We start from the raw sequence: 114,967 nt of genomic DNA, 5'->3' as shown, positions 1-114,967 counted from the left end.
CGGAGGGAACTGGACGAGGGCGAACAGCAGTGCGACCGACCCTATCCCGGCCGCCAGAACCAGCGGATCACCGTGTGCGGCGGCGATGGTCTGCGCGAGCTGGCCGCCGACCAGGGCGGCGAATCCGACGGTCCCGGCCTGCCGTTGCGGGCATACCAGGCGCGCCGCGAGCCATCCGCTCGAGGCGGACAAGGTGGTGGCGAGCGCGCGTGTGGTCACATCCCGGTTCAGTGCCGCGCCGACCGCCGTGTCCGGCCCCTCGGTCAACAGTGCCTCGGGAGTGACGCCGCGAGGTGGCCGGGCGGCGACGATCAGCGCGGGCAGCAGATCGGTGAGCAGATTGACCGCCAGCAGCTGTCGTGCGTTGAGTGCGGGACGCGCCGACAGCAGCGACGAGACCAGGGTGAAGACGATTTCGCCGAAATTGCCGCCCACCAGCAGTGACACGCTGTCGCGGACCGAGCGCCACAGGGCGCGGCTTTCGATCACCGCGTCGACGATGGTTTCGATGCGCTCGTCGGTGACGACGATGTCGGCGGCTTGTTTCGCGGCGGGCGTACTTCTCGGGCCCAACGCGATTCCGACATCCGCGAGCCGGATCGCGGGGGCGTCGTTGGCGCCGTCGCCGGTGACCGCGACCGTTTGGCCCGCCTTCCGCAGCGCCCGCACTATGGCCGCTTTGTGCGCCGGGGTGACCCGGGCGAAGACCGCCGTCTCCGCGACCAGCGCCGCCAGCTCCGTCTCGCCACAGGTCTCGACCTCGGCGCCGGTGATCACCCGGCCCGAGGTGCGCAGGCCGAGTTCGGCAGCGATCGCCGCGGCCGTTTGGGGGTGGTCGCCGGTGAGCATGACCGCGTCGACACCGGCGGCGCGCAGGTCGCGCACCGCCACCGCGGCGGTCGGCCGCACCGGATCGGCGAGGCACAGCAGCCCGATGAACTCCAGCCGATCGACGCGGTCGGTGTCGAGTTCGCTTCGCTGCGAGGCCGAGCGCTCGGCGACGACCAGGACTCGGAAGCCTTGTTCGGCGAGCGATTCCACGGTTTGGTGCAGCTCGGCGGCATCGGCCGCGGTGAACGGACAGGTGGCGCCATCACCTCGGCGGGCGACGCAGCGCGGCAGCACGATTTCCGGCGCGCCCTTGACACTGATCAGATGACGCCCGTCGGTGCGTCCCAGAACCGCGTGGAATCCCCGGCCGGGCTCGAACGGCAATTCCTGCACCATGCCCCAGCCGGGCTCGCCCTCGTCGCGGGTGATTCCGGCGGTGTCGGCTCCTTCGGCCACGGCCCGATCGGTGGGGTGTGGCAGCGGCCGTCCTTCCGGATCGAGCGGCGTGGCGCGTAACGCGGCGGCCAGTGCCGCGCGGCGGCCGTCGCCGAGCGCGTCGAGCGGTTCGTGACGACGACCGTCGCTGACCCGCCGCAGCTCGATATGTCCTGCGGTGAGTGTGCCGGTCTTGTCGAAACAGACGGTGGTCACCCGCCCCAATGCCTCCAACGTCCGCGGTGTGCGTACCAGCACGTTGCGCCGGGACAGGCGCCGGGCGGCGGCCAGCTGGGCGACCGTCGCGGCAAACGGCAGGCCCTCCGGCACGGCGGCCATGGCCAGCGCGACGGCGGATGCGACGCTGGCCCCCAGCCGCCCGCGCAGCACTCCCAGCCCGAGCACGGCCGCCGCGGCCCCCAGCGCGACCCGCATCGAGATCAGGGTCAGCGCACGCAACTGCGCCTCGACTCCGCCCGGGGCCTCCTCCGTGTCGGCCAGTGCGCCGCTGCGTCCCGCTTCGGTGGCGCGGCCGAGGGCGACCACGACCGCGGTGCCGGTTCCTGCGACGACGGTGGTGCCGGCGTACAGCATGCTGGCTCGCTCGGCCACCACGTCGGCCTCGACCGGAGCGGGGTCCTTCGGCACCGGCATGGATTCACCGGTCAGGCTGGACTCGTCGACTTCCAGGTGGTCTGCCTCGATCAGCCTGCAGTCGGCCGGCACGGCGTCACCGGCCAGCAGCAGGACGATGTCACCGGATACGAGTTCCGTCGCACGCGCGACGGTTTCATGATCGTGACGCAGCAGCCTGGCCCGCAATGCGCCGACGTCGGCGAGTCGGCGTACCGCCCGGTTCGCCGCGACACGCTGGATCCCGCCCATCACGGCGTTGCCCAGCATCACCAGGCTGACCAGGCCGGCGTCGAGTGCCGAGCCGCTGGCGGCGGAGGCGCCCGCGCCCGCGGCGAGTGGGGCGGTCAACGGGGTGTCCAGTTCGGCGATGGCCGCCCGCCACAGCCGCTCGGTCCGCTCGTCGGCATCGGAGTCGTCGGTGCGGCGGTGGGCGGCCTGTTCGGGGGACAGCCCGAGCCGGCCGGTCTGCAGGGCCGCCAGCGCCTCCGCCACGGGCATGGCGTGCCAGGGTGTGTCGTCGGCGGTCGGCGGCAACGGCATCCGCGCGAGACTTCCCGCGGCCCACACACCAGCGCCCAGGGCGATCAGCGCGGACACGCCGACCGGGAGGGCGCCGCGCTGGAAGGCGCCGCGCTGCGGCCCGAGCAGGCCGAGCAGCGCGCCGCACACAGATCCGAGCATGGCCAGCCGCACACTGCGTTCGCTGGCCAGCCGCGCCGCCACGCAGGCCCGCAACACGAGCCAGGCGTCGGACAGCCCTGGACCGCAGAGGATGTCGGCCGCCCAGGGCGGAGCGCGGTCGGGGGAGACGATCCCGACAGCGCAGTCGGCCGCGGCCAATCCCGGGCGGTTGTGGTCGGCGATCAGCAGCACGACATGTCCTTCGGCCTGCAACTCGTGCACCGAGTCGGCCAGGTGCGCACCGCCACCGATGCCACCGTCCGCGCCGACCCGTTCAGCCATACCGGAGGCTCTCGGCGTGACCACGACGCGGCCGACCGCGTGCGCGGCCGCGATAACGGCCTCGGTGAGCGGCGCCAGTTCGGCGGTGCCGTGCTCGATGAGCACGCTCGCGTCGATGACGACGGTGTCGATGCGGTCCAAGCGATCCAGCGCGTCCGGATCCCGGACCAGCACGCCGCGACTGGACAGGATCCGGCCCAGCACGGCGGCGTGGGCCTGCGCGCCCATCCGGGCCGCCCGTGGCGCGCCGAGCGCGACGGCCCTGGCGGCCTTGGTGACGCCTCCGATCGGCAGCAGCGTCGCGGCGATGGCAGCGGTGGCGACACCGGCCTGGCTCGCGTAGCGCTCGACCGGGCCGGGCGGCAGCGGGATCGGGCGCGTCTCGGGTGGCGGTTGCGCGGACGCGGCCGCCACACGGGCGTTCGTGGCGAGTTCGGGTTCCCGCGTTTCCCAGGTATGCCGACGCGCCAGCGCCGCGGGCAACTGCACGGCCCGCAGTCCGGCGTCGGCCACGGCCGACAGTGGCGTATGCGCGGCCGCGCCGATGACCGAACTCGTCAAGGCGATCGCGGTTTCCACGCGCAGCGCGCCGAATCGGATGTCGAGGCGGTTACGCAAGCCGGGTACCAGGTCGATGGCGGGAATCAGCGCGATGCTTTCCGGCTGCAGTGTCGGCAGCGGGAGCATCCGGCCGACCAGCCCGGCGGCCGCACCCAGCAGGTCACCGCCGAGGGTGAGCAATTCGTCGAAGACCGGCTCGAATCCACCCGGATGCATGGGCCGGTTGCGGGGCACGTGCGCCATTCCGTGCGTGCGTTCGACCTCGGCGATGATGTCGCGCAGCCGCGCCACATCGGTGTGCTCGGGGTCGAAATCGACGACCACGTCGCCGAGAATGCCGTTCACGGCCACCCAGCGCACACCGTCGGCGCCGCCCACGGCGTGCCGCAGGGCGGCCAGATAGTTCGGGGGAGCGTCGGTGCGGTGGACGCCTCGGGTCTCGATGTGCGCGCGACCCGGGCGTTCCCAGGTCTGCCGTCCAACGAGCTCATTGCTCGTCGCCCGTACCGTGTCCACGGCCAGCGTGGACACGAATCGCACGGCTTTCCCGATGCCGAACATGCCAGGAGTCCGCTGTTCGACGCGGCTCTATCGGCTGGCGGACGATTGCTGGCGGGCGTGCTCCGCCACCCAGACACCCACGCCGATCGCCCCTGCCACCGGCCACGACACCAGGCCGGTGGCGGCCGCCGCACCGAGCCCGCCGTAGTACAGCAGCGACTCCCGATCCGGCACCTGATGCAGCACCGCCGCAGTCGCCGACGAAACGCCGCTGGCCACCGTTCGCGGCCCGGGCAGCAGCGGGACTCGCGTCATCCGCACTCCGAGCGTCGGGATCGGGACGCGCAATCCATCGTGCTCGGCGGTCGCCGTTTCCGCCGATGGTTCTGTGCCGGATTCGGGCACCGCAGGTTCCGCTTCGGTACCGGATTCCCGGGCCTTCTTGGCCGTTGCCTTCTCGGACATGACCATCCCTTCCTTGGTCCTCGCTGAGTATGTGATCCAGCCAAGCCGGGTCGGCCCCGAGCCGCTACGTCCCTTGGCGGTGCGGTCGATGGACTTTGGTCACCTACCTCGGCATCGCCGCTGCGACGGTCGGGAACCAGGCAGTCGAAACTTTCGCTATAGTGACACTCTAGTCAAATGGAAGCATGATTTTGCGAGGAGAAGCAACCGCGATGAGGGTCCTCGTTCTGGGCGGATACGGAGCAGTCGGGCGGCACCTGGTGGCCGAACTGCGGCGAACCGGTGACATCGTCATGGTGGCCGGACGCGACCCGGCCCGTGCGGATGTCGGAATCGACCTCAGCGAACCAGGATTGCGGTCCTACCGGGAGGCGCTCGATGGGATCGACGTCGTCGTCAACACTTCTGGTTCCGAGGATCCGCACTTGGCCCAGCAGGCCGCCGAGCGCGGATCGGCGTTCGTGGACGTCACCGCGTCCACCGAATACGTCGCTCTGCTGGAGCGGACGGCGCCGCCCAGGCCGGTGATTCTCAGTGTCGGCCTGGCGCCCGGCCTGACGAATCTCCTGGCTTCCGCCGTGCATGCGCAGTCACCAGGACCTATCGACATCGCGGTGCTGCTCGGCGCGGGGGAGCGGCACGGCGCGGCCGCGACCGAGTGGTCGTATCGCCTGCTCGGCCGGAGATTCCGGGCCGGTGGCGAGTGCGTTCGCAACTACACCCGGCCGCGGGTCTTCGAGTTCCCCGGCCGCCGACGGCGCCGATTGTTCCGGGCCGACTTCTCCGACCAGCACGTCCTGACCCGTGACCTGGGTATTCGGGTGCGCACCTACTTCGCCCTCGATTCCCGCATCGCGACGATCGGACTGGGCCTGGCAACATGGATTCCCGGCACCGCACGGCTGCCGCACGGGCTTCATCTTCCGGGAAGCGACGAGTGGACGGTGCTGGCACGGACCCGATCCGGGTTCACGCGCTGGGCGCACGGTCGCAGCCAGTCCCGGGCCACCGCCCTGCTGGCGGCCGCCGCTGTTCGCGCCGCGACCGGCATGGGGCCAGGTGTGCACCACCTCCACAACGTGCTGACACTCGCCGACCTACCCACAGACACCGGCATAGCAATCGGAACGGTGAAACCGACGGTTCAGCGGTGAAAACGACCGTGCTGGCCGAAGGCAGCCGTGCGCATACAACAGCGACGCCTGGGCACACGATCTTCATGGGCCGCGCAGATTCCGCCCACGCGGAAACGGCCGCAGCCCGACCGCGCAGTAGGGGAGGCGGGGACCAGCTGCCGGTGCTGCGGCGGCTGTCCGACGTGGCCGAACTCATCGGGGCCCGCAACGATACGGTGTATCTGCGGTATTCCCACGGCCCGGATCGAGATCTCGAAGGTGGCCGCAGCCGCGACTACGAGGCCGACATCGATATGCCCGGCCTGTCGGTCAGTACTGTCGCGCCCGAGGACTGGTGGCCCCGCCCAGCCGAGGAATGGATTGCGCGCAGAATCCGCCAGTACGCCGACCTCGGCGCCGAAGAGGACCGCTATCCGTGGCTGCTGACCGGCCGGATCGCCGGGTTCGGGCCGGATCATGAGCCCCTGCTCACCGACATCGAACCTCTGGCCCGGCTCGATTCCGAGATCCTCACCGAAGCCTCCCGCCTGTACCACCGGCGATTCCGCGTCGGCCGCGACTCCACCGAGCGAAGCCGCTGAGCGGCGGCAGTAGCGCGCTACACCCTCGGCGTAGGGCCACCGCCGGCGCGGTCCTTGCGCCACAGACCGAACTCCCTGCCGCGATGGACTCCGCTGGAGTAGCCGAGGTTGTTCGGGCTAGCCGATGTCGACCGTCCCATTGAACACCATCGGCGTCGGGCCGGGCTGGCAGTCTCGGAACATGCTGGTCGGCATGGGGATGCCGTAGCCGATCATGTTCGGCGCACCGTTGCGACCCCTGGTGACCGTGACTTGGATCGCCATCGCGTCGGGCGGGAACAGCATGACCGGTTGGGCGGTGGTGATCGGGTAGACCAGGGACACGGTGTCGCCGTTGACCCTCAGGCAGGTGACGGGACCGGTCACCTTCAGCGGCAGCGGCGTGTTGCCGAACCGGCCGGTGGCGACATAGGTGCCGGTGGCGGGACCGTCTCCCTGTCCCTGAGCCTCGATGTGCAGGATGCTCATGCCCATCACCTCCATGTTGCCGTTGATCGACACGTTGGCCGGCGCTGCCGCTGCCTGCCCGGTCGCCACGGCCACTGCTGCCCCGGCCAAGGCCACGGATGCAGCGAATCGGGTAACCCGAGTAGTCATCAAGACACCTCCTACCGTCGGGGTTTCCCGCGGAATACCCGGTGCGGGAACGCCTACGCCGACGCCACTCTGCACCGTTTCCCGGCTCTTTTTCGTGCGGTAGGTCCGTCCGCCGCGGCGGCGTGGGCACATCGCGTCATGGCGCCGCAGAAGGGGCCGTTTCCGGGCGGCCGGGCGGAGGCAGCGACACCCCGCCCGGACCGCATAGGAGTTCTACCAGCTTCTGCCTGGTGAATCGGGGATTTGCGGTCGTCTCACTAGAATGAATCGACCTGTTCGTCCGCTCCGGGAGCCAGCCGTGACCATTCAGCCCGTTCGCCTGTTCGGTGATCCCATCCTGCGTGCCCGCGCCGCGGAGGTCACCGCCTTCGACCGCGATCTGCGCCAGCTGGTGACCGATCTGACCGAGACCATGCACGACGACGGCGGCGTCGGGATGGCCGCGCCCCAGATCGGGGTCGGGCTGCGCGTGTTCGTCTACGACACCGGCGAAGCCGCGGGTCATCTGGTGAACCCGCAGTGGGAAGTCCTCGGCGACGAAGAACAAGTCGGGCCGGAGGGGTGCCTGTCGATTCCCGGTCTGCGCTACGACACGCGGCGGGCTCTGCGCGTACGCGCCTCCGGCGTCGACGTCGACGGCGCGCCGGTCGCGTTCGAGGCCGACGGCCTGTTGGCACGATGCGTGCAGCACGAAACCGACCATCTCGACGGCGTGCTGTTCATCGATCGTCTCGACCCGGCCCAGCGCAAGGAGGCAATGCGAGTGATCCGCGAGTCCGATTGGTTCGCCGCGGGTGTGACGGTGCGTCCCGCCCGGTCTATGAGCGGTGCGGGCCGGCCCAACCCGTTCGGGCTGGGTGGCTGATGCGCGTCGTCTTCGCGGGGACCCCGGAACCGGCGGTGCCGTCGCTGCGGCGCTTGCTGGAATCGCCGCACCATGAGGTGATCGCCGTGCTGACCAGGCCGGACGCGGTGTCCGGACGCGGAAGGAAGGTGACCAGGTCGCCGGTCGGCAGATTGGCCGACGAGCACGGCATCCCGGTGCTCACCCCAGTGCGGCCGTCGGAACCTGAATTCATCGCGCAACTCACCGAACTCGCGCCGGACTGCTGCCCCGTCGTGGCGTACGGCGCGCTGCTGCCACAACAGGTGCTCGACATTCCGCGCTTCGGCTGGATCAACCTGCATTTCTCGCTGCTGCCCGCGTGGCGCGGTGCGGCGCCGGTGCAGGCGGCGATCGACGCGGGTGACGAGTTCACCGGCGCGTCGACCTTTCAGATCGAGGCCGGACTGGACACCGGGCCGGTGTTCGGCATGGTGACCGAGAAGATCTCCGTCACCGACACCGCGGGCACGCTGCTGGAGCGGCTGGCCGAAAGTGGGTCCCGGCTGCTGGAAGCGACGCTGGACGGCGTGGCGGACGGCTCGTTGCAGGCGGTCGCGCAGTCCACCGACGGCGTGTCGTACGCGCCCAAAGTCGGAGTCGAGGCCGGGCATATCCGGTGGGATCAGCCCGCCCTCGCCATCGGTAGGCGTATTCGCGCGGTGACTCCCGCGCCGGGGGCGTGGACCGAGGTCAACGGCACCCGGCTGAAGCTCGGCCCGGTCGAACTGGTCGAGGAGGTGCTGCCGGAGCGGGTGATCGAAGTCCGCAAGTCCGGTGTCTTCATCGGTACCGCCACCACCGCGGTGCGGCTCGATCAGGTTCAACCGCAAGGCAAGCGGATGATGGCCGCGCTCGACTGGGCGCGGGGTGCCCGGCTGCAACCCGGCGCGGTGGTCGAGTGAGCTCGCGCGGAGGCGGGCACGACAACGGGCGTGGCGACCGCCGGGAAAAGCGGGATGCCGCACCTGATCGCGGGAAACATTCCCGCCGCACGACTCGGTCCGGTGAGACCGACCGGCCACGGGGACAAGACGCGGGGCCGAGTGGTGCACGGCAGCGGCGCTCCGCCGAGAGTGGCCGGCCGACGGAAGGCGCGAAGCAGGACCGGAACGGCACCGGGCGTCCCCGGGCCGACGCCCGGCGCGACGGTAGCGGCGGCGAGGCAGGCGGGCGCAAGCGCGACGAACGGCGCGCCTCCGCGGGGCAGCGCTCGGCTGAGGGAAGAACCGATCGCGCCGCCGAACGGCGTCCCGCGCGTACCGCTGCGAAAAATGCACGCCAAGGCTCCCCGGGGCGATCGACCCGTCGGGAAGGGATCGATCCGCCGCGTTCGGTCGCGAGGGATGTCTTGCGAGCGGTTCGCGAACGCGACGCCTACGCCAACCTGGTGCTGCCGGCGCTGCTGCGGGAACGAGGGTTGTCCGGACGCGACGCGGCGTTGGCGACCGAACTCGCCTACGGTGCGTGCCGGACGCTGGGTCTGCTCGACGCGGTGATCGCCGAGGGTGCGGGCAGGCCGATCGAAGAAATCGACGGCCCACTGCTGGACGTGCTCCGGCTCGGCGTCTACCAGCTGTTGCGCACCAGGATCGGTGCGCATGCGGCGGTGGACACCTCGGTGGCCTTGGCGCGCGCGGAGTTCGGCACCGGCAAGGCCGGTTTCGTCAATGCCGTGCTGCGGCGGGCCGGGGAGAAGACCACGGAGCAGTGGGTCGAAGCTCTAGCACCCGCCGATCCCGTTGGGCGATTGGCTTTCGAGTACGCGCACCCGGTGTGGATCGCGCAGGCTTTCGCCGATGCGCTCGGCGCGCGAGCGGGCGAGCTGGGCGACGTGCTCGCCGCCGACGACGCACGACCGCTGGTGCACCTGGTGGCCAGGCCCGGCGACATCACCGCGGAGGAACTCGCGCTGGTGACCGGCGGCGAGGAGGGCCGATGGTCGCCGTACGCGGTGTACCTGGACGGCGGCGACCCCGGCAAGCTCGAACCGGTGCGCGAAGGCATGGCCGCCGTGCAGGACGAAGGCAGCCAGCTGGTGGCGCTCGCGCTGACCCGGGCCGCGCTCGACGGTCCGGACGACGGTCGCTGGCTCGACCTGTGCGCGGGGCCGGGTGGCAAGGCCGCGCTGCTGGGCGCGCTCGCCGCGATCGACGGCTTCCGGGTGGACGCGGTCGAGCCCGCCGCGCATCGCGCCGAACTGGTGCGCAAGGCCGTGCACGACCTTCCGGTGGATGTGCATGTCGCCGACGGCCGCGCCAGCGGATTGAACCCTGGCTACGATCGCATCCTGGTGGACGCCCCGTGCACCGGCCTCGGGGCGCTGCGCCGCAGGCCCGAGGCGCGCTGGCGGCGCACCCCGGCAGACGTTCGCGAGCTGGTCGTCTTACAGCGCGAATTGCTCACCGCCGCATGGGATCTGCTGCGTCCCGGTGGTGTCGTGCTGTACTCGACCTGTTCACCGCATCTGCCGGAGACCGTGTCGATCGTCGCCGACGCCGTGCGCCGTCTCGGCGCCGAACAACTGGACGCCCGCGAGCTGCTGCCCGGCGTCACCGACGTCGGGGACGGACCGGGAGCGCAACTGTGGCCGCACCGGCACGGCACCGACGCCATGTTCCTGGCCGCACTGCGCAAACCACGCTGACATTCCATTCGTCCAAGCCGGGGCCGCGTCCGTGCCGCACACTCGGATCATGACGATGACCTGGCAGGACGTGGTGGCGCTCGCGACCGAACTTCCGGCGGTCGAGGAATCGACCTGGTGGCGCAGTCCGGCGTTGAAGGTCGGCGGCAAGGGGTTCGCCCGGCTGCGCAGCGAGGCCGAGGGCGGGCTCGTGCTGGCCTGCGATCCGGCCGAGAAGGAGGCGTTGCTCGCCTCCGGCGATCCGGCCTTCTACACCACACCGCACTACGACGGCTACGCGTACATCCTGATCGATCTGGATCGCGTCGCGCCCGATCAGCTGCGCGAGTTGCTCGACGACGCCTGGTGGCTCACCGCTCCGGCGAAGGTGCGCAGACTGCGCGACCGCGAAGCCAGGTGAGCGCGGTCATTCCCGGCTGGACTGCTCGCGCAGGCGGGCAAGGGTTTTCGCGAGGATGCGCGACACGTGCATCTGGGAGATGCCCATCTGCTGGGCGATCTGGGTCTGGGTCATCGATTCGAAGAACCGCATGGTGAGGATGCGCCGCTCCCGCTCGGGCAGCCCGGCCAGCAGCGGCCGGATCGCGACGTACTCCTCGACCCGGTCGAACTGGGACTCTTCCTCACCGAGGGTGTCCAGCAGGGAGGCGTCGGTGTCGCGGCCGAGCGTGGCCGCGTCGATCGAACTCGGCTGGTAGGCGTTGCCCGCGATGACCGCCTGGGTCACCTCGTCCGGGTCCACGTCGAGCTCGGCCGCGATCTCCTTCGCGGTGGGGGAGCGGCCGAGCGTCTGGGAGAGGGAGTCGATCGCCGCGCCGATGCGTAGGTGAGTCTCCTTGACGCGCCGGGGGACTCGCATCGCCCAGGTGTTGTCCCGGAAGTATCGGCGGACTTCGCCCATGATGGTCGGCACCGCGAAAGACAGGAAGTTCGAACCGCGCTCGACGTCGAAGCGGTCCACCGCGTGCACCAAGCCGACGCGGGCCACCTGGGTCAGGTCGTCGAACGGCTCACCACGGCCGCTGAACTTGCGCGCGATGTGATCGGCGAGCGGGATGCAGCGGCTGATCAGCTCCGCGCGCAGCGCGGTGTGCCGCGCGGTTCCGGGTTCGCTGGCCGAAAGCTGCTCGAAGAGCCGGCCGACATCGTCGTATCCCAGGACCGCGTCCGCTGCTTCGACGGTTTCATTGTCCTCGGCGGCGTCTTGCGTGGTCAGCGTGTCGGCGTCGTCGTCGGGGCGGGAGTCGAACACGGTTTCTTCGTCCGCCACTACGCCTTCCCCCGGACCCGACGGAACTCCACCGTTGTCGGATATCCGGAAACCGTCGCGTCGAATGGATCCTGCGTCGCCTCTACCGCGTCGGTGAGCGTGCGCAGGACGTGCCAGCCGAAGCTGCGCTGGTCCGGTAGCCCCGGCTTCTCCGCGATGCCGTCGACCCGGACGAGCAGTTCGGTGTCCCCGACGGTGAACCGGCAGTTCAGGCTCGTTTCCGCGGCGGCGACCGCGATCAGGGTCGAGCAGACCTCGTCGACGGCCAGTCGCACGTCGGCCACCTCGTCCAGCGTGAAATCGCTGAGTAGGACGAGGGTTTCGGCGAGCCCACGCACGATGGGCAGCTGTGTCACCGACGCGGCCACCCGAATCTCCACCGGGGTGCTGTAGAGCCCCTGTTCCGCCGAAAAATTGATCACCCTATGCAGGCTACCCACTCCCGCGCTGGGCAACCCTCGCGGCCATTAGACTGCGGCGTTGTGTCCAACCCGAGTTACCCGCGGCCGGTCGCGCCGATGATCGCCCCCTCCATCCTCTCCGCCGACTTCGCGCACCTCGCGGACGAGGCGCAGGCCGTCGCCGGCGCCGACTGGCTGCACGTCGACGTGATGGACGCGCACTTCGTGCCGAACCTCACACTCGGCCTGCCCGTGGTCGAGAGCCTGTTGAAGGCCACTGACATCCCGCTGGACTGCCACCTGATGATCGAGGACCCAGGCCGTTGGGCGCCGCCGTATGCCGAGGCGGGCGCGCACAACGTGACCTTCCACGCGGAGGCGACCGACGATCCGATCGCGGTCGCGCGCGACATCCGCGCCGCGGGCGCGAAGGCGGGCCTCTCCGTGAAGCCCAACACACCGATCGAGCCGTATCTGGAGATTCTCCGTGAGTTCGACACGCTGCTGGTGATGAGCGTGGAGCCGGGTTTCGGCGGGCAGTCCTTCATGCCGGAGGTGCTGCAGAAGGCGCGCATCGTGCGCAACCTGGTCGATTCCGGGGAGCTACGGCTGCTGGTCGAGATCGATGGCGGCATCAACGCCGACACCATCGAGGCGGCCGCAGAGGCGGGCGTCGACTGCTTCGTCGCCGGATCCGCGGTCTACAACACCGCCGATCCCGCGGCCACCGTGCAGGCCTTGCGTCGGCGGGCCGCCGCGGTGCAGGCGCGCTGAAAAGCCCTACCTGGCACGGATTTTCCGCGCGGCGACCGCACGAAGCGCCGCGATGACCGCCTCCGGTGGCGGCCGGTGCGCCGCCGTCTCGGGTGGTCGGATCCAGATGCGGTAGCCGGTGCGCTCGTCGTCCGGCGAGGGCAGCACCACCTGACTGCCCGCACCGGCCACCGTCGCGTACAGCCGGAACAATTCGGCCGAGACCGCGGTGCTGAGCCCGCCGGGCTGGCCAGGCCCGGTCAGGAAGGTCCAGCGCCGGGCGCGTGGATGGTCGACGACCGGCCCGGCGATTCCGTCCTGGCCGAGTCGGCGCAACACCTGTTCGCCGAGTTCGGCGGGCATGCTGACGGCCCCGTAGTCGATGCCGATGTGCAGCAGAATGCGGCCCGAGCCGGGATCCACCGATGCGGGCAGCTGGAATTCGCGGCGATATCGCGCGCAGCGCACTTCCGGCGTCGAATCGAGAAATGTGGTCACATCGCGCCCCCAACCGTGTCGAACTCGATTTGTCGCACTGTATTTTCCGGCTTCCTCGAGTAGTGCGGGTCATGTGTCCGGGCGTAGGACATGCGCCCTGGTCGATCAGTCGGTCCGAGTGTGCAACGCCAAAAGTTGAACGGGAGAAGTCAGCCGGATAACAATATCTCTCCAGGTCCGTTCGCGCGCAAATTCTCGTTTATAACCGTGTCGCGATGGGGTATCGATCAGGAATCGCGCTCAGGACGCCGCATGAATGGCGTCGAGCGGTATCCAGAATTCGGTCGAATAGTTATCGCACGCCGGTGCGCCCGACAATTTCCCAGATGTCTGGACATATTTTGTTCCACTTTCCTGGTGTGGGCTTGTTCCCGGGCGCCATCGGCCTGGCCGCGGTCTGCTTCGGGTCTGATCGCCTGCGGTCGGTTTCACCCCGGTGCGCTGTCTCCTACGACCCCGCCGTCGTCAGGCGTATCTTCACTTCACTCCGCCCATGCGCGGCCTGAGGACGGACTACGTCCGAGAGCGCCCATTAGGCTGAGGATGCGCGGGAATAGCGTCCGGTGCCCGCGCTGTTGGCGCAACTGGACGACAACGACGCGATAGGGAGTCAGGGCACATGTTCACAGGCATCGTCGAGGAACTCGGCGAGATCGTCGCCAGCGAGCAGCTGGCCGACGCCGCGCGGCTGACGATCAAGGGCAAGCTGGTGACCTCCGATGCCGGACATGGTGATTCGATCGCCGTGAACGGCGTGTGCCTGACCGTGGTGGACGTCGTCGGCGGTGACTCGTTCACCGTCGATGTCATGGCGGAGACGCTCAACCGCTCCAGCATCGGCACGCTGGACGTCGGCTCGAAGGTGAATCTGGAGCGCGCCGCGGCGCTGAACAGCAGGCTCGGCGGCCACTTGGTGCAGGGCCACGTCGACGGCACCGGCACCGTGCTCTCGCGAACCCCGTCGGAGAACTGGGACGTGGTGCGGATCTCGCTGCCCGAGAACCTCGCCCGCTACGTCGTGGAGAAAGGTTCGATCACCGTGGACGGAATCTCGCTCACCGTCTCCGGACTCGGAGTCTCCGGCGAACCCACCGAGACCGGCGCCCGGGACTGGTTCGAGGTCTCCCTGATCCCCACCACGCTCGCGATGACCAATCTCGGCTCGGCCACCGTCGGCGCGACCGTGAACCTGGAAGTCGACGTGATCGCCAAGTACGTCGAACGCCTCCAACAGCGCGGCTAGCCGTGTCCCACCCGCTCGTCCCGGTCCGCAGGGAAGGCGCGGGACCGTGAGCGCTGTCCGTGGCCGGGTGCACGTCCCGCGCCTGCCGTTGGACGCGACCACATCAGCCCGGCTCATGTTTTCGAGCGAAAGCGAGACCGAGCATTGTCTGTTCGCGGCCCGAGCCATCAGGGTGCCGCGAACACGCCCCGGCGAAGCCGCGGCCAGAAACACAGTCGCGAACACGCCGCGGCGCAGGCGCGGCAAAACAAGCACAGTACTGTGGTGAGGCACCTATTTCGAGATGGAGCACAGCAGACGTGACCAGGTTCGACAGCATCGAGCGCGCAGTCGCCGATATCGCCGCCGGTAAGGCGGTCGTCGTCGTCGACGACGAGGACCGCGAGAACGAGGGCGACCTCATCTTCGCCGCGGAGAAGGCCACCCCGGAGCTGGTCGCCTTCATGATCCGCTACACCTCCGGTTACATCTGCGTGCCGCTCACGGGTGACGATTGCGACCGGCTCGGCCTGCCGCCGATGTACGCGATGAACCAGGACAAGCATGGCACCGCCTACACCGTCTCGGTGGACGCGCGCGAGGGCATCACCACCGGCATCTCCGGCGCCGACCGCGCCACCACCATGCGGCTGCTGGCCGACGCCGACGCGAAGGCCGACGACTTCACCCGCCCCGGGCACGTGGTGCCGTTGCGTGCCAAGGACGGTGGGGTGCTGCGCCGTCCCGGGCACACCGAGGCGGCCGTCGACCTGGCGCGCATGGCCGGTCTGCGGCCCGCGGGCGTGATCTGCGAGATCGTCAGCCAAAAGGACGAGGGCCACATGGCTCGCACCGAGGAGCTGCGCGTCTTCGCCGACGAGCACGAGCTCGCGCTGATCTCCATCGCGGACATGATCGCCTGGCGGCGTAAGCACGAGAAGCATGTGGTGCGGGTCGCGGAGGCGCGCATCCCCACCGCGCACGGCGAGTTCAAGGCCGTCGGCTATCAGAGCATCTACGACGAGGTGGAGCATGTCGCGCTGGTGCGCGGCGACATCAGCGACGGCGAGGACATTCTGGTCCGCGTGCACTCGGAGTGCCTGACCGGCGATGTGTTCGGGTCGCTGCGCTGCGACTGCGGCCCGCAGCTGGACGCCGCGCTGGAAATGGTCGCGGCCGAGGGCCGCGGTGTGGTGCTGTACATGCGCGGCCACGAAGGGCGCGGCATCGGCCTGATGCACAAACTGCAGGCTTACCAGCTACAGGATTCCGGACACGACACGGTCGACGCGAATCTGGAGCTGGGGCTGCCCGCGGATGCCCGCGATTACGGCACCGGCGCGCAGATCCTGGTGGATCTCGGCATCCGCTCGATGCGGTTGCTCACCAACAACCCGGCCAAGCGGGTCGGCTTGGACGGCTACGGTCTGCGGATCACCGAGCGGGTGCCCATGCCGCTGCGCGCCAACGCGGAAAACCTGCACTACCTGCGCACGAAGCGGGACCGGATGGGGCACGACCTGATCGGGCTGGACGAGCTCGATCTCGGCGAGACGGCGCACTGACCTGCGAACAGACCGGAAAGGCGGACATTGATGAGCGGTACCGGGGTACCGACTTTCGCGCTGGAGGATGCCAAGGACCTCACCTTGGGCATCGTCGCGTCGCGCTGGCACACCCAGATCTGCGACACCCTGGTGGCGAACGCCGAGCGGGTGGCCAAGGACGCCGGCGTCCAGCAGATCACGGTGGTGCGCTGCGCGGGCGCCATGGAGCTGCCGGTGGTCGCCCAAGAGCTGGCCAAGTCGCACGACGCGGTGGTCGCGCTCGGCGTGGTGATCCGCGGTGACACACCGCATTTCGAGTACGTCTGCGATGCGGTGACCGCCGGGCTCACCAGGGTCTCGCTGGACGAGGGCACGCCCGTCGCGAACGGGGTGCTGACCACGAACAACGAGCGGCAGGCGCTGGATCGCGCGGGGCTGCCGGAGTCGCACGAGAACAAGGGCGAGCAGGCGGCGGCCGCGGCGCTGGACGCCGCGCTGACGCTGCGCGCCCTACGGCAGTCCGCGTAGCGATGCCGGTCGTCCGTATCTTCCGGAGGAACGCGCCCCAGGCCGCGGCGCCCGGCGAGGCGCCCGCGTGGGATTTCGAGGTGCGCCCGCGGCGCGCGGTGCGGACGGCCTGGATCGTCGCGGTGCTGATCGCTGCCGCGTTCACCGCGGGCGGTATCTGGCTGCGCAGCGGGTCGACCGGCGTCAACTTCCGTGTGGCCGACCAGATCGCGATGATCGGGATCGGGCTGCTCGGCGCCGCGGCGGTGCTGTTGCTGACCAGGCCAAGGGTCCGGGTGGGTCCGCGCGGTGTGTCCGTGCGGAATGTTCTGGGCGACAACGATTTCCCGTGGGAGTACATCCGAGGCGTGTCGTTCCCGGATCGGAAGTCCTGGGCGCGCCTGGAATTGGTCGGCGACGACTACGTCCCGATGCTGGCGATCCGCTCCAACGACAAGGAGCACGCCGCGCGGGCGATGGCACGGCTGCGCGAACTCGGCGCGAAGTATTCCGAGAGCAAGTGATCGGTCAAGGCGCGTCGACCGAGGCGTGCGAACCCGGGTTCGTCCGTCTCGCGTAGGTCTCGGCGCTGGTCTAGCCTCGCCGGTATGGAGCCGGGTGCGTTCGTCCTCGCGGCGGCTTTCGCCGACGATCCCCTGATGATCTACTTCTGGCCGCGTTCCCGCCGACGGCAGAAGGCCTTGCCGCTGTTCTGGGAGTCGCGCATCGCGTCGCGCCGGAAGAACGGTCTGGTCGACCTCGCACACGACGCGGAAGGAAACCTCGCCTGCGTGGCGCTATGGGAACCGGCGGGTGTCGTGTCGCCGATGGCCAAGCCACTGACCTTGCTGCGTGCCATGGGGCGGAGCACAGCCCGTGCGGTGGCCGCCGCGCGGCGGATGGACCAAGCGCGACCCGCGACGCCGCACCTGTATCTGGCCGCCATCGGCACGCTGCCCGGCGCGCAGGGACTAGGGCTGGCCACGTCGCTGCTGGAGCGGAGGCTGTCGGCTGCCGAGCAGCCGTGCTTCCTGATCTCGAACAGCCACGGCACCGTGCCGTTTTATCAGCGCTTCGGGTTCCAACCCCAGGATGAGCTGGCGATCGGCCACGGTCCCGTCGTGTACCCGATGCTGCGGACGAACTGAGTCTCGGAGGCACCTGGCGTGTTCGAAAGGGCTGGCCGCATCGGCAGGCCGCTATCGACGGATGCTCGCGGCGGATGACGCGACCGTACCGATCACGGAGCGAGAGTACGGCCGAGATCCAGCGCTGTCAGCTCACTGGGAGTGGGTGTCGCCGAGGACCGCGCCCTCGCGGCGGGGATCGGCGCCGCCGATCCACCCGTCCGAGCCATTGCGTTTCAATGCGCTCAGGCCGCTGGTTTGCGGCGCGACCGACACCTGGTGACCGAGTTGCCGGAGCCGGAGCACGAGCGGATCGTGGTCGCCGTTGTCGGCGGCGTTGATCGCCGGATGCTCGCCGCCGACTCCGGTGGACGGGCTGTTGCCGGCGCCGAAGGCCACCGCGGAGACCGCTTGCTGCGGGTCGAGGCCCCAATCGAACATGTTGACGAGCGTCTTCACCACGTACTGGATGATCACCGAACCGCCGGGTGAACCGGCGACATGGGTGAGCTCGCCGCGTGCGCCGTCGGGGCCCTTGTCGAACACCAGCGTGGGACTCATCGAGCTGCGCGGGCGCTTGCCCGGCTGGACGCGGTTGGCCACCGGCACGCCGTCGGCGCCGAGCGGGTCGGCGTTGAAGTCGGTGAGCTGGTTGTTCAGCACGAAGCCGTCCACCAGGTGGAACGAACCGAACGCGGACTCGACGGTGGTGGTCATGGCGGCCGCGTTGCCGTATTCGTCGACCACCGAGATGTGGCTGGTGCCGTGCTCCGGGGGCTGCGGGCCGACGCCGACCGGAACCGGGCCGAAGTCGCCGGGCTGCGCGGTGCCCATGCTGCGGTTCGGATCGATCAGCCCGGCGCGCTGCCGCAGATAATCCCTGTTCAGCAGGGTCTGTGCCGAATTGCCTGGCAGCGGGATGAAGTCCGTGTCGGCCACGTACTTGTTGCGGTCGGCGTAGGCGAGACGCTCGGCCTCCGCGATGAGGTGCACGGCTTCGGCGTTCGGCCGCCCGCCGTTGCGATCGATGTTCTCCGGCCGCATGGTGGCCAGGTCGAAGTTCTCCAGGATGCCCAAGGTGGCGGCGACGGCGATGCCGCCGGAGGAGGGACTGGGCATGCCGCAGATCTCGCGACCGCGGTAGCCGGTGCACAACGCCGTGCGCTTCTTCGCCTGGTAGCCGGCCAGGTCCTCGGTCGTGATCAGCCCCGGCGTGCGCCCGCCGGACGACCGGCTCGTGGCCTCGGCGATGTCGCGGGCGATGGCGCCGGTGTAGAAGGCCTGCGCGCCCTCGGAAGCGACGGCGCCGAGTGTCTTCGCCATCGCCGGATTGGTCAGTACCGTCTCGGCGGCCTTCGGGCTGCCGTCCGGGTTGAGGAAGTAGGCCTTGGCGTCCTCGTCCACCGCGAGGTCCTTCGCCGACTCCGCGATCTGGCCTGCGAGGCGGGGACTGATCGGGAACCCCTGATCGGCCAGCTCGATGGCGGGGTCGAACAGCTCACGCCAGGCGGCCTTGCCGTGGTCGCGGTGCGCCAGCTCGAGCATGCGCAGCACGCCGGGCACCCCGATGGAGCGGCCGCTGGAGCGAGCGTTCGGCTTGGGCTCGGTGCGATCGGTGTCGTTGATCCACCGCAGATAGTTCTCGGTCGCGGCGGCCGGAGCCACTTCGCGGCCGTCGTAGGCGTCCACGGTCTTCGTGTTCGCGTCGTAGTAGAGCAGGAACGCGCCGCCGCCGATACCGGACGCCTGCGGTTCCACCAGCCCCAGCACCGTCTGCGCCGCGATCAGGGCGTCCGCCGCGGTTCCGCCGTCCCGCAGCACCTCGCAGGCGGCCTTGGTCGATACCGGGTTGGCCGTCGAGACCGCGAAGGTGTGCGTGCGCACCGGAGTCATGTTCGTGCGATAGCCGCTCGCTATCTCCGGGTTGGTGCTGATGTCCTTGGTGCTGGTCCCCGCAGGGCCGGTCGCGGACGCGGTGACCGGCGTGCCGTTCGGGACCGTCTCGCATACCCCGTGGGCGTGGTCTTCGCCGGATGAACAGGCCGTAGCCATCCCGACGGTGAGCATGAACGCCGCCGCGGCGGCGACCCAGGTTCCTCGCTTGCGCCCCATGCCGGGGACTCTATCGCCCCCCGCCGACCACGTGCGTGGCTTTCCTTCCCACGGACGAAATCGCTCTGGCCACAGCGTGTGTCGCGAACGGGCAGCCGAATCGAGCCGTGCGGCCCGCCGGCCGTCGGTAGGCTGGTCGAGTGACGATCGAGGCGGTGCTGTTCGACTTCTCCGGGACCTTGTTCCGGCTGGAGGACGACGAATCCTGGTACGCGGATCTGACCTGGCCCGACGGGCGTGCGATCGACGTGCACGAGAAGGCCGAGATCATGCGCAGGATGACGGCGCCGGTGGACCACATCGTGGAATTCGACGCCGAGACGAAGTACGCGTGGGACAACCGCGATCTCGATCCCGCGCTGCATCGCATCGCCATGATGGAGGTGCTGCGCAAGTCGGGCGTCCCCACCGACGAGGACGCCGAACGACTGTATGCCCGGCTGCTCGATCCGCTGGAGTGGACGCCTTATCCCGACAGCGAGGCCGTCTTGAATCTGCTCGCGGCACAGGATGTTCCGGTCGCGGTGGTGAGCAACATCCCGTTCGACATCCGCCCGTCGTTCACGGCACGCGGCTGGGACCGCCTGGTCGGTGCGTTCACGCTCTCCTACGAGGTCGGCGCCATGAAGCCGGACCCGGAGATATTCCATTCCGCCCTGGATGAGCTCGGCGTATCCGCCGACGCGGCGCTGATGATCGGCGACAGCGCCGAAGCCGACGGCGGCGCCGCCGCGCTCGGCAGCCGATTCGCCTTGGTGGAGGCCTTGCCCACCGCCGAACGCCCCGATGCGCTGCTGACCGCTCTGCGTCGGCACAGGCTGCTGGAGTAGCCGGCGTTCGTTACGCGCGCGCCTCGGTTCGCCGAAGCCGGAGTTTTCCAGGTCGCCACCGTGTTACCGTGCGAATCGGCGTGTTCGTCAGTGCGTCGGTTCGTTCGGTACCAACGGGGGTACGGGTGTGAGCATGGCGTTTTCGGATGAGGAGCCGTTCGTCGGCGTGGAAACGGCCATGCCAGAGGCGGTTCGGGACGTGCGGGAAGCCGTCGCGGGAATGGCGGGGTTCGGGCTGGCGTATCCGGTGCTGATGAACCTGACGCGCGGCGGGGACGCGGCGGCCATGGCGTCCGCTCAATTCTGCGTCGCCTGGGCGCTCGGCTTGCTCGTCTTCGGATTCGCCGAGGGCGCGCGCACGGTGCGCAGCCTGGCGCTGGCGCTGGCGATCCTGCAGGCCGTCGTCGGGTGCTGGGCGCTCCGCGACCTCGCGACCGTTCCGCCCCTGATCGGGTTGGTCGCCGCGGCCTATTCGCTCGGCACTTCGGCCGTCGTCGTGCACCGGCTGTGCCAACCCGACGGCAAGGCGTGGTTCGGCGTCCGCGAGCCCTGACGCCGCCGTGCCGGGCTGTCGGTCCCGGTCATTAGGCTGAATGCGTGGCAGATCCAACGACGTACCGGCCCGGGCCGGGCACGATTCCCGTCGAACCCGGTGTCTACAAATTCCGGGATGCCCATCGGCAGGTCATCTACGTCGGCAAGGCCAAGAGCCTGCGCAGCAGGCTGAACTCCTACTTCGCCGACGTGGCGAATCTGCACCCGCGCACCAGGCAGATGGTAACCACGGCGGCGAGCGTCGAGTGGACGGTCGTTTCGACCGAGGTCGAGGCGCTGCAGCTGGAATACAACTGGATCAAGGAGTTCGATCCGCGCTTCAACGTCCGCTACCGGGACGACAAGTCCTACCCGGTGCTCGCGGTCACGCTGAACGAGGAGTTCCCGCGGTTGTTCGTCTACCGCGGCGCGCGGCGCAAGGGCGTCCGGTACTTCGGTCCGTACGCGCACGCCTGGGCGATCCGCGAGACCCTCGACCTGCTGCTGCGGGTGTTTCCCGCGCGCACCTGCTCCAACGGAGTCTTCCAGCGGCACAGCCAGATCGGGCGCCCGTGCCTGCTCGGCTACATCGACAAGTGCTCGGCGCCGTGCATCGGACGGGTCAGCGCCGAGGAGCACCGCGGCATCGTCGAGGACTTCTGCGACTTCCTCGCGGGCCGCACCGACCGTTTGGTCCGCGAGCTGGAGCGGCGCATGCACGACGCCGCCGAAGACCTGGACTTCGAAGCCGCCGCCCGCTTCCGCGATGACGTGCAAGCGCTGCGCCGCGCGCTGGAGAAGCAGGCAGTGGTACTCGGCACCGGCACCGATGCCGATGTGATCGCCTTCGCCACCGACGAGCTGGAGGTGGCCGTGCAGGTCTTCCACGTGCGCGACGGCCGGGTGCGCGGCCAGCGCGGCTGGGTGGTCGACAAGTCGGGCGACGCAGTCGACGTCCCGGAGGCCGGCGGCGAACTCGCCGCGTTGGTCGAACAGTTCCTCACCCAGTTCTACGGCGAGCAGGTCGCCGTGGCCGAGCAGGGGGCCGACGAGCAGCCCGCCACCGTCGTACCGCGCGAGGTGCTGGTGCCGGAGTTGCCCGCCGACGTGGAGCAGGTCCAGCAGTGGCTGTCGGACCTGCGTGGTTCGGCGGTGAAGGTCCGGGTGCCGCAGCGCGGGGACAAGAAGGCGCTCGCCGAGACCGTGCAGCGCAACGCGACCGAGGCCCTGGCCCAGCACAAGCTCAAGCGAGCAGGCGACCTCACGTCGAGATCCCAGGCGCTGCAAGATATTCAGGACGCGCTGGCGCTCGACACCGCGCCGCTGCGCATCGAATGCGTGGACGTCAGTCACGTGCAGGGCACCGACGTGGTCGCGTCGCTGGTGGTCTTCGAAGACGGCCTGGCCCGCAAATCCGAGTATCGCCACTACACGATCAAGGAGGCGGCGGGCGAAGGCCGTTCCGACGACGTCGGCAGCATCGCGGAGGTGACCCGCCGCCGCTTCCTCAAGCTGCGCCGGGAACGGGACATGGTGGAGCGCGAAGAACTCGCCGCCACCGAAGACGACGGCGACGCGCTCGACCTCACCTCGCGGCCCGGGATCGATCCCAGGACCGGACGCCCGCGCAAGTTCGCCTACCCGCCCAACCTCTATGTGGTAGACGGCGGCGCGCCTCAGGTCGCGGCGGCCGCCGAGGTGCTCGACGAGCTCGGCATCACCGATGTCGCTGTGATCGGACTCGCCAAACGGCTCGAGGAGGTGTGGGTGCCGGGCGAGGCCGATCCGGTGATCCTGCCGCGCAACAGCGAGGCGCTGTATCTGCTGCAGCGGGTCCGCGACGAGGCGCATCGCTTCGCCATCGCCTTCCATCGCAGCAAACGCTCGCGCAGGATGATCACCTCGGCGCTGGACTCGGTGCCCGGCCTCGGCACGACGCGCCGGACCGCGCTGGTCACCCATTTCGGCTCGGTGGCCAAGCTGAAGCAGGCCACGGTCGAACAGATCACCGAGGTTCCCGGCATCGGGATGGCTACCGCGAAAGCGGTCCTTGCGGCGCTCCAGTCCGAATAGTCAGTCGACAGTGCACCGGAAGTTTCGGTTTCGCGTACGTTGTGTGTCTGCGCCCGATACCGAGACCGGTGCGCGATGATCGGAAGGCACCCGAGAGACGGATCCGGTAGGACATGACACGCGTCGAATCGAACAGCAGTGCGGGCTCTGCGCCGACGAGCGCGGGACGAGCGGGCTCCTCCGGCACCCTCGCCGGGGCGAACCCACAGGTCGAGGTAGTGATCGTGACCGGTCTGTCGGGCGCGGGCCGCGGCACGGCGGCCCGCGTGCTCGAGGACCTCGGCTGGTACGTGGCCGACAACCTACCGCCCGAGTTGTTCGGGCGGATGGTCGAACTGGGCGCGTCAGCGAAGCCGCCGATCCGGCGTCTGGCCCTGGTCATGGACGTGCGCAGCCGGTTCTTCACCGGCGATCTGTCGGTGGTCACCGAACAGTTGCGGCCGCTCGGCGTGCGCACCAGGGTGCTGTTCCTGGAAGCCTCCGACGACGTGCTGATCCGCCGCTTCGGGTTCGCCCGGCGCAGGCATCCACTGCAGAGCGAGAGCAAGGACGGCACGCTGTCGGCGGGCATCGCCGCCGAGCGGGTGCGCCTTTCGGCTGTGAAGACCGCCGCGGATCTGGTGATCGACACCACCGAGCTGTCCATCCACCAGTTGCACCGCAAGCTGGAGGAGGCCTACGGTGGCGGCGCGCCCGCCGCGCTGCAGCTCACCGTGCAGTCCTTCGGCTTCAAGTACGGGGTTCCGCTGGACGCCGACATGGTGTTGGATGTGCGTTTTCTACCTAATCCACATTGGATACCGGAGTTGCGGGAACATACAGGCCAAGAGGCGGTGGTCAGCGAATACGTGCTGTCGCGCCCCGGTGCGGACGATTACCTGCGCACCTGCCATCACCTGGTCGAGCTGACGACGAACGGCTACCGCCAAGAGGGGAAGCGATACATGACGGTCGCAGTGGGCTGCACCGGAGGCAAGCACCGAAGCGTCGCGATAGCCGAAGCACTGGGCGAACTGATGAGTGAGGTCACCGGCGGGCCGGAGGAGTCCGCCGACGTGGTCCGTGTGGTGCATCGAGATCTGGGGCGCGAATGACCGGCTGGGAATCCAATCCCAGCATCGTCGCGCTGGGTGGTGGCCACGGACTGTACGCGACACTGACCGCCGTGCGCAGGCTGACCAGAAAGATCTGCGCGGTGGTCACCGTCGCCGACGACGGCGGCTCATCGGGTCGGCTACGCGCCGAACTGGGGGTGCTGCCGCCGGGGGATCTTCGCATGGCGCTGGCCGCTTTGGCCGCCGACGCCGACGGGGTATGGACGCGCACCGTCCAGCATCGTTTCGGCGGCACCGGCGCCTTGGCCGGGCACTCTGTCGGCAACTTGATCCTGGCCGGTCTCACCGAAGTGCTCGGCGACCCGGTCGCCGCGCTGGACGAGGTCGCCAGGATGTTGCGTATCACCGGACGGGTGCTGCCCATGTCGCCGATCGCGCTCGACATCGAGGCGGATGTTTCTGGGCTGGAGGTGGATCCGCGGGTGAGCCGCTGCATTCGCGGCCAAGTTGCCATCGCCACGACGCCGGGTAAGGTGCGGCGGGTGCGGCTGATTCCGTCCGACCCACCGGCCAGCGCCGAGGCCACTTCGGCGATCGAACACGCCGACGTCGTCGTTCTTGGCCCGGGATCGTGGTTCACCAGCGTGATTCCGCACGTGCTCGTGCCCGAACTGCGTGAGGCGCTGGTGTACACCAGGGCGCGCAAAGTGCTCGTGCTCAACCTCGCCGCCGAGCCGGGGGAGACCGCCGGGTTCTCCGCGGAGCGGCATTTGCATGTATTGTCCCAGCACGCACCGGAATTCGTGGTCGACGAGGTGCTGGTGGACTCCGGCTCGGTGCCGGAGGGACGCGAGCGGGAACATGTGGCCAGGGCTGCCGAACAGTTGCGGGCGCGAGTAACCTTCTCCGATGTCGCCGAAGCGGGAACGGACCGGCATCACCCCGGAAAGCTTGCCGCCGCACTGGATCAAGTGATCCGGCAACCTCGGCCGCAAATGGCAGGGCTTCGAGTCGAGGGACGGCACATGGGGCAGGATGTGCGTTCCGGGTTGGGTGGAAAGGAGCGCGTCTCGTGGCGATGACAGCCGATGTGAAAGACGAGCTGAGCAGGCTCACCGTCGCACAGGTGAGTTCCCGCAAGGCGGAACTGTCCGCTCTGCTGCGTTTCGCGGGCGGCCTGCACATCGTCGGCGGCCGGGTGATCGTCGAGGCCGAGGTGGACATGGGCTCCATCGCGCGCAGACTGCGCCGGGAGATCTTCGAGCTCTACGGCTACGGCTCCGATGTGCACGTGCTCGGCGCGGGCGGGCTGCGCAAGACCTCCCGGTACGTGGTGCGCGTGTCCAAGGAGGGCGAGGCCCTGGCCCGGCAGACCGGTCTGCTCGACGTCCGCGGGCGTCCGGTGCGCGGCCTGCCCGCGCAGGTCGTCGGCGGCAGCATCGCCGACGCCGAAGCCGCCTGGCGCGGAGCGTTTCTCGCACACGGCTCGCTCACCGAGCCGGGCCGTTCGTCCGCGCTCGAGGTCAGTTGCCCCGGTCCGGAGGCGGCGCTGGCGCTGGTCGGCGCGGCGCGGCGGCTCGGGATCACGGCCAAGGCGCGCGAGGTGCGCGGCACCGACCGCGTGGTGGTACGCGACGGCGAGGCGATCGGCGCGCTGCTCACCCGGATGGGCGCGCACGGCACCAGGATGGTCTGGGAGGAACGCAGGCTGCGCCGCGAGGTCCGCGCGACCGCCAATCGGCTGGCCAACTTCGACGACGCCAACCTGCGCCGCTCGGCGCGGGCCGCGGTCGCCGCGGCCGCCAGGGTGGAACGCGCGCTGGAGATCCTCAGCGACGACGTGCCCGACCATCTCGCCGCCGCGGGCAGGCTGCGCGTGCAGCACCGCCAGGCGTCGCTGGAGGAACTCGGCCAGCTCGCCGATCCGCCGATGACGAAGGACGCTGTGGCGGGCCGGATCCGGCGGCTGTTGTCGATGGCCGACCGGCGCGCCAAGGAACTCGGAGTCCCCGACACCGAATCCGCTGTCACGGCCGAGCTGCTGGACGAAGCCTGACGTCCGATTTCCGCCGACGCCCCGCCTCGGAATGGTGGCGTCGCCGATTTCGGAACTTTTCTTGGTCGGGCGTCTGACCAGGCACGCTGTACTCGCGAATGCCAGGCGCGTGTCGGACAGGTCACGGCAGGGCGTTAGTGTGATTAGGGCATCGGAATGACCCGCTGGAAAGTTGAGGAGCGAAAACGTGACTGTCCGGGTAGGCATCAACGGCTTCGGTCGTATCGGACGTAACTTCTTCCGGGCGGTGGAGGCGCAGAAGGCGCTCGGCACCACCGACATCGAGATCGTCGCGGTCAACGACCTCACCGACAACGCGACCCTCGCGACCCTGCTCAAGTACGACTCGATCCTCGGCAGGCTGCCGCAGGACGTCTCGCTCGACGGCGACGACACCATCGTGGTGGGCGACCAGCGGATCAAGGCGCTGGCCATCAAGGAGGGCCCGTCGGCGCTGCCCTGGGGCGACCTGGGCGTCGACGTGGTCGTCGAGTCCACCGGCATCTTCACCGATGCCACCAAGGCCAAGGGCCACCTCGCCGCCGGCGCGAAGAAGGTCGTCATCTCCGCCCCCGCCAAGGGTGAGGACATCACCATCGTGATGGGCGTCAACGACGACAAGTACGACGGCAGCCAGAACATCATCTCGAACGCCTCGTGCACCACCAACTGCCTGGGCCCGCTGGCCAAGGTGCTCAACGACGAGTTCGGCATCGAGCGCGGCCTGATGACCACCATCCACGCCTACACCCAGGACCAGAACCTGCAGGACGGGCCGCACGGCGACCTGCGCCGCGCCCGTGCCGCCGCGCTCAACATCGTGCCGACCGGCACCGGCGCCGCGAAGGCCATCGGCCTGGTGCTGCCCGAACTGCAGGGCAAGCTGGACGGCTACGCACTGCGCGTGCCGGTCCCCACCGGTTCGGTCACCGACCTGACCGCCACGCTGCGCAAGTCGGCCACGCTCGAAGAGATCAACGCCGCGTACAAGGCCGCCGCCGAGGGCCCGCTGAAGGGCATCCTCAAGTACAACACCGACCCGATCGTCTCCAGTGACATCGTCACCGACCCGGCCTCCTCGATCTACGACGCGCCGCTGACCAAGGTGATCGACGACCAGGTCAAGGTCGTCTCCTGGTACGACAACGAGTGGGGCTACTCGAACCGTCTCGCCGATCTCATCGGCCTCGTCGGCAAGTCGCTCTGACGCGTATGGCTGTCAAGACACTCGCGGACCTGCTCGGCGAGGGTGTCGAGGGTCGGGGCGTGCTCGTGCGCTCCGACCTGAACGTTCCCCTCGACGACAATGGACAGATCACCGATCCCGGCCGGATCATCGCCTCTGCGCCGACCATCAAGGCGCTGGCCGAGGCAGGCGCCAAGGTCATCGTGACCGCGCACTTGGGCCGGCCGAAGGGGGAGCCGGACCCGAAGTTCTCGCTGGCGCCGGTGGCCGCCAGGCTCGCCGAGGAACTGGGCCGCAACGTCCAGCTCGCCGGTGACGTGGTGGGCCAGGACGCGCTCGCGCGGTCCGAGGGCCTCACCGACGGTGACGTGCTGCTGCTGGAGAACGTCCGGTTCGACCCGCGCGAGACCAGCAAGGATGACGCCGACCGCGGCAAGCTGGCCGCGGCGCTGGTCGAGCTGGTCGGCGACGACGGCGCGTTCGTCTCCGACGGTTTCGGCGTGGTGCACCGCAAGCAGGCGTCGGTGTACGACGTGGCGAAGCTGCTGCCGCACTACGCGGGCACGCTGGTCGCGGCCGAGGTCGAGGTGCTGGCGAAGCTGACCGAGAACCCGGACCGGCCGTACGCGGTCGTGCTCGGCGGTTCCAAGGTCTCCGACAAGCTCGCGGTCATCGAGGCGCTCGCGCCGAAGGTGGACACGCTGGTGATCGGCGGCGGCATGTGCTTCACCTTCCTCGCGGCACAAGGCCTCTCGGTGGGCGCCTCGCTGCTGCAGGAGGAGATGGTGGACACCTGCAAGGGCCTGCTCGAGCGGTACGCCGACGTCATCCACCTGCCGCGCGACATCGTGGTGGCCGACAAGTTCGCCGCCGACGCCGAGTCGCGGGTGGTGCCCGCGCACGAGATCCCGGACAGCTGGCTGGGCCTGGACGTGGGTCCGGAGTCGGTCGACCGGTTCGCGGCACTGCTCACCGAGGCACGGACGGTGTTCTGGAACGGCCCGATGGGCGTGTTCGAGTTCGAGAAGTTCGCCGCGGGCACTCGTGGGGTCGCCGAGGCGATCGTCACCGCCACCGGCAAGGGTGCGTTCACCGTCGTCGGCGGCGGCGACTCGGCCGCGGCCGTGCGCGCGCTGGACCTGCCCGAGGACGGCTTCTCGCACATCTCCACCGGCGGCGGTGCCTCGCTGGAGTACCTCGAGGGCAAGCAGCTGCCCGGCATCGCGGTGTTGGAGGACTGAGCATGGCACGCAAACCGCTCATCGCGGGCAACTGGAAGATGAACCTCAATCACCTCGAGGCCATCGCTCTGGTGCAGAAGATCGCGTTCGCCCTGCCGGAGAAGTACTTCGACAAGGTCGACGTGGCGGTGATTCCGCCGTTCACCGACATCCGCAGCGTGCAGACGCTGATCGAGGGGGACAAACTCCTGCTCACCTATGGCGGGCAGGATGTCTCGGTCCAGGAGTCGGGCGCCTACACCGGCGAGATCAGCGCGAGCATGCTCGCCAAGCTGGGCTGCACCTTTGTCGTGGTGGGGCACTCGGAACGGCGCCAGTACCACAATGAGGACGACGCCATCGTGCTGGCCAAGGCCAAGCAGGCGCTGAAGCACGGCATCACGCCGATCGTATGCATCGGCGAGGGCTTGAACATCCGCGAGGCGGGCACGCACGTCGAGTACAACCTCGAGCAGTTGCGCGGATCGCTGAAAGGCCTTACGGCGGAAGAGATCTCGAAGATCGTCATCGCCTACGAGCCGGTGTGGGCGATCGGCACCGGCAAGGTCGCCACGCCTGCCGACGCGCAGGAGGTCTGTGCGGCGATTCGCGGTGAGCTGGCGCTGCTGGCCTCGCCGGAGATCGCCGCGGAGGTCCGCGTGCTCTACGGCGGTTCGGTGAACGCCAAGAACGTCGGCGAGTTGGTCGCCCAGACCGACATCGACGGTGCTCTGGTCGGCGGCGCATCGCTCAAGGGCGACGAGTTCGCCACCCTTTCGGCGATCGCGGCGGGCGGCCCCTTGCCCTGACCCGGTCGACGGACTACGCGCTACAGGCCCGGTATCGCTCGCCGCGATGCCGGGCTGTAGTTATTTCGCAGCAGTCGCGCCGCTCACCGCGCTCGCAGGATCAAGCCCGCGCCATTGTCGTTGCGCAGCGTCAGCATGTCGGCGTCCACGGTGGCGGCGGTCTTGCCATCCAGCGCTTTCAGAACCGCTTGCTCCACCTCCATCACCTCGGGCGAGCACGCCATTTTCGTGGTGGCGACCTCGAAGGTGATCTGCGCTCCCGAGATGTCGGCGCTGCCGGTGAGGCGATTGCACCCGGTGCTGCCCGAGACGCCGCTGTCCTCGGCGATGGCCAGCGTCGGCTTCGCCTCGTCGAGCGCGCGGGAGCGGATCTGGGCGTCCTCCGTGACGAGTGCGGTGACCAGCCACGAGGTGCCTCTGATGGGCCGGTCCGGCTGAGCGACCTCCTTGTCGAGCAGGGTCACGGTCCGGTCGTCGCTGTGCAGCGTGAGTCGCGCGTCGTCGAGACGCCAACTGGGCTCGGAGTTCAGCAGGCCGCTGAGCCATTCGTCGGCTCCGCTGCGATCGTCCGGGCAGGCCATCAGGGTCGTGGACAGACCGGAGACCCGGACGACGTGGTCGTCCAGGGCGACCGCGCCGGTGAACTTGTTGCACCCCGCGTCCGCGGTGATCCGGCCGTCGGGGAAGCTGACCGTCAGGGGACCGCCGCCGGGAATCGGGGCTCCCTCGACGCCGGTCGAGAGGAAGGTGCGGCCCACGGGGCTCGGCCCGTCGGAGGTCTCTTCCGGACCGTTGCTCGAGCACGCCGCGATCGCGCAGGGGGCGATCAGAACAGCGAAGGCTAGTCGTGCGCAGTGTGCCGCCATGCGGCGATGCTACCGACGAGGTACTGGGCGGCCCGGATTTCGCGGGTTGTGACGGCCTGCCGAGATGCGGTGCGGCCCCTCCGGGCCCTCGGGGTGTGGCCAAGCCCTCCGAGGCCGCCATCAGCCAGTCGGCGTCGCGGATGAGGCCGGTGGGCGCCGCCGCGGACGTACGCAACAGGGGGTCGAGCCAAGAATCCGGATACATGGGATGACTCGCTCGGTGTGCGTTAGCATCTATGCCGTGCAGCGATGCTTCCCCATCACCCCGCCGCCCGCCTCCTGAGCGAGGTGTAGGTACTCCGCGCGCCACCCAACGGTGTGCGCGCCATTTTCGGCATTGCTGTGCACCTCGCTTCCGCGACCACATCCCTTTCAGTCGCAGGAGCGCGATCTTTTATGTCCACATCTGTGTCCACGGCCGGCCGTTCTGGGCTGGTCTATCTCGTCGGCGCCGGAATCCTCTGGGGTACCGGCGGTCTGCTCGGCACGCTGCTGCACCGGGCCACCGGTCTTTCCCCCGTTTCGGTCGCCACCTGCCGGCTCGCCGTCGGCGGCCTGCTGCTGGTGGCCCTGCTCGCCATCAGACGACAGCCTTGGCCGCGAAATCCGTTAGCGTGGCGTCGCATCGGCGCGGTCTCTGTGCTCGCGGCGACCTTCCAGGCGGCCTACTTCGGCGCCGTCGCGGCCGCGTCGGTCAGTCTCGCCACCCTGATCACCATCGGGATGTCGCCGGTGGTCGTCGCCGTGCTGGAGCACGTCACCGGAAGGCGTGCGATGGACCGGCGGCGCGCGCGGACGATCGGCATCGCCCTGTGCGGGCTGGCGCTGCTTGTCGGGGTGCCGTCCGGTGGCGCGAGCGCGGGCGGGCTACTGGTGGGCGCGGCACTCGCGTCGGTGGCCGCCACGGTGTTCGCGGCGGTCACGGTGATCAACGCGGCGCCGGTGCCCGGCCTCGACGCGATGACCACCACGGGCCTCGGGTTCACCGGCGGTGCGCTGCTGCTGGGTCCGGTAGCGGTCACGAGCGGGCTCACGTTCGACCTGACAGTGGGCAGCATCGCATTGGTCCTGCTGCTAGGGCTGGCGCCTACCGCAGTCGCCTACACCATGTACTTCCGCGGGCTCTCGGATGTCGGTCCCGGGACCGCCGCGGTGCTCGCGCTCCTCGAACCGCTCACCGGGGCGCTGCTGGCCGCGGTAGTGCTCGGTGAACGCCTCACCACCCTGGGGCTGCTCGGCGCCGCGTTGCTCATCGTGGCGTTGTTGCTCGCGGCGACGCCAGGGCACTCCCAGGTCAACGGGCTGGACATAGCGACCGGTAGCCACCTTTCGCGGGACTAAGCTTCGGCCCGTGACCGCTCCCGCGACGACCCCTGGCTCCACGTGGGCGCCGCTGCGTTCACCGATATATCGGGCGCTCTGGCTGGCCCAGCTCGTTTCCAATCTGGGCACCTGGATGCAGACCGTCGGGGCGCAATGGCTCGTGGTCGACTTGCCCAACGCCGCGGCTCTGGTGTCGTTCGTGCAGACCGCGATCACGCTGCCGGTGATGTTGCTGGCAATTCCGTCCGGCGTGATCGCCGACCTGGTGGACCGGCGCAGGCTGCTGCTCGGCGCGCAGTCGACCATGGCGGCGCTCGCGGCGATTCTCGCCGTGTCGACCGCGACCGGGCACACCACACCCCCGGTGCTGTTGACGCTGCTGTTCCTGCTCGGCTGCGGGCAGGCGCTGACCGCGCCGGCCTGGCAGGCCATTCAGCCGGAACTGGTCACGCGCGAGCAGATACCGGCTGCCGCGGCGCTGGGCAGCATGAACATCAATATCGGCCGAGCGGTGGGGCCCGCGCTCGCCGGTGTGCTGATCTCGCTGTCCGGGCCGACATTGGTGTTCGCGCTCAACGCGGTGTCCTTCGGCGGAATCGTCACCGCGCTGGCGTTCTGGCGACGGCCCGCTACGGACCGGCGGCTGCCCACCGAACGTCCGCTGGCGGCGTTGCAGGCGGGCACCCGTTTCATCCGAGCCGCACCGGCGATCCGCCGTGTGCTGCTGCGCTCGCTCCTATTCATCACGCCCGCCAGCGCGGTGTGGGCGCTGCTGCCGGTGATCGCACGCGATCGGCTCGGCCTGTCGTCCTCCGGATACGGTCTGATGCTCGGCGCGCTGGGGCTCGGCGCCGTGGTCGGCGCAGCGGCTTTGTCGCGCCTGCGGCAGCTGCTGAACCCGACCCAGCGGCTGAGCGCGGCCGCGATCCTGTTCGGACTCGCGACCGTAGGCACCGCGCTGTTACACGTCGTGCCGGTGATCCTGGTGCTCCTGGTTTTCGCGGGCCTGGCCTGGCTGCTGGCGATGTCCACGATGAACTCGACGATGCAGCTGCTGCTACCTGCTTGGGTGCGTGCGCGCGGGCTGTCGGTGTATCTGCTGGTGTTCATGGGTGGCCAGGCGATCGGCTCACTGGTCTGGGGGCTGCTCGCCGACGCCATCGGATCGGTGCCCGCGCTGCTGTGGGCCGCGGTGCTGCTCGGGTTCTGCGCGGTGAGCACGCTATGGCTGCCGATCCGGCACAACGCCGAGCAGATCGACCTGACACCGTCGGCGTTCTGGCCGGAGCCCCAGCTGGTGGTCGAACCCGATCCCGACGACGGCCCGGTGCTGATCCTGCGCGACTACGACGTGCCCCCGGAGAACGTCGAGGAATTCCTCGCCGCCATGGCGTTCGTCGGCCGGTCCCGGCAGCGCACCGGCGCAATGGAATGGCGGCTGTACCGCGACGTCGGGGTGATCGACCGCTACGTCGAGGCCTTCGTCGTGCGGTCCTGGGCCGAGCACATGCACCAGCACCAGGTGCGACTCACCGCCCAGGACCAGCTGCGGGAGCAGGCCGTCGCGAAGTTCACCACCGCCGAGGGCGACCGGATCACCCATCTGGTGGCGATCGACCGGCGTTAGGCGTATCTCCTGCCTTCGCCGCGGCCGTGCGCGGAGTTCAGGGCGGACGCCATCCGAGAGCGCCTGATATCCGTACGCCCTGCCTTGGCTCCGGCCGTGCGGGAGATGGACCCCCATCTGGCACAGCGCGCTCATTGTGCATACCTCCCGCCTTCGCCGCGGCCGTACGCAGGGCTTGGGACGCACTGAGTCGGACAGCGCTCCTCAGCAGCGGCCGCGACGATGCCGAGTGCCTGATTCGGTGCGATCGCACCGACCGCATAGACTGTCCGGCATGCGGATGTTCCTGGATATCCTCCTGATCATCACCAGCGTGCTGCTGGTGCTGCTGGTGCTGCTGCACCGCGCCAAGGGTGGAGGTCTGTCCAGCCTGTTCGGCGGCGGCGTGCAGTCCAGTCTGTCCGGCTCCACGGTCGTGGAGAAGAACCTCGACCGCGTCACCATCTTCACCGGCGTCATCTGGCTGATCGCCATCCTCGGCATCGGCCTGGAGATCAAGTTCGCCTGATCGGAGGCACCGCGCTCCCTGGAAGCGCCGCCGGACCGAGCGCGATCGCGGCGATCACGAACCCGGTGCAGCGCTTCCTCGGCGTGCTCTGATCGGTCAATCAGTGCGCGGAACGCGGCCGTCGATGTCGGTGAAACCGTAGTAATCCGCGAGATCCGCAACTCGCCACGACAATCCGGTGCGCGAGCGGCGCCCGGCATCGGTGGCCAGCGCGACGACGGCGCGGCCGGTGAAGCGCGGCGTCTGCGCCTCAGCGAGGTCGAAGGTGCCCTCGCCTGGCAGCGTGACCAGCCGGTGCCCGTGCGCGTCGGCCGGAACCAGTTGCAGCAGTTCGGTATCGACGATCCCCGGCCACAGCGAGACCACGGTCACGTCGGTGCCCGCGAGATTATGCGCCATGTCGGCGGTGAGCCGGTCCAGCGCGCACTTCGCGACGCCGTATACGGCGTTGTGCATGTACCTGCGCGCCCCGGGCGCCGAGATGTTGACGATCAGCCCGCCCGATTCGATCAGCAGAGGCGCGGCGAAAACGCTTGCCACATAATGCGATCGGACGCCCACGTCGAAGGTCTCGTCCCAGGCCGCCGGCGGAACCTCCCAGAACGGCTTGCCCAGCCAGCGGGCCGCTGCGGGGGAGTTGTAGACGTTGTTCACCAGCACGTCCAGCCTGCCGTGCTCGGTGCGGATCAGTTCGAACAGCCGCTCCACCGCGTCGTCGTCGCGATGATCGCACACGAACGGGATGCCCACCCCGCCCGCCGCATCGATCTCGGCGGCTGTCGCGTGCACAGTACCGGGCAAGCGTCCCTGCGAGGTCGAGCGCCCGGTGACGAACACGGTCGCGCCCGCCGCGCCCAACTCCAGCGCGATCCCCTTGCCGATACCGCGGCTGGCGCCGGTGACCACCGCGATCTTGCCTTCGAGCTTGTCCGGTATTCCGCTCACGACTCCGCCTCGCTCGCGCTCGGCTCCGTCGTGCGCGGGAGCGCGCTGTGTCCTCGGTTCGCTCGCTGGCGCTCACTCACGACTCCGCCTCGCTAGCGCTGGGCTCCGTCGTGCGCGGGGGCGCGCTGTAATTTCGGTTCACTCGCTGACGCTCGCTCACGGAACTGGGACACTACCGTGAAACGGTAACGTGTTCTAGTCCACGGTTTGGAGGCCGCAGTGGAGCTGACGCATCGGTTCGTGACGACCAACGGTATTCGTATGCACCTCGCCGAACAGGGTGAAGGGCAGCCGGTGATCTTCTGCCACGGCTTTCCGCACACCTGGTACGTCTGGCACCGCCAGCTGCCCGCGGTCGCCGCGGCAGGATATCGCGCGGTCGCGCCCGACCTGCGCGGCTACGGACAGACCGACGCACCCGCCGACCTCGAGGCGTACACCAATCGCGCCGTCTGCGACGACCTGCTCGGCCTGCTCGATGACATCGGCGCGTAGCAGGCGGTGTTCGTGGGCTTGGACTTCGGCGCCGCGCTGGTGTGGGAACTGGCATTGCGTGCCCCGGAGCGGGTGCGCGCCGTGATTGTCCTGAACAATCCGTTCGCACCCCGTCCGTCCCGTGCCCCTTCGCAGCTGTGGGCGAAGGCTGCCGCACGACACTTCCTGCATCTGCACTACTTCCAGACTCCCGGCGTCGCCGACGCGGAACTCGGCGCCCGTCCACGGGAATTTCTCGCGCGCGTGTATTTCGCATTGAGCGCCGACTATCACTATCTGGATACTTGGCGCTTCCCAGCGGAAGGCACCGGCTATCTCGACGTGCTCCCAGAGGCTCCCGCGCTTCCATGGCGCTGGCTGACCGGACACGAAGTGGACACCCTGGCACGAGATTTCGAACGCACCGGCTTCACGGGCGGATTGAATTGGTACCGCAGCTTGGACCGCAACTGGGAACTCACCGCCGACTACGCAGACGCGAAAGTCACTGTGCCGGCCTACTTCTTGTACGGTGATCGCGATCCCGACATGGAGGGCTTCAGCGGCCGTGATCCGCTCGCCACCATGCGGGAGCATGTCGTCGACCTGCGCGCGGTGACCGAGATCGCCGACGCGGGTCACCTCGTGCAGCTGGAGCGGACCGCCGAAGTGAACGCGTTGCTCGCCGCGCATCTGCACCACCTGGCGGCGCACCCTTCCGGGATTTCCGCCTGAGGTGAAAGGTCTTCGGGCCCAGCGCCGTTCGCTGTCGGTGGGCACCGCTAATGTCTGGTGAATGAGCTATAGCCTGAGCATCTACGTCGTCGAACTGGACAGGGTCTCCGCCGCCATCGGGTCCAGGGACGACAAGCTCCGGCGGATGATCGGAGGGCGGTTCAAGGCCCAGCTGACCCATGATGACGACTGGTTCGCCGAGGAGATCGCGGCCGGCGCACCCACCCGCTACGAGGCGGTGCGCGCCGTCATCGACGGCGGCCCGTTCGACCCGTCCTACGGTTTCCAATACGGCTACGCCTACCAGACGATCTGCCAGTTCTACGGCCGGTTCGTCGACAACCGCTACTTCTCCGCGTTCCGTGGCCGCTGGCTCGATCACATCGATGACGGACTCGCCACGCTCGGCATCAAGGCGATCAGCGTCCGCGACTTCATGTACCACTCCCTTCCGCCCGCGCTGCCGCAACCGGACGATCTACCCGGCTACGGCGAATGGACGCCGGAGCAGTGCGCGGAAGCGCTGGTGCAGTGGGAATCCACGACGCCACCACAACGTGAGGAGGTCGACCACGAGATACTCGCCGCCATCGAGTCGTGCGTCGAATGGATCCGCGCGGCCCAAGCCCGTCCCGGCTGGGGCATCGCCGGGTTTTTCTACTGAACCGCCGACCAGGTCGCATCCGAACGCAATCCATCCGCGGACGGACCGAGCGAGGATGAGGCAGCCGCACAACCGGCGCAGTTGGAACAGAGTCTGTCCGTAGCCCGCGCTGGGCTGAGTGGAGGCTGTGGCAGCTGCTGCAAAAAAGGCGCAGTCGGACGGAGTCCGTCGGTAGCCCGCGCTGGGCTGAGTGCAGGCTGTGGCAGCTGCTGCAAAAAAGGCGCAGTCCGATGAGCTCCGCGCTTAGCCTGCGCCGGTCCGAGCGAAGGCGAGGCAGCCGCCTAGCGGTATTCCTCGGTCCGCTTCGGGTAGTCCGACCACCGCGGCAGCGGCTCGTAGTCGAGGTAGGCGGTGAGGCGGTCGAGCAGGTATTGCCAGCGCGGGCCGATGGCGCCCGCGTCGGCGGGGCGGACGTGGCGGCGGGTCAACTCGACGGTGGTGACCACGCCGACCTGGCTCATCCGGACCTCGAGCAGGCAGCCGTCGATGTGCACGACCAGTTCGTGCGGAGCTACGCAGTGGTCGACGCGTACCGCCACCGGACCGGCGACCGGACCGTCGAGCAATTCGATGGTGAGGTTGCCGTTGCCGCCGGAGACGGCGCCGAGCCAGCGGGAGAGCTGGCCGCGATCGGTGGCCGCCGACCACACGTCCAGCACCGGCTTGTGGAAGGAGCGCAGGTAGTGCAGCAGCACCAGATCGCCGTCGGCTGTGTGCTCGTGCTCCGGCCGTACCTCGCCGAGCATGGACATCGTGGTCATTGCCGTGTCCTTCCGCTGCTGGTCACCGTCACCTCACTGTATTTCCACTATTCCCTGCCCGAATCGAATTTCCGGAATGCCGCGCCGCGCGTCCGGGGAGAGGCGGGTTGCCCGCCTTCGCTCGGCCGGCGCAGGACTGCGGACAGACTTCGTCCACACAGCGCCTGTGGCTGCCTCAGTCTTTCCTCGGCCTGACGCGAGCTGCACGGACCTCGTCCGGCAGCGCTCGTTGTTCCGCTCGGCCCATGAGCGCGCATGCCGCGGCGTCGATCCGGTGCTCGTCGAGCAGCACCGTCTCGGCGGCGGGGCCGAGCGGCACGAAACTGTCCTCGCTGGTGACGCGCGCGAGAGACCCTGCGAAACCGGCATCGACCAGTGCCGCGCAGACTGCCTCGGACACGCCGCCGCTGCGGCGGGTCTCGTCCGCGACGAGGACCCGGCCGGTCGCGCGCGCGTGCTCCACCAGGTCGTCCACCGGCAGCGGAGCGAGCCAGCGCAGGTCGAGCACGCGGGCATGGATGCCGCGTCCGGCCAGGCGTCGCGCCACGCGCAGGCTCATCGGCACGCCGTTGGCGAAGCTGACCAAGGTCAGGTCCATGCCGTCGCCGTATACGCGGGCTCGGCCGATCTCGACGTGCTCGGTGCGAGACGGGCGCGTCAGCCAGCCATCGTCGCCGGGCGTGTGCAGGTCGCGGGTGTGATAGAGCGCGATGGGCTCCAGGAACAGGCACACCCGGCCATCCACCCGGGCGGCGGACACACAGGTCCGCAGCATCGCCGCGGCGTCGTCGGCGCGGGACGGGGAGGCGACGACCACGCCGGGGATGTCGCGCAGCGCGGCGATCGAGTTGTCGTTGTGGAAGTGACCGCCGAAGCCTTTCTGATAGGCGTATCCGGCGATCCGTACCACCATCGGGTTGCGATAGCGCCCGTCGGAGAAGAACGACAGCGTGGCCGCTTCGCCACGAATCTGGTCGGCGGCGTTGTGCAGGTAGGCGAGATACTGGATCTCCGGAATCGGGACGAACCCGGCCAGCGCCGCGCCGAGTGCGGTGCCGAGGACACTCTGCTCGTCCAGCAGGGTGTCGAACACGCGGCGCGCGCCGAACGTCTTCTGTAGTCCTTTGGTCACGCCGTATACGCCGCCTTTGCGGCCGACGTCCTCCCCGAAGACGAGCACATCCCGGTCCCGGGTCAGCAGGTCTGCGAGCGTGTTGTTGATCGCCTGGGCAAGTGTCATCGGATCACTCTGCGCCGCAACGCTTTTGGCGTTCGTGTGGTAAGACGCATCGGTGCGTGAGGTCGCAGGATCCGCCCTGGCTGCGGAGCGACCGTCGTCCGGCAGGGGATCGGCTCTGAGCGCATCCGTGCGCACCAAGTCCGGGCGAGATCGGCCGATCGGAGCGATCACTGCGGCGGCAGAGGCGAGTCTCGGTTCATTGCAGACTATTTCGGCCGCCGTGGCAACGCGGTGGCCCAGCTCGGCGTAGCGGTCGAGCACCTCGGCGGGCGTGACCACGCCGGAGTCGACCAGCAGCCGCGCGGTCGCCAGCACCGGATCGCGGAGCAGGTCGGCGGCGATATCGGCAGCGGGACGATAGGCGGCCTCCACGTCCGAACCCGCGTGACCCAGCAGCCGGACGGTCCGCAGACGCAGGAACGCGGGCCTCCGGTTTTCCCGGACCCACTGTGCGGCAGTGCTCGCGGTGGTCAGCGCGTCGACGGCGTCAGAACCGTTCGCGCTGAAGAACCGCAGACCAGGCCGATGGCCGTACGCCTGCTCGATCCAGTCCGGCGGCGTGGGAACGCTGATGCCGATGCCGTTGTCCTCGCAGACGAACAGGATCGGCATCGGAATCCGGTGGTGGGCGGTATGGATCGCGGCGTTGATCGCCCCGGCCGCGGTGGAGTGGTTCGCCGACGCGTCGCCGAAACTGCACAGCACCACCGCGTCCGAGGGCCACGGGCTGGTAACCCGCAGGCGCGCGGCCCGATCGATCGCGAAGGCCAACCCCACCGCACGCGGAAGGTGCGACGCGATGGTGGAAGTCTGCGGGATGACGTTCGCCGCCGCGCTGCCGAACACCTTGTGCCGACCGCCCGATATCGGATCGGCCGCCGCGGCGACCACTCCCAGCAGCACGTCCCGGATCGGGTCGAGGCCCGGCACGCGCCGGGCCCGGTGCACGAAGAACCCGCCCGATCGGTAGTGCAGCAAAGCGGGATCGGAGGTCCGCAGGGCCGCCGCCAACGCGGCGTTTCCTTCGTGGCCGGACGATCCGATGCTGTAGTAACCGCGCCGGGCGCTGCCGAGGCGTCGTGCCGCGAGATCGAGATGCCTGCTCGTCGCCTGCGATTCGAACAGGTTCAGGCAGGTCGCGCCGGTAACCGCACTGCCGGGCACGATCGGATGACTCGCCGGGCGGCTCGGCTGCGGCGCGAGTGCGGCGATCACGGTGCGAAACCGCTCGTCCAGATCCACTGCCTGCTCGGTCACCGCACGATCATCCCGTACAACTCCACCGTTCGAACAGTAATCGGCCGGTATTTTTCCGGAATCTCTCCCGAGTTTCGGGTGAAATTGGGGTGTGCGCGAGACGGCGGCAGGTGACCTACCGATCGCGCCGGGATCGGCTCTCAGCGCAGCGCTGCCGCGGCCTCCTGATCGAGCAGCCAGGTGGTGGAGTCCGTGCCTGTCGCGCCGGCCGCGGGGATCTCCAGCGGGTCGGTGCCGCCGATAGCCGCGGCGGCTGCCTCGGCCTTGGCCGCGCCGGCGACCACCAGCACGACGTGGCGCGCCCGCCGGATGGCGGGCAGGGTGAGGGTTACCCGCACAGACGGCGGCTTCGGCGAATCCGTCACGGCGACAACGAACTCGTGTTCCTCGCGCACGGCGTCGGTGTGCGGGAACAGCGAGTTCACGTGTCCCTCGCCGCCCATGCCGAGCAGATGCAGATCGAACGCGCCGTGCTCGGTGAGGTAGGCGTGCACGGTCGCGGAGTACTCGGCGGCCGCCTCCACGGGGTCGGGGTACTCGCCATCGGACGCGGCCACCGGATGCACCCGCGCCGGGTCCACCGGTACGTGGTCGAGCAGAGCCTGCCTGGCTTGCAGGTCGTTGCGCTCCGGATCGCCCGCGGGCACGAAACGCTCATCGCCCCAGAACACCTCGAGCCGGGACCAGTCGATGTCGCCGGGCGACTTGCGCACCTGCTCCAACAGGGCGATGCCGGTGCCGCCGCCGGTCAGCACCACCGACGCCGCACCGCGCTCGGCTTGGGCCGCGACGACGACCGACACGAACCGGGCCGCCGCGGCAGCGACGAGCGACTCGGCGTCGAGGTGGACCTCGACGGTGTCGCTGGGAAAGGGTGAATCGGTGTGGTCACTCATAGATCACCTTCTCGATTCCGGCCAGTGCCTCCGCGTAGATGCCGTCGGCGTCCAGCCTGCGTAGTTCCTCGGCGAGGCAGTCGCGAGTCTCCCTGCGGGCCAACGCGATCCGCTGCACCGGCTCGCCGGTGCGGGTGAGCGTGGCGGTGCGACCCGTTTGCGGTCGCTCGATCGCGACGGAGACCGTGCGGCGGTGCAGTTCCACGTGCAAAGGTCCGGTTCGGCGGCGAACCTGGCATCCCAGCCGAGCCGCCAGCCAGCCAGCCAGCATGTCCAGGGCAGGTTCGTCACGCAGCCCGGACACCGTCGCCGACTCCACCGGCTCGAACGGCGGCTCATCCATGGCAGCGGCCAGCAGCGCGCGCCAGTAGGTGATCCGGCTCCAGGCCAGATCGGAGTCGCCGGTCGCGTAGGAGCCGAGCCGCTTCTTGATCGCCGCCTGCGGATCGGGCGCGAAGGTGGCGTCGGTGATGCGCCGGGTCGCGAGCCGGCCCACCGAGTCCTTGGACGGGAACTCCGGGGCTCCGCGCGGCCACCAGGCGACCACCGGCGTATCCGGCAGGAGGAACGGGATGACGACGCTGCTTTCGTGGTTGATCAGCTCGCCCTGCAGGCGCAGCACGATAACCTCGGCCGCTCCCGCGTCGCCGCCGACCCGGATCTGCGCGTCCAGCCGGGTGGCGGCTTCTCGGTCACCGCGTGCGAGGACCACCACGCGACAGGGGTGTTCGCGGCTGGCGTCGTTCGCGGCGTCGATCGCGTCCTCGGCCTCCGAGCTGTCCAGCGTGCACACCACCAGGGTGAGCACCCGGCCCACGGTGATCACGCCGTTGCTCTCGCGCAATTGCACGAGACGCTTGGTGACTTCGCTGGTCTTGGTCTCCGGCATGTCGACGATCACGGCCGCCGCCATTCCCGCCCGGTGCGGGCGAGCATCTCCTCGGCCGACGCCGGGCCCCAAGTGCCCGCCTCGTACGGATCCGGTTTGCCATCGGCGGCCCAGCGCTCGAGCACGGGGTCCAGGATGCGCCAGGACAATTCGACCTCCGCGTTGACCGGGAACAGTGACGGCACACCGAGCAGCACGTCGAGGATCAGGCGCTCGTAGGCCTCGGGGGAGGACTCGGTGAACGCCTCACCGTAGCTGAAGTCCATGTTGACATCGCGCACTTCCATGCCGGAGCCCGGCACCTTCGAGCCGAACCGCGTGGTGATGCCCTCGTCCGGCTGCACCCGGATGACCAGCGCGTTCTGCCCGAGTTCCTCGGTCATGGTCTGGTCGAACGGCAGGTGCGGCGCCCGCTTGAAGATCACCGCGATCTCGGTGACCCTGCGCCCCAACCGTTTTCCGGTGCGCAGGAAGAACGGGACGCCCGCCCAGCGGCGGGTGTCGACCTCCAGGCTGATCGCGGCATAGGTCTCGGTCCGCGAATTCGGATCGAACCCTTCCTCGTCCAGCAGTCCGACCACGTGCTCGCTGCCCTGCCAGCCCTCTGCGTACTGCCCGCGCGCGGTGGTCTCGTCCAGCGGTTCGATGAGCTTGGTGGCCGTGAGCACCTTGATCTTCTCGGTCTGCAGCTGCTTGGGCTCGAAGCTGATCGGCTCCTCCATGGCCGTGAGCGCCAGCAGTTGCAGCAAGTGGTTCTGGATCACGTCGCGCGCGGCGCCGATGCCGTCGTAATACCCGGCGCGACCGCCCAATCCGATGTCCTCGGCCATGGTGATCTGCACGTGGTCGACGAAGTTGGCGTTCCAGATCGGCTCGTACAACTGGTTGGCGAAGCGCAGCGCCAAGATGTTCTGCACCGTCTCCTTGCCGAGGTAGTGGTCGATGCGGAACACCGTCTCCTCCGGGAACACCCGGTTGACCAGCGCGTTGAGCTCCTGGGCGCTTTCCAGGTCGTGCCCGAACGGCTTCTCGATCACCACTCGGCGCCACGGCTTGCGGCCCGCTTCGTCGAACCCTTTCGTCTGCGCCAGGCCGTGCCCAGAGAGCTGATCCAGCACGACGGGGAACGTCTTCGGCGGGATGGACAGGTAGAAGGCGTGATTGCCGCCCGTGCCGCGCTCCTTGTCCAGGGTGGCCAGGGTGTCGGCGAGCCGGTCGAATGCCGCGTCGTCGTCGAAGGTGCCCTGGACGAAGCGGATGCCCTCCGCGAGCTGGTCCCAGACTTCCTGGCGGAAGGGGGTGCGCGAATGCGTCTTCACCGCGTCGAGGACGACCGAGGCGAAGTCCTCGTCGGCGTAGTCGCGGCGGGCGAAGCCGACCAAGCCGAAAGCCGGGGGCAGCAGCCCCCGGTTGGCCAGGTCGTAGATGGCCGGCATCAGCTTCTTCCGGGACAGGTCACCCGTGACCCCGAAGATGACCATGCTGCATGGTCCCGCGATGCGGGGAAGCCGCTGGTCCCGGCTGTCGCGCAGCGGGTTGTGCCAATCGTTCGCGGCCGCTCGACCCGTGGGCGCTGTACCGGCCATCGGTCAGCTGTTCCCGGATGCGCCGGAGCCGGACGCGGCGGCCGACGTCAACTCCGTGGCCGTGGCGGAAAGCAGCTCCTCCCAGGACTTCTCGAACTTATCCACGCCTTCGCGCTCCAGCACCTCGAACACGTCGTCCAGGTCGACGCCGGCCGCGGCGAGCCGGTCGAAGACCTCCTTGGCCGCCGCGGCGGTCCCCGTGACGGTGTCGCCGCGGATCTCGCCGTGATCGGCGACCGCCTGGAGGGTCTTCTCCGGCAGCGTGTTCACGGTGTTCGGGGCGACCAGCTCGGTGACGTACATGGTGTCGGGGTAGTCCGGGTTCTTCACACCCGTCGACGCCCACAGCGGCCGTTGGCGATTCGCGCCGGAGGCGGCCAGGTTCGTGTAGGTGGAGGTGTGCTTGCCACCGTCGAACACGTCCTGGTACTCGGCGTAGGCAAGCCGGGCGTTGGCGATACCGGCCTTTCCGCGCAGCGCGAGCGCCTCCTCGGTGCCGATCGCCTCCAGCCGCTTGTCGATCTCGGTGTCCACCCGGGACACGAAGAACGAAGCGACGGAATGGATCTTGGCCGGATCATGCCCGGCGACCTTCGCCTTGCGCACGCCGTCCAGGTAGGCGCCCATCACCGCGCGATAGCGCTGCACCGAGAAGATCAGCGTGACATTGACGCTGATGCCCTCGGCGAGCACCGCGGTGATTGCGGGCAGGCCCGCCTCGGTGGCCGGGATCTTGATGAACAGGTTGGGCCGGTCGACGATCTTCCACAGTTCGACCGCCTGCGCGATGGACTTGTCCGCGTCGAACGCCAGGCGCGGATCGACCTCGATGGAGACCCGGCCGTCCACACCGCCGGTCGCTTCGAAGACCGGAGCGAACACGTCGCAGGCCGCGCGGACGTCGTCGGTGGTGATGGTGCGGATGGCGGCATCGGCGTCGGCGCCTTGGGCGGCAAGCTCTTTCAGCTGGCTGTCGTAGCTGTGGCCCTGGCTGAGCGCGCCCTGGAAGATCGTCGGGTTGGTGGTGACCCCGACGACGCCACGGGTGTCGATCAGCTCGGCCAGGTTGCCGGAGCGGATCCGGTCCCTGGACAGATCGTCGAGCCATACGGACACCCCCGCCGCCGACAGGGCGGCGAGGTTTTCGTTCTGAGCCATGAGCGCTATCCCTTCACGTTCTCGAGCGTGCGCTGCGCGGCGGCAACGACGGCTTCCGGAGTGAAACCGAATTCGCGGAACAGGGTCTTGTAGTCGGCGGAGGCGCCGAAATGCTCGATCGACACGATCTCGCCCGCGTCACCGGCGAACCGGTGCCACGGCATCGCGATACCGGCCTCGACGACGACGCGTGCGGCGATCGCGGGCGGAAGCACCTCGTCCCGGTACGCCTTGTCCTGCGCGTCGAACCACTCCACACACGGCATCGACACCACGCGGGTGGCGATGCCCTGCTCCTCCAGCGTAGTGCGGGCGGCGACGGCGAGTTGGAGCTCCGAACCGGTGGCGATCAGGATCACCTGCGGGGTGCCGGTGGACGCCTCGGCAAGGACGTAACCGCCCTTGGACACGCCTTCGTAGCTGGTGCCTTCCAGGATCGGCAGGTCCTGGCGGGTCAGCGCCAGCCCGGACGGGCCGTCCTGGTGCGGCGGCTCCGACACCGAGAAGTGCGAGGTGTGCTCGCTGCTGTCGCGCTCCAGAATGGTGCGCCAGGCGTAGGTGGTCTCGTTGGCGTCGCCGGGGCGGACCACGTTCAGGCCGGGGATGGCGCGCAGCGCGGCCAAGTGCTCGATCGGCTGATGCGTGGGGCCGTCCTCGCCCAAGCCGATGGAGTCGTGCGTCCACACGTAGATCGAGGGCACTCGCATCAGCGCGGCCAAGCGGACAGCAGGGCGCATGTAGTCGCTGAAAACCAGGAAGGTGCCGCCGTAGGGGCGGGTGGGGCCGTGCAGCGCGATGCCGTTGAGGATCGCGGCCATCGCGTGCTCGCGGACACCGAAGTGCAGCGTGCGGCCGTACGGGTTGGCCTTCCACATGCCGGTGGAGATCGACTCCGGCCCGAAGCTGGGCTGGTCGGGCATGGTGGTGTTGTTCGACTCGGCCAGGTCGGCCGAACCGCCCCACAGCTCCGGCAGCACCGGGGCCAGTGCGGCGAGCACCTTGCCGGAGGCCTTGCGAGTGGCCATGCCCTTCGGATCCGGTTCATAGGTGGGCAGATTCGCGGCCCAGTTCTCCGGCAGCCGCCGCGCGGCGAGGCGGTCGAACAGCGCCTTGTTCTCCGGGTTCGCCGCGGCCCACGCGTCGAACGACTTCTGCCAGTCCTCGTGCGCCTGCCTGCCGCGGTCGATGACCTTACGGGTGTGCGCGATCACCGCCGGATCCACCTCGAAGCTCTGCTCGGGGTCGAAGCCGAGCACCTTCTTGGTCGCTGCGACCTCGTCGGCGCCCAGTGCGGCACCGTGCGCGGAGCCGGTGTTCATCTTGCCGGGCGCCGGGTAGCCGATGATGGTGCGCAGCACGATGATCGAGGGCTTGTCGGTCTCGGCCTTGGCGGCGGCCAGCGCGGCCTCGATGGCCACGACGTCCTCGCCCCCCTCGACCACCTGCACGTGCCAGCCGTAGGCCGCGTAGCGCTCGGCGACGTCCTCGGTGAAGGCGATGGTGGTGTCGTCCTCGATGGAGATCTTGTTGTCGTCGTAGACCACGACCAGGTTGCCGAGCTGCTGGGTGCCCGCGATGGACGACGCCTCGGAGGTGACGCCCTCCTCCAGGTCACCGTCGGAGGCGACCACGTAGATGAAGTGGTCGAACGGGCTCGTGCCCGGCGCGGCGTCCGGGTCGAACAGACCGCGCTCGCGCCGCGCCGCCATCGCCATGCCGACCGCCGACGCCAGGCCCTGGCCGAGCGGGCCGGTGGTGATCTCGACGCCGTCGGTGTGGCGGAATTCCGGATGACCCGGGGTGAGCGAGCCCCACTTGCGCAGGTTCTTCAGGTCGTCCAGTTCCAGGCCGTAACCCGACAGATACAGCTGGATGTACTGGGTGAGGCTGGAGTGGCCGCACGACAGCACGAACCGGTCCCGGCCGACCCAGCTGGGATCGGTGGGGTCGATGCGCATGGTGCGCTGGTAGAGGGTGTACGCCAGCGGCGCCAGGCTCATCGCGGTACCGGGGTGACCGTTTCCGGTGTTCTGCACCGCGTCGGCGGCGAGGACCCGAATGGTGTCGACAGCCTTGGTGTCCAGATCCGTCCAGTCGTCCGGGTGGTTCGGCTGAGTGAGGGCGCGGATGTCGTCTGTGATCGACACGACCGAGGTTCTCCTGACATTGGTTCGTCGACGGCGGGTGGGTTCTGACGGCGATGATCGCGCGGCAGCTACGGCGTGCATACCGGGTTTCTCCAACCACCCTAGATGCGCCCGGTGACCGGCACAGCAGTAACCCTGTGTTGTTTTGCCGTGGCGTTTTGCGCCGCCCGCGGCGCTGCGGGTTCGCGCCCACGTTGCGGCGGGTGCCGGGGGCGGCCGAGGTTGGTGATTGCTTCGCCTCCTGGGCGGCGGGCCGGTCCGCGAATGATGACCCACTGCCTCGCACCAGCAGGCCTGGAGTGCGTTGATCGAGCGGCGGAACGCCGGTCGGCCGGGAAACGGTGCCGGCGGACGCGTATCGGCGGTGGCGTGCTCGGGTGCTGCGTGTTCGCGATCACGTTGCGGCCTCATCAGAGCGGGCAGAACTCCAGACCCGCGTCGAACTGCATTTCGTATCAGGACGTAAGACGCGTGAACAAAACTCGTCGGACACAGGCGTACGACCGTCTCGAGGGTGGATGGTCGAAGGCGCGGAATGGCCCGTCTGGTGGGTCACATTCCCGTGCCGTTGCGCGGGGGCGAGGGGAAGGGCGGAGGCGGCAGGGGTCTACCATCCTTTGTAGTAGTAGTCGCGCCGCACCGGTCGGAGAGGGCGCCGGGGCGGACGAGGGTCCGGTACAGGCACATCCGTACCAGCGGGACGAGCGCTGCTGGTCCATGCCGGATGCGATGCACAGCGTGCGAGGAGAGACAGTGCGGATTGGGCGACAGCCGGGTGGCGATGGTGCGCACGGCTCCTCCGCGACGGCGCTGGCCGACCGGTTCACGGGTCCGGGCCTACCGTCCCGGCTGCTGCGGCGAGTGCTGGCCTACGTCGCGCTGACCAAGCCGAGGGTGATCGAGCTGCTGCTCGTCGCCACCATCCCGACCATGCTGCTCGCCGACCGCGGCACCGTCGACATCCGCCTGATCCTGGCCACGCTGTTCGGCGGCTGGATGGGCGCGGCGAGCGCGAACACGCTCAACTGCGTCGCCGACGCCGACATCGACAAGGTGATGAAGCGGACCGCCAAGCGGCCGCTGGCCAGGGAGGCGGTGCCGACGTCGAACGCCTTCGTCTTCGGCGTCGCACTCGGCGTCGGCTCGTTCGCCTGGCTGTGGTGGCAGGCGAACCTGCTGAGCGGCCTGCTGGTCGTCGCGACGATCCTGTTCTACGTCTTCGTCTACACGCTGGGCCTCAAGCGGCGCACCTCGCAGAACGTGGTGTGGGGCGGCGCGGCCGGATGCATGCCCGCGCTGGTCGGCTGGTCGGCGGTCACCGGCGGCATCGGCTGGCCCGCCATCGCGCTGTTCGGCGTCATCTTCTTCTGGACGCCGCCGCACACCTGGGCGCTGGCCATGCGCTACAAGGAGGACTACCGCGCGGCGGGGGTGCCGATGCTGCCGGTGGTGGCCACCGAGCAGACCGTCACCCGGCAGATCGTCATCTACACCTGGCTGACCGTGCTCACCACGCTGGCCCTCGTCCCGGCGACCGGCGTGATCTACGCGGCCGTCGCGCTGGTGGCCGGAGCGTGGTTCCTGCTCATGGCCCACCAGCTGTACGCGGGCGTGCGGCGCGGCGAGTCGGTGAAGCCGCTGCGGCTGTTCCTGCAGTCGAACAACTACCTGGCCGTGGTGTTCTGCGGCCTCGCGGTGGACTCGGTGCTCGGCTGGGACACCATCGGCAGCTTCTTCAACTGATCGCGCCCACGTAGCCGTCCGGACGTACGCGTACCCGGGAGCCCTCGGTCGCGGCGTAGGCGGCGTGCGCGTGCCCGTCGATGTCGACGACGTGCCGCCCCGCGACCACGGTTCCGGGCCGGACCACCGCATACGCGGGCACGCCCGGCTCGGCTTCGGCCGGAACGCCGAACGACAGCAGCGTCGCGTGGGGCCCTCGGAACAGGTCGAACAGCCGCACCGGTCGTCCCGCGTCATCCTTCAGCGGCGCGTCCGGCGCGCGATCACCGACGGCCAGTGCGGTGCGGACGGCGGGATCGCGGTAGCTGATGTCCAACTGCTGGGTCTCCGGTCCGCGGTCCATCGCGTCCTCGGCGCCGTCGGCCAGCTTGCCCAGCAGTTCGGAACTCAGCCCGAGCACCCGGGCGGCCACCATCCGGCGCTCCACCTCATAGCTGTCCAGGCAGGTGTCGTCGCCGTCGAGAGCGGCGGCCAGCTTCCAGCCCAGGTTGTACGCATCCTGGATACCGGTGTTCATGCCCTGCCCGCCGGTGGGTGGGTGCACGTGCGCGGCGTCACCGGCCAGGAACACCCGGCCGTCGCGGAACCGTTGCGCCAGACGGACATTCGGCCGCCACACCGTCGCCCAGGTGAGGTCGCTGAGGATGACGTCGTCGCATCCGCAATAGCGGTCCACGTACTTCTGCAGCAGTTCGAGGCTCGGCTGCGCGTCCTCGGTCAGCGGCGCGGCGAATTGGAAATGGCGTCCTCCCGGTAACGGTGACAACGCGATCCCCTCCATCGGCTGGTCGCCGGCGGCGAACCAGTAGCCGAACTCGTGGTCGAGCGCGTCGGCGCGCACATCGCCGAGCAGCATGCGAATCGAGTCGTCGGTGCTGCCCTCGAACGGGATGCCCAGCGTCTTGCGCACGGTGCTCTTGCCGCCGTCGGCGCCGACCAGGTAGGCGGCTCGCACACTCTCGCGCGTCCCGCCGAACTCCAGGGTGGCGGTGACGCCGTCGTCATCCTGCGTGAAGCCGACCAGCGCTGTGCCGAGTTCCACGGACACGCCGAACCCCGCGAGCCGTTCGCGCAGAATGGCCTCGGTTCTGGACTGGCCGAGCACCCACAGATTCGGATACGGAACGGCGGGTGTCGGCTCGACCGGCTCGGACATTCTGCGCTCGGCGACGAACTGGCCGTCGAGGTGAACGCGCATCACCGGTGTCGGCATCCCCGCCGCGAGCACCGCGTCCAGGATTTCCAGGTCGTCGAAGACCTCCAGGGTGCGCGGCTGGATGCCGTCGCCACGGGAGCCCGCGAAGAATGTCGCGGCTTTGTCGATGATCCGCACCGGGATGTTCCTGCGGGCGAGGTCGAGAGCGAGGGTGAGGCCGGTGGGCCCGGCGCCCGCGACGAGAACGAGTGGTGACACGAGATTCTCCTAGTGAATCTGAATTCAGTGAAACTGAATTCAGTCTTACGGTTGGTACGTTTCCTGTCAAGGAGGTGAGGCGGGTGTCGCTGAGTCGCAAGGAGAAGTCGGCCGAAACCGAGCAAGCGCTGAAGGCGGCGGCGCTGCGGTTGTTCGCCGAGCGCGGCTATCTGAACACCAAGATCACCGACATCACCACGGAGGCGGGACGGGCGGCCGGATCGTTCTACAACCACTTCGCGAGCAAGGAAGAACTACTCCAGGCGCTGCTGCACGATTTGGCCGCCGCCGGTGACGAGCGCGCCGAAGGCCCCGGCCACAACCCGGATTTCAGCGACCCGGAAGCCGTGCGGTACCACGTCGCCGGGTATTGGACCTTCGCACGAGAGCACGGGCCGGTGCTGCGCGCGGTGAATCAGGCGGCGCTGGTCAATGAGGACTTCGCGCGTATGGTGGCGCGCTTCACCGTCCAGCAGCGCGCCGACATCGCCGATCACGTAGCGGGCTTCGCCGACAAGGGATTACGGCTGCCGAGCACCCCGGACGCCAGCCTGGCGATGATGTTCCTACTCACCCAGAGCCTGCTGCTCGCCGTGGAGGACGGCACGGTCGAGTTGACCGACGAACAGGCGGTGGACGGCCTGACCCGGTTCATCTACCGAGGGTTGACCGGGCGCGACATCCCGGAACGCAGCTGATTCCGGCCGAAGCGCGGCGCCGCACAACCGGCGTCACCCAGCCATCGACACCGACCGCCAGATCAATACCCAGCACATTTCCGTCGGGCAGCGCGTAGTCGCATCGGAAGCCGATGCAGCCCAACGTGGTTCACCGGCAGGCGGGCAGTGTTGCGAAACAGGGCCGCGATGGAGCAGTCCAATCCCTGACCCTGCATGGGATCGCGGAATGATTGCTGAATGCCGCCGAGCGGAAAGCTATTGGGATAGCTCGAATTCGAGGGCGCTGGAGTGTCTACGGCAGATTTACCTAGAGACCGTGGGTGAGCTGGAATAGCTGAGCGATTGCACGCCTGGTTACACTGATAGCCGACCGGCTACACCAAAAATCGGGGTATTCCATTGTGATCCGATCGAGCGCACCATGGGAACAGCCCGGTTTGTTCATCAGGGACGTGCCGGAGGGCCGGATCCCTGTTCAGGGCAGCACAATTGGATCCCGATTCGCCACGCCCCACGCGTGCTGCCGATTCGATGACGGCAAACGGGCGCTCATGTTCGGGGCCGCGGTGAATCAACTCGTGATTGCAGGTAACCATCATGATCATTGCGAAAATTGCCGCGACAGCAGTTCTTTCCGCCGTCACACTGGGCGTCACGGCCGCGACCGGCCATGGCGAGGCGGGCGTGGCCGGCTCGGAAATCAGCGGTGTCGACCAGGGTGTCGCGTACACGGCCGCGGTGGCGTCCGACCGGTCCGGTGCGACCGTCACCCTTGCCTCGGGTTCATTCGTCCTGACACCCACGGGTGTATCCGTGGCGGCGCCGGACGGTTCGGTAATCGGCCAGGTGCCGACGACGCTGCGCAGCGTCTCGGGCCAGGAGGTGCGGGTGGCGCCCGACATCGATGCCACCGCGACGACCTTGACCCTGACTCCCGTCGGCACGGCGACACCGGAGCCGGGTGCACCGCAGTTCATCGGTGACGCCGGCACCACGGTCGCCGGCGTATTGATCGGTTGCGCCGTGGGTGCGCTGATCGGCCTCCTCTTCCTGATCGTCGGGGCCCTTCCCGGCTGTGTGATCGGCGGGATCATCGGGGGTATCGCCGGCGCCAACCAGTGACGCGACAGCGCACCTGACAATGCTCCGGTCGGCGCGGACGATTCTCCGCGCCGACCGATCCGTGCCCGGGGCTCGGTCAGGGATGTCACCCCGTCATCGCGGCGGACGTTTGCGGCCTCGACTGGGTCTACGAGACCGTTCGATTGCGGCGACTCGGGGAATCATCGCCCGTGCGCTTCTTTGCCGTGGAAGAAACCTGCCGGTGGGCCACCCGTCGTCGTCCTCTGCTCGAATTCACGGAAGGAGGACGATGGAGCCAGTGGTCTTGCGGCCTTCAAGGTCGCGGTGGGCCTGCTCGGCTTCGGCGAGCGGGTAGGTCGCGCCGATCCGGATATTCAACGTGCCGGCGGCGATGGCGTCGAGGACATCGCCCGCGCGCCAGGCGAGTTCAGCGCGGTCGCGGGTGTAGTGCACGAGGCTGGGACGCGTGACGAACAGTGAACCGGCTGTGCTCAGCCGTTGCAGGTCGAACGGCGGCACCGGCCCGCTCGCCGCACCGAACAGCGCGAGCATGCCACGCACACGCAACGAGGCCAGGCTCGATTCGAAAGTGGCCGCGCCGACGCCGTCGTAGACCGCGGCCGCGCCGACCCCGTCGGTGAGTTTGCGCACCTGGCCTGCGAGCTCGTCGCCGTAGCGCAGCACCTCGGCCGCGCCGGCCGCGCGGGACAGGGTCTCCTTGTCGTCGGAGGACACGGTCGTGATCACCCGCACGCCGCGCGCCGTGAGCAGCTGGGTCAGGATCAGCCCGACACCACCCGCGCCGGCGTGCACCAGCACGGTCTCCCCGGGCTCCGGCTGGTAGATGGATTCGATGAGGTAGTGCGCGGTCATGCCCTGCAACAGCGCCGACGCGGCCACCGGCGGCTCGACTCCCTCGGGCACCGCGATGGCGACGGCGGCGTTCACCGCGACCTTCGGTGCGTAGCTGCCCGGTGCGGCCGCCCAGGCGACCCGGTCGCCGACCGAGAACTCGGTGACGTTCGCGCCGATCTCGGCGACCACACCGGTACCCTCCGCGCCCGGGATATAGGGGACATCCTGGGGGTAGCGCCCGGTGCGGATGTAGGTATCGATGAAGTTGACGCCGATCGCCTGCGTATCGACCAGCAACTGGTCCGGCCCGATCTGCGGATCGGGCACCTCCACGTACTTCAGGACCTCGGGACCGCCGTGCTCGGAAACCTGAATGGCGCGCATGAACTTCAGTTGTACACCCGAGGCGCTGGACCGCATCCTACCGGTCGGTAAACTGCCTGCCATGAGTGCTGAAACCGCCACGCCCCCGACGAAGCTGTCGGGCGCCCTCGTGGAGTCCGTCAAGGGATTCGTCGCCGATCACGGCGGCTCCGCCACGGCCGTGCTCCAGCCGATCGGGCGCACCGGCGTCCGGCTGACCCTGGTCGGCGCGGACGGCGTCCTGGGCGACCGCGTCGTCCCCGACCTGGAGACCGCGAAGGATTTGGTCGCCACCATCGACGGCCTCACCGAGACCGACGAGTGGGATCGCGAGCTCACCTCGGTCGTCACCCCCCGCAAGGGCCACTGGGCCAAGATGGCGGGCTGGGTCGCCAAGCAGACCCGTTTCCCCAAGGCGCGCAACGAGAAGTGATCGGTGCATAGCCCGATGACGCGGCTGTGGAGCCGCATCGGCGCGGTCTTGGTCGCCGGGTGCACCGCCCTTGTCGCAGTGGCGATTCCGGCGGCGGCGCAGGACACATCGAGTGCCTTGCGCGCCTGCACGCCGGGCGACTACCCGCCGTACTCGGTCGCCGACGGCGGCTACCGCGGCGTGGACGTGGACCTCGCCCGCGGATTCGCCGCCACGCTCGGCCGTCCGATCGAGTTCGTTCCCATCACGTGGGCGACCCTGAAAACGGATTTCGCTGAGCGAAACTGCGATATCGCCGTCGGAGGCATCTCCGACCAGCCTTCTCGCCGCGCTTTCGCCGACTTCTCGATCACCTACGGCACCGACGGCAAGGCTCCGATCACGCGCCGCTCGAACGGCGCCGCCTACTCGACGATCGAGGAGATCAACCGTCCCGGCGTACGGGTCATCGCGAATCGCGGAGGAACGAACGAGGAATTCGCGCGCAAGAACTTCCCCGAGGCGCAGCTCACCGTATGGCCGGACAACCTGACGATCTTCGGCGAGATCGAACAGGGTCGCGCCGACGTGTTCGTCACCGACTCCGTCGAGGGCCGCTACCGCGTCCGCCAGCATCCGGACCTGCAAGTGCTGCATCCGGAAGCGCCGTTCGACTCGTTCGGCAAGGTGCTGTTGGTGCGGAAGAACGATTCGGTCCTGGCTACCGCGCTCAATGCCTACCTGGCGACCCAGCTCGCGACCGGTGCAGTCGATCGGCTGTTCGACCAGTGGATCGGGCCGAACGCCGCCGCCCGTTGACCGCATACCCGGCTGACCGGCATTGCCGGTCGCCTGACTGGATGGTGCTAGGTGGGGGTGGTGCCGACCGACCGCGTCATGCAGTCGCATCCCGCAACGTCGCCCGGAACTCCATCAGCGATAGTGGCGGCCACCGCCGATTCAATGGTGCCGCATCGGCGAGCGAATGCGGTCACCATCCAGCGCCATATCGTCGGTTCTACGTCAATACGTCTGTGCTGCCGAGGGTGTGGTGGCAACCGCCCGCCACCCTGACCGGCGGTGTGCCGATCTGGCCGCAGAGCGGCGGTCAGTTGGACATCCGCCGGTTCACGCCGGCTCGGCGTGGGTGTTCCAGCAGTGCTTGCCAGGCCGTATGCCATGGGAACCTGGGGCTCAGCGACTCCCCGGTTCCCGGCACATGCGGCTCGCCGTCACCCATCAGCACCGTGACGCCCCACTCGGACAGTTTGCGCATCCCGTCCTGGATCGCGGGAAAAGCTCATCTGCGCGCGGTTGGAATACGGGACCGCCACGATCGGCAACCCCTTGCCCAGCCCTTCGACCAGCAGCCCGAGCGGCAGCGTGTCGGAGATCCCGGCGGCCCACTTCGCGACGGAATTACCGGTCACCGGAGCGGCGATCATCCCGTCCGGCGGTGGCAGGACATCCGGCGTGCCGGGTTCCTTGTACTCACTTCGCACGGGGTAGCCCGTCTGCGCCGCGAGCGCGTCGACGTCGATGAAACGGGTTCCGGAGGGTGAAGCGATCACGCAGACCTCCCATCCGTCCGCCTGCGCGATCGTGACCAGTGTGCCGACATCGCGGGCAGCGGGGGAGCCGGTCACGAGGGCATACAGCACGGGATTTCCCTTGGCGTCCACGCGATTATCGTGTCACGCCAGAATCCAATGCCCATGCGGCACCTGCGCTGCCGCGCCTGCACCCCGATGCGGGCGCTTACTGCTTGCGTACGACCAATTCCAGCGCGATGTTGTCCGGGTCGCGGAATTCCAGGATGTACATGGGACCGAGGTCTTTCACGCCCGCATGGGCGATGCCGAGTTCGTCGAGCAAGGTAGCCGCCGCATCGAGATCCGACCGCGTGGCAAGCGAGAAGGCGAGATGGTCGAGTCCTACTCGATCTTCGTCGAACTCGTCGTTGGCGACCGGGCGAAGTCCGAGCAGTGCATCACCCATCTGATAGATCACGCCGCCGAAGAGGAATCCGTATCGCTCACGTGTGGCTTCGTCTGCGTCCGCGGGACACTCCCAAGCGATCGGCCACCCGAAGACGGCGTCATAGAAGGCCCGTGATCTGTTGATGTCGGTCACGGTCAAGCGAGCATGGTCGAACGAACTGGTGGCGATCGGCATGGTCTAGATACTGTCATGATTGCCGGCTCTGCTCAGCCGCGAAATCTCCGAGAGTCGGCTGCAGGCGGTCGGCAGCCGCGCCAGGCTCGATCGACAGCCGGGAGCGAGCGCGACAGGATTCGTGTGTGACGACATGGGTCCATCGATAACCGTGGACGTTGACGAGCAGTAGTCGCGCACCACCGAGGCATCCCGCCCGCTACCGATACGGGGTCCAAATCGCTGTATTGGCACCGTCTCGGAAGCTCGTGAATCGCGTCTGCCATTGGCCCGCCAGCGACGGGTTTGCTTTGAGCACCGGCAACACACTGGTGGCAAGTTGGAGTTCCCGGAGTTGGCGCAGCACGGTGAAGTATGGCCACCGAGTGATATCCATGCCGTACTCGTCGACTATCTGCCGGTGGTAGTCGGTCGCGTACCGGAACCGAAGCTGTCCCACGGCAACTGGTGCGAGGTCCCATTCACGCGGACCAACAGCAGCCGAGTCGAAGTCGCAAATGACGGGTCCGTTGGATCCGGGTATCAGGTTACCGACGAACCCGTCCCCGTGTATGGGTCCGGGCGGGAGCTGGTATTCGATCTGAGCGAGTAGCTCTTCGGTTTCGTCGCATTTGTCCTCGAGGAATTGCCTGTCGCCAGCGGTGAGAACGTCCTGTTCGTTGATGCGCTGGCGGACGGCGACAAGGGGACGCCATTGTGGTAGGTCGAACGACGGGTCAGGCAATGAATGGTATTGCCGCAGAATTCTGCCGAGGTCGTGCCCGTCCGGAGGCGTCGCCGCCCCGGGCGAGGCGACGAGATGCCAGAAGGTGATCTCATTCCGACCGACTCGAAGGGGCTTGTTCGACGAACTGTTCCGGCTGGATGTATCGGTCGTCCGGGGCGGTGCGCAGATCGCGCTGCCGTCGCCCGCCGACCGATCGGCGTCGTTTCGTGTGTGGGTCGAGCCGCCCCGGGACACCTTCCGGCCATCCGGTTCGGTCGTGGTCGCCGCAGTTCGTGTCTGTGTGCGGCGCGCGAGGTGACGGTGCGGCAGTCCCGTGCCCCGACGAGGACGATCGCTTGTACCTGCCACCCTGAGCGCTCGACGGATCAGTCGCCGGACCGATTCCGCAGCTGCCCCACACCCCAGTGCACCAGCCGCGCGGCGACGCCGACGTAGAGGAAACCCGCGGCGACCACCATGACGCCGTAATCTACAGTCCACCTGGGGATTTCGACCACGGCGACAAGCCCGGTGACGATCATCGCCAGGCCCAGCACCAGTGCGATCGGCGCGAGTGGAGCGAGCTCCGTGTCGCGGTCGTCGGGGGGTGGCTGGGTGGGCATGAGGTCGAGGCTTTGCGGCTCTACCGTTCACGGCAGATGACAACCGGGCTCGGGGCGTGGTGCAGCAGATTCTGGCTGGTCGACCCGACCAGGAGCCCGGTGAGACGGTTGTGCCCGCGGCTGCCGGTCAGTACCAACTGCGTGCTCTCGGCGTATTCGAGCAGCGCCTGCGCGGGCGGGTTCTTCTGGACCACTTTCGTGACGGTGACGTCCGGGTACTTCTCGCTCCACCCGGCCATGCGCTCGGACAGCAGTTCCTCCTCCTGCTGGGCCAGCGTCTCCCAGGCGTCGGGCACCGGGGTCCACTGCAGCAGGTCGGGATCGTTCCAGGCGTGCAAGGCGACGACCTCGACGTCCAGCGCCGCCGCCAGCTCGAACGCCTCGCCGACCGCCGCGGTGCTGCCGGGGCTGCCGTCGACGCCGACCAGCACGGGCCGCCCGTCGGGCAGCGGCTGGTCGGTGCTGCCACGCCACACCGTCACCGGGCAGGCCGCCTTGTTCGCGACCGTCAGGGTGGTGGATCCTAGGAGCAAAGTGGTAAGCCGGTCACTGAAGTTCGCCGCGACGACGACCATGCGTGCGACGGCGCTGTGCTCGATCAGCTTGCGTGCGGGCATGCCGTCTTCGAGGATCTGGCGGATTTCCACCCGCGGGTGATCGGCGCGCACGGCCTCGAAGGCCTCGTCCAGCTTGTTCTTCGCCGCGGCCCGGAGTTCGGGCACCATGTTGATCCCGGATGACGAGGTCAGCGGATAGTCGAGGGTGGGAGCGACGCCGAGCAGCACAACAGGGGATCGCAGGCGATCCGCCACGGCACCAGCCCAGCGGGCGGCCGCCAGCGCGGTGGCGGTGCCGTCGATTCCGACGACGATCGACTGACGGTCGGCGAGTGTGCTCATCTCTTCTCCGGTTGATCGGTGCAACGTGTTTAACTTCACAGTTGCAGCCGACCCCCTGCACCCAACGGGGTCGCCGGGCCTTGATAACAGGGACCTAAGACCTTCGTTTCGACGGGGCTGACCTTCCGTGTGCACCCGGTTGCTCGCCTGATAACCGGCGCCGATGTGCCGTTGCGGCAGTCCGGACCCTAGCCGGCGAACCGGTCGATGGCCCGCAGGACGGCGGTGCGCATGGCCGGGCTGCCGGTGTGCCCGGAATCCTCGATGACCTGCAATTCGGCGTCGGGCCAGGCCTGTGCCAGCTGCCACGCCGTGTACAGCGGACCGCTGAGGTCCAGCCTGCCGTGGATCAGCACGCCAGGGATGCCTGCCAGCCGGGACGCATCCCGCAGTAATTGCCCGTCAGCCAGCCAGGCGGCGTTGGCGAAGTAATGCGTGCAGATCCGCACGAAAGCCAATTGCGCCGCGTCCGGCTTGGCGCTGTATTGCCCTGGGCTGCCGAGATTTTCGTGGGCTATGACCGCATCCTCCCAGTCGCACCAGCGCCGCGCCGCCAGCTCCCGCGTCGCCGCGTCGGTGCTTTCCATCAACTTGCGATAAGCCTCGACGAGGTTGCCGTCGCGCTCGGCGGGGGGAACACCGGCGCGGAAGGTCTCCCACTGCTCGGGCAGCAGCCGCGCGACGCCGCGATAGAGCCAGTCGATCTCTTCCGGCCTGGTCATCGTGACTCCGACGAGCACGATCTCGCTGACCCGCTCCGGGTGGCGCTGGGCGTAGGCGAGAATCAGCGTCGACCCCCAGGAACCGCCGTACAGCAGCCATCGATCGATGCCGAGGTGTTCGCGCAACCGTTCCATGTCGGCGATCAGGTGGTCGGTGGTGTTGTGCGCCATGTCGGCCGTGGGGTCGGAGGCGTGTGGCAGGCTCTCCCCACACCCCCGCTGATCGAACAGAACGATCCGGTAGACCTGCGGGTCGAACGACTTCCGCGCGCCCCGCCGTCCTCCGCCACCGGGGCCACCGTGCACGACCAGTGCCGGTTTGCCGACCGGATTGCCGCTGGTTTCCCAGTAGATGCGCTGGCCGTCCCCGACGTCGAGCAGCCCGTGCGCGTACGGGTCGAGGTCGGGAAAGGGCTGGGCTGCTTCGGATTCCGAGTCAGGCGTGGACACGGACGACCACGGTACCCGCGGACGTGGCTCAGGCCGCCTGCGTGGCGGGGGCCGGTGCGCCGACCCGCTCCCTGGTGCGCAGCGAGGCCCAGAGCGCCGCGGTACCGGCGGTGCAGGCGGCGGCCCCGCCCACGTGCACGACGACCAGTGCCGCGGGCACATCGGTGAAGTACTGCACCACACCGACCAGCGCCTGCGAGCAGACCAATCCGAGCAGCACCAACAGCCGGGTGCGCACCGCGGGCGTGATGCCGACGGCGAACAAGCCGAACGCCAGGCCGATCAGCAGCGCCAGATAGCCGACCAGCAGCTGTGAGTGCAGGTGTACCAGCGTGACGATCTCGACCTCCAGGCGCTCGACGGGCCGCTCGATGCTCTTGTCACCGGCATGCGGACCCGCGGCGGTCACCAGCGTGCCCGCGATCAAGACGGCGCCGAGCGCGACACCGGTGAGCGCGGTGAGCCAGCGCAGCGGTGCGGGCGCCTGCACGGTGTCGACGCCGTCGTCGGGTTCGCCGATCTTCGCGTAGAGCACCACCGCGAGCCAGACCATCACCATGGACGCGAGCAGGTGCGTCGCGACGGTCCACCACAGCAGTCCGGTGCGCACCGTGATACCGCCGATGATCGCCTGCACGACCGTGCCGCCGGGCATCAGCCACGCGTACACCAGCACTTCGCGGCGCCGCCGCGCCCGCGTCACCGCGAGCACGACCAGCCCGGCGCACAGCGAGACGACGAAGGTGAGCAGCCGGTTGGAGAACTCGACGGCCTGGTGGATCGCCGGAACCTCCGACACCGCGACCGGCGTGAAGCTGCCGGGGAAGCACTGCGGCCAAGTCGGGCAACCGAGACCCGACGCGGTGACCCGAACGACAGCGCCGGTGACCGAGATGCCCGCCTGGGAAAGGATCACCGCCACCGCGATCAGGCGCTGCACCCGGAGCGAGGGCAGCGGCAGCTTGTCGACGAGTCGCAGGAACGCGCGATACAGCACGTCGAAAATGGTAGCCCGGCGGGATCCGGCCACCGCACCCGGTCTACTACATTCGGTCGTTGGCCGGCTCAGTGGAAGCGGAACAGCCGGGTCGCGAGGACACCGCACACCGTGCCCCACGCCGCGAGCACGGACAAGCCGAACCAGTCGAGGCTGTTGCGCATCGCGTCCTCCAAAGCGACCGCCAGTGCGCCGGAGGGCACCAGCCGGGCCAGCACGCTGACCGCGGTCGGCAGGTCGTCGCGGGCGAACACGATGCTGGAAATGCCGAGCATGACGAACCACAGGATGTTCGCCAGCGCGAGCACCACCTCGGCCTTGAGGGTGCCGCCGAGCAGCAGGCCCATCGCCGCGAAGGTGGCGGTGCCGAGCGCGATCACGGCGGCGCCCAGCAGCAGCCCGGCGGGTTCGGGGCGCCAGCCCAGCGCGACGCCGATGAGGCCGAGCAGGCCTGCCTGCAGCACCACGACGATGAGCACCGCCGCGCTCTTGCCCGCGATAACGCCCCAGCGCGGCAACGCCGTCGCGCCGAGCCGCTTGAGCGCCCCGTAGCGACGGTCGAAGCCGACCGCGATGGCCTGACCGGTGAACGCGGTGGACATCACCGCCACCATCATGACCGCCGGCACGATGGTGTCCACCCGGTGCGTGCCCAGGTCGCCGAACGGCAGCAGGCTCAAGCCGACCAGCAGCGTGATCGGGATGAACATGGTCAGCAGCAGCTGTTCGCCGTTGCGCAGCAACAGGATCAGCTCGAGCCGGGTCTGCGCGAGCATCATCGCGGCGCGCGAACTCGGGCGCGGGGCGGGGGTGAAGGTGCCGGGCGCGAAGCGGTTGGCGGTCGAATCGTGCGTGCTCATCCGCGCAAATCCCGTCCGGTCAGTTCCAGGAAGACGTCCTCGAGACGGCGCTGATCGATCCGTATGTCGGTGGCCAGCACGTCCATTCGCGCGCACCACGCGGTGACGGTCGCGAGCACCTGCGGAGTGATCTCGCCCTCCACCAGATACGTGCCCGGCGCGGTCTCCCTGGGCGCGAAGCCTTCCGGCAGCGCCGCCTTCAGCAGGTCCAAATTCAGTTTGGCCGGCGCGCAGAACCGCAGCTGCCCGGCTGCTCCGTGCGCCGTGACCTCGGCCGGGGTGCCGGAGGCCACGATGCGGCCGTGATCGATGATCACCAGCTGGTCGGCGAGCTGCTCGGCCTCGTCCATCATGTGCGTGGTCAGCACCACGGTGACGCCGTCCCGGCGAAGGGCGTCGATCAGCTCCCAGACCATCAGCCTGGCCTGGGCATCCAGACCCGCGGTCGGCTCGTCCAAAAAGACGATCTCCGGCTTGCCCACCAGGGCGCAGGCCAGCGCGAGGCGCTGCTGCTGGCCGCCGGAGAGACGGCGGTAGGGCGTGCGCCGGTTGTCCTGCAGACCGAGCGTGCGCAGCAGCCAGTCGGGATCGAGCGGATCGGCGGAGTAGGCGGCCACCAAGTCGAGCATCTCGCCCGCTCGCGCACCCGGATACGCGCCGCCGCCTTGCAGCATGACGCCGATACGGGGACGAAGCCGTTCCGAATCGGCGACCGGGTCCAAGCCGAGCACCCGCACCACGCCCGCGTCCGGCGCGGCGAACCCCTCGCACATCTCCACCGTCGTGGTCTTGCCCGCCCCGTTCGGTCCGAGCAGCGCGAGCACCTGCGCCGGTTCGACGTCGAACGTCAAGCCGTCCACCGCCGTCGTCTCGCCGTAACGCTTTACGACACCGTCGACGCTGACGGCGGGTCCGGAACTTACGGTCACGACTCCGCCTCGTTCGCGCTCGGCTGCGTCGCGCCGGTAGGTGCTGTGTTGCAGGGTCCCTCGCTGCGCTCCGTCACGACTCCGCCTCGCCGGCGCTCGGCTGCGTCGCGCCCGTTGGTGCTGTGTCAATGGTTCCCTCGCCGCGCTGGGTCACGATCTCACACCGTAAGCAGTGGGCACCTGTGACGGAGCCGACACCCCCGTCTGCCCACGCCAGGGCAGCGCGTTGCGCGTGATCACGATGAACAGCACCCCGACGATCAGGGTGGCGATGGCGGCGCCCACGATCTGGAACACCTCGAGGTTGGCGCCGCGCGGCATCAGGATCACGCTCACGACCGCCGAGAACGCCACCGCCGGAACGCGGAACACCGGCCGGGTGGCCCACGCTGCCATCGGCACGATCGCCCACAGCAGATACCACGGCTGCACGACCGGGAACAGCAGCACGATGGCGCCCAGCGCCACGCCGAGCGCGCCCACCGCGTGCAGCCGCCCCGTTCCGGTGGCCACCAGCATGCGCACGGTGAAGAAGGCCGCGACCAGCGCCGCGATCGGGCGGGTGATGCTCAGCAGCGCGGTGGTGTGGTCGCCGAGTCCGAGCAGCACGCCGCCGAATCCGGTGATGATGCCGAGCACGGTCGGCAGCGACATCCAGCTGCGCACCACGCTGGCCGTGTTGAGGGTGTAGATCCAGCCGAAGCCGAGCCCACTGACCGAACTGATGAAAAGAGTTGTGCCGATGGCGATCGCGCCCAGCATGGCGGCCGCGATGGCGACGGTGCGCAGTGTGGCGCCCCAGCGCCGGGCCAGCGCCATTCCGACGAAGCCGAGCGCGATGATCGAGGTGAACTTGATCGTCGAGGAGAGCGTGATGATGACCGCGCCGCTGATCAGCCAAGCGTAGGCGCGGCCGTCGAACGGGTGGGTGTCCTCGATCGCGCGCAGACAGAGCTCGAGTCCGGCCAGCATCAGCCCGAGCATGAGCGCGTCGTTGTGCACGCCGCCGACCAGATGGAACAGCACCAGCGGGTTCGCCGCGCCGAGCCACAGCGCGCTCACCGGCGCGACGCCGCAGCGCACCGACAGCCGCGGCAGCGCCCAGACGATCAGCGCGACACCACCGAGCGCCAGCAGCCGGTGCACCCAGACGCCCGCGATGATGTTGTCGCCGGTGAGTTCGGCGATTCCGCGACCGATCCAGAGGAATAGCGGCCCGTAGGGCGCGGGAGTATCACGCCAAATTGTCGGAACGTTGTTGGTGAGGACGTTGTCGATCCCCAACCCAGCGACCGGCCCCTCCTCATAGGGATCGATGCCGCGCGCGGCGATCTCGCTCTGCGCCAGATAGGAGTACACGTCGTTGCTGAACAGCGGTGGCGCCACGCTGAGCGGGATGATCCACAGCAACAGCGTGCGATCCAGTTGCGAGCGGGTCAGCCGGTGGACGGGGGAGCCGCCGATGCCGCCCACCGCGAACCGCCCCAGCAGCAGCCAGGCCAGCACCACCACGACGGTGCCGGTCATGCACATGGCCAGCGAGCCGGTGTGCGCGCGGGCGAAGATGCCGAGCACGCGGACGCCGGAGGTCGGGTTCTGGTGCACCGGCTGCGCGCCGATGCCGAGCGCGCTGATCGCCATCAGCACCGTGCCCGTCGCGCCCATCAGGCGGATCCGGTCCAGCTGCGCCAGCTCTTTGCGATCGAGACCCGGCACTTCCGATTCGTCCCGATGCAGCACCGCGATCGTGTGATCGGGCGTGGGCACGTCGAGTCCGAGTGCCCGGCGCCCGAACGCCAGTGTCCTGCGCCGCGCGCCCTCCAGTACCGCCACGAGACGAAGCCTAGTTCGGGTGGCGGTCGCCCACCGCGAACGGGCACCGCTCGTTCCGATCGGACCCCTCCCGTTCGCGGGGCACAATCGACGCATGGTTTCGGAGTCCAGACGGCGGATCGAGGTCGCCGCGTGCGGGCTGCTGGCGCGGCACGGGTATCACGGGTTCGGGCTGAAAGCGTTGAGTGAAGCGGCCGAACTGCCGTACGGCTCGATCTACCACCACTTCCCCGGCGGTAAGGAGGAGATCGCGGTCGCCGCGATCACCGGCACCGGGATGTTGACCGGCCGGATGATCCGGCAGGCTCCGAACGACGTGTTCGCCACCATGGCGACGCTGTTCGAATTCATGGTCGCCAAGCTGGCGGACTCGGACTGGACCGACGGGTGCCCGATCGGCACGCCCGCGCTGGACGGCGGCAGCGACGTCGACGCGGTGCGCTCGGCCTGTGTGACCGCTTTCGACACCATGGAGCACGCCTTCGCCGGGCTGCTCACCGAACTCGGCCTAGGCGGGGAGGACGCCGCGGCGTTGGCCACCACCGTCGTTGCCGCCTACGAAGGCGCCACGATTCTGGCCCGGATCAGGCAGTCGGACGCGCCGTTGCGGACCGTCGCGGATTCCATGGAGCGGCTGATCCGGTCGACGTTCGCCGCGAGCGTCGCCGGGTCGCCGCCAGGCGATGCGCCGGTCCCTGGGGCGCGCGCGGGCCGGGAAATGCCTTTCGAACAGGATGATTCGGCGTAAAGCCTTGACTAGAAAGAACGTTCTAGCGACACTCGGACGATGAAGCGTCTGATGCTCACCGGTCCCGGCGAACTGCGCTGGGAAGAACATCCGGAACCTGAACTGAGCGGGCCCGGCCAGGCACTGGTACGGCCGGTCGCACTGGCCACCTGCGACATCGACCCCGCCGTCCTACGTGGGGCGTTCCCGCTGCCCGGGCCGTACCCGTTCGGGCACGAGGGCGTCGCCGAGGTGGTCGCGGTCGGGCCGGAGGTCCGCAGCGTCGCCGTGGGCGATCGGGTAGTCGTGCCCTTCCAGATTTCCTGCGGCAGTTGCCGGTCGTGCGCGCGAGGACGAACCGGCAACTGCCGCAGCCATCCGCCGCTGTCCACCTTCGGGCTGGGCGCCATGGGCGGGCTGGACTGGGGCGGGTTGTGGGCCGACCTGGCCCTGGTGCCACACGCCGACGCCATGCTGGTGCCGCTACCGTCCGGCGTCGATCCGGTCGCCGTGGCCAGCGCCAGCGACAACATCCCGGATGCCTATCGCTCCGTCGGGCCGCAACTCGCCGCCGATCCGGGTGCCGAGGTCCTGGTGATCGGCGGCCCCGCCGCCCCCTCCATCGGCCTGTACGCCGCCGGGCTCGCGGTCGCCCTCGGCTCCGCTCGTGTCGTCTATCTCGACGACTCCGCGGAGCGGTTGGAGATCGCGAACTCGCTCGGCGCGGAGGCGATCGAGGGGCCGCGGGAGGCTCGTGTCGGCCGGTTCCCGATCATCGTGGAGGCGGCGGGCGGGGCGAAGGCGCTGCGCGCGGCGATCGACGCGACCGCCTACGACGGCTGGTGCACCAGCGTCAGCGTCCAATTGCAGGACGTCGCCCTGCCGATCCTCGATATGTACACCCGCTGCTGCACTTTCCACACCGGCCGCGCACACGTCCGTCCGGTCATTCCGGCGGTCCTCGATCTGGTAGCCGCGGGCCGCTTCGATCCGGCGCTCGTCACGACCGCCACGGTCGCGTGGGACGAATCCGTGGACGCGCTTTTGGAGACGCCGATGAAGCTGGTCGCCGTGCGGTGAACGCCGCTTGTGACCAATCGCACTCCATGCGCTCGGCACCGCGCCGGACACCATGCCGGTCGCGCTCGCCCTTGGCGAGGACCTGTCGGTGGTCGCCGACCGGTCTTGTTCAGCAGTGCCTATCCCCAGGTCAGCCGGGGGTATGCGGGTATAGGTGGCGGGTAGGCGGCCCTCCCGTGGGGACGCGCGGCGCGGCGGAATTCGCGCAGGTCACTCGGGTAGTGAACTCAGGGCACCCTTATTAGATTTCGGGAACGAATTCCGCCACACTGATGTTGTGAAAACCGTGGGTTTGCGGAGAGAAGACGCGCGAACCGGTCGCAGGGCCGGCGCCGGGTCGACTGCTGCGCCCGCGACGGTCGGCGGCGAGGGACATACCCGGGCGGCCATCGTCCAGTTGCTGCTGGAGGAAGGGCCGATCACCGCGACCGCCATCGGGAACCGGCTGGGCCTGGCCCCGGCAGGCGTGCGCAGGCACCTGGACGCCCTGATCGAGTCCGGTCAGGCACGAGCCGGCCGATCGGCGCCGTGGCAGCAGAAGGGTCGCGGTCGACCGGCCAAGCAATACCAGCTCACCGCGGCGGGCCGAGGCAAACTGGGCCACGCCTACGACGATCTGGCCGGAGCGGCCATGCGGCAGCTCGGCAAGATCGGCGGCGAACAGGCCATCACCGAGTTCGCCCGCCAGCGGGCACGCACTATCGTGGCCGGGATCGAACCGGTCGCGGAGCACACTCCGGAGCAGACCGAGGCCAAGGCCGAGGAGATCGCCGATGCGTTCACCGACGCCGGTTTCGCCGCCACCACCCGCAAGGTGGGCGCGGGCGTGCAGATCTGCCAGCACCACTGCCCGGTCTCGCACGTCGCCGAGGAGTTCCCGCAGTTGTGCGCGGCCGAACTCGAGGCGTTCCGCGAGTTGCTCGGCACGCATGTGCAGCGGCTGGCGACGATCGCCAACGGCGACTGCGCGTGCACCACGCACGTGCCGCTGGTGGTGCCACCGGTAGCCCACACCACAACGTCAGCACAAACCGCTGCACAGCCCGCAGCGGTACGAACGAACGACTCCGGAAGGAGTGCCGAATGACGACGACCACCGACCAGGTGCAACCGCTCACCCAGGAAGAGGCCATCGCCTCGCTGGGTAAATACGGTTACGGCTGGGCCGATTCGGATGTGGCCGGCGCCAGCGCGCAACGAGGTCTGTCCGAGGCGGTTGTCCGCGACATCTCGGCGAAGAAGAACGAGCCGGTATGGATGCTCGAGCAGCGGCTCAAGGCGCTGCGCATCTTCGATCGCAAGCCGATGCCGATGTGGGGCTCCAACCTCGAGGGCATCGACTTCGACAACATCAAATACTTCGTGCGCTCCACCGAGAAGCAGGCCGCGTCCTGGGACGAGCTGCCGGAGGACATCAAGAACACCTACGACAAGCTGGGCATCCCGGAGGCGGAGAAACAGCGGCTGGTCGCCGGTGTTGCGGCCCAGTACGAGTCCGAGGTCGTCTACCACCAGATCCGCGAGGACCTGGAGGCCCAGGGCGTGATCTTCCTGGACACCGACACCGGCCTCAAGGAGCACCCGGAGATCTTCCGGCAGTACTTCGGCTCGGTGATCCCGGCGGGTGACAACAAGTTCTCGGCGCTGAACACCGCGGTGTGGTCGGGTGGCTCGTTCATCTACGTGCCCCCGGGCGTGCACGTCGACATCCCGCTGCAGGCCTACTTCCGGATCAACACCGAGAACATGGGCCAGTTCGAGCGGACGCTGATCATCGTGGACGAGGGCGCCTACGTGCACTACGTCGAGGGCTGCACCGCGCCGATCTACAAGTCGGACTCGCTGCACTCCGCGGTGGTGGAGATCATCGTGAAGAAGGGCGGCCGCTGCCGCTACACCACCATCCAGAACTGGTCGAACAACGTCTACAACCTGGTCACCAAGCGGGCCAAGGCGGAGGCGGGCGCGACCATGGAGTGGATCGACGGCAACATCGGCTCCAAGGTCACCATGAAGTACCCCGCGGTCTGGATGACCGGCGAGTACGCCAAGGGCGAGGTGCTCTCGGTGGCCTTCGCCGGTGAAGGCCAGCACCAGGACACCGGCGCGAAGATGCTGCACCTGGCCCCGCACACCTCCTCGACCATCGTGTCGAAGTCGGTGGCGCGCGGCGGCGGCCGGGCCTCCTACCGCGGCCTGGTGCAGGTGAACAAGGGCGCGCACGGCTCGAAGTCCACGGTGAAGTGCGACGCGCTGCTGGTCGACACGATCAGCCGCTCCGACACCTACCCCTACGTCGACATCCGCGAGGACGACGTGACGATGGGCCACGAGGCGACCGTCTCCAAGGTCTCGGAGGACCAGCTGTTCTACCTGATGAGCCGCGGCCTCACCGAGGACGAGGCGATGGCCATGGTGGTGCGCGGCTTCGTCGAGCCGATCGCCAAGGAACTGCCCATGGAATACGCGCTCGAGCTCAACCGCCTGATCGAACTGCAGATGGAAGGAGCCGTCGGCTGATGGCCGTCGAGAACGTTGCCGAAGCCGCTGAGGCTCGTACCCCTGCGATCAACAAGGGCGAGGTCTTCACCTCGTTCGACGTGAACGCCTTCGAGGTGCCCTCCGCCAAGGACGAGGCGTGGCGGTTCACGCCGCTGCGCCGCCTGCGCGGACTGCAGGACGGCACCGCGGTCCGCGACGGCCGCGCGACGGTCGAGGTCGCGGCGGTCGACGGCGTGACGGTGGAGACGGTCGACCGCGCCGACGCCCGGCTCGGTCAGGGTGGCGTACCTTCGGATCGCGTTGCCGCGCAAGCCTATTCGGGCTTCGAGCAGGCCACGATCGTATCCGTCGGCAAAGAGGCCGAGATCGCCGAGCCGGTGACCGTCACGATCACCGGTCCCGGCGAGGGCAAGACCGCCTACGGGCACCTGCAGATCCGCTTGGACCGCTTCGCCAATGCCACCGTGGTCATCGACCAGCGCGGCAGCGGAACGTACGCCGAGAACGTTGAATTCGTGCTCGGCGACTCCGCCAGGCTGACCGTCGTGGCCGTGCAGGACTGGGCCGACGACGCCGTCCACGTCACCGCGCACCACGCCCAGCTCGGCCGCGACGCCACCCTGCGGCACACCTCGGTCACCCTCGGCGGCGACCTGGTGCGTCTGACCGGGAACGTTCGCTACGCCGGCCCCGGCGGCGACGCGGAATTGCTCGGCCTCTACTTCGCCGACGCGGGCCAGCACTTCGAACAGCGCCTGCTGGTCGATCACGCGGTGCCGAACTGCAAGTCGAGGGTGCTGTACAAGGGTGCGCTGCAAGGCGACCCGGCTCTGTCCGATGGACGCTCCGCAAGCTCCGCGTCTGGGCCGAAGGGCGATGCCCGCACCGTGTGGGTGGGCGACGTGCTCATCCGCGCCGCGGCCGAGGGCACCGATACCTTCGAGGTGAACCGCAACCTGGTGCTCACCGACGGGGCCAGGGCCGACTCGGTGCCGAACCTGGAGATCGAGACCGGCGAGATCGTCGGTGCCGGACACGCGTCCGCCACCGGCCGGTTCGACGACGAGCAGCTGTTCTACCTGCGCGCCCGCGGCATCCCGGAGGACGCCGCTCGCCGTCTGGTGGTGCGTGGGTTCTTCCACGAGATCATCCAGAAGATCGCGGTACCCGAGGTCCGGGAGCGGCTGGAGGCGGCCATCGAGGCCGAGCTCGCCGCTATCGGTGCATGACGAACCAGACCTTCTACAACTAAGGAATTCGAATTCGATGACCACCCTGGAAATCAAGGACCTGCACGTCGAGGTCGCCAACCCCGACGAGACCGGCGAGCCCATCAAGATCCTCAAGGGCGTGAACCTCACGGTGAACTCCGGTGAGACGCACGCGATCATGGGCCCGAACGGCTCCGGCAAGTCGACGCTGTCCTATGCGATCGCCGGTCACCCGAAGTACACGGTGACCTCCGGCTCGATCACCCTCGACGGCGAAGACGTGCTGGAGATGTCGGTCGACGAGCGCGCGCGTGCGGGCCTGTTCCTCGCCATGCAGTACCCGGTCGAGGTTCCCGGCGTCTCGATGTCGAACTTCCTGCGCACCGCCGCCACCGCCGTCCGCGGTGAGGCCCCCAAGCTGCGCCATTGGGTCAAGGAGGTGAAGGAGTCGATGAGCGAGCTGGAGATCGACGCCGCCTTCGCCGACCGCAGCGTGAACGAGGGCTTCTCCGGCGGTGAGAAGAAGCGCCACGAGATCCTGCAGCTGGGCCTGCTCAAGCCGAGGATCGCGATCCTGGACGAGACCGACTCCGGCCTCGACGTGGACGCGCTGCGCATCGTCTCCGAGGGCGTCAACCGCTACAAGGAGCGTGAGCACGGCGGCATCCTGCTGATCACGCATTACACCCGGATCCTCCGCTACATCCAGCCGCAGTTCGTGCACGTCTTCGTCGGCGGCCGCATCGTCGCCGAGGGCGGTGCCGAACTCGCCGAGGAACTCGACGCCAACGGCTACGTCCGTTTCACTCAGACCGCAACTGCTGGAGCCTGATATGACCGCGACGGTCCGCACCCTCGACGTCGCCCGCATCCGGGCCGACTTCCCGATCCTGAGCCGCACGGTCCGGGACGGGAAACCGTTGGTGTACCTGGACTCCGGCGCGACCGCGCAGCGGCCGATCGAGGTGCTCGAAGCCGAACGCGACTTCCTGATCACCAGCAATTCGGCGGTGCACCGCGGCGCCCATCAGCTGGCCGAGGAGGCGACCGACGCCTACGAGGGCGCGCGGGCCGATATCGCGCGGTTCGTCGGCGTCGACGCGGGCGAGATCGTGTTCACCAAGAACGCCACCGAGTCGCTGAACCTGGTGACGCACGCCTTCGGCGACAACCGGTTCCCGTACCACGTCGGGCCGGGCGACGAGATCGTCATCACCGAGCTGGAGCACCACGCGAATCTGGTGCCCTGGCAGGAGCTGGCGCGCCGCACCGGCGCGACACTGAAGTGGTACGGCGTCACCGACGACGGCCGCATCGACCTGGACTCGCTGGAATTGACGTCTGCCACGAAGGTGGTCGCGTTCACCCATCAGTCCAACGTCACCGGCGCCGTCGCCCCGGTCGCCGAATTGGTGCGCCGGGCGAAGAACGTAGGCGCGCTGGTGGTGCTGGACGCCTGCCAGTCGGTGCCGCACATGCCGGTGGATTTCCACGAGCTCGGCGTCGATTTCGCCGCGTTCTCCGGGCACAAGATGCTCGGCCCCTCCGGCGTCGGCGTGCTCTACGGCCGCCGCGCGCTGCTGGAGGAGACGCCGCCGTTCATCACCGGCGGGTCCATGATCGAGACGGTATTCATGGACCACAGCACCTACGCTCCGCCGCCGCAGCGGTTCGAGGCGGGCGTGCCGATGACCTCGCAGGTGGTCGGATTGGGTGCGGCCGTGCGGTATCTGGAAGAGATCGGCATGGAAGTCGTTGCGGCCCATGAGCACACGCTGGTCGGCGCGGCGCTGGAGGGGTTGGCCGGGATCGACGGCGTGCGGGTCGTGGGCCCGACCGAGAACATCGACCGCGGCGGCGCGGTGGCGTTCGTGGTCGACGGTATCCACGCTCACGACGTCGGGCAGATCTTGGACGACGAGGGCGTCGCGATCCGGGTGGGCCACCACTGTGCGTGGCCGCTGCACCGGCGCTTCGGCGTCGCCGCTACGGCCCGCGCCTCGTTCGCGGTCTACAACACTCTCGCAGAGGTGGACGCGCTGGTCGCCGCGGTGCGGAAGGCCCAGAGCTTCTTCGGAGTTGCATAAACCATGCGCATGGAGCAGATGTACCAGGAAGTGATCCTGGACCACTACAAGCACCCGCATCACCGCGGGCTGCGCGAGCCGTACGGCGCCGAGGTGCACCACGTGAACCCGACCTGCGGCGACGAGGTGACCCTGCGGGTTCAGCTGGACGACAACGGCGACGTCTCCGACGTCTCCTACGACGGGCAGGGCTGCTCGATCAGCCAGGCCGCCACCTCGATCCTCACCGATCAGGTCATCGGGCTCCCGGTGCAGCAGGCGCTGAAAGTGGTCGACTCCTACAGCGAGATGATCTCCAGCCGCGGCACCATCGATGGCGATGAGGACATGATCGGCGACGGCATCGCGCTGGCAGGCGTGTCGAAGTACCCGGCGCGGGTCAAATGCGCACTGCTGGGCTGGATGGCGTTCAAGGACGCGGTGGTCCGGATAACCTCCGCGGAAGAGACCAAGCGCGCGATGGGCAGCGCCCTGCCGAAGAATGGGGACCGTCATGAGTGAGACGACACCGGCGACCGAATCGGCCGAGCAGGTCGAGCTCTCGGCCGAGGAGATCAAGCACCTCGAGGATATCGAGGAGGCGATGCGCGACGTCGTCGACCCGGAACTCGGCATCAACGTCGTCGACCTGGGCTTGGTCTACGGGCTGCGCGTCGAGCAGGACAACGTCGCCGTTCTGGACATGACGCTGACCTCCGCGGCCTGCCCGCTCACCGACGTGATCGAGGACCAGTCGCGCAACGCGCTGGTGCGCAGCGGACTGGTGGAGGACCTGAAGATCAACTGGGTCTGGATGCCGCCGTGGGGCCCGGACAAGATCACCGATGACGGCCGCGAGCAGCTGCGCGCGCTCGGCTTCACGGTTTAGGCGTACCTCCACCTTCGCTTCGGCCGTGCGCGAGCTATGGACGGATTGCGTCCGGCAGCGCCCACTGTGCGTACCTCCGCCTTCGTCTAGCGTCGTTCTGCATCGTGTCCGGGTCGCAACGATCCGAGTCCGAATCGTGCGGCAGGCTTCTGGGATCGCCATGCGGCGGCGTGCTCGTCCCGCCATTGGACGGATCCGATAACAGCGGGAAAGATTGCGCTGGTTCCGATCCGGGGCACATCCGAAGAGAAAGACTGTTCGATGAGATTGATGGGTAAGGTCGGCTTTGCCGTCGCGGCGAGCAGCCTTGCGGTGGGGTCGGTGTTGGGCGCGGGGTCGGCGAACGCGGCGGGCTTGTACGCGGCGATCGCGATGAGCGGCGGCTCTTGGACGTACGGGGTGAGCACTGATGAGGCGGGTTTCGACGAGGCAAGGGCCGCGGCGCTCGCCAACTGTGGTGCCGCCGACTGCGAAGTGCTGACCTCGTGGGCGAACGGCTGCGGTGCGCTGGCCGAGAGCAACGAGGGTGTGGCCGCGGCGTCCGGTCCGAACCGGGCCGAGGCCGAGCGTGCCGCCTATCAGAAGCTCGCGGAGATCACCCCGACGGCGCAGCTGGCCAACGTCGGCTCCGCCAGCCTGAGCGGCGCGAAGATCGTCGAGGTCGTCTGCACGAGCAACGCCCGCTGATTCGACGGTGAGATTCCGGGCCCGGATCCCTGAGGGGTCCGGGCCCGTTCGCGTCGGTCGACCTGGGTTCACCTTCTCGTGAAAGCCGCTCGGCATGGAAGCCGTTGTGGCCCATGAGCACACGCTGGTCGGCGCGGCGCTGGAGGGTTGGCCTGGATCGACGGAGTGCTGGTCGTGGGCCCGACCGAGAACATCGACCGCGGTGGCGCGGTGGCGTTGATCCCTACCGCACAGCGTGGGAAGTCCTGGTGTTGGACATGGCAAGTGAGCGGGACGATGATCTGAGCCCTGAATCTGTCGGAGACGGGGAGGATCGTATGTCGGTGCCGCACAAGGCTGCCCTTGGTCTAGCGGTGGTGTCTGCCGCTACCTGCGCCATCGTTGGCAGTCCTGCGGGGCAGGCGCGCGCCGCCGGGGCTTACCACGGCGCGATTGCGCTTTCGTCGAGCACCGGCGCGATCGGGTCCGCGGTCAACTTCTCGGCCGCCGCCGCAGCCGAGACCGCTGCCCGCTCGCAGTGCGGTGTAAGCGACTGCCGGACGGTGGTGCAGTTCTGGAACGCCTGCGGCTCGGTCGTCCGTGGCGCCGATGGTCGCCACGGTTGGGCGTGGGCGATCACCCGGGCTGATGCCGAACGCCGGGCCATCGAGTTCCTCGGTCCCAGCGCACCGCCCTTCCCCGATCTCGGCAGCGCCGTGCCGCGCCCCGCCACTGTGCGCCTCACGGTATGCACGATGACCGCCGGATAGTTCAGCGGCTCGTCCGGCTGTTCGCTGATGGGTCGCTCAGATCGGTTTGTTGCGGGCGATGCCGCCGACTTGGCCGGTGATCGCGTTACGGCAGTGTTTCCTGATGGTTGCTGCAAAGTTGCTATCGATCATGGCGGTGGGTGTGAGAATGAGTCCGGTCACGCGAGTTCGTCCCAGTCGCAATCCACTACTTTCCTGGAAGGGAGTTCGGTAATGGCAGCACAGGACATGGCTACCGAAGGCAGGACGATGTCGGAGGGCCGGCGTGAGGAGATGGCGGACATCCGCGGGGAGGTGGAGTTGCTGCGGATGCGGTTGGACGAGGCGCGGCAGGAGGCGCAGAGCGCCCGGCAGTATGCGATGCAAGCCAGTGGATTGGCGCGGCAAGCCCAGGCGCAGGCTCGTCAGGTGCAGCATCAGGCGCAGATCGCGCAGCAGGACGCCAGCCAGGCCAACCAGCAAGCCCAGCAGGCCAAGCAGCAGGCTATTCAGGCGGGCAACCAAGCCCAGCAGGCCCAAAGCGAGGCCGACCGGGCCCAGAACCACGCCCAGCAGGCCCAAGGGGAGGCCAATCAGTCTCAGCAGCGCGCGGTCTCCGCGGCCGATCAGGCCGATCAGGCCACACAGCTGGCGCAGCAGGCCGAGGACCAGGCCAGCCGGGCTCAGGATAGGTCCAACCAGTGGGAGATGCAGCTGCATCAGATCCGCCAGCAGGCCCGCCAGATGCAGGGTCGCTGACCGGTCGAGCGGATACCGAGTGAATACGGCGCCGACGAACCGGCGCGCCGGAAACCCGGTGCGTTCGGTTCGCCGGTCCGGGAGAGGTGGGTGGCGATGAGTGATCAGACCCCGCCTCCCCCGGCGGAGGAGCCGGAGGTCGATGTCGAAGTGGTGGTGCCCGAGGCGCTGAGCGCCGGGGTATATGCGAATGGATTCACCTGCTGGTACAACCGAACTGATTTCACCGTGGACTTCTTGGTCTACCTCCCGGCCGAACCCGGTTCGGTCAAAGGCGACGGGCCGGTGATGCGGCAGCCCGTGCAGGTCGTATCCCGGGTGAAGTTCCCGCCCGCGTTGATCTTCCGGTTGATGCAGACGCTCAACGATGCGATGAGCAACTACGAGCGCCAGTTCGGGCACATCACCCACCTCGGCGACGAACCGTCGAACTGATTACACGTCAGGAGTAACCCGCGATGGTCACTTGGTCCGGCCCGGTCATCCTGGTCGCCTGTGCGCTCGACCGCTCGGTCATGCCGGACCCGGCAGTGCGGTATCGGCCCGAACCGATCACCGGGCGCCGCTACCAGCCCGTCAGCGTCGCTCCGCGACCGGCGCCCACGTCCAAGCCCATCGTGTCCGGGAGGGCCGCGGGCAGCGTCGGGTGAGGCCGGGATAGGCGATCGGCGCGGTCCCCGGCTCGCACGCTCCGGCCAGGCGCGGACATCCGGCGAAACCCGTGCGGTCCGGCGGCGGAAGTGGACATGATGCGGGAGTGGACGAGATGACGTATCTGCGGTCGAGACAGGCACTGCACGCGACGGCGGAGTTGCTGATAGCGGGGCCGCAATACCGGGAGTTCGGCACTATCCGGCTACGTGCCGTGCACGGGGGATTCGGGGGTGTGCGGTGGCCGTTCTCGGTTGTCGGCGCCGAGTTGGTGTGGCCCGAGGGGCGGATCCGGTTGGAGGGCACCTACCGCGACGTGGCGCGTGTGGCCGGCTTCGAACCGGGAGCGCCGGAGGGTTCCTATTCGGACACCACCGGTGTCGATCTCGACGCCGCGATCGAGCTGGACGCGTCGGCAGCGGGGCTGATCGAGGAGTGGTTCGCGGTGGGGGACAGGGCGTTACGCTGCCTGGCACCCGATGTGACTCCGGTGCTGTGGCCCGAGCATTTCGATCTGGCGAGCACACTGGACGAGGTGAACTACGGCGTCTCGCCGGGCGACGACGCGCATCCGGGACCGTACGCCTATGTCGGACCGTGGAGCCCGCGCAGCGGCGATTTCTGGAACGCGCCGTTCGGCGCGCTGCGTCCACGCGACAAGGTGAACACCGTGGCCGCGCTGCTGCAATTCTTCGAGGACGGCCGGAAACGCGCGGCCCAGGGCTGACCCCGGGGTCCGGCCGCTCACCGAACGCAACCGGCGAAGATCAGGCGCCTTTGCGGGCGGCGGTCTTCTTGGCGGTCTTCTTCGCGGGCGCCTTCTTCGCTGTGCTCTTCGACGCCCCGCTCTTCGAGGCGGCGCTCTTTGCCCCGGAACTCTTGGCCGCCGTCTTCTTCGCCGCCTTCTTCGGTTCGGTCTTCGCCGCACCGTCGCCGCCGGCCGTCCGGCGTCCGCTGGCCTCCAGGCTGCGCTGCAGCGCGGCCACCAGGTCGACCACCTCGGCGTCCATCCCGGTCGGCACCATCTCCGGCTGCTCGGGCACCTTCCCGGTGCCGCTGGCGATCGCCTCGTCCAGCAGGCGTTTGAGCTCGATCTGGTATTCGTCGGTGAACTGGTCCGGATCGAAGTCGTCGGACATGGTCTCGACCAGCGTCTCGGCCATCTTGATCTCTTGCTGCTTCGGTTCCGCGACACCGTCGAGCGATTCGAAGTCCACCGAGCGCACCTCGTCCGGCCACAGCAGGGTCTGCAGCACCAGCACGCCGTCGCGCACGCGCAGTGCGGCGAGCCTGGTCTTCTGGCGCAGCGTGAAGTACACCAGCGCGGTGCGCTCGATCTCCTCGAGTGTCGTCGCGAGCAGCACATACGCCTTGGGTGTGCTGGAATCCGGTTCCAGGTAGTAGCTCTTGTCGAACAGGATCGGGTCGATCTGGTCGGACGGCACGAACTGCAGCACCGGGATCTCGTGCTTCTCCGCCACGGGCAGTTTCGCGAAGTCCTCGTCGGTCAGCACGACCTTGTCTCCATCCGGAGACTCATAGGCCTTATCGATATCGGTGAACGGGATGGACTGACCGCACACGGTGCATACGCGGTCGTATTTGATCCGGCCTCCATCCTTGGCATGGACCTGATGGAACCGGATGTCGTGGTCCTCGGTGGCGGTGTACACCTTCACCGGGACGTTCACCAGCCCGAATGCGATCGAGCCTTTCCAGATCGATCTCATGCCTCCATCATGGCCGAACCCGGGCGACCGCGCGACGGAACCGGAATCCCGAGTGTCGCGGCCGCGACACGCCGACGCAGCCGCCACGGCAACGCCGCGAAGAGGGTGCGCATCGCATTGACCGTGCCCGTCAAGTCGGTGCGGCCGGATAGATACGCGCGTTGCGCCGCCGGGGGCAGCTCGAAGAACGTGTCGAAGAACACCGGGAGATCAGCGGGGGGCATGGCCAGCAACGCCCGCAGTCCCGCTCCGCGAAGATGGTGGACGACCCGCGCGGCCGCCGGCCATACGTCCTGACCGGCCGCCATGGCATCGGCCGCGGCCAGCGCGGCGGCGACGCTGTATCCGGTCGCCGGATGCAGGAACCCTCCCGCCGCGCCGAACGTGTGCGGGCCCGGACGCCCGCCCTGCACAGGGAATCGGACATGCTCGACGGGTTCCGCACCAGTGAGCGGGATGCCCCTGGCACCCAGCCGGTGGTGCAGGCGCATGCGCAGCCGCGAACCCGCGAGGGCGGGACGACCGGCCAGGCAGGTCTCCTCCAGCAGCATCCGCTCGTCGTCCAGCGGGACGGCGTAGAGGAACGAGCGCATCTCGCCTGCCGCCGCGCCGTTATCGGCGCGCCAGTCCATGAACAGCGGGTCGAGGCCCGCGCAGCGCTCGGCGTCCACGATCACGCCATAGGCGGTCTGCTCGGCCCGCGCGGCGGAACGGGTGAGGCCGCGGGCGTCCACGACTCTGGCCGCCGCGAGTGACCGGCCCGAGGCGAGAGTCACCCGCTCGGGAGAGATCTCGACCGCGCGGTCGGCGATGATCCGTGCGCCGGACAAGGACAACGACGTCTGCAAACGCGCGGTGTCCAGCACTACGTAGCTGCGGTCGAGCTGATGCGCCCGAGTTCCCCATGCCATCGGCCGGGCCACTGTCGCGGCAATCGCCTCCGGCGCCAGCCAATGCGGCAGTTCATCGGCCCATGCCGCATACGTGGCCGTCCACCTGCGTTCCGGCGCGGGGTCCAGAGCGATGACCGTGAGCCCGCGCGCCGTAGCGCGGTGCGCAAGGGCCCGTCCGGCCGGGCCCAGACCACAGACGATCAGATCCGGCGTCACGCTACGTCCGCGGGGGTGCGCCTGCGTGCATCGTCTGTGCCTTTCGTTCGTTCGGTCCTCGATTGGTCGGAGCCTAGTAGCCCGGCTCGCCTCGACGGCGACATCGCCGTCGGCCCATGCCGCCATGCCGAAGCCGGGCGCATTCCAGATGAACTCTTCGCGAATACCGCGGTACGGACACGGCCCGGGGCCGGTTACCCGAGGCCACGGCGCAGCTGCTGTCGAGATGTTCGGAACAACGGCGCAGCGAACTCTGCTCCTGGGGGCGGTACCACGCGCTTCGCGGACAGTCGATGTGTACGTCAGAAAAGCGGCGGTGTCAGGGCAACCGTCCCTGCGCGCGGCGGCGCAGGATCTCGGCCGCCAGGCGCACAGGGCCAGGCCCGAGCGCTGGTCGCGCACGGAATGTGTTCTCGCCCACCAGAGTTTCGCCCGCGTTGTTAGGATTCCGGGGCGCTGGCGCACGCATCCGGCCCCGGTGTCGAGGTTCGGCGGCGAATGACCGGCGTGCCGGTGCGCCGCGATGGCGTACCGGGCAGGCAGCACAACCGGCGACACCGTGGCAGTCCGAGGACGAAAGCGGCCCGGCCGGAACGAGTTAGGGGTATAGGCAGTGTTCGAACTGACCAGGCGGCGCAGCCGATGGATCCTGGCGGTGTTCGCCGTGCTCGCGCTGGCGATGGGCACGCTGAGCGCGACGCTGTTCGACAAAGTGCAGGGCGGCGGGTACACCGATCCCGACAGCGAATCCAGCCGCGCGGCCGCGGTGCTGCGGGACACCTTCGGCCAGGCCACTCCGAATCTCGTGCTGCTGGTGCAGACTCCCGGGTCGGTGGACGACGCCGCCGCGGTCACCGCGGCGACCGAGCTGGTCGCCGAGCTGAAGTCGGAGTCCGGTGTCGCGGGCGTCGCCTCCTACTGGACCGAGAAGTCGCCCGCGCTGCGCAGCACCGACGGCGCCAAAGGCCTGATCGTGGCCAGCATCCTCGGCGAGGAGTCCGAGGTCGACAAACGAGTCGGCGATCTCGCCGAGCGGTTCGGCGGCACGCACGGTCCGCTGGAGGTGCGGGTCGGCGGGTACGCGATGCTGCTGCACGAGACGGTGAAACAGAGCGAGAAAGACGTCGTGCTCGGCGAATCGATCGCCTTCCCGATCACGCTGGTCGCGCTGCTGCTGGTCTTCGGCGGCTTGGTCGCGGCCAGCCTGCCGCTGGTCATTGCCATGATCACGGTGATGATCACGATGGGCGCGCTGTGGCTGATCGCGAGCGTCACCGATCTCGCGGCGACCGCGACCAACGTCGCCACCCTGCTCGGTCTCGGCCTCGCCATCGACTACAGCCTGTTGATCATCAGCCGCTATCGCGACGAGCTGGTCGCCGGAAAGCAGCCCGCGGCCGCGGTGGTGGCGACCATGCGCTCGGCCGGTCGCACCGTCGCATTCTCGGCCGTGACCGTCGCGGTGGCGCTGTCGGGCCTGTTGTTCTTCCCGCTGCTGGCCGTGCGGTCGATGGGGTACGCGGGCCTGGCCGTGGCGGTGATCGCCGCGGTGGTCTCGCTGACCGTGCTGCCCGCGATCCTGTTCCTGCTCGGCACCAAGATCGACAACGGTCAGCTGTGGTGGTTCCTGCGCGCCGCCCGGCCTGCGCCGGGCGAGGGCGCCTGGCATCGGCTGGCCCGGTTCGTGATGATGCGGCCGATACCCATCGGGCTCGCGGTGACCGCCTTGCTGCTGGTACTGGGCGCGCCTTTCCTCGGCGTGAAACTCGGCTTCCCGGACGAACGCTCGCTGCCGGAGTCGATGAACAACCGCCAGGTCACCGAGACCATCCAGCGCGACTTCTCCGCCACCGAGCAGAACGGCCTGTTCGCGGTGCTGCCCGAGACCGCCTACAACGCGGCGGGATTGGACGCCTACGCCAGGGAACTGTCGGAGATCGAGAACGTCCGCCGGGTCGACACCGCCACCGGCAGCTACAGCCACGGCGGTCTGCTCGCCCCGCCCACCCCGGCCAACGACCGCTTCCGCGCGCCGAACGCCGCCTATCTCACGGTGATTCCGGACACCACTGATCCCGGTGCGCTGGACCGGATCGCCAGTACCGTGCGCGCGACACCCGCCGCGTCGCCGGTGCTGGTCGGCGGCGTGGCCGCGGCGAACGCGGACGCGATCGACGCGGTGGTCTACGCGCTGCCGTCCGCGCTGGTGTTCGTGGTGCTGATCATGGTGGCGGTGCTGTTCCTGCTCACCGGAAGCGTCGTGCTGCCCCTGCTGGCGGTGGTGCTCAGCGTGCTGAGCCTGACCGCGACCTTCGGGGCGCTGGTCTGGATCTTCCAGGACGGGCATCTGTCCGGCTTGCTCGGGTTCACCGTCACCGGCGACCTGCCGCCGACGGTTCCGGTCATGCTGTTCGGCGTCGCGTTCGGCCTGGCTATGGACTACCAGGTGTTCCTGCTGGCCCGCATCCGCGAGGAGTACCAGCGGACCAGATCCAACGCGCTGGCGGTGACCTCCGGGCTGGAGCGGATCGGACGGATCGTCACGGCGGCGGCGGTGTTGATCTCGCTGGTGTTCCTCGGCTTCCTCGCGTCGGACATCACGTTCATGAAGGCCTTCGGGATCGGCCTTCCGCTGGCGGTCCTGGTTGACGCGACCCTGGTGCGCGGATTCCTGCTGCCCGCGGCGATGGAGTTGCTCGGCGACTGGAACTGGTACGCACCCGGGCCACTGCGCAAGCTGCATCGCCGTTTCGGCATCGAGGAGGGACCGGCCGCGGCCCCGGTTGCCGGCTCCCAGGATTGGCGTCAGCCCGCCCGGCTCTGATCCGCGTATCGGGTAGGGTCGGTCGGGCAGACCGGGGGAGCCCGCACGGGGTGGGACGGCCGCTCGGGGATGCGGGAAGGCGACCGCGATGACGTATCCCTCGGGCCCGGGGTTCGACGGCGGGCCAGGCGATTACTCGAAATCCGACGGTGTGGAGTATGGGTGGGGGCAATCATCCCCACCCAGCGAGTACCCGCTGTCGGCGTGGGAAGCGCCGCCCTTGCCGCCGCCCCCGAAATCCGGTACCGGCCGGATAGCCGGGCTGGTCGTCGGCATCGTCGCCGTCCTGGTCGCGGTCGGCATCGCTGTGGCGGTGGTCCCGCGCGAGCGTGGCGCCGCGCAAGCCGTCGCCACGTCCGCCGACTCGGCCACCCGTGCCACCACGGCCACCAGCACCCGAACCAGCGGCCCGTCGTCCGGCAGGCTGAGCCACTCCGAGTACGCCGGGAACTGGGACTTCCGGTTCGACCGCGTCGAGTTGCACGCCGACTGGGTCGACGGCCGTGACCACCCCGATTGCGGCGACATCGACAAAGCGGGCAAGCTCGCCGGTCTCGGCTGCACCTACGCGGCGGAACTGGTGTTCCGCACCGAGGGCGGCGCGCTGATGCTCACCCAGTTCATCCTCGGCATGACCGATGAGAGCCGGGCCGCCGCGGCGAAGGATCGATTCAGCGACGCGGACCTGAGCCTGCGGCCGGGCTCGTACATCTCCGGTTACGCGACCGGCAAGTGGAAGGACGGCAGCCAGAAGGAGTTCGTCGTGGTGACCATAGCGACCGCCACCGACGCGGTCGCCCCCGAGACGGTGGAGAAGTATCTGCGCTACCGGCACGCCGACATGCTCGGCGCACTCGCATTCCGGTAGCGCGGCGGGCCCCGCGGCGGTGCCGGGAGCTCCGTGGAAAGGTCAGAGCCCGCCGGTCGACAGCAGCCCGCCGTCCACGCGCACGGTCTCGCCGGTGATCCATGCGGCCTCGTCGGACACCAGGAAGCCGATCAGGCGTGCCACGTCCTCCGGGCTGCCCAGCCGTTTCATCGGGTACACGCTCGCGGCGCGTTCCTCGTCGGCCGAGTACAGCGCGTCGGCGAACTTGGTCTTGATCACGCCCGGCGCGACGGCGTTAACCCGGATCTTCGGTCCCAGCTGCCAGGCCAGTTCGTCGGTCAGGCGGATGAGCGCGGCCTTGGACGCGCCGTACGCGGCGATCACGCCGGTCGAGCGGATACCGGCCACGCTGGCCACGTTCACCACGGCGCCCCCGTGGTCGCGCATCCACGCCTTGTAGGCCTCCTGGATGTAGCCGAGCGCCGCGACCACGTTGACGTCGAAGATCTTGCGCACCGCGTCCAGGTCCGCGTCCATCAGAGACCCGAACACCGGGTTGATGCCGGTGTTGTTGATCAGGATGTCCAGCGAACCGAACTCCGTGACCACGCGCTCGACCGCGGCCGCCCGATCCTCGGCGACGCCGGAGTTGCCGGCCAGCGCGACGACCTGTCCCTGGTGGCCCAACTCGCGCAGCTCGGCGGCCGCCTCGTCCAGCGGATCCTTCTTCCGCGCGGTGATCAGCACGTTCGCGCCGCGGCCGAGCAACTCCGCCGCGACCGCCTTGCCGATGCCCCGGCTGGCCCCCGTGACCAGAGCGCTCTTGCCCAATAGATCGGTACTCATGGCATCGCACGGTAGCGCAGTTGTCCGCGCGTGCCGTTACCGCCGTCACATGCGGGGCGCTGGGCTGCGGAAGGTCCGTTCGTGCCGGTTAAAATCGGTGGTTCTTGTGCGCGTCGGGTCGAACAATCGAGCGCACGCGTCCAGCACCACGATCCGCGAGGAGAAGTTTGTGATCACCGCGACCGACCTGGAAGTCCGGGCCGGAGTCCGCACCCTGCTGTCGGCCCCCGGGCCGGCGCTGCGCGTGCAGGCGGGCGACCGGATCGGGCTGGTCGGACGTAACGGCGCGGGCAAAACGACCACGCTGCGCATCCTGGCGGGCGAGGGCGAGCCGTACGCGGGAAAGATCCTGCGTTCCAGCGACATCGGCTACCTGCCGCAGGATCCGCGCGAAGGCAACCTCGACGTGCTTGCCCGCGACCGGGTGCTGTCCGCGCGCGGGCTGGACACGCTGATCCGCGAGATGGAGAAACAGCAGGCCTTGATGGCCGAGGTGGCCGACGACAAGGAGCGCGAGAAGGCGGTACGCAAGTACGGCAGGCTCGAGGAACGGTTCTCCGCGCTCGGCGGTTACGTCGCCGAGAGCGAAGCGGCGCGCATCTGCCACAGCCTCGGATTGCCCGACCGGGTGCTCGGCCAGCAGTTGCGCACTCTCTCCGGCGGCCAGCGGCGCCGAATCGAATTGGCGCGCATCCTGTTCGCCGCCTCCGACGGCAGCGGCGGCCGCTCGGACACCATTCTGCTGCTGGACGAGCCGACCAACCATCTCGACGCCGACTCGATCACCTGGCTGCGCGGTTTCCTGCAGAACCACGACGGCGGCCTGATCGTGATCAGCCACGATGTGGAACTGCTCGCCGACGTGGTGAACAAGGTGTGGTTCCTGGACGCGGTGCGCGGCGAAGCCGACGTCTACAACATGGGGTGGAAGAAGTATCTGGACGCGCGCGCCACCGACGAGCAGCGCAGGCGCCGCGAACGCGCGAACGCCGAGAAGAAGGCGAGCGCGCTGCGCGCCCAAGCCGCCAAACTGGGGGCGAAGGCCACGAAAGCGACTGCGGCGCAGAACATGGCCAAACGGGCCGATCGCCTGCTGGCCGAACTCGACGACGTACGCGTCGCCGACAAGGTCGCCAGGATCAAGTTCCCCGAGCCCGCGGCCTGTGGGAAGACGCCGCTGATGGCCGAGAACCTGACCAAGGTCTACGGTTCGCTGGAGATCTTCACCGGCGTCGATCTCGCGATCGATCGCGGCAGCCGGGTCGTGGTGCTCGGGCTCAACGGCGCGGGCAAGACCACGCTGCTGCGCCTGCTCGCCGGGGTCGAGCAGCCGACCGCGGGCGGCCTGGTGCCCGGCCACGGCCTGAAGATCGGGTACTTCGCGCAGGAGCACGACACCCTGGACGACGACGCCACCGTCTGGGAGAACATCCGCCATGCCGCGCCGGATGCGGGTGAGCAGGATCTGCGCGGCCTGCTCGGCGCGTTCATGTTCTCCGGGCCGCAGCTCGACCAGCCAGCAGGCACCCTCTCAGGTGGTGAGAAGACCCGTCTGGCGCTGGCCGGTCTGGTCTCCTCGGCGGCGAACGTGCTGCTGCTGGACGAGCCGACGAACAACCTCGATCCGGTGTCGCGCGAGCAGGTGCTCGACGCGCTGCGCACCTACGCGGGCGCGGTGGTGCTGGTGACCCACGACCCCGGCGCAGCGGAGGCGTTGTCTCCGGAACGCGTGATCCTCCTCCCGGACGGGACGGAAGACCATTGGTCGGCGGAATACCTGGAACTTATTCAGCTTGCGTGAGTTTCATCACAGGAACCCGTTGATCACGGCCTGCTGAGTGCTTAGCCTGGAAAGACGCTGCTCGGCGACTCGGAGGAAGCCATGAGCGACAGGCCCACACAGAGTAAGGCCACATTGGGTAAGGGCACACGCGTCACCGGGAAGTCGCGCGACCGCCTACAAACCCAGCTGAAGAAGCAATACGAGGCGGGTGCGAGCATCCGGTCACTGGCGCGGTCCACCGGCCGTTCCTATGGCTTCATTCACAACGTGCTAGTGGAGTCGCATGTGCAGCTCCGCAGCCGGGGTGGGGCCAATCGCCGGAAGGGCCAGTAGCGTCCCGATGCCGCGATGAATTCGCGCCGCGGGGATCGTCGGCACTGTTGAAAGCGACGGTGTCGACGGAAGGACCTCGCGGTGCGGGAGTTGCTGCTGCAGATCATGGTGACGCTGGACGGCTACGCGGCCGGGCCGGACGGAGCGCTCGACTGGATCGAGGTCGACGATCCCGAACTGGACAACTATCTCGCCGAGCTGCTCAGCGGCGTCGACGCGCAAATCTTCGGGCGCACGTCCTACCAGCTGCTCGCCGGGTATTGGCCGGACGCGCAACGGAATCCGGCGACTCCCGGGGACGCGCGGCTGGCTCCACTGGTCAACGCGCTGCCCAAACTGGTGCTGTCGCACCGGCCGGACCTGGAGCTGCCGTGGCAGCCCGCCCGCAGGATCGGCGCGGACCTGCGCGCCGAGATCGCGGAACTGAAGAACAGCTCCGGCAAGCCGGTGGTGGTGTTCGCGGGCGCGCGCACCGCGCAGGAATTCCTCCGCCTCGACGCGGTGGACGAGCTTCGGCTGCTGGTGTTTCCGGTGCTGCTCGGCACGGGTCAGCAGCTGTTCGAGGAGGTGACGCCACGGCGGCTGCGGCTGGTGGACGTCGTCGCGTTCCCGGCGTCCGGCGTGGTGCGGCAGGTCTATCGCCGCACTCAGTAACCGGCCACCATGCCGTCGCCGTCCACCAAGAGGTTGGCCAGGCTGCGGAAGATGGGCAGTCCGGTCTTGATCTCCAGGTAGGCGAACTGGCCCTGCGGATTGACCTCGAGAAAGTAGTACTCGCCATCGCGGCCGAGCCGGATGTCGAGCACACCGAAGGACAGTCCGAGCGCACCCATCAGGGTGGCCAGCGACTTGCTCACCGCGGCGGGCAAGTGGTCGGGCGTGAAGTCGACCGAGGTGTCCAGGCGCGAGTCGACCTTGCCGACCCCGGCTTGCGAGTCGATGCGCACGGTCCATTCGATCCCGTCCACCCACACGACGCGCAGGTCGCAGGTGGCGTCGATGTAGTCCTGGAACGTGGTCGGCGCCGAACGGATCGCGGCGAGCCTGCCGAAGTCGTCGCGGGAGATGATCCTGGTCTCGGCGAACTCGCCGCGGCTGGTGCCGGTGCGTTTGTAAACGACGGGACCGGGCCGGGATTCGACGAAACTGCGCGCCTCGTCGGGGTCATTGGTGATCAGCGTCTCCGGTACCGCGAACCCGGCCCGCAGCGCCGTTTCCAGCTGCACGATCTTGCGTCCCGCGGTGCGGTCGGCGCCAGGGTCGTTGACCCAGTAGGCCGGGATGGACCAGAGCAATCCCTGGATGAAGCCATCGCATTCGGCTTGGCGGAAGTCGTTGTCCGAGCTGCGGACACCCGCGGGCACCCGGGTGGGGTGCGGGCGCCGCCACCAGACCGACCGGACGTCGTCGAGGCCGATCAGGTGCGACAGCGAGCGAGTCGTGCCGAGCCGGTCCAGGCGGAAGCTGCCGGACTCGCGGGGGAAATCACGTAAATCGAGCTGGATCGGACTGAGTCCGTGGTGCTCTCGTAACGTCGCCGCCATCGCGGTGCCGTGGAGGTCATCGGATTCGGACACGATCAGGACCGAGGTCCTCCGGCGTGCCGCCATGCGCGTGCCGTTCAGTCGAGACTGTCGCAGTTGATGCCGTCGTCGCTGCCGTCGAGCGATTTGGTCTGGCAGTAGGTGAACGTCGCGCCGCCCGCACCCGGGCCCTGGACGAGTTGCAGCCGGTCGGCCCAGATTTCGGTGAGGCGGCGCAGCTGGTCGTCGCCGAATGCCTCCGACGGCGCGTCCGGGATGGTCATCGGCCGGTCGACCAGGTCGATCCGCAGACGCCGGGTGAAATCGGCGGTGGCGCCAGCGCGAATGTCCACCGACACCGGGCGGCCGTCTTGATCGGCGTGCGGCACAGCGGAATCGACGACGCGCAGAACGTCGGACCGGCGGAACGTCCACGTGCCCTCGGCGACGCGCACGCTGATCTGGCGGTCCGATTCCGCGACCAGCAGACCCTGGAGCGGCGGAACGCGGTCACCCTGCGGCGTCGTTCCGGGACGGCGGATTGCGTCGGTCATAGCCGTTTCTCCGATCTGCTCACCATTTGCCACGACCCCCGAGCGTGTGAGCGATCATATCGCGGTAGGTGCTTCGATCGGTTCGGATCGGGAGATTTACCGGCCGGTGGCAAACCGAATTCCGATCCGGAACCGGCGAGTACCGAAACATTTCCGGTGGACCGGAAATAGTCAGGGTGCAATCATCGAGCTATCCCAGAGGCCGGATGGGACCGCGTTCATAGCCCGATATTGGCGGCTGTGCATCTGCACTCTCGTGCACTGCGGCCTCCGCGGGGCGGCCCGGGCCACCGCGTCCGCATGGGATGGTATTTCCTCGGCTCGGCGTGCGGGGCGTCTTGCTCAACTTGCCCGAATCGGACTGGGCGGGCCGGGATTTGCGAGTTCAGTCGCGTTCGCAGGATCCTCAGCGCCGGTTGCCGTTGCGCTCGGCCCACCACGCCGGGGCGTCGACGAAGTGGTTGTCGAATTCGTCCTGGGCCGCCGCGAGCTCGGCCATGGTCGATTCGCCTGCCGCTATGCGCTCCAGCAGACGGAAGTACTCGAAGCGCTGCACGCCCGGTGTGAGGGCGATCAAGATGCGCGCCGTGCTGCCGGGCGCGGCGCCGAACGCGTGCGGCATGAACTTGGGTACCACGATCGAACCGCCAGCGCCCACCGTGACGATCCGGTCGCCCGCCAGCAGCTGCAGTTCCCCCTCGGCGACATAGAACAGCTCGTCGGAACGTGTGTGGTAATGCGGCGCCGCGCCGTCGGCCCCGCGGTCCATGGCCACTTCGAGTGTGCTCAGTGCGCCGCTCGCCTCCTCGGCGTCTATCAGCAGCCGCAGGGTGACCGATTTCGTCCGCAGTGTCTCCGCATCCTGCGGCTGGCGGATCGCGGCTCGGATGCGCGGGGCGGTAGCGCTCATCGGAACTCCATTTGGTTCGCTGATTTATAGTTCGCTACCGAACTATATACCACCGAATAGAATCCGTCCATGACCGAACAGAAGGCGGACGCTGTCGACGCGATCGTGGCGCAGTGGCGGCGCGAACGTCCGGACCTCGAGCTCGAGGCCATGGCGGTGATCGGCAGATTGGGCAGGCTGATGGTGGTGGCGCAGCGCGAGATCGAGGCAGTGTTCGGCAAACACGGCCTGCAACGCGGTGAGTTCGATGTACTCGCCGCGCTGCGGCGTGCGGGCGAACCCTTCGAGCTGAACCCGTCGGTGCTCGCCGACACGCTGATGCTCTCGCGGGCCGGGATGACCGGACGGCTGGATCGGCTGGAAGCCGCGGGGCTGGTACGGCGGGTCGCGGACGCACAGGACCGTCGCGCGATCCTGGTCGCCCTCACGGCGGCCGGGCGCGAACTCGTCGACGCCGTGGTCACCGAACACACCGCGAACGAGACCAGGATCCTGTCCGTGCTGACCGCTGGTCAGCGGCGGGAACTGGACCGGATCGCGCGAATTCTGCTGAGCAGTATGGAGGCGGGGGAGTAGTCACGGTAGCTCACACGGCCTTCGATCCACCGAATCGCGCTCTACATGGGGAAACTCGTGGCCTGATGAGGTAGCTCGATACTCACGCCTGCGGTGCCACTCGGGTTTACCGTGGAATTGCGTGCCGAAAGTTTCGGTGCGATTGTGCAAGGAGGACACGATGATAGACATCGTCACTCTCCGCGGCACCGGGGAGCCGCGGAACTCCGACGGAACGCCCGCGGGCATGCTGCACGAAGTCGCCAAACTACTCGACACCGACAAATTCAGCTGCTTCGAGCCCGAGTGGCCCGCTTCGGTAGGGCCTGTGCCGGTGGGGCCCGCGCCGAATGTCTGGGGTCCGTCGCTGGACACCTCGGTGCGGCTCGGCACAGCCGCGGGGGTGAAAGCCATCCAGGACTCGCCGAACGTCTGCGGGCTGCTGAGTTATTCGCTCGGTGGCATATGCGCCAGCAGGATCTTGGAGGGCGTCCGGTCGGGGAAGTACAAGAACATCGACGGCACGCCGCTGGAGATCGCGTTCGCGGTGAACATCGCAAACCCGGTGCGCCGGGCCGGTGAGTCGGTCGGAAACCTCTGCCCCGCAGCGACCTTCGGTCTGCACGGGCAGCGCGGCGCGTGGCCTGCCTCGGTCGCGGTCCGCGAGTACGCCAACCCCGGCGACATCATCACCGCCGCCCCCAAGGATTCGCCGCTGCGCATCATCGGCGTCGGCATCTCGCCGTTCTCCTTCGTGGAGGGCGCTCGGATCGGCAACGTCGCGCCGCTGATCTTCGCCGAACTCCTCGAAATCCTGCAACGCGACCCGATCGGCAACCTCGACCGCTACAGCGCGGCGGTCCGCGGCGTCATCGGTTACCTGACGCCTTGGCCGCACGGTCAGCACGTGCTCTACGCGACACACAAGATGCCGGGCACGAAGGTCTTGTGGACCACACACGCCGCGGAGTACATCAACGCGACGTATTGAAGGCTTCACGCCGCCGGCACTGGCGCTTTCCGTCTCGACCAGTACGGCCTGAAGACGCGGAGAGGCGGGGTAGCGAAAGCTTCAGTGCTTGCGACGGACGGAGGCTTCTACTAGATCCAGCACCGCGGAGAGGTTTTCGTTGGTGTGGCCGGAGGCGATCCGGGCGATCAAGCCGTCCAGGACGAGGTCGAGGTAGCCGAGCAGGACGTCGGTGGGCACATCGTCGCGCAGTGCGCCCGCGGCCTTGCGGCGTTCCAGGCGGGCCAGGGTGGCGGCGGTGAGCTCGGCCGAACGCTGGGTCCAGCCTGCGCGGAACTCGGGATCGGTGCGCAACCGCCGCGCGATCTCCAAACGTGTTCCGAGCCAGTTGAACTGCTCGGGGTGGGCGAGCATGTCGCGCATCACCTGCACGATGCCCTGGTTGGCCGCGACGTCGGCCATGCGTTCGGCATCCTCTTGGGCGAGGGCGAGGAACAGCGCGTCCTTGTCGCGGAAATGGTGGAATATGGCGCCCCGGGAGAGCCCGATCTCCTCCTCCAGGCGGCGCACGGTGGCGCCGTCGTAGCCGTACTCGGCGAAGCAGCGGCGTGCCCCGTCGAGAATCTGGCTGCGCCGGGCGGCGAGGTGATCGTCACTGACCTTGGGCATCGGGCTCCTCCGAGGGAAGCGGGCATCGCGCGGTGCGCGGTGCGGCGCGAAGCGGAATGTGGAGAGGTCCGCGCACCGCCGGATGCGGTGCGCGGACCCTTCTACGACGGTTCCTACCGTCGGCGGAACACAGTTCAGCCGCGAATCATGTTGCGCAGCACGTACTGCAGGATGCCGCCGTTGCGGTAGTAATCGGCCTCACCGGGGGTATCGATCCGCACGACCGCGTCGAAGGTGATCTTGTCACCATTCTCCTTGGTGGCGGTGACCTTCAGGGTCTTCGGGGTGACACCCTCGTTCAGCTTGGTGATGCCCTCGATGTCGAAGGTCTCCGTGCCGTCCAGCTTCAGCGACGCGGCCGACTCGCCCGCGGGGAACTGCAGCGGGATGACGCCCATGCCGATGAGGTTGGAGCGGTGGATGCGCTCGAAGGACTCGGTGATGACGGCCTTCACGCCCAGCAGCCGGGTGCCCTTGGCGGCCCAGTCACGCGACGAGCCCGAACCGTACTCCTTGCCACCGAGCACGACCAGTGGGACGCCCGCGGCCTGGTAGTTCTGCGAGGCGTCATAGATGAACGCCTGCGGGCCGCCATCCTGGGTGAAGTCGCGGGTGTAGCCGCCCGAGACGTCGTCCAGGAGCTGGTTGCGCAGCCGGATGTTGGCGAAGGTGCCGCGGATCATCACCTCGTGGTTGCCGCGCCGCGAGCCGTAGGAGTTGTAGTCTTTGCGCTCGACGCCGTTGGCCTCCAGGTACTGGGCGGCCGGGGTGCCCGGCTTGATGTTGCCCGCAGGCGAGATGTGGTCGGTGGTGACCGAGTCACCGAGCAGCGCGAGCACCCGGGCGCCCTTGATGTCGGCGACCGGCTCCGGGGTCTGCGGCATGCCCTCGAAGTACGGCGGCTTGCGCACGTAGGTGGACTCCTCGGCCCACTCGAAGGTCTTGCCCTCCGGGGTGGGCAGGCTGCGCCAGCGCTCGTCGCCGCGGAAGACGTCCTTGTAGTCCTCGAGGAACATGTCGCGGCTGATGACCCGGTCGATGGTGTCCTGGATCTCCTGCGGCGACGGCCAGATGTCCTTCAGGAAGACGTCGTTGCCGTCGGTGTCCTTGCCGAGCGCGTCGTGCTCGAAGTCGAAGTCCATGGTTCCCGCGAGCGCGTAGGCGATGACCAGCGGCGGGGAAGCCAGGTAGTTCATCTTCACGTCGGGGGAGATGCGGCCCTCGAAGTTGCGGTTGCCGGAGAGCACCGCGGTGACGGTGAGGTCGTTGTCGTTGACCGCCTTGGAGATCTCCTCCGGCAGCGGGCCGGTGTTGCCGATGCAGGTGGCGCAACCGAACGCGACCAGGTTGAAGCCCAGCTTGTCCAGGTACGGCCACAGGCCGGCCTTCTCGTAGTAGCCGTCGACGACCTGCGAGCCCGGCGCCATGGAGGTCTTCACCCACGGCTTGCGAGTCAGGCCCTTCTCCACCGCGTTGCGGGCCAGCAGCGCCGCGCCGAGCATGACCGACGGGTTGGAGGTGTTGGTGCAGGAGGTGATCGAGGCGACCACCACCGCGCCGTGGTCGAGCACGAAGTCGCCGTACTCCTCGCTGCGCACCTTCACCGGCTTGGACGGACGGCCCTCGGCACCGGTGGCCGCCGACACCAGCACGGCGTCGTCGTCGGCGAAGGACAGCACGGCCGGGTCGCTGGCCGGGAAGGACTCCTCGATGGCCTCGTCGAGGTGCGAGTGCGGCGTGGCCGCGGCGGGGCCGCTGACCTCGTCACTGGTGTAGTTGTGGATGTCCTTGCGGAAGGCGATCTTGGACTCCGACAACAGGATCCGGTCCTGTGGACGCTTCGGGCCCGCGATGGACGGCACCACGGTGCTCAGGTCGAGTTCCAGGTACTCGGAGTAGGCGGGCTCCTTGTCGGCGTCGTGCCAGAGGCCCTGCTCCTTGGCGTAGGCCTCGACCAGCGCGACCTGCTCGTCGGAGCGGCCGGTCAGGCGCAGGTAGTCGACGGTCACGTCATCGATCGGGAAGATCGCCGCGGTGGAGCCGAATTCCGGGCTCATGTTGCCCAGGGTGGCGCGGTTGGCCAGCGGCACCTCGGCCACGCCCTTGCCGTAGAACTCGACGAACTTGCCCACCACACCGTGCTTGCGCAGCATGTCGGTGACGGTCAGCACCACGTCGGTCGCGGTCACGCCGGGCTGGATCTCGCCGGTCAGCTTGAAGCCGACCACCCGCGGGATCAGCATCGACACGGGCTGGCCCAGCATGGCCGCCTCGGCCTCGATGCCGCCGACGCCCCAGCCGAGCACACCGAGGCCGTTGACCATCGTGGTGTGCGAGTCGGTGCCGACGCAGGTGTCGGGGTAGGCCTGCCCGTTGCGGACCATGACGACGCGGGCCAGGTGCTCGATGTTGACCTGGTGCACGATGCCGGTGCTCGGCGGGACGACCTTGAAGTCGTCGAACGCGGTCTGGCCCCAGCGCAGGAACTGGTAGCGCTCACCGTTGCGCTGGTATTCGATGTCGACGTTGCGCTCGAAGGCGTCCTCGCGGCCGAACACGTCGATGATGACGGAGTGGTCGATGACCATCTCGGCCGGGGCGAGCGGGTTCACCTTGTCCGGGTCGCCGCCGAGGGTGGCCACGGCCTCGCGCATGGTGGCCAGGTCGACGATGCACGGCACGCCGGTGAAGTCCTGCATGATGACGCGGGCGGGCGTGAACTGGATCTCGGTGTTCGGTTGCGCCGACGGATCCCAGTTCGCAATGGCGCGAATGTGATCGGCGGTGATGTTCGCGCCGTCCTCGGTGCGGAGCAGGTTCTCCGCGAGGACCTTCAGTGCGTAGGGGAGTTTTTCGGTGCCGGGCACGGCGGTGAGGCGGAAGATCTCGTAGGAGTTGCTACCGACCTCGAGGGTGCCCTTGGCGCCGAAAGTATCGATACTTGTCGTCACGTCAGCTCCACTCGTCTGTGAGGGTGGCCGCCGGCGGGGCTGTGCCGGCGACCGAGTCTTCGGAGGGCTCCGGCGCCGCTAGGGCGCCGGTTCCTCGCGGTACGACCCTAACAGTACGCTTGTCCTGTGAAATACCAGGGGGCCGGTTGGGCGTGCCGTGGGCCGGTGATGCGACACTCCGTCGCGTACTGTGCTTTCGAGCCAGCAAGGGGGACCTCGCTCGACCCTGCAGTGTTGGATGCCTGTCGCTTCGGTTGCCGATGCGGCTCGACAGACCGGATGGAAGATGACCGCCCCGCACACCTCGGTTTTCACCCCCATGGCCGCGGAATTGCCGCCGAACCTCACCACCGACACCGTGCGCACGCTCAACGCCGATCTGGCCGATGACCACGTCGCGACGCTGACCGGTAAGGATGAAGCGGAGTTGGCGGCCATCGCCGCGGAGGCGCGATCCCAAGGAATCCCGCTGAGCATCGTGGTCGTCCCCGGCAATCCAGGACACGACTCGAGCCTACGGGACCTGGCCACCGAAGTGGGCAAGACGCAGCACGGCACCGTCGTCGTCCTCAGCGACGACTGGATCGGCACCTACAGCGACACGATCAGCCGGGTGCGGCTGGAATGGGCCGAGGACGCCGCGAAGTACCGGCACGGCGACAGCGGCGAGGCGGCGAGCGTCTTCGCGGCCCGTCTGGAATCGCCGGAACCGGTCTCCTGGTCCGCCATGACGTGCGCGCTGCTGGCCGGAACGGTGGCGGCCATCGCCGGGTTGTACTGGATGAAAGCCAGGCGGGCGCGTGCGGCCGGGCGCGTCTCCGCCGACCGGGTCTTGCCGGACGGCGAGTCGCCGGACGTTCGAGCCGTCTAGTTCGGCGCTTCCTCTTCTCGGCCGGTCTCTCCGGCCGATCTGACTTCGGCCGCGTGGCATCGCCCGCGGTAGCACTTTGGAACGACTGGCAATTCTGGCGCGGTCTGCCCCCACACCAAGGCTGCGGTGTGGCCCCCACTCGGTGGCAATCCGGGCTCCAGTATCCCAGTAGCTAACTTTCCGTCCGGTTGGTCTGTTTTGTCTGCCGGAAGGCCTGGCCGAGTTCAGCAAATTTATAGCAATCGATAGTTGACGCCACTCACCGGTGTTACTGATGTTGTTTATGTGACTCGAGTGTCATACGGTTCGAATGGTCCGTTATGGGGAATATGTGTTTTCGGAGGTCATCTGTCGACCACAGTGCGTCATGGTTCGCCTGATGCCCGTGAGGCATTACCGGAATCCGGTCCATGGGAGGTGTGATGCGCAACAACGGCGAGCTAGCCGATCGGCGCCCGCTATGGGTCGCTATGGGATTGCTGATATCGGTCGCCACGGTGGTCACCGCCGGACCGGTCGCCGCTGTGCCGCCTCCTCCGCCAAATCCCAGCGACGCGCAGATCTCCCAGGCCGGGGCGCAGGTCGACGCCGGGGTCGCCGAGGTGGGCACGCTCATCAACCAGGTCGCCGCCGCCGACGACCAGCTGCGGCAACTCGACGACGTGGTCGCGCAGCGCCGGGAAGACGTCAACCGGGCGCTGGTCGACCTGCAGAACGCGCGGGATGCCGCCGACGCGGCGGCCGTGGTCGTCGCCGATACCAAGCACGCACTGGCCGACGCCGGAACGCGAGTCGGCCAGGCGCGGCACAACTTCGACCAGTTCGCCACCCAGGTCTACACCCGGCCCGGTTCCGATTCGATGATCACCTACCTCGCGGCCGCCACCCCGGCGGCCGCGCTCGACCGTGCTCAGCTGCTCGAGCTGGTCTCCAAGAACCGGCAGCAGGTGCTAGACGGCCTGCGCCGGGCCCAAATCGATCACGGCAACAAGAATTCCGCCGCCCGGCAGGCGAAGGCGGCCGCCGACGCGGCCGCCGCCGTCGCCGCGGCGCGCAAGACCGACGCGGAGAACGCGGTGGCCGCGGCGAAGGCCGAGCTCGACCACCAAGCCGCCCAGCGCGACGACCTGCTGCGCAGGCGCCAGGACGCGCAGGGCAGGCTGGATCTGGCGCGCCACAACGTGGCCGGTCTGCGGGATCAGCGCGACGCCTATCTGGCCTGGGACGCGCAGCGCAAGGCGGAGGAGGCGGTCGTGCGCGCGGCCGCGGCGGCCGCCGCCGCCCGCGCGGCCGGTGATCAGGCCGCCAGGGACCGCGCCGCCCAGCTCGGCACCGGCAAGCGCCCGCACACCCAGCTGGAGGATGCGCCGCCGCCGCGCCGGAGTGCGCCCCGGCCGGACTCGGTCGGTGGTTCGGCGGCGATCGGGATCGTGGTCGACCGGGCGATGTCGCAGCTGGGCGTCACCTATGCCTGGGGCGGCGGCGACGAAGCCGGGCCCACGCTCGGCATCCGCGACGGCGGCGTCGCCGATACTCACGGCGACTACGACAAGGTCGGCTTCGATTGCTCCGGTCTGATGGTCTACGCCTTCGCGGGCATCGGGGTTTCGCTGCCGCACTACAGCGGCTACCAGTACAACGCGGGGACCAGGGTGCCGGTCGATGAGCGAGAGCGCGGCGACATGCTGTTCTGGGGTCCGAACGGCAGTCAGCACGTGGCGCTGTATCTCGGTGACGGCAAGATGGTAGAGGCGCCTCAGTCCGGCGATGTGGTGAAGGTGTCCCCGGTCCGCGAAAGCGGAATCATGCCCTATGCGGTGCGCATAGTCTCCTGACATATCGGACATTCCGGGTGGCGCCGCGAGTCGGAAGCGCGTCGAATTCCCGTCATGTCGGGTCCCGTTGCGGCACAGGCCGTGATTACCTGGAATAGTTGTGGCAGCACGCACAGGACCAAGGCGAAAGCGGGGATGTTGGTGACTTCGACGGACGGTGTGAGTGGGGCGAACCTGGCAAAGGATGCGCCGGCCTCCGCGCCCAGCACCCTCGAGCGTGACGTCCAGACCCTGGAGAAGGCGATCTACGAGGTCAAGCGAGTGATCGTGGGCCAGGATCGCCTGGTCGAACGACTGCTGGTCGGTGTGCTCGCGCGTGGTCACGTGCTGCTCGAAGGCGTTCCCGGTATCGCGAAGACCCTGGCCGTGGAGACCTTCGCCAAGGTGGTCGGCGGTTCGTTCGCGCGCGTCCAGTTCACTCCCGACCTGGTCCCGACCGACCTCATCGGTACCCGCATCTATCGCCAGGGCCGGGAGGAATTCGACACCGAACTCGGCCCGGTCGTCGCGAACTTCGTGCTCGCCGACGAGATCAACCGCGCCCCGGCCAAGGTGCAGTCGGCGCTGCTCGAGGTGATGGCCGAGCGGCACGTGTCGATCGGCGGCAAGACCTATCCGATGCCGGATCCCTTCCTGGTCATGGCGACACAGAACCCGATCGAGAGCGAGGGCGTGTACCCGCTGCCCGAGGCGCAGCGCGACCGCTTCCTGTTCAAGCTTCTCGTCGACTACCCCTCCGTGGAGGAGGAGCGCGAGATCATCTACCGGATGGGCGTGACGCCGCCGGAGGCGAGCCGGATCCTGCAACCGGAAGACTTGATCCGTCTGCAGAAGGTCGCGGCCAACACCTTCGTCCACCACGCCCTGGTGGACTACGTGGTCCGGGTGATCACGGCGACCCGCACGCCGGCCGACTTCGGCATGCAGGACGTGGCCAGCTGGATCTCCTACGGCGCGTCGCCGCGCGCCAGCCTCGGGATCATCGCGGCGGCCCGTGCCGTCGCGCTGATCCGCGGCCGCGACTACGTGGTGCCGCAGGACGTCGTCGAGGTGATCCCGGACGTGCTGCGCCACCGGCTGGTGCTGTCCTACGACGCGCTCGCCGACGAGATCAGTCCGGAGGACGTGATCAAGCGCGTGCTGCAGACCGTCGGCCTGCCGCAGGTCGCGCCGCAGGCCGTCGCGCCCGCCGCCGCGCCGAGCGCGCCGCAGCCGCAGATTCCGCAGCCGCCGCAGCAGCAGGCCGTGCCGCAGCCGCCGAACGGGCAGCCGTCGCAGCCCGCGGGCACCATCCCGCCGAAGTGACCTCGGCATCGGATCCGGTCGCGCCAGTGCCGATGTCGTCGCACGCACCACCGTCCTTTCACGCAGGGGAGCTGACCGACCCCCGGCTCTCGGTCGCGCTGAAGACCCTCGAGCTCACCGTGCGCCGCAGACTCGACGGCGTGCTGCACGGTGATCACCTCGGACTCATTCCGGGGCCCGGCTCCGAGCCAGGCGAGGCGCGCGTGTACCAGCCGGGTGACGATGTGCGCCAGATGGATTGGTCGGTCACCGCCCGCACCACCCACCCGCACGTGCGGCAGATGATCGCCGACCGGGAGCTGGAGACCTGGATGGTGGTCGACCTGTCGGCCAGCCTCGACTTCGGCACCGCGGCCTGCCAGAAGCGCGATCTCGCCATCGCCGCCGCGGCCGCCATCACGCATCTGACCAGTGGCGGCGGCAACCGGATCGGCGCGGTCGTCGCGACCGGCGAGCGGTTGGTCCGCATCCCGGCCCGCGGTGGGCGCCTGCACGCGCAGTCGTTGCTGCGCAGCATCGCGACCACCCCGCACGCGCGCGACGGCGTCCGCGGCGACCTGCGCGGCGGCATCGAATCGCTGCGCCGCCCGCAGCGCAAACGCGGGCTCGCGGTGATCATCAGCGACTTCCTGGGTGACATCGACTGGCAGCGCTCGCTGCGCGCCATCTCCGCCAGGCACGACCTGCTCGCGGTCGAGGTGCTCGACCCGCGCGACCTGTCGCTGCCCGACATCGGCGACGTGGTGCTGCATGACCCGGAGACCGGGCGCACCCGCGAGTTCAGCGCGACGCCCACCCTGCGCGCCGATTTCGCGGCCGCCGCGCAGCGCCACCGTCAGCAGGTCGAACAGGCCCTGCGCAGCTGCGGCGCTCCGGTGCTCACCCTGCAAACCGATCGGGACTGGATCGCCGACGTGGTCCGGTTCGTGTCCACCCGGCGCCACAGCTTCGGCGCCCCGACCGGGCGGGTGCCACGTCAGTGAGTATTTCGCATTTCACCGCGCAGATCTGGCTCGGATTCCTCGCCGTCATCGCGTTGATCGCGCTCGGCTACGTCCTGGTGCAGCGCAACCGGCGCAAGCACATGCTGACGTTCACCAATATGGAGCTGCTGGAGAAGGTCGCTCCGTCCCGGCCGAGCCCGTTCCGGCACGTGGCCGTCGCGCTGCTGCTGGTCGGTCTGGTGTTTCTCACCGTCGCCGCGGCGGGGCCGACGGCGGTCAAGAAGGTGCCGCGCAACCGCGCCACCGTCATGCTGGTGATGGACGTGTCGCTGTCGATGGAGGCGACCGACGTGGCGCCGAGCCGGATCCAGGTCGCGAAGAAGGCGGGTAAGGAGTTCGTCGACGGTCTGCCGGAGGGCGTGAACATCGGTTTCGTCACCTTCGCGGGCACCGCCTCGGTGATGGTGTCGCCCACCACGAACCATGAAGCGGTCAAGGCGGCGATCGACAACGTGCGGCTCGCCGAGCGCACCGCGACGGGCGAAGGCATTCTCACCGCGCTGCAGGCGATCGATACGCTGGCCACGGTTCTCGGCGGAGCGCAGGAACCGCCACCGGCTCGGATCGTGCTGATGTCGGACGGGAAACAGACCGTCCCCGCGTTCGAGGACGTCGACAATCCGCGGCACGAGTACGTAGCCGCCCGGCTCGCGAAGACCAAGAACGTCCCGATCTCCACCATCTCGTTCGGCACCAGCTGGGGCGTCGTCGAGATTCCCCGCGAGGACGGCAGCCGCGAGCAGGTGCGGGTGCCGGTGGACGACGACGCCATGCGCGAGCTCGCCCGGCTGTCCAGCGGCGAGTTCTACTCCGCGTCCTCCTTGCAGGAGCTGACCAGGGTCTACGACACCTTGGAGCAGCAGATCGGTTACGAGCTGACCAGAGGCGACGCCAGCCGTCCGTGGCTGCTGCTCGGACTCCTGGTCATCGCGGCGGGAATCGTCATCGGGCTGCTGTACCGCCAGCGTCTGCCCTAGCGCCACCGGTCGCGTCCCGATGTCCGTCCCGCCCAGTAGGGCTCGCCTCGTCGCGGGCTGCCGCCCAGCTGTTTCACCGACAACTCCGGGTGTGAGTGTCGGTTCGACGAACGTGGCGGCCGCGTCGTGGCCGATCCATCCGACCAGGTAGGTTGAACCCCATGTCGAACATCACATCCCGGTCGGTCCTGGTGACCGGCGGAAATCGCGGCATCGGTCTCGCGGTCGCGCAGCGTCTGCTTGCCGACGGTCACAAGGTGGCCGTCACGCATCGTGGGTCCGGAGTGCCGGACGGTTTGTTCGGTGTGAAATGCGATGTGACCGACAGCGAGTCGGTCGATGCTGCGTTCGCCGAAGTCGAAGCGCACCAGGGGCCGGTCGAGGTGCTCGTGGCCAACGCGGGCATCACCGACGACACGCTGCTGATGCGGATGACCGAGGAGCAGTTCACCCGGGTGCTCGACGCCAACCTGACCGGAGCGTTCCGGTGCGCCAAGCGGGCGAACCGCGCGATGTTGCGGGCGCGCTGGGGCCGGATGATCTTCCTCGGCTCGGTAGTCGGCCTCAGCGGCCAAGCCGGCCAGATCAACTACGCCTCGTCCAAGGCCGGTGTGATCGGTCTGGCGCGCTCGGTCACGCGTGAGCTCGGCTCGCGCTCGATCACGGCCAATGTCGTCGCCCCCGGCTTCATCGAGACCGACATGACCGCGGATCTCCCCGACGACGTGCGCGATATGGCCAAGAAGTTCATCCCCCTGCAGCGGCTCGGCCAGCCGGAAGACATTGCGGCGGTAGTCAGCTTCCTGGCTTCCGAGGATTCCGCCTACGTCTCCGGCGCCGTGATCCCGGTCGACGGCGGCATGGGTATGGGCCACTGACCAGACCGAACGCGTAGCGTAGCGCGGCCGGTCCCGGCCGCCCGCAGCCAACTCACCATCCGAGATTTCAGGAGAACCGAGAACCCATGGGCGGACTGCTCGAAGGCAAGACCATTCTGGTCACCGGCATCATCACCGATTCGTCGATCGCGTTCCACGCGGCGGCGGTCGCGCAGGAGCAGGGCGCGAAGGTGATCATCACCGGCATCCCGGAGCGGCTGCGGCTGATCGATCGGATCGCCAAGCGGCTGCCCCAGGAAGTCCCGCCTGCCATCGGGCTCGACGTCACCAGCGAGGAGGACCTCGCCGGGCTGGCCGACAAGCTGCGGGAGCTGGCGCCCGAGGGTGTCGACGGGGTGCTGCACTCGATCGCGTTCGCCCCCCGCACCCTGATGGGGCCGGAGGCTCGGCCGTTCCTCGATGGTCCGGGACCGGACGCCGCGAAGGCGTTCGAGATCTCGGCGTGGAGCTACGCGTCGCTGTCGCGCGCGGTGCTGCCGGTGATGAACGAGGGCGGCTCGATCGTGGGCATGGACTTCGATCCGCGCACCGCGATGCCGTACTACAACTGGATGGGCGTGGCCAAGGCGGCGTTGGAGTCGGTGAACCGGTACGTGGCACGAGAAGTGGGCACGGCCAAGAAGGTCCGCTCCAACCTCATCGCGGCCGGTCCGATCAAGACGCTGGCCGCCAAGGCGATCGCGGGCACCGCGACCGACGATGCCGCCAAGCTCAACCAGCTCAACACCTACTGGGACGGCGCGTCGCCGATCGGCTGGGACGTCGACGATCCCACGGTGGTGGCGAAGTCGATCGTCGCGCTGCTGTCGGACTGGCTGCCTGGGACCACCGGCTCGATCATCTACGTCGACGGCGGAGCCAGCCACAACACCTGGTTCCCGGAGAACATGGCGATGAACTGAGCCGTCCGATGGGAGACACCGTGGTTCGGGCCGTCGACGCGCTGTTGCTGCTGTCCTTCGGCGGTCCGGAACGGCCCGAGGACGTGATGCCGTTCCTGGAGAATGTCACTCGCGGCAGAGGAGTGCCGCGCGAGCGCCTCGACGCGGTCGCCGAGCACTATCTGCACTTCGGCGGCGTTTCCCCGATCAATGCGCTCAACCGGGACATCATCACGGCGGTTGAGGCGGAATTGGCCGCCGCGGGACTGGATCTGCCGGTCTATTTCGGTAACCGGAATTGGCATCCCATGGTGGAGGACACGGTCGCGCGGATGGCCGCCGACGGTGTCGGCTCCGCGCTGGTCTTCCCGACCTCGGCGTGGGGTGGATACTCCGGCTGTCTGCAATATCACGAGGACATCGCCAGAGCTCGTGCGGCGTTCGGTGACGGCGCGCCGGAACTGGTGAAACTGCGTCAGTACTTCGACCACCCGCTGCTGATCGAGGCGTTCGCCGACGCGATTCACATTGCGCGGGAGGGGCTTCCGGTCGACCAGCGGGCCGTAGCTCGACTGGTGTTCACCGCTCATTCCGTTCCGGTGTCCGCCGACGCCGCCGCGGGCCCGCCGCCCGACGGCGGCAGGCTCTACAGCCGTCAGGTCGCCGAGGCTGCCCGATTGTGTGCCGCGGCGACCGGTTTCACCGACTACGACCTGGTCTGGCAGTCACGTTCCGGTCCGCCGCAGGTGCCGTGGCTGGAACCGGACATCGTCGACCATCTGGACGACCTCGCCGCCAAAGGTGTCGAAGCCGTCGTCGTCTGTCCGGTCGGCTTCGTCTCCGATCATCTCGAGGTCATCTGGGATCTCGACAACGAGGCCGCGCAGCGGGCCGCCGAACTCGGCATGGGGTTTTCGCGGGTTGCCACGCCCGGTGCCGATCCTCGCTTCGCGAAGCTGGTCGTCGAACTGATCTCCGAGCATCTGGGCGATGCCGAACCTCGTCGGCTCGGCGGCGTGCCCGGATACGGCTGCACCCGCAACGGCGCCCCGTGCGCGCCCGGCTGCTGCGCGCCGATTCGCCGTCCCACTGCTGGGAATTGACGTCGAGCGCACGCGATAGCATCCATCTGCGCCTGAGACCTATTCGAAACCGATACCTACGGGGGTAGTGATCAATGACCTATGCCGACGTCCTGACCAACGCCGCAGTGCTCGACCCGCACGCCTGGTCCGACGCGAATGTGTGGACCGTCGCTCTGGACGCCACCGAAGCACGACGCCGCAGCCGTAGCAGCGGTAAAGGCTTCTCGATCGGAGGCCTGATCCTGTGCCTCGGCGTCGTCGCCGTGGTGATCGGCTTGGTGATCTGGCTGAGCAAACGAGGGAAATCGAACTCGAACCAGCCTCAGCAGCAGTATCCGCCGCAGCAGTATCCACAACAACAGCTGTATCAGCAGCAGCCGTATCAGCAGCAGTACCCGCAGCAGCAGCCGTATCAACAGCCCTACCAGCCACAGCAGCAGCAATACCAGCCACAGCAGCAATACCAGCAGCCCTACCCGCCGCAGCAGTAATCCTTCCCTCGGCGCTTTTCCGAACGTCGCGGTACGGAGGCCGGGATAATCGGAAGTGCCGTGCCGTTGCACCACCAGGTGGAACCCGCGAGGCGGTCGACGGCGAAAAGTTGTCCGGCGCTGTCGTCCTCGGGTGGTCGAGGCCGCACACAGGATCCCGCACAGGTCGGCACCGCCGGTAACGATGGGGACGTTCGCGGTGCGCAGCAGCGTTGTTGCGGCTTCGGCGCTGGCACGGCCCTTCCCGCCAGGATGATGCCGCTGACGGCGGACGGGGTGTGGAAATGCGTGTCGCGCACCCCCTCCCCGCACCAGGTCAGTGGTTTCCCCGCGCCGAAGCGTGCACCGCGACCAGCCTGGCCGCGCGGATCGCGTCCCACAGCGGGCGCAGCAGCGATTCCTGCGCGCCGATCGCGCTGGCGGAGGTGGGAGCGGAGGCCGGTTCCCGCTGGGCTACCGCGAGGATGGCCGCGACGTGGTCGGCGGTATCCAGAATCCGCCTGGCGCGCAATGGAATCGAGTCGGGATAGTCGTGCCGGGAGTAGTCGGCGAGTTCGGCCTCGATGAGCTCACGCGGATCGGACTCGGCCGTGCCGAGCGCGGTGGTGTGCAGCTTCATCAGCGCGTCGGCGGCGTCGCGGACCGCTTCGCGCATCGCGTATTCGGCCTCGCCCAGCGACATGTCAGGTCCCGGCGCCGCCGGGATAGGGGTGCTGTAGACGGTCCACTGCAGGGTGTCCTCGTCCGCCCACTGCGGGATGAGACCGGTACCGTCGGTGCCGGGAACCCCGATCAGGATGCCCTCCTCCGCGGCGATGGCGTCGGCGGCGAACGCCGTGCCCGCGGGAACTCCCCGCACGTCCCCGGGGACCGGGAGCACCAGTCGCAGTTGCGACCCCGGCCACGCCATGGTCTCGCGAATCACCTTGAGCAGGGCCATGACTCCGCTTCCCGGCAGGTTGCCGTGCGCGGACCAGGGTAAGTCGGTGCGCCCGCCGGCCAGGGGATCACCCGCCGCGATCGTGTGCTTCGGCGCCCATGCGTGCAAGGCGGCCAGAACGTCGTCGGGCGCACTGCGGCCGGCCAGCCAGGAGCTCGCCCAGACCGTCAGCGTCGCGCTTGGAGAGCACATAATTATCGAGCATAAAGGGTGGGCGCTACCGGTGGGCATCCATGCGCGATGGCATTCGTGAGCAGCACCGGAACGACGGGGACACCGCGAGTGATGACCGCTGTGTCCGCGCGGACACCACCCCGCATCCGGCCGTCGCGACCACAACCGGCCGATGCACGACGACGCTGCCGGGCGAAGTCCGTCCTCAGCCCGGCGCCAGGCTGAGCGGAGGCTGGAGGCAGTCGCTTATGCGCCGGTTGAGTGAAGGCTGGAGGCAGTCGCTTATGTGCCGGGCTGAGCGGAGGCTGGAGGCAGTCGCTTATGTGCCGGGCGAGCGGAGGCTCGAGGCAGTCGCTTATGCGCCGGGCGAGCGAAGGCGAGGAGGCCGCCTATTCCGGTTCGGTGACGAAGTCGATCAGGCGCTCCACCGCGCCGATGAGCGGCGCCTCCAGGTCGCGGAAGGAGGTCACCGCGCCGTAGACGCGCCGCCATCCGTCCTGCGGGGTGCCCCAGCGCAGGCGTGCGCAGACTCCGGTCTTCCAATCCTCGCCGCGCGGCACCTGCGGCCACTGCGCGATCCCCACGGTCGCGGGGCGCACCGCCTGCCAGACGTCGACGAATGGATGGCCGGTCACCAGCACGTACGGTCCGAGCCCGGTGGTCAGCTGGGTCTCCTTGGATCCGGTCACCAGATGGTCGACCAGCACGCCGACCCGCCTGCCCGGGCCCGGCTGGAAGTCGGCCAGCCGCTCGGCCAGGTTGTCCAAGCCCTCCAGGTGCTCGACGACCACGCCCTCGACGCGCAGATCGTGGCCCCACACCCGCTCCACCAATGCGGCGTCGTGGACACCCTCGACCCATATCCGGCTGCCACGGGCCACCCTCGCGCGCAGCCCCTCGACGCGGGTCGAGCCCGAGGCGGAGCGAGTCGGCTTCTTCGGCGCGGCCGGGGCGGGCCGGACCAGCGTGACGAGCTCGCCGTCGATGAGGAACGCGGCCTCGCGCAGCGCGAACAGGCGCACCACCCCGCGGGCGTCCTCGAGCTTCACGAACTCGCCGTCGTAGCTGCGATCGAAACCGACCACCGCGCCGCAGAATCCGGTGGCGGCGTCTTCGACGACGAGGTCGCGTTCCGCGGTGACCGTAGGTACCGCCCGCTTCTTCGATCGGGGATGTCCGGAGAAGATGTCGCCATACCTGTCACGCCCGCTCACCCGCCTGAAGCTAGCACCGCCGCTGAATGTTTCGGGGCAGCGGGTGCGCGCGTCCCGGGGGCGAATTCGCACGGAGTTGTCACCTCGCTCGCTCCCGCGAGAATGTTCGGAGCACTACAGTGGTCGTGTGGCCGCTATTTTTTGGCTTGTCGCGGGCATCCTGCTCGCCGCGGCGGAGATGCTCACGGGGGATCTCACGCTGCTGATGCTCGGTGTGGCCGCGCTCGGCACCGCGGGTGTCAGCGCCGCGGCGGGCACGTCGGTCTTGGTGGACGCCATCGTGTTCGCGGTGATCTCGGCGGTGCTGCTGCTCGGTGTCCGCCCGATCCTGCGGCGACGCTTCGGAACTCCACCGCCGACGCCGACGAACGTGGATGCCCTGCCGGGTAAGACGGCTCTGGTGCTCGAGCAGGTCGCGGCGCATTCCGGTCAGGTGAAACTGGGCGGGGAGGTGTGGACCGCGCGGCCGATGGACGTGACCGAGGTCTACGAGCCGGGTACCACCGTGTACGTCATGAAGATCGACGGCGCGACCGCCGTCGTCTGGAAGGGGCCGTAATGGCTGTACTGATCGTTGCCGCCGTCCTCGTCCTGTTGGTCGTGGTGGTGGTCTTCAAGTCGATCGCGCTGGTGCCGCAAGCCGAGGCCGCGGTGATCGAGCGCCTGGGCCGGTACTCGCGCACCGTGTCGGGCCAGCTCACGTTCCTCGTCCCGTTCGCCGACCGGATCCGCGCCAAGGTGGATCTGCGCGAGCGGGTGGTGTCGTTCCCGCCGCAGCCGGTGATCACCGAGGACAACCTGACCCTGCACATCGACACCGTGGTCTATTTCCAGGTGACCAGCCCGCAGGCGGCGGTGTACGAGATCAGCAACTACATCGCCGCGGTCGAGCAACTGACCGTCACCACGTTGCGCAACGTGGTCGGCGGGATGACGCTCGAGCAGACGCTCACCTCCCGCGACTCGATCAACGGCCAGTTGCGCGGCGTCCTCGACGAGGCGACCGGGCGCTGGGGCCTGCGCGTCGCGCGGGTCGAGTTGAAGAGCATCGATCCGCCGCCGTCGATCCAGGAGTCGATGGAGAAGCAGATGAAGGCCGACCGCGAGAAGCGCGCGATGATCCTCACCGCGGAGGGGCAGCGCGAATCGCAGATCAAGACGGCCGAGGGCGCCAAGCAGGCGCAGATCCTGTCCGCCGAGGGCGCCAAGCAATCGGCGATCCTGTCCGCCGAAGGTGAACGGCAGAGCCGCATTCTGCGCGCCCAAGGCGAGCGCGCCGCCTCCTACCTGCAGGCACAGGGCCAGGCCAAAGCCATCGAAAAGGTCTTCGCCGCCATCAAATCCGGCAAGCCGACGCCGGAACTGCTTGCCTACCAGTACATGCAGACGCTGCCCATGGTCGCCCGCGGCGACGCCAACAAGGTGTGGCTGGTGCCGAGCGATTTCGGCAAGGCGCTCGAAGGGTTCGCCAAGAGCTTCGGCACGCAGGGCGAGGACGGAGTGTTCCGTTACGAACCGCCCGCGCCCGACGGCTCGGAAGTGAAGCCGGAGGACGACTCCGATGTCGCGGACTGGTTCGATACCGCGCCCGATCCGACCATCGAGCGCGCGGTTCGCGCCGCCGAGGCCACGGCGCGCACTCCGGTGGAGGGCTTGGTACCGACGTCGCCGCCGCAGGGGTACGAACCCTCCCCGCACCAGCCGGTGCTTCCTCCACAGGAGGCTTTCCCGGCGCAACAGCAGCAGCCTCCGCAGCAACCCCCGGCCCAACGCCCGGATGACCCGCACAGCCGCCCCTGGCAACCTCCGGAGAACTTCTCGAAGTAGGACGCGCCACGGATTCCCACGGGAGATCGGGCTCCGGCTGGTACCGCACACGCCAACAGATCCTCGACTACTTCGCCGGCCTCGAGATCGTCGAACCAGGGAATGCTCGAACCCGGGGCTGGTGGCCCGCCGGTCCGCGTACCCCTAGAGCGTTGCAAGGGCCCTGCTGCCGCTGGTCATTCGTGCACCGTCGCCCGCCCGTCTGATGGTGTGGCTGGTCTCCGGCGATGATGCGCGTGCCATCCACGAGCAAGTCGAGCTGTCGTCAACCGCTTACGACGACATCGAGTGGTTTGTTCCCGATGTTGGTGGTGTCGGTGTTGAGGCTCGAGACCGTCCACAGGCAAGAATCGGCTACAACATCGAGGGGCTCCGCGGTCATGAGTACTTCAATTTTGCAGTTACGGCCGGCCCGGCCGGTGATCGGGAATCGGTAGCTGAGTGAGTTTCCGGTGTCTCGGTTGATCTCCCGCTCACCGAAGATGACGCATTGAATTCGAGTCTTGTCATTCGCAACAGGATATGTCCACTTTCTGTCATGAGGAGGGTTTTCGGTCGGCAGTTGGAACTCGCATCCATTTGGTTCGATCAGACGCAATTCCGCTGTTGGGTTGCGGAATTTGGCTCTGGCCACTCCAGTGGGCATGATATCGACGACAATCTCTCCGCGGCCTGCCGTGGTGATCAAGTGTGAATCGTTTCGGACGGCGAGGAAGCCCGGAACAATATAGACGGTTCCGGAGGGCGGACATTGCTTCTGTAGGATTGCTTTGACTGCCATGTCTATCACCTCTTACTAGTGGGATTGTTGATACGCCGATGGAGATACGGATGCATCATCGGTCCTTTGACGTCCCAGCGACATGAGTAGCCGACTACTCGAATCCCGCACACAAGCGCAATGGGAGCCTGGCCGGCTCTTGGAGCGTTGGTAACGGCCGAAGCGGCCCACGATAGACGGGCTGTCGAACAACGAAGAACCGAGCCGGCGCCACCGCTCGCGCGCATACGGGGCAGGTCTCGCCGCGTTTTGGGAACGGCTCGTGTAGCCGTTCGCAACCGATATTGCGGAAACAAGTAATGGTCTACTCGATCCAGTGGAGCTCCGGCGGGCGATACTCACCGGTGGATGATGAAACCGCAAGGTGAACCGAAGTCATTGCTCTAGTGATGGAGAGAATGATGTCAGTCATGAAAGCGCCACCTGTGCGATCTACATACTTGGCCGATGTGGCGGAAACAAGATCGGGTGAAGCGACCAAAGACTTCGTGCGTGTGCAGGACTTCCTCGTCAGATTCGGCTACCTCGCGGAGGATTCGTCGGTGGCGATAAGCGCGAAGAGGGGTTGTGCCGGGCCCGGGTCGGCGAGGCTGACCGGGATCTTGGACTCGGATACATCCACTGCGTTGGCCCTGTACCAGGATTTCCATGGGCTGCAGGTGACCGGAATCTTCGACGCAGCTACTCGCGACTCGATGTCGCGACCGCGGTGCGGATTGCCGGATCCGGCCGCGCTGCCGCTGAGATTCGTGCGAGCTTGTGCATGGGGAAAGACCTGGCTGACCTATGCCTTCGACACGGGCACCGCAGACATCGCCGGCGACGATGAACGACGGGCTGTCCGTAATGCGTTCATCACCTGGGCGGCGGCCGCTCCACTCGCTTTCACCGAAGTGGCGCCGAACCAGCACCCGGATGTGCTGATCCGGTGGAGTGACGCGAACTGCGGTGACACGATCATGACCGGTGGTGATTGGGGGCATTCCGACTACCCTCCAGGTTGCGGGTACTACGGCAACGCCCTGCCTCGACCGGTGCACTTCAACGATCAGCTTACGTGGAGCATCGTAGCGGCGGTCGGCTCTTTGGAGGTCGAGCGAATCGCACTGCACGAGATCGGCCACATTCTCGGCCTGCAGCACTCGGACGTTCCCGGAGCGGTGATGGCAGCGAATGCGATATCGTCCACGCTGACCAATGACGATGTGGAAGGCATTCGTAAGCTGTACCCGCCGACCGGCCCGCTTTTTGCCAAACACAGCGGCATGTGCCTGATCATCGAGAGGCACTCCAGAGACAACGGTGCCGACGCCATTCAATGGAATTATTTCACCAGCAAGAATGGCATATTTCGCATCGAGTGGCTCGAGAAAGGCTTCTACAGGATCAATCCGATCTATGGCACCAACAAGGTTCTCGACATTCGTGACCGATCCATGGCCAACCGCGCGCAGGTACAGCAATGGGACTGGTGGGGTGGCGACAACCAGCGCTTCGCGCTCGAGCCGGTAGGCGACGGGTACTACCGAATCGTCGCCAAGAACAGCGGTCGCGTGCTCGACGTGTTGAACCAGTCCAAGTCGGTCGACGCCAGGGTCATTCAGTTCGACTGGTGGGGTGGCGACAACCAGCGATGGCGAATCGGTCCGGCACCGATCACTTCGATGACAAGCCGCAAAGTTGTCGACGTGAAAGATGTGTCGAGGGCTCCTGGCGCGCCAGTGATCCAATGGGACTACTGGGGTGGCGGCAATCAAAGGTTGCGGCTCGACCCGATCAACCCGCTGGGGTCGGGCGTGTATCGCATCATGATCGAACACAGTGGCATGTGCCTCGATGTCGAAGGTCATTCGCAAGCAGATGGCGCCCGCATCATCCAGTGGCCGTACCTAGGAACCGACAATCAGCATTGGCGACTGGAGAGCAGCAGGTTCGGGCAAGTTCGCTTGACTGCGAAACATAGCGGCCTGTGCCTGTCCATCTCAGGTGGCTCCGACGCGAATGGCGCACAGCTCATCCAGCAGCCACGCACGGATGTGGGCGGCGGATCCCAGTGGTGGCGACTGTGATCGCTGCCGCACAGGTATCCCTGTGCAGGCCTGAGATCCGGGTCATCGTTGTCGGTCGAATACGATCACCGTGCCGGTGGGAATTTTGCACCTGCTGCAGGATGATGGTCCGATCCGGGGCGCTGTGACAGCGGGGCATGCGCTCAATCGGGCAGTCCCGAGGCGCGGATCGCCGGGACGATGACATCGGCGACGCCGCGCATGCCCTGCGGGGTGAGGTGGTAGGGCACGAGGGTTTCGGTGGCGATCACCGGGTCGATCCAGCGGACACCGGCGGGGGCGCACGCGTCGTGGCCTTCCGACGCGGCGCGGGTGCCGACATAGATGGCTCCGTGCGCCGTGGCGGCACGGGACACCACGGTGTTGAGGCGGTCGAAGGCGGCTTGTATGTGCGTGGCGTCGGACGGGCGAAGGCCGACCAATTCGGGGCAGCCGCCGTCGCGGACGTAGCGTGGCCAGCCGTCCACGACGATCTTCGCCTTCGGTGCCAGCGTCGAGATCTGCCGCAACGCGGCCGAATACGACGCCGCGATGCCGTCGATGTCGGCGTCCCAAGTCGGACCGGCGCACGCGCCGACGCCGAAGAGGCCGGACGCGTGGCAGGAGACCACGTGTTCGGCCATCAGGGCGTCGTTGGCGCCGATGTGCACCGTCACCAGTCTGGTGCCCGGGCCGAGGGCGTCGAACTGCGGTGCGATGCCCGGCTCCTGAGCGGTGGTGAGGTCCCGGATGCGCGCCGAATTGCACGTGCGGTCGTCGAGCTGCAGGCCGAGATCCCGGGCGACCAGCTTCGGTGTGTTGGCGGTGGAGCGCAGGCACCGTGGCGGGGCCGAGGTGTCGAAGTTCCGCACGCCGGTGGTGGCCGCGCCGGAATCGCCGAGCGCGACGTACTCGGCCCCTCCTTCGGTGGGCATCGCCGCGGCGGGGGCGGTGGCGCCGACGGCGAGCAGGCAGGCGGTGACGGCGATGGCGTGCGGCAGATTCGTCATGTCGTGTCCTGGGCGGTGTCGGCTGGCGCAGTCATGAGCGGGGCACGTCTCCTTGTGCCGCACGCTACCCGGCAAGCCGATCCGCGGGGCGGAATCCGGTGGCAGACTTCCAGGCATGACAACTCCTGGATGGGCCGACGTGGACGGCTACCTCGTGGACACGCTGGTGGCGGATCCGGCGTCCGAAGCCGCGCTGGTCGCGAACAAGGCGGCGGGCCTGCCCGCGATCGACGTGTCACCGCCGCAGGGGAAGTTCCTGAATCTGCTGGCCAGGACGGTCGGGGCACGGCGGGTGCTGGAGATCGGCACGCTCGGTGGGTACAGCACCATCTGGCTCGCCCGCGCGGTCGGCGCCAAAGGACAGGTGGTCACGCTGGAGTTCGCCGCGCAGCACGCCGAGGTGGCGCGGGCGAACCTGGACCGGGCCGGGGTGGGCGACCGGGTGGACATCCGGGTCGGCGCCGCACTCGACAGCCTTCCCGTACTCGCCGAGGAAGACCCCGATCCGTTCGATCTGGTGTTCATCGACGCGGACAAGGTGAACAACTCCAACTACGTGCTGTGGGCGCTGCGCCTGACCCGGCCGGGCTCGGTGATCATCGTCGACAACGTGGTCCGCGGCGGTGCGGTCGCCGAGGAGCACTCGCAGGACCCGGCCGCGCAGGCGAGCCGGGACCTGATCGAATTGCTCGCCGCCGAACCGAGCCTGGACGCGACCGTCGTGCAGACCGTGGGCGGCAAGGGATGGGACGGTTTCGCCTACGCCGTCGTCAACGGCGAAAGCTTCGACTGAGCCGCCTCGGTCACGGAATCAACACCACCTTGCCGGTCGTTCCGCGCGTTTCCAGCGCGCGGTGCGCGGCGGCTGCCTCCGCGAGCGGGAAACGGTGCACCGCGGGGCGCAGCCGACCGGCGGCCGCCTCGGCCATGGCTCGCTCCTCCAGGACGCGCAAGTCGCCACCGGCCCGCGCCAGCATCGGCGGGCCGACCACCAGCTCGGAGGTGATGCCGCGGGCGGCGAGTTCGTCGGCTGAAAATACCAGCAGCCCTTCGTCATTCGACCGGCCGGACCGGCCGTAGACCAAATGCTGCCCGCCTTTGCCGAGTAGGTGCACACCGGTGCGGGCGATGTCGCCACCCACGGAATCGAACAGCACGCTCGCGCCACGGTCGCCGATGTAGGCACGAACTCGGTCCGGCCAATCCGGCAGCAGGTAATCCGCCGCGAGGTCGGCGCCGTTGCGCCGCACCTGTTCGACTTTCGCGGGACCGCCCGCCAGGCCGATCACGGTCGCTCCGGCGTTCCTGGCGTACTGCACCAGCAGCGTGCCGATGCCGCCCGCGGCGGCCGTCACCACGGCGACACTGTCGGGATCCAAGTCGGTGAACTGGAGAATGCCCATGGTGGTGCGCCCGGTGCCGATCATCGCCACCGCCTCGGCCGCGTCCAGGTTCGCTGGAATCTCGTGCAACCGAGCGGCTTCGGTCACCGCCAGCTCGGCGTAACCGCCCGGCACCGCGCCGAGGTGGGCCACGACCCGCGCGCCGAGCAGACCCGGTTCGACGTCCGGACCGACTCGGTCCACCGTGCCCGCGACCTCGCGTCCCGGGACGGTGGGCAGTTGCGGCAACTCATACGGCCCGGGCTCGCCCCTGCGGAGCGATGTATCCACCAAATGAACTCCGGCGGCCGCCACCGAGATGCGGACCTGGCCGGGGCCTGGTGCGGGGTCGGATACCGTTTCGTAGCGCAGGTTTTCGGCCGGGCCGAAGGTATGGAGGCGAATGGCGTGCACGGTGACTCCTGTTCGTAATGCGGTCGCCGACCAGCTTGCGACCTCGAGTCAGGTCGAGGTCAATCGCTCGCTCCGCGCCGCCCGTGCCGCGAATCCGTCGCACAGGGCGTCGAGCCCGCCATAGAGCAGCTCTTCCTGGGTCAGGTCGCTGACGCCGCTGCCCGCGAGATCGGCCAGCACCGGTGGGACCGGCCCTTCGGCCGTGCCGTTCAGCAGTGTCCGCAGACCGTTGTCGCCGGTCGGGTTCATGCCCTTGCGCGCCATCAACTCGGCGCTGATCTCCGGCAGGGTGGCCCCGGAGATGTAGTTCCACACGGTGAAGGACATACCCGTCGCCTCCCGGGTGGACACGCCGAGTTCCAGGAAGCCGTCCACCAACCACGCCAGGCACGCCAGGCTCTGCGGGCCGAAGCTGTAGCGCGGGGTGGCGAAGGTGAGCAGCACCCACGGATGCTGCCGGTACAGCGCCCAATCGATCTCGGCCGCGATGCGGACCCGGTCGCGCCAGGTCCACCGCTGGCCCTCCGGCGAGGGGTACGGGTTCCGCCGGGCGACCTCGTCGGTCATCAACGCCAGTAGCTCGTCCTTGTTCGCGACGTGGCGATACAGCGACATGGCGCCCACGCCGAGCCGGTCGGCGATGCGCCGCATGGACAGCGCGTCCAATCCCTCGGCGTCGGCGAGCTCGATGGCGGTGTCGACGATGGCGGTGCGGTGCAGCTTGATCTCGGTCATCCCACGGCTCGCTTCCACTCGGGGCCCTGGATGCGTAGCGTACACTGTACCCTTGTCATGCGTACGACGTACGCGCCAGTGAGAGGACGTTCGGGATGACAGACGTGCGGGCAGTAGGTACCGGGCCGACCACGGTGGGCTCGCGCCGCGCCTGGCTGGGCCTGGCTGTCCTGCTGCTGCCGGTGCTGCTGGTGTCGATGGACATCTCGGTGCTGTTCCTCGCGCTGCCGACGCTGACCGTCGACCTGGACCCCTCGGCGGACCAGCAGCTGTGGATTCTCGACATCTACGGATTCCTGATCGCGGGCTTGCTGATCACCATGGGTAACCTCGGTGACCGGGTCGGGCGGCGCACCATCCTGCTGGCGGGCGCCGCGGTGTTCGGGATCGCGTCGGTGATCGCGGCGTTCGCGCCGAGCGCGGGCGTGCTCATCGCGGCACGGGCACTGATGGGCATCGGGGGCGCCACCTTGCTGCCGTCCAGTCTGGCGCTGATCTCCAGCCTGTTTCCCGACGCGCGCGAGCGCGCCGCCGCGATCGGTGTCTGGACGGCGTTCTTCGCAGGCGGCTCGGCCGTCGGACCGATCATCGGCGGCATGCTGCTGCACCAGTTCTGGTGGGGCTCGGTCTTTCTCATCAATATCCCGGTGCTGCTGATCCTGCTCGCGTTCGGCCCATTCGTGCTGCCGGAACATCGAGCGGGCGTGCGGGGACCGCTGGACTTACCGAGCGTCGCCCTGTCCATCGGCGGCATCCTGCCGCTGGTCTACGGGATCAAGCACGCCGCGACCGAAGGCATCGATGCGCAGGCGGTCGTCATCGCGCTGGTCGGCGCGGGGCTCTCGATCGCCTTCGTCCGCAGGCAGCGAGAGCTCGACGAACCACTGCTGGACCTGCGGTTGTTCGCCAGGGTCCCGTTCTCGGTGGCGATCGGCTCCAGCCTGATCGGCATGATGTCGCTGGCCGGTCTGAGCTATCTGACCAGCGTGTATCTGCAATCGGTGACCGGACGCACGCCGCTCGCCGCGGCGCTGCTCGGCATCCCGATGGCGATCGCGGTGTTCGTCTGCTCGATGGGCGGCGCACGGGTCGGACACCGCTTCGGGACCGGTGCCACATTCGTGTTCGCCCTGCTGGCCTCGGCGGTGGGCAACCTGCTGGTGCTGGGCGTCGGCGTGCACGGCGGGCTCTGGTGGTATCTGACCGGCTCCACCATCGCCGGAATCGGCTATGGCCTGGCCTTCACCCTGGTGTCCGACGTTGCGGTGTCGTCGGTGCCGCCGGAGCGGGCCGGGTCGGCGGTCGGCATCTCCGAGACCAGCTTCGAGTTGGGCAACGCGCTGGGCCTCGCCCTGCTCGGCTCGCTCGCGGCGCTGATCTTCCGGTCCGCCGGCGACTACGCGGCCACACTCGGCGAGACCATCCAGAAGGCGGGCGGCGATGCGGCGCTGATCGAGTCGGCACGCGAATCTTTCGTCAACGGAATGCATATAGCCGTGGCCGCGGGCGCGACGGCGCTGGTGGTGATGGCTTTGATCGCCAGGTTCGCCTCGTCCGCCCGGCGCTGACCGATCTGACTTCCTGGTCCGGTGCACCGATGGCGGCCTGAGCATCGCCGCCTACCTCACCTGGCAGGACTTGCCGCGACTCGTGCGTGATAGGGTCGCGGTCCGCATGATGGCGCGATCCCGGGGTGAGCGGCCTTATCCGGGCTACAGTCGAATCCGTGAACCACACTTCGGCCTCGAGCAACGGGCGGCCGATCGCCGAACGGGTGGCGACGCGTCTGCTCTATCCCACGTCGCGCCCACGTGAAAAGGCGTTGCGCGCCGCGGTCGACGGTCAGATCGTCCTGGTCACCGGTGCATCGCACGGGATAGGCAAAGCCAGCGCGCGCAAGCTGGCCGCGGCGGGGGCGACTGTCCTGCTCGTGGCCCGTTCCGCCGAGGAACTCGACCGGGTGGCCGCGGAGATCACCGGAGCGGGCGGCGTCGCGCACGCCTATCCGACCGATCTCACCGACATGGATGCCGTCGAACGCCTCGGCCGCGCACTGCTCGACGAGCACGGCCGCCTCGACGTGGTGATCAACAACGCGGGCAAGTCGATTCGCCGTCCCATCGACGAGTCCTATGACCGCTTCCACGATTTCACCCGCACCATCGACATCAACTATCTCGGTCCGGTGCGCCTGCTGCTCACTCTGCTGCCCGCGATGCGCGCTCACGGGCGAGGCCACATCGTCAACATCTCGACGTGGGGCGTGCGTGTGCCGCCCGCTCCGCGATGGGCGGCCTATGGCGCGTCGAAGGCCGCCTTCGACGTGTGGTTGCGCAGCGTCGCGGCCGAGGTGGCCGCCGACGGTGTCACAACCACCTCGATCTACATGCCGCTGGTGCACACCAGGATGAGCGCGCCCACCGACTTCAGCCGTGTCCCCGGGCTCACCGTCGACGAGGCCGCCGACCTGGTCTGCCACGCGGTGACCGCGAAGCCGCGCGAGATCGCCCCCTGGTGGTCGGCGCCCGTCCAGGCGTGGACCGACCTGACCCGCGGCCGCGCCCAGCGTTTCATGGAGCGCGCTTTCCGGCGCTGATCCGAACCGGAACCGGCACGACGGCGGAACGTCCGGGACACCTGGGCGACACGCCGGGACATAGGATCGACGGGTGCGTGAATCTGCTCCGAGCGGTCCGGCTGCGTCGAGCCTTGCGACGGTGCTCGCACTCGCCGACTCGCGGCTGCCGATCGGCGGGCATGTGCACTCCGGCGGAGTCGAGGAGGCCGTCGCCTCCGGGCTGATCCGCGACGTGGCGACGGTGGAGTTGTACCTGCGCCGCCGAATCCGGACAACGGGCCTGGTGGCCGCATCGCTGGCCGCCGCGGTGTGCGCGGGCGAACTCGATGCGGCCCGCGCCGAGGCGGAGGCCGACGCACGCACACCCGCGCCAG

General features: G+C 68.5%; 111 protein-coding genes and 1 pseudogene (2 of these 112 only partly in view). 69 read left to right on the top strand and 43 right to left on the bottom strand.

The window, feature by feature from the left end:
- Positions 1–3,987, bottom strand: partial view of a cation-translocating P-type ATPase gene (locus IU459_RS07340; protein ID WP_195128710.1) — the 5' portion only. The gene continues 282 nt to the left of window position 1, outside the view; only the first 3,987 of its 4,269 coding nucleotides appear in the window; the start codon lies at positions 3,985–3,987; its stop codon lies beyond the left edge, outside the window.
- A gap of 27 nt (positions 3,988–4,014) precedes the next feature.
- Positions 4,015–4,392 carry a hypothetical protein gene (locus IU459_RS07335; protein ID WP_195128709.1) on the bottom strand — a complete coding sequence of 126 codons (378 nt, stop codon included), beginning with the start codon at positions 4,390–4,392 and terminating at the stop codon, positions 4,015–4,017.
- 212 nt (positions 4,393–4,604) lie between these two features.
- Here IU459_RS07335 and IU459_RS07330 point away from each other — a divergent pair, with 212 nt between their 5' ends.
- Both IU459_RS07330 and IU459_RS07325 read left to right on the top strand, forming a co-directional pair.
- Positions 4,605–5,546 carry a saccharopine dehydrogenase gene (locus IU459_RS07330; RefSeq protein WP_195128708.1) on the top strand — a complete coding sequence of 314 codons (942 nt, stop codon included), beginning with the start codon at positions 4,605–4,607 and terminating at the stop codon, positions 5,544–5,546.
- Positions 5,543–6,109, top strand: a complete 567-nt coding sequence (locus tag IU459_RS07325) for a DUF6098 family protein (protein ID WP_324198781.1) — start codon at positions 5,543–5,545, stop codon at positions 6,107–6,109. The genes IU459_RS07330 and IU459_RS07325 overlap by 4 nt, the downstream gene beginning before the upstream one ends.
- 117 nt (positions 6,110–6,226) lie before the next feature.
- Here the strand turns inward: IU459_RS07325 and IU459_RS07320 are convergent, their stop codons facing one another.
- Positions 6,227–6,706, bottom strand: a complete 480-nt coding sequence (locus tag IU459_RS07320; RefSeq protein ID WP_195128707.1) for a hypothetical protein — start codon at positions 6,704–6,706, stop codon at positions 6,227–6,229.
- 298 nt (positions 6,707–7,004) lie between these two features.
- On the opposite strand from IU459_RS07320, the gene def reads away from it, so the two are divergent.
- The 4 genes from def (at position 7,005) to IU459_RS07300 (ending at position 10,636) form a co-directional block, all read left to right on the top strand.
- Entirely contained in the window at positions 7,005–7,571 is a 567-nt protein-coding gene (def, locus tag IU459_RS07315; protein WP_195128706.1) for a peptide deformylase, read from the top strand.
- Positions 7,571–8,494, top strand: coding sequence for a methionyl-tRNA formyltransferase (gene fmt / locus IU459_RS07310; protein WP_195128705.1), 924 nt, complete (start codon positions 7,571–7,573; stop codon positions 8,492–8,494). The genes def and fmt overlap by 1 nt, the downstream gene beginning before the upstream one ends.
- A gap of 413 nt (positions 8,495–8,907) precedes the next feature.
- Positions 8,908–10,236, top strand: a complete 1,329-nt coding sequence (locus tag IU459_RS07305; RefSeq protein ID WP_195128866.1) for a transcription antitermination factor NusB — start codon at positions 8,908–8,910, stop codon at positions 10,234–10,236.
- 49 nt (positions 10,237–10,285) lie between these two features.
- Positions 10,286–10,636: an MmcQ/YjbR family DNA-binding protein gene (locus IU459_RS07300; protein WP_195128704.1), complete on the top strand. Its 351-nt coding sequence runs from the start codon at positions 10,286–10,288 to the stop codon at positions 10,634–10,636.
- 6 nt (positions 10,637–10,642) lie between these two features.
- Here the strand turns inward: IU459_RS07300 and IU459_RS07295 are convergent, their stop codons facing one another.
- Positions 10,643–11,506 (bottom strand): RNA polymerase sigma factor SigF, encoded by an 864-nt coding sequence (locus IU459_RS07295; RefSeq protein WP_440446468.1) that lies wholly within the window; start codon positions 11,504–11,506, stop codon positions 10,643–10,645.
- Positions 11,506–11,928, bottom strand: a complete 423-nt coding sequence (locus tag IU459_RS07290; protein ID WP_195128703.1) for an anti-sigma factor — start codon at positions 11,926–11,928, stop codon at positions 11,506–11,508. Before IU459_RS07290 ends, IU459_RS07295 begins: the two co-directional genes overlap by 1 nt.
- Positions 11,929–12,024: 96 nt before the next feature.
- Between IU459_RS07290 and rpe the strand changes: the two genes are divergently transcribed.
- Positions 12,025–12,681: a ribulose-phosphate 3-epimerase gene (gene rpe / locus IU459_RS07285; protein ID WP_195128864.1), complete on the top strand. Its 657-nt coding sequence runs from the start codon at positions 12,025–12,027 to the stop codon at positions 12,679–12,681.
- Between the two features lie 6 nt (positions 12,682–12,687).
- Here rpe and IU459_RS07280 read toward each other — a convergent pair whose 3' ends face one another.
- Positions 12,688–13,158 (bottom strand): hypothetical protein, encoded by a 471-nt coding sequence (locus tag IU459_RS07280; RefSeq protein WP_195128702.1) that lies wholly within the window; start codon positions 13,156–13,158, stop codon positions 12,688–12,690.
- Positions 13,159–13,777: 619 nt separating this feature from the next.
- Between IU459_RS07280 and IU459_RS07275 the strand changes: the two genes are divergently transcribed.
- The 5 genes from IU459_RS07275 (at position 13,778) to IU459_RS07255 (ending at position 17,582) form a co-directional block, all read left to right on the top strand.
- Positions 13,778–14,401: a riboflavin synthase gene (locus tag IU459_RS07275; protein ID WP_195128701.1), complete on the top strand. Its 624-nt coding sequence runs from the start codon at positions 13,778–13,780 to the stop codon at positions 14,399–14,401.
- Positions 14,402–14,700: 299 nt separating this feature from the next.
- Entirely contained in the window at positions 14,701–15,945 is a 1,245-nt protein-coding gene (locus IU459_RS07270; protein WP_195128700.1) for a bifunctional 3,4-dihydroxy-2-butanone-4-phosphate synthase/GTP cyclohydrolase II, read from the top strand.
- Between the two features lie 30 nt (positions 15,946–15,975).
- Positions 15,976–16,455, top strand: a complete 480-nt coding sequence (ribH, locus tag IU459_RS07265; RefSeq protein ID WP_195128699.1) for a 6,7-dimethyl-8-ribityllumazine synthase — start codon at positions 15,976–15,978, stop codon at positions 16,453–16,455.
- 2 nt (positions 16,456–16,457) lie between these two features.
- The gene (locus IU459_RS07260; RefSeq protein ID WP_195128698.1) at positions 16,458–16,958 is read left to right on the top strand and encodes a PH domain-containing protein; all 501 of its coding nucleotides are present in this window, start codon (positions 16,458–16,460) and stop codon (positions 16,956–16,958) included.
- Between the two features lie 84 nt (positions 16,959–17,042).
- The gene (locus tag IU459_RS07255) at positions 17,043–17,582 is read left to right on the top strand and encodes a GNAT family N-acetyltransferase (RefSeq protein WP_195128697.1); all 540 of its coding nucleotides are present in this window, start codon (positions 17,043–17,045) and stop codon (positions 17,580–17,582) included.
- Positions 17,583–17,714: 132 nt separating this feature from the next.
- Here IU459_RS07255 and IU459_RS07250 read toward each other — a convergent pair whose 3' ends face one another.
- On the bottom strand, positions 17,715–19,613 hold the full coding sequence (locus tag IU459_RS07250) for a gamma-glutamyltransferase family protein (RefSeq protein WP_228837568.1): 1,899 nt from the start codon (positions 19,611–19,613) through the stop codon (positions 17,715–17,717).
- Between the two features lie 200 nt (positions 19,614–19,813).
- Between IU459_RS07250 and IU459_RS07245 the strand changes: the two genes are divergently transcribed.
- From IU459_RS07245 to tpiA, 9 genes are all read left to right on the top strand, one after another.
- Positions 19,814–20,503 (top strand): HAD family hydrolase, encoded by a 690-nt coding sequence (locus tag IU459_RS07245; protein ID WP_195128695.1) that lies wholly within the window; start codon positions 19,814–19,816, stop codon positions 20,501–20,503.
- 133 nt (positions 20,504–20,636) lie between these two features.
- Positions 20,637–21,056 carry a hypothetical protein gene (locus IU459_RS07240; protein WP_195128694.1) on the top strand — a complete coding sequence of 140 codons (420 nt, stop codon included), beginning with the start codon at positions 20,637–20,639 and terminating at the stop codon, positions 21,054–21,056.
- Between the two features lie 44 nt (positions 21,057–21,100).
- Positions 21,101–23,110, top strand: coding sequence for an excinuclease ABC subunit UvrC (gene uvrC / locus IU459_RS07235; protein ID WP_195128693.1), 2,010 nt, complete (start codon positions 21,101–21,103; stop codon positions 23,108–23,110).
- 113 nt (positions 23,111–23,223) lie between these two features.
- Positions 23,224–24,204 (top strand): RNase adapter RapZ, encoded by a 981-nt coding sequence (gene rapZ / locus IU459_RS07230; protein WP_195128692.1) that lies wholly within the window; start codon positions 23,224–23,226, stop codon positions 24,202–24,204.
- The gene (locus IU459_RS07225; RefSeq protein ID WP_195128691.1) at positions 24,201–25,247 is read left to right on the top strand and encodes a gluconeogenesis factor YvcK family protein; all 1,047 of its coding nucleotides are present in this window, start codon (positions 24,201–24,203) and stop codon (positions 25,245–25,247) included. The genes rapZ and IU459_RS07225 overlap by 4 nt, the downstream gene beginning before the upstream one ends.
- The gene (gene whiA, locus IU459_RS07220) at positions 25,238–26,221 is read left to right on the top strand and encodes a DNA-binding protein WhiA (RefSeq protein ID WP_040780001.1); all 984 of its coding nucleotides are present in this window, start codon (positions 25,238–25,240) and stop codon (positions 26,219–26,221) included. Before IU459_RS07225 ends, whiA begins: the two co-directional genes overlap by 10 nt.
- A 187-nt stretch (positions 26,222–26,408) precedes the next feature.
- The gene (gene gap / locus IU459_RS07215) at positions 26,409–27,428 is read left to right on the top strand and encodes a type I glyceraldehyde-3-phosphate dehydrogenase (RefSeq protein ID WP_195128690.1); all 1,020 of its coding nucleotides are present in this window, start codon (positions 26,409–26,411) and stop codon (positions 27,426–27,428) included.
- A gap of 5 nt (positions 27,429–27,433) precedes the next feature.
- Positions 27,434–28,648, top strand: coding sequence for a phosphoglycerate kinase (locus tag IU459_RS07210; protein ID WP_195128689.1), 1,215 nt, complete (start codon positions 27,434–27,436; stop codon positions 28,646–28,648).
- A 2-nt stretch (positions 28,649–28,650) separates the two neighbouring features.
- On the top strand, positions 28,651–29,436 hold the full coding sequence (tpiA, locus tag IU459_RS07205) for a triose-phosphate isomerase (protein ID WP_195128688.1): 786 nt from the start codon (positions 28,651–28,653) through the stop codon (positions 29,434–29,436).
- 83 nt (positions 29,437–29,519) lie between these two features.
- Here tpiA and IU459_RS07200 read toward each other — a convergent pair whose 3' ends face one another.
- Positions 29,520–30,302, bottom strand: a complete 783-nt coding sequence (locus tag IU459_RS07200) for an META domain-containing protein (RefSeq protein WP_195128687.1) — start codon at positions 30,300–30,302, stop codon at positions 29,520–29,522.
- Positions 30,303–30,698: 396 nt separating this feature from the next.
- Between IU459_RS07200 and IU459_RS07195 the strand changes: the two genes are divergently transcribed.
- The 3 genes from IU459_RS07195 (at position 30,699) to secG (ending at position 33,760) form a co-directional block, all read left to right on the top strand.
- Positions 30,699–31,643: a DMT family transporter gene (locus tag IU459_RS07195; protein ID WP_195128686.1), complete on the top strand. Its 945-nt coding sequence runs from the start codon at positions 30,699–30,701 to the stop codon at positions 31,641–31,643.
- A gap of 10 nt (positions 31,644–31,653) precedes the next feature.
- A complete protein-coding gene (locus tag IU459_RS07190) occupies positions 31,654–33,252 on the top strand; it encodes an MFS transporter (RefSeq protein ID WP_195128685.1) in 1,599 nt (532 codons plus the stop codon).
- Positions 33,253–33,526: 274 nt separating this feature from the next.
- Positions 33,527–33,760, top strand: coding sequence for a preprotein translocase subunit SecG (gene secG, locus IU459_RS07185; protein ID WP_039798855.1), 234 nt, complete (start codon positions 33,527–33,529; stop codon positions 33,758–33,760).
- 96 nt (positions 33,761–33,856) lie between these two features.
- Here the strand turns inward: secG and IU459_RS07180 are convergent, their stop codons facing one another.
- Entirely contained in the window at positions 33,857–34,705 is an 849-nt protein-coding gene (locus tag IU459_RS07180; RefSeq protein WP_195128684.1) for an SDR family NAD(P)-dependent oxidoreductase, read from the bottom strand.
- A gap of 261 nt (positions 34,706–34,966) precedes the next feature.
- Here IU459_RS07180 and IU459_RS07175 point away from each other — a divergent pair.
- Positions 34,967–35,914: pseudogene (locus IU459_RS07175) on the top strand (alpha/beta fold hydrolase).
- A 61-nt stretch (positions 35,915–35,975) separates the two neighbouring features.
- A complete protein-coding gene (locus tag IU459_RS07170) occupies positions 35,976–36,578 on the top strand; it encodes a DUF7691 family protein (RefSeq protein ID WP_067465836.1) in 603 nt (200 codons plus the stop codon).
- A gap of 281 nt (positions 36,579–36,859) precedes the next feature.
- Here IU459_RS07170 and IU459_RS07165 read toward each other — a convergent pair whose 3' ends face one another.
- The 7 genes from IU459_RS07165 to tkt all read right to left on the bottom strand — a co-directional run bounded on the left by IU459_RS07165 (position 36,860) and on the right by tkt (position 46,512).
- On the bottom strand, positions 36,860–37,339 hold the full coding sequence (locus tag IU459_RS07165; protein ID WP_195128683.1) for a hypothetical protein: 480 nt from the start codon (positions 37,337–37,339) through the stop codon (positions 36,860–36,862).
- A 175-nt stretch (positions 37,340–37,514) separates the two neighbouring features.
- Positions 37,515–39,836 (bottom strand): thiamine pyrophosphate-dependent enzyme, encoded by a 2,322-nt coding sequence (locus IU459_RS07160; protein WP_195128682.1) that lies wholly within the window; start codon positions 39,834–39,836, stop codon positions 37,515–37,517.
- Between the two features lie 140 nt (positions 39,837–39,976).
- Positions 39,977–40,732: a 6-phosphogluconolactonase gene (pgl, locus tag IU459_RS07155; protein ID WP_195128681.1), complete on the bottom strand. Its 756-nt coding sequence runs from the start codon at positions 40,730–40,732 to the stop codon at positions 39,977–39,979.
- The gene (gene opcA, locus IU459_RS07150) at positions 40,725–41,633 is read right to left on the bottom strand and encodes a glucose-6-phosphate dehydrogenase assembly protein OpcA (protein ID WP_195128680.1); all 909 of its coding nucleotides are present in this window, start codon (positions 41,631–41,633) and stop codon (positions 40,725–40,727) included. The genes pgl and opcA overlap by 8 nt, the downstream gene beginning before the upstream one ends.
- Positions 41,630–43,207, bottom strand: coding sequence for a glucose-6-phosphate dehydrogenase (gene zwf, locus IU459_RS07145; protein ID WP_195128679.1), 1,578 nt, complete (start codon positions 43,205–43,207; stop codon positions 41,630–41,632). The genes opcA and zwf overlap by 4 nt, the downstream gene beginning before the upstream one ends.
- Positions 43,208–43,210: 3 nt before the next feature.
- Positions 43,211–44,365: a transaldolase gene (gene tal, locus IU459_RS07140; protein WP_195128678.1), complete on the bottom strand. Its 1,155-nt coding sequence runs from the start codon at positions 44,363–44,365 to the stop codon at positions 43,211–43,213.
- A gap of 5 nt (positions 44,366–44,370) precedes the next feature.
- The gene (gene tkt, locus IU459_RS07135; RefSeq protein ID WP_195128677.1) at positions 44,371–46,512 is read right to left on the bottom strand and encodes a transketolase; all 2,142 of its coding nucleotides are present in this window, start codon (positions 46,510–46,512) and stop codon (positions 44,371–44,373) included.
- 753 nt (positions 46,513–47,265) lie between these two features.
- On the opposite strand from tkt, the gene IU459_RS07130 reads away from it, so the two are divergent.
- A complete protein-coding gene (locus IU459_RS07130) occupies positions 47,266–48,255 on the top strand; it encodes a heme o synthase (protein WP_195128676.1) in 990 nt (329 codons plus the stop codon).
- On the opposite strand, the gene IU459_RS07125 is transcribed toward IU459_RS07130, so the two are convergent.
- Entirely contained in the window at positions 48,248–49,669 is a 1,422-nt protein-coding gene (locus IU459_RS07125) for an FAD-dependent monooxygenase (protein WP_195128675.1), read from the bottom strand. The two genes, IU459_RS07130 and IU459_RS07125, sit on opposite strands and share 8 nt — an antisense overlap.
- An 83-nt stretch (positions 49,670–49,752) precedes the next feature.
- On the opposite strand from IU459_RS07125, the gene IU459_RS07120 reads away from it, so the two are divergent.
- Together IU459_RS07120 and IU459_RS07115 are read left to right on the top strand one after the other, a co-directional pair.
- Positions 49,753–50,367 carry a TetR/AcrR family transcriptional regulator gene (locus tag IU459_RS07120; RefSeq protein ID WP_324198780.1) on the top strand — a complete coding sequence of 205 codons (615 nt, stop codon included), beginning with the start codon at positions 49,753–49,755 and terminating at the stop codon, positions 50,365–50,367.
- 564 nt (positions 50,368–50,931) lie between these two features.
- Positions 50,932–51,471 carry a hypothetical protein gene (locus IU459_RS07115; RefSeq protein WP_228837514.1) on the top strand — a complete coding sequence of 180 codons (540 nt, stop codon included), beginning with the start codon at positions 50,932–50,934 and terminating at the stop codon, positions 51,469–51,471.
- 234 nt (positions 51,472–51,705) lie between these two features.
- Here IU459_RS07115 and IU459_RS07110 read toward each other — a convergent pair whose 3' ends face one another.
- The gene (locus IU459_RS07110) at positions 51,706–52,671 is read right to left on the bottom strand and encodes a quinone oxidoreductase family protein (RefSeq protein WP_195128861.1); all 966 of its coding nucleotides are present in this window, start codon (positions 52,669–52,671) and stop codon (positions 51,706–51,708) included.
- A gap of 61 nt (positions 52,672–52,732) precedes the next feature.
- Here IU459_RS07110 and IU459_RS07105 point away from each other — a divergent pair, with 61 nt between their 5' ends.
- Both IU459_RS07105 and IU459_RS07100 read left to right on the top strand, forming a co-directional pair.
- Positions 52,733–53,083, top strand: a complete 351-nt coding sequence (locus tag IU459_RS07105; protein ID WP_195128674.1) for a hypothetical protein — start codon at positions 52,733–52,735, stop codon at positions 53,081–53,083.
- A gap of 15 nt (positions 53,084–53,098) precedes the next feature.
- Positions 53,099–53,881, top strand: a complete 783-nt coding sequence (locus IU459_RS07100) for a transporter substrate-binding domain-containing protein (protein ID WP_195128673.1) — start codon at positions 53,099–53,101, stop codon at positions 53,879–53,881.
- Positions 53,882–54,294: 413 nt separating this feature from the next.
- Here the strand turns inward: IU459_RS07100 and IU459_RS07095 are convergent, their stop codons facing one another.
- The 10 genes from IU459_RS07095 to mptB form a co-directional block, all read right to left on the bottom strand.
- Positions 54,295–54,744 (bottom strand): flavoprotein, encoded by a 450-nt coding sequence (locus IU459_RS07095; RefSeq protein ID WP_324198779.1) that lies wholly within the window; start codon positions 54,742–54,744, stop codon positions 54,295–54,297.
- A 76-nt stretch (positions 54,745–54,820) separates the two neighbouring features.
- A complete protein-coding gene (locus IU459_RS07090) occupies positions 54,821–55,237 on the bottom strand; it encodes a VOC family protein (RefSeq protein WP_195128672.1) in 417 nt (138 codons plus the stop codon).
- A 199-nt stretch (positions 55,238–55,436) separates the two neighbouring features.
- A complete protein-coding gene (locus IU459_RS40030) occupies positions 55,437–56,198 on the bottom strand; it encodes a phosphotransferase enzyme family protein (protein ID WP_369123091.1) in 762 nt (253 codons plus the stop codon).
- 131 nt (positions 56,199–56,329) lie between these two features.
- The gene (locus IU459_RS07085) at positions 56,330–56,566 is read right to left on the bottom strand and encodes a hypothetical protein (RefSeq protein ID WP_195128671.1); all 237 of its coding nucleotides are present in this window, start codon (positions 56,564–56,566) and stop codon (positions 56,330–56,332) included.
- Positions 56,567–56,586: 20 nt separating this feature from the next.
- The gene (locus IU459_RS07080) at positions 56,587–57,465 is read right to left on the bottom strand and encodes a universal stress protein (RefSeq protein WP_195128670.1); all 879 of its coding nucleotides are present in this window, start codon (positions 57,463–57,465) and stop codon (positions 56,587–56,589) included.
- Positions 57,466–57,653: 188 nt separating this feature from the next.
- Entirely contained in the window at positions 57,654–58,637 is a 984-nt protein-coding gene (gene pip, locus IU459_RS07075) for a prolyl aminopeptidase (RefSeq protein WP_195128669.1), read from the bottom strand.
- Positions 58,638–58,665: 28 nt separating this feature from the next.
- The gene (locus IU459_RS07070; RefSeq protein WP_195128668.1) at positions 58,666–59,634 is read right to left on the bottom strand and encodes a COX15/CtaA family protein; all 969 of its coding nucleotides are present in this window, start codon (positions 59,632–59,634) and stop codon (positions 58,666–58,668) included.
- A 68-nt stretch (positions 59,635–59,702) separates the two neighbouring features.
- The gene (locus IU459_RS07065; protein ID WP_195128667.1) at positions 59,703–60,494 is read right to left on the bottom strand and encodes an ABC transporter permease; all 792 of its coding nucleotides are present in this window, start codon (positions 60,492–60,494) and stop codon (positions 59,703–59,705) included.
- Complete coding sequence (locus IU459_RS07060) at positions 60,491–61,423, bottom strand: ABC transporter ATP-binding protein (RefSeq protein ID WP_195128666.1); 933 nt, start codon at positions 61,421–61,423, stop codon at positions 60,491–60,493. Before IU459_RS07060 ends, IU459_RS07065 begins: the two co-directional genes overlap by 4 nt.
- 150 nt (positions 61,424–61,573) lie before the next feature.
- Complete coding sequence (gene mptB / locus IU459_RS07055; RefSeq protein WP_324198778.1) at positions 61,574–63,256, bottom strand: polyprenol phosphomannose-dependent alpha 1,6 mannosyltransferase MptB; 1,683 nt, start codon at positions 63,254–63,256, stop codon at positions 61,574–61,576.
- Positions 63,257–63,350: 94 nt separating this feature from the next.
- On the opposite strand from mptB, the gene IU459_RS07050 reads away from it, so the two are divergent.
- The 11 genes from IU459_RS07050 to IU459_RS07000 all read left to right on the top strand — a co-directional run bounded on the left by IU459_RS07050 (position 63,351) and on the right by IU459_RS07000 (position 73,167).
- Complete coding sequence (locus IU459_RS07050; protein WP_195128664.1) at positions 63,351–64,004, top strand: TetR/AcrR family transcriptional regulator; 654 nt, start codon at positions 63,351–63,353, stop codon at positions 64,002–64,004.
- A 39-nt stretch (positions 64,005–64,043) separates the two neighbouring features.
- On the top strand, positions 64,044–65,063 hold the full coding sequence (locus IU459_RS07045; RefSeq protein ID WP_195128663.1) for a zinc-dependent alcohol dehydrogenase: 1,020 nt from the start codon (positions 64,044–64,046) through the stop codon (positions 65,061–65,063).
- A gap of 277 nt (positions 65,064–65,340) precedes the next feature.
- Complete coding sequence (locus tag IU459_RS07040) at positions 65,341–66,150, top strand: helix-turn-helix transcriptional regulator (RefSeq protein WP_324198777.1); 810 nt, start codon at positions 65,341–65,343, stop codon at positions 66,148–66,150.
- The gene (sufB, locus tag IU459_RS07035; RefSeq protein WP_195128662.1) at positions 66,147–67,583 is read left to right on the top strand and encodes a Fe-S cluster assembly protein SufB; all 1,437 of its coding nucleotides are present in this window, start codon (positions 66,147–66,149) and stop codon (positions 67,581–67,583) included. Before IU459_RS07040 ends, sufB begins: the two co-directional genes overlap by 4 nt.
- Positions 67,583–68,794 carry a Fe-S cluster assembly protein SufD gene (gene sufD, locus IU459_RS07030; protein ID WP_195128661.1) on the top strand — a complete coding sequence of 404 codons (1,212 nt, stop codon included), beginning with the start codon at positions 67,583–67,585 and terminating at the stop codon, positions 68,792–68,794. The genes sufB and sufD overlap by 1 nt, the downstream gene beginning before the upstream one ends.
- A gap of 37 nt (positions 68,795–68,831) precedes the next feature.
- The gene (gene sufC / locus IU459_RS07025) at positions 68,832–69,608 is read left to right on the top strand and encodes a Fe-S cluster assembly ATPase SufC (protein ID WP_195128660.1); all 777 of its coding nucleotides are present in this window, start codon (positions 68,832–68,834) and stop codon (positions 69,606–69,608) included.
- A 1-nt stretch (position 69,609) separates the two neighbouring features.
- Positions 69,610–70,863: a cysteine desulfurase gene (locus IU459_RS07020; protein WP_195128659.1), complete on the top strand. Its 1,254-nt coding sequence runs from the start codon at positions 69,610–69,612 to the stop codon at positions 70,861–70,863.
- A gap of 3 nt (positions 70,864–70,866) precedes the next feature.
- Positions 70,867–71,364: a Fe-S cluster assembly sulfur transfer protein SufU gene (gene sufU / locus IU459_RS07015; protein ID WP_195128658.1), complete on the top strand. Its 498-nt coding sequence runs from the start codon at positions 70,867–70,869 to the stop codon at positions 71,362–71,364.
- Positions 71,357–71,731, top strand: a complete 375-nt coding sequence (locus tag IU459_RS07010; RefSeq protein ID WP_195128657.1) for a metal-sulfur cluster assembly factor — start codon at positions 71,357–71,359, stop codon at positions 71,729–71,731. The genes sufU and IU459_RS07010 overlap by 8 nt, the downstream gene beginning before the upstream one ends.
- A gap of 261 nt (positions 71,732–71,992) precedes the next feature.
- Positions 71,993–72,418 (top strand): DUF4189 domain-containing protein, encoded by a 426-nt coding sequence (locus tag IU459_RS07005; RefSeq protein ID WP_195128656.1) that lies wholly within the window; start codon positions 71,993–71,995, stop codon positions 72,416–72,418.
- Positions 72,419–72,735: 317 nt separating this feature from the next.
- A complete protein-coding gene (locus tag IU459_RS07000; protein ID WP_195128655.1) occupies positions 72,736–73,167 on the top strand; it encodes a DUF4189 domain-containing protein in 432 nt (143 codons plus the stop codon).
- 36 nt (positions 73,168–73,203) lie between these two features.
- Here IU459_RS07000 and IU459_RS39290 read toward each other — a convergent pair whose 3' ends face one another.
- Positions 73,204–73,329, bottom strand: a complete 126-nt coding sequence (locus tag IU459_RS39290) for a hypothetical protein (protein ID WP_267469780.1) — start codon at positions 73,327–73,329, stop codon at positions 73,204–73,206.
- Between the two features lie 51 nt (positions 73,330–73,380).
- Here IU459_RS39290 and IU459_RS06995 point away from each other — a divergent pair, with 51 nt between their 5' ends.
- The 4 genes from IU459_RS06995 (at position 73,381) to IU459_RS06980 (ending at position 75,283) form a co-directional block, all read left to right on the top strand.
- Positions 73,381–73,905, top strand: coding sequence for a hypothetical protein (locus IU459_RS06995; protein ID WP_195128654.1), 525 nt, complete (start codon positions 73,381–73,383; stop codon positions 73,903–73,905).
- A 96-nt stretch (positions 73,906–74,001) separates the two neighbouring features.
- Entirely contained in the window at positions 74,002–74,340 is a 339-nt protein-coding gene (locus IU459_RS06990; RefSeq protein ID WP_195128653.1) for a DUF3467 domain-containing protein, read from the top strand.
- A gap of 23 nt (positions 74,341–74,363) precedes the next feature.
- A complete protein-coding gene (locus tag IU459_RS06985) occupies positions 74,364–74,555 on the top strand; it encodes a hypothetical protein (protein WP_195128652.1) in 192 nt (63 codons plus the stop codon).
- A gap of 116 nt (positions 74,556–74,671) precedes the next feature.
- Complete coding sequence (locus tag IU459_RS06980) at positions 74,672–75,283, top strand: hypothetical protein (protein WP_195128859.1); 612 nt, start codon at positions 74,672–74,674, stop codon at positions 75,281–75,283.
- Positions 75,284–75,323: 40 nt separating this feature from the next.
- Here the strand turns inward: IU459_RS06980 and ku are convergent, their stop codons facing one another.
- The gene (gene ku / locus IU459_RS06975) at positions 75,324–76,286 is read right to left on the bottom strand and encodes a non-homologous end joining protein Ku (protein WP_195128651.1); all 963 of its coding nucleotides are present in this window, start codon (positions 76,284–76,286) and stop codon (positions 75,324–75,326) included.
- Positions 76,283–77,395: a lycopene cyclase family protein gene (locus IU459_RS06970; RefSeq protein ID WP_324198776.1), complete on the bottom strand. Its 1,113-nt coding sequence runs from the start codon at positions 77,393–77,395 to the stop codon at positions 76,283–76,285. Before IU459_RS06970 ends, ku begins: the two co-directional genes overlap by 4 nt.
- Before the next feature lie 613 nt (positions 77,396–78,008).
- Here IU459_RS06970 and IU459_RS06965 point away from each other — a divergent pair.
- Both IU459_RS06965 and IU459_RS06960 read left to right on the top strand, forming a co-directional pair.
- Positions 78,009–80,219, top strand: coding sequence for an MMPL family transporter (locus IU459_RS06965; protein ID WP_195128649.1), 2,211 nt, complete (start codon positions 78,009–78,011; stop codon positions 80,217–80,219).
- Positions 80,220–80,307: 88 nt separating this feature from the next.
- Positions 80,308–81,087 (top strand): hypothetical protein, encoded by a 780-nt coding sequence (locus IU459_RS06960; RefSeq protein WP_195128648.1) that lies wholly within the window; start codon positions 80,308–80,310, stop codon positions 81,085–81,087.
- Positions 81,088–81,129: 42 nt separating this feature from the next.
- On the opposite strand, the gene IU459_RS06955 is transcribed toward IU459_RS06960, so the two are convergent.
- Positions 81,130–81,894 (bottom strand): SDR family oxidoreductase, encoded by a 765-nt coding sequence (locus tag IU459_RS06955; RefSeq protein WP_195128647.1) that lies wholly within the window; start codon positions 81,892–81,894, stop codon positions 81,130–81,132.
- A gap of 169 nt (positions 81,895–82,063) precedes the next feature.
- Between IU459_RS06955 and IU459_RS06950 the strand changes: the two genes are divergently transcribed.
- The 3 genes from IU459_RS06950 to IU459_RS06945 all read left to right on the top strand — a co-directional run bounded on the left by IU459_RS06950 (position 82,064) and on the right by IU459_RS06945 (position 84,664).
- A complete protein-coding gene (locus tag IU459_RS06950) occupies positions 82,064–83,695 on the top strand; it encodes an ABC-F family ATP-binding cassette domain-containing protein (RefSeq protein ID WP_195128858.1) in 1,632 nt (543 codons plus the stop codon).
- An 81-nt stretch (positions 83,696–83,776) separates the two neighbouring features.
- Complete coding sequence (locus IU459_RS38330; RefSeq protein WP_083889466.1) at positions 83,777–84,010, top strand: helix-turn-helix domain-containing protein; 234 nt, start codon at positions 83,777–83,779, stop codon at positions 84,008–84,010.
- Between the two features lie 81 nt (positions 84,011–84,091).
- The gene (locus tag IU459_RS06945; RefSeq protein WP_195128646.1) at positions 84,092–84,664 is read left to right on the top strand and encodes a dihydrofolate reductase family protein; all 573 of its coding nucleotides are present in this window, start codon (positions 84,092–84,094) and stop codon (positions 84,662–84,664) included.
- Here the strand turns inward: IU459_RS06945 and IU459_RS06940 are convergent.
- The 3 genes from IU459_RS06940 to IU459_RS06930 form a co-directional block, all read right to left on the bottom strand.
- Positions 84,658–85,587, bottom strand: coding sequence for a hypothetical protein (locus IU459_RS06940; protein ID WP_324198775.1), 930 nt, complete (start codon positions 85,585–85,587; stop codon positions 84,658–84,660). The genes IU459_RS06945 and IU459_RS06940 overlap by 7 nt on opposite strands.
- A 44-nt stretch (positions 85,588–85,631) precedes the next feature.
- Positions 85,632–86,087 carry a hypothetical protein gene (locus IU459_RS06935; protein ID WP_195128644.1) on the bottom strand — a complete coding sequence of 152 codons (456 nt, stop codon included), beginning with the start codon at positions 86,085–86,087 and terminating at the stop codon, positions 85,632–85,634.
- A gap of 406 nt (positions 86,088–86,493) precedes the next feature.
- The gene (locus IU459_RS06930; protein ID WP_195128643.1) at positions 86,494–86,997 is read right to left on the bottom strand and encodes a cupin domain-containing protein; all 504 of its coding nucleotides are present in this window, start codon (positions 86,995–86,997) and stop codon (positions 86,494–86,496) included.
- Positions 86,998–87,066: 69 nt separating this feature from the next.
- Between IU459_RS06930 and IU459_RS06925 the strand changes: the two genes are divergently transcribed.
- Both IU459_RS06925 and IU459_RS06920 read left to right on the top strand, forming a co-directional pair.
- Positions 87,067–87,573: a MarR family winged helix-turn-helix transcriptional regulator gene (locus IU459_RS06925; protein ID WP_195128642.1), complete on the top strand. Its 507-nt coding sequence runs from the start codon at positions 87,067–87,069 to the stop codon at positions 87,571–87,573.
- 160 nt (positions 87,574–87,733) lie between these two features.
- Positions 87,734–88,543, top strand: coding sequence for a hypothetical protein (locus tag IU459_RS06920; protein ID WP_195128641.1), 810 nt, complete (start codon positions 87,734–87,736; stop codon positions 88,541–88,543).
- Between the two features lie 81 nt (positions 88,544–88,624).
- Here the strand turns inward: IU459_RS06920 and IU459_RS06915 are convergent, their stop codons facing one another.
- Positions 88,625–89,191 carry a TetR/AcrR family transcriptional regulator gene (locus IU459_RS06915; protein ID WP_067465980.1) on the bottom strand — a complete coding sequence of 189 codons (567 nt, stop codon included), beginning with the start codon at positions 89,189–89,191 and terminating at the stop codon, positions 88,625–88,627.
- 134 nt (positions 89,192–89,325) lie between these two features.
- The gene (locus IU459_RS06910; RefSeq protein WP_195128640.1) at positions 89,326–92,142 is read right to left on the bottom strand and encodes an aconitate hydratase; all 2,817 of its coding nucleotides are present in this window, start codon (positions 92,140–92,142) and stop codon (positions 89,326–89,328) included.
- A 286-nt stretch (positions 92,143–92,428) separates the two neighbouring features.
- On the opposite strand from IU459_RS06910, the gene IU459_RS06905 reads away from it, so the two are divergent.
- From IU459_RS06905 to IU459_RS06865, 9 genes are all read left to right on the top strand, one after another.
- Positions 92,429–93,013 (top strand): Rv1476 family membrane protein, encoded by a 585-nt coding sequence (locus IU459_RS06905; RefSeq protein WP_195128639.1) that lies wholly within the window; start codon positions 92,429–92,431, stop codon positions 93,011–93,013.
- Positions 93,014–93,435: 422 nt separating this feature from the next.
- Positions 93,436–94,848, top strand: coding sequence for an NlpC/P60 family protein (locus tag IU459_RS06900; RefSeq protein WP_195128638.1), 1,413 nt, complete (start codon positions 93,436–93,438; stop codon positions 94,846–94,848).
- A 135-nt stretch (positions 94,849–94,983) separates the two neighbouring features.
- Positions 94,984–96,153, top strand: a complete 1,170-nt coding sequence (locus IU459_RS06895; protein ID WP_195128637.1) for an AAA family ATPase — start codon at positions 94,984–94,986, stop codon at positions 96,151–96,153.
- A gap of 32 nt (positions 96,154–96,185) precedes the next feature.
- On the top strand, positions 96,186–97,136 hold the full coding sequence (locus IU459_RS06890) for a DUF58 domain-containing protein (RefSeq protein WP_067479212.1): 951 nt from the start codon (positions 96,186–96,188) through the stop codon (positions 97,134–97,136).
- The gene (locus IU459_RS06885) at positions 97,133–98,134 is read left to right on the top strand and encodes a VWA domain-containing protein (RefSeq protein WP_195128636.1); all 1,002 of its coding nucleotides are present in this window, start codon (positions 97,133–97,135) and stop codon (positions 98,132–98,134) included. Before IU459_RS06890 ends, IU459_RS06885 begins: the two co-directional genes overlap by 4 nt.
- 161 nt (positions 98,135–98,295) lie before the next feature.
- Positions 98,296–99,012 carry a 3-oxoacyl-ACP reductase FabG1 gene (fabG1, locus tag IU459_RS06880; protein WP_195128635.1) on the top strand — a complete coding sequence of 239 codons (717 nt, stop codon included), beginning with the start codon at positions 98,296–98,298 and terminating at the stop codon, positions 99,010–99,012.
- An 86-nt stretch (positions 99,013–99,098) separates the two neighbouring features.
- On the top strand, positions 99,099–99,935 hold the full coding sequence (gene inhA, locus IU459_RS06875) for an NADH-dependent enoyl-ACP reductase InhA (RefSeq protein WP_195128634.1): 837 nt from the start codon (positions 99,099–99,101) through the stop codon (positions 99,933–99,935).
- 8 nt (positions 99,936–99,943) lie between these two features.
- Entirely contained in the window at positions 99,944–101,017 is a 1,074-nt protein-coding gene (locus IU459_RS06870; protein ID WP_195128633.1) for a ferrochelatase, read from the top strand.
- A gap of 74 nt (positions 101,018–101,091) precedes the next feature.
- Positions 101,092–101,490 (top strand): hypothetical protein, encoded by a 399-nt coding sequence (locus IU459_RS06865; RefSeq protein WP_195128632.1) that lies wholly within the window; start codon positions 101,092–101,094, stop codon positions 101,488–101,490.
- 316 nt (positions 101,491–101,806) lie between these two features.
- Here IU459_RS06865 and IU459_RS06860 read toward each other — a convergent pair whose 3' ends face one another.
- Positions 101,807–102,622 carry a hypothetical protein gene (locus IU459_RS06860; RefSeq protein WP_195128631.1) on the bottom strand — a complete coding sequence of 272 codons (816 nt, stop codon included), beginning with the start codon at positions 102,620–102,622 and terminating at the stop codon, positions 101,807–101,809.
- A 371-nt stretch (positions 102,623–102,993) separates the two neighbouring features.
- Entirely contained in the window at positions 102,994–103,818 is an 825-nt protein-coding gene (locus tag IU459_RS06855; RefSeq protein WP_195128630.1) for a DUF3097 domain-containing protein, read from the bottom strand.
- Between the two features lie 127 nt (positions 103,819–103,945).
- Between IU459_RS06855 and IU459_RS06850 the strand changes: the two genes are divergently transcribed.
- Positions 103,946–104,377, top strand: coding sequence for an NfeD family protein (locus tag IU459_RS06850; RefSeq protein ID WP_195128629.1), 432 nt, complete (start codon positions 103,946–103,948; stop codon positions 104,375–104,377).
- Entirely contained in the window at positions 104,377–105,645 is a 1,269-nt protein-coding gene (locus tag IU459_RS06845) for an SPFH domain-containing protein (RefSeq protein WP_195128628.1), read from the top strand. Before IU459_RS06850 ends, IU459_RS06845 begins: the two co-directional genes overlap by 1 nt.
- 265 nt (positions 105,646–105,910) lie before the next feature.
- Here the strand turns inward: IU459_RS06845 and IU459_RS06835 are convergent, their stop codons facing one another.
- The gene (locus IU459_RS06835) at positions 105,911–106,426 is read right to left on the bottom strand and encodes a hypothetical protein (protein WP_195128627.1); all 516 of its coding nucleotides are present in this window, start codon (positions 106,424–106,426) and stop codon (positions 105,911–105,913) included.
- Positions 106,427–106,875: 449 nt separating this feature from the next.
- Here IU459_RS06835 and IU459_RS06830 point away from each other — a divergent pair, with 449 nt between their 5' ends.
- Positions 106,876–108,495, top strand: a complete 1,620-nt coding sequence (locus IU459_RS06830; RefSeq protein ID WP_324198792.1) for an RICIN domain-containing protein — start codon at positions 106,876–106,878, stop codon at positions 108,493–108,495.
- Between the two features lie 143 nt (positions 108,496–108,638).
- On the opposite strand, the gene IU459_RS06825 is transcribed toward IU459_RS06830, so the two are convergent.
- Positions 108,639–109,484 (bottom strand): SGNH/GDSL hydrolase family protein, encoded by an 846-nt coding sequence (locus IU459_RS06825; protein ID WP_195128625.1) that lies wholly within the window; start codon positions 109,482–109,484, stop codon positions 108,639–108,641.
- Positions 109,485–109,599: 115 nt separating this feature from the next.
- On the opposite strand from IU459_RS06825, the gene IU459_RS06820 reads away from it, so the two are divergent.
- A complete protein-coding gene (locus IU459_RS06820) occupies positions 109,600–110,277 on the top strand; it encodes an O-methyltransferase (RefSeq protein ID WP_195128624.1) in 678 nt (225 codons plus the stop codon).
- Between the two features lie 10 nt (positions 110,278–110,287).
- Here IU459_RS06820 and IU459_RS06815 read toward each other — a convergent pair whose 3' ends face one another.
- Both IU459_RS06815 and IU459_RS06810 read right to left on the bottom strand, forming a co-directional pair.
- On the bottom strand, positions 110,288–111,280 hold the full coding sequence (locus tag IU459_RS06815; protein WP_195128623.1) for a zinc-binding dehydrogenase: 993 nt from the start codon (positions 111,278–111,280) through the stop codon (positions 110,288–110,290).
- Between the two features lie 48 nt (positions 111,281–111,328).
- The gene (locus IU459_RS06810) at positions 111,329–112,015 is read right to left on the bottom strand and encodes a TetR/AcrR family transcriptional regulator (protein WP_195128622.1); all 687 of its coding nucleotides are present in this window, start codon (positions 112,013–112,015) and stop codon (positions 111,329–111,331) included.
- A gap of 95 nt (positions 112,016–112,110) precedes the next feature.
- Here IU459_RS06810 and IU459_RS06805 point away from each other — a divergent pair, with 95 nt between their 5' ends.
- The 3 genes from IU459_RS06805 to IU459_RS06795 all read left to right on the top strand — a co-directional run.
- On the top strand, positions 112,111–113,583 hold the full coding sequence (locus tag IU459_RS06805) for an MFS transporter (RefSeq protein ID WP_195128621.1): 1,473 nt from the start codon (positions 112,111–112,113) through the stop codon (positions 113,581–113,583).
- A 158-nt stretch (positions 113,584–113,741) separates the two neighbouring features.
- Positions 113,742–114,611 carry an SDR family NAD(P)-dependent oxidoreductase gene (locus tag IU459_RS06800; protein ID WP_440446467.1) on the top strand — a complete coding sequence of 290 codons (870 nt, stop codon included), beginning with the start codon at positions 113,742–113,744 and terminating at the stop codon, positions 114,609–114,611.
- A gap of 73 nt (positions 114,612–114,684) precedes the next feature.
- Positions 114,685–114,967, top strand: partial view of an urease accessory UreF family protein gene (locus IU459_RS06795; protein WP_195128620.1) — the 5' portion only. 383 nt of this gene lie beyond the right edge of the window; 283 of the gene's 666 nt are visible here — the first part of the coding sequence; the start codon lies at positions 114,685–114,687; its stop codon lies off the right edge, out of view.

It is taken from the genome of Nocardia amamiensis (assembly GCF_015477605.1).
In the GTDB taxonomy this organism is placed as follows: domain Bacteria; phylum Actinomycetota; class Actinomycetes; order Mycobacteriales; family Mycobacteriaceae; genus Nocardia; species Nocardia amamiensis_A.
Note: the sequence above shows the minus strand (reverse complement) of the source record. Positions and strands in the feature narration are given on the sequence as shown.

Coding starts and splice junctions, on each gene's coding strand:
- IU459_RS06900 (WP_195128638.1), top strand. CDS start 93,436: ATGCGCAACAACGGCGAGCTAGCCGATCGGCGCCCGCTATGGGTCGCT.
- tpiA (WP_195128688.1), top strand. CDS start 28,651: ATGGCACGCAAACCGCTCATCGCGGGCAACTGGAAGATGAACCTCAAT.
- IU459_RS38330 (WP_083889466.1), top strand. CDS start 83,777: ATGAGCGACAGGCCCACACAGAGTAAGGCCACATTGGGTAAGGGCACA.
- ku (WP_195128651.1), bottom strand. CDS start 76,286: ATGAGATCGATCTGGAAAGGCTCGATCGCATTCGGGCTGGTGAACGTC.
- IU459_RS06930 (WP_195128643.1), bottom strand. CDS start 86,997: ATGAGCGCTACCGCCCCGCGCATCCGAGCCGCGATCCGCCAGCCGCAG.
- IU459_RS07300 (WP_195128704.1), top strand. CDS start 10,286: ATGACGATGACCTGGCAGGACGTGGTGGCGCTCGCGACCGAACTTCCG.
- IU459_RS06905 (WP_195128639.1), top strand. CDS start 92,429: ATGACCGCCCCGCACACCTCGGTTTTCACCCCCATGGCCGCGGAATTG.
- IU459_RS07000 (WP_195128655.1), top strand. CDS start 72,736: ATGTCGGTGCCGCACAAGGCTGCCCTTGGTCTAGCGGTGGTGTCTGCC.
- IU459_RS06925 (WP_195128642.1), top strand. CDS start 87,067: ATGACCGAACAGAAGGCGGACGCTGTCGACGCGATCGTGGCGCAGTGG.
- IU459_RS06810 (WP_195128622.1), bottom strand. CDS start 112,015: ATGACCGAGATCAAGCTGCACCGCACCGCCATCGTCGACACCGCCATC.
- zwf (WP_195128679.1), bottom strand. CDS start 43,207: ATGGCCGGTACAGCGCCCACGGGTCGAGCGGCCGCGAACGATTGGCAC.
- IU459_RS06920 (WP_195128641.1), top strand. CDS start 87,734: ATGATAGACATCGTCACTCTCCGCGGCACCGGGGAGCCGCGGAACTCC.
- IU459_RS06890 (WP_067479212.1), top strand. CDS start 96,186: ATGTCGTCGCACGCACCACCGTCCTTTCACGCAGGGGAGCTGACCGAC.
- ribH (WP_195128699.1), top strand. CDS start 15,976: ATGAGCGGTACCGGGGTACCGACTTTCGCGCTGGAGGATGCCAAGGAC.
- sufC (WP_195128660.1), top strand. CDS start 68,832: ATGACCACCCTGGAAATCAAGGACCTGCACGTCGAGGTCGCCAACCCC.
- IU459_RS07080 (WP_195128670.1), bottom strand. CDS start 57,465: ATGAGCACACTCGCCGACCGTCAGTCGATCGTCGTCGGAATCGACGGC.
- rpe (WP_195128864.1), top strand. CDS start 12,025: ATGATCGCCCCCTCCATCCTCTCCGCCGACTTCGCGCACCTCGCGGAC.
- IU459_RS06955 (WP_195128647.1), bottom strand. CDS start 81,894: ATGAGTACCGATCTATTGGGCAAGAGCGCTCTGGTCACGGGGGCCAGC.
- IU459_RS07250 (WP_228837568.1), bottom strand. CDS start 19,613: ATGGCTACGGCCTGTTCATCCGGCGAAGACCACGCCCACGGGGTATGC.
- sufD (WP_195128661.1), top strand. CDS start 67,583: ATGGCCGTCGAGAACGTTGCCGAAGCCGCTGAGGCTCGTACCCCTGCG.
- fmt (WP_195128705.1), top strand. CDS start 7,571: ATGCGCGTCGTCTTCGCGGGGACCCCGGAACCGGCGGTGCCGTCGCTG.
- IU459_RS06805 (WP_195128621.1), top strand. CDS start 112,111: ATGACAGACGTGCGGGCAGTAGGTACCGGGCCGACCACGGTGGGCTCG.
- IU459_RS07100 (WP_195128673.1), top strand. CDS start 53,099: ATGACGCGGCTGTGGAGCCGCATCGGCGCGGTCTTGGTCGCCGGGTGC.
- IU459_RS06985 (WP_195128652.1), top strand. CDS start 74,364: ATGGTCACTTGGTCCGGCCCGGTCATCCTGGTCGCCTGTGCGCTCGAC.
- sufU (WP_195128658.1), top strand. CDS start 70,867: ATGCGCATGGAGCAGATGTACCAGGAAGTGATCCTGGACCACTACAAG.
- IU459_RS07335 (WP_195128709.1), bottom strand. CDS start 4,392: ATGTCCGAGAAGGCAACGGCCAAGAAGGCCCGGGAATCCGGTACCGAA.
- IU459_RS06915 (WP_067465980.1), bottom strand. CDS start 89,191: ATGCCCAAGGTCAGTGACGATCACCTCGCCGCCCGGCGCAGCCAGATT.
- IU459_RS07225 (WP_195128691.1), top strand. CDS start 24,201: ATGACCGGCTGGGAATCCAATCCCAGCATCGTCGCGCTGGGTGGTGGC.
- IU459_RS07170 (WP_067465836.1), top strand. CDS start 35,976: ATGAGCTATAGCCTGAGCATCTACGTCGTCGAACTGGACAGGGTCTCC.
- IU459_RS07005 (WP_195128656.1), top strand. CDS start 71,993: ATGAGATTGATGGGTAAGGTCGGCTTTGCCGTCGCGGCGAGCAGCCTT.
- fabG1 (WP_195128635.1), top strand. CDS start 98,296: ATGTCGAACATCACATCCCGGTCGGTCCTGGTGACCGGCGGAAATCGC.
- IU459_RS07200 (WP_195128687.1), bottom strand. CDS start 30,302: ATGGCGGCACACTGCGCACGACTAGCCTTCGCTGTTCTGATCGCCCCC.
- IU459_RS07275 (WP_195128701.1), top strand. CDS start 13,778: ATGTTCACAGGCATCGTCGAGGAACTCGGCGAGATCGTCGCCAGCGAG.
- IU459_RS07260 (WP_195128698.1), top strand. CDS start 16,458: ATGCCGGTCGTCCGTATCTTCCGGAGGAACGCGCCCCAGGCCGCGGCG.
- tal (WP_195128678.1), bottom strand. CDS start 44,365: ATGGCTCAGAACGAAAACCTCGCCGCCCTGTCGGCGGCGGGGGTGTCC.
- inhA (WP_195128634.1), top strand. CDS start 99,099: ATGGGCGGACTGCTCGAAGGCAAGACCATTCTGGTCACCGGCATCATC.
- rapZ (WP_195128692.1), top strand. CDS start 23,224: ATGACACGCGTCGAATCGAACAGCAGTGCGGGCTCTGCGCCGACGAGC.
- IU459_RS06865 (WP_195128632.1), top strand. CDS start 101,092: ATGACCTATGCCGACGTCCTGACCAACGCCGCAGTGCTCGACCCGCAC.
- IU459_RS07240 (WP_195128694.1), top strand. CDS start 20,637: ATGGCGTTTTCGGATGAGGAGCCGTTCGTCGGCGTGGAAACGGCCATG.
- secG (WP_039798855.1), top strand. CDS start 33,527: ATGCGGATGTTCCTGGATATCCTCCTGATCATCACCAGCGTGCTGCTG.
- IU459_RS07105 (WP_195128674.1), top strand. CDS start 52,733: ATGAGTGCTGAAACCGCCACGCCCCCGACGAAGCTGTCGGGCGCCCTC.
- IU459_RS07085 (WP_195128671.1), bottom strand. CDS start 56,566: ATGCCCACCCAGCCACCCCCCGACGACCGCGACACGGAGCTCGCTCCA.
- IU459_RS07010 (WP_195128657.1), top strand. CDS start 71,357: ATGAGTGAGACGACACCGGCGACCGAATCGGCCGAGCAGGTCGAGCTC.
- IU459_RS07210 (WP_195128689.1), top strand. CDS start 27,434: ATGGCTGTCAAGACACTCGCGGACCTGCTCGGCGAGGGTGTCGAGGGT.
- IU459_RS07090 (WP_195128672.1), bottom strand. CDS start 55,237: ATGCCGATCGCCACCAGTTCGTTCGACCATGCTCGCTTGACCGTGACC.
- IU459_RS06820 (WP_195128624.1), top strand. CDS start 109,600: ATGACAACTCCTGGATGGGCCGACGTGGACGGCTACCTCGTGGACACG.
- IU459_RS06935 (WP_195128644.1), bottom strand. CDS start 86,087: ATGACCGACGCAATCCGCCGTCCCGGAACGACGCCGCAGGGTGACCGC.
- IU459_RS06895 (WP_195128637.1), top strand. CDS start 94,984: ATGTTGGTGACTTCGACGGACGGTGTGAGTGGGGCGAACCTGGCAAAG.
- IU459_RS07110 (WP_195128861.1), bottom strand. CDS start 52,671: ATGCGCGCCATTCAGGTTTCCGAGCACGGCGGTCCCGAGGTCCTGAAG.
- IU459_RS07330 (WP_195128708.1), top strand. CDS start 4,605: ATGAGGGTCCTCGTTCTGGGCGGATACGGAGCAGTCGGGCGGCACCTG.
- IU459_RS07165 (WP_195128683.1), bottom strand. CDS start 37,339: ATGACCACGATGTCCATGCTCGGCGAGGTACGGCCGGAGCACGAGCAC.
- IU459_RS07050 (WP_195128664.1), top strand. CDS start 63,351: ATGGTTTCGGAGTCCAGACGGCGGATCGAGGTCGCCGCGTGCGGGCTG.
- IU459_RS07020 (WP_195128659.1), top strand. CDS start 69,610: ATGACCGCGACGGTCCGCACCCTCGACGTCGCCCGCATCCGGGCCGAC.
- IU459_RS07320 (WP_195128707.1), bottom strand. CDS start 6,706: ATGACTACTCGGGTTACCCGATTCGCTGCATCCGTGGCCTTGGCCGGG.
- pgl (WP_195128681.1), bottom strand. CDS start 40,732: ATGAGTGACCACACCGATTCACCCTTTCCCAGCGACACCGTCGAGGTC.
- sufB (WP_195128662.1), top strand. CDS start 66,147: ATGACGACGACCACCGACCAGGTGCAACCGCTCACCCAGGAAGAGGCC.
- IU459_RS07195 (WP_195128686.1), top strand. CDS start 30,699: ATGTCCACATCTGTGTCCACGGCCGGCCGTTCTGGGCTGGTCTATCTC.
- IU459_RS06845 (WP_195128628.1), top strand. CDS start 104,377: ATGGCTGTACTGATCGTTGCCGCCGTCCTCGTCCTGTTGGTCGTGGTG.
- IU459_RS06870 (WP_195128633.1), top strand. CDS start 99,944: ATGGGAGACACCGTGGTTCGGGCCGTCGACGCGCTGTTGCTGCTGTCC.
- IU459_RS06860 (WP_195128631.1), bottom strand. CDS start 102,622: ATGTGCTCTCCAAGCGCGACGCTGACGGTCTGGGCGAGCTCCTGGCTG.
- IU459_RS06995 (WP_195128654.1), top strand. CDS start 73,381: ATGGCAGCACAGGACATGGCTACCGAAGGCAGGACGATGTCGGAGGGC.
- IU459_RS06825 (WP_195128625.1), bottom strand. CDS start 109,484: ATGACGAATCTGCCGCACGCCATCGCCGTCACCGCCTGCCTGCTCGCC.
- IU459_RS06980 (WP_195128859.1), top strand. CDS start 74,672: ATGACGTATCTGCGGTCGAGACAGGCACTGCACGCGACGGCGGAGTTG.
- IU459_RS07065 (WP_195128667.1), bottom strand. CDS start 60,494: ATGAGCACGCACGATTCGACCGCCAACCGCTTCGCGCCCGGCACCTTC.
- IU459_RS07255 (WP_195128697.1), top strand. CDS start 17,043: ATGGAGCCGGGTGCGTTCGTCCTCGCGGCGGCTTTCGCCGACGATCCC.
- IU459_RS07045 (WP_195128663.1), top strand. CDS start 64,044: ATGAAGCGTCTGATGCTCACCGGTCCCGGCGAACTGCGCTGGGAAGAA.
- IU459_RS06835 (WP_195128627.1), bottom strand. CDS start 106,426: ATGGCAGTCAAAGCAATCCTACAGAAGCAATGTCCGCCCTCCGGAACC.
- IU459_RS06960 (WP_195128648.1), top strand. CDS start 80,308: ATGACGTATCCCTCGGGCCCGGGGTTCGACGGCGGGCCAGGCGATTAC.
- IU459_RS06990 (WP_195128653.1), top strand. CDS start 74,002: ATGAGTGATCAGACCCCGCCTCCCCCGGCGGAGGAGCCGGAGGTCGAT.